Annotated in this window: 117 protein-coding genes, 1 pseudogene and 1 riboswitch (2 of these 119 cut by a window edge); of the genes and pseudogenes, 34 read left to right on the forward strand and 84 right to left on the reverse strand. The window is 51.7% G+C overall.

Annotated features, from left to right (window positions below):
• The 8 genes and pseudogenes from ACLB09_RS15880 to ACLB09_RS15915 form a co-directional block, all read right to left on the reverse strand.
• Positions 1–138 carry the 5' end (the start) of a beta propeller repeat protein gene (locus ACLB09_RS15880; RefSeq protein ID WP_410770835.1) on the reverse strand. It extends 1,977 nt beyond the left edge of the window, so the window shows 138 of its 2,115 coding nt (coding positions 1–138); its start codon is at positions 136–138; its stop codon lies beyond the left edge, outside the window.
• Between the two features lie 207 nt (positions 139–345).
• Positions 346–939, reverse strand: a complete 594-nt coding sequence (gene folE / locus ACLB09_RS15885; RefSeq protein ID WP_410770836.1) for a GTP cyclohydrolase I FolE — start codon at positions 937–939, stop codon at positions 346–348.
• 45 nt (positions 940–984) lie between these two features.
• Complete coding sequence (locus ACLB09_RS15890; protein ID WP_410770837.1) at positions 985–1,221, reverse strand: YneF family protein; 237 nt, start codon at positions 1,219–1,221, stop codon at positions 985–987.
• A gap of 87 nt (positions 1,222–1,308) precedes the next feature.
• Entirely contained in the window at positions 1,309–2,343 is a 1,035-nt protein-coding gene (locus ACLB09_RS15895) for an HD-GYP domain-containing protein (protein ID WP_410770838.1), read from the reverse strand.
• 26 nt (positions 2,344–2,369) lie between these two features.
• Positions 2,370–3,545 (reverse strand): annotated as a pseudogene (gene queG / locus ACLB09_RS15900) (tRNA epoxyqueuosine(34) reductase QueG); the annotation flags it as partial.
• Positions 3,546–3,587: 42 nt separating this feature from the next.
• A complete protein-coding gene (gene rnhA / locus ACLB09_RS15905; protein WP_410770839.1) occupies positions 3,588–4,031 on the reverse strand; it encodes a ribonuclease HI in 444 nt (147 codons plus the stop codon).
• Between the two features lie 32 nt (positions 4,032–4,063).
• Entirely contained in the window at positions 4,064–4,687 is a 624-nt protein-coding gene (gene lepB / locus ACLB09_RS15910; RefSeq protein WP_410770840.1) for a signal peptidase I, read from the reverse strand.
• 159 nt (positions 4,688–4,846) lie between these two features.
• Complete coding sequence (locus tag ACLB09_RS15915) at positions 4,847–5,290, reverse strand: GNAT family N-acetyltransferase (protein ID WP_410770841.1); 444 nt, start codon at positions 5,288–5,290, stop codon at positions 4,847–4,849.
• A gap of 421 nt (positions 5,291–5,711) precedes the next feature.
• Between ACLB09_RS15915 and ACLB09_RS15920 the strand changes: the two genes are divergently transcribed.
• Complete coding sequence (locus ACLB09_RS15920) at positions 5,712–6,326, forward strand: superoxide dismutase (protein ID WP_410770842.1); 615 nt, start codon at positions 5,712–5,714, stop codon at positions 6,324–6,326.
• Positions 6,327–6,344: 18 nt separating this feature from the next.
• On the forward strand, positions 6,345–6,557 hold the full coding sequence (locus tag ACLB09_RS15925; protein WP_410770843.1) for a hypothetical protein: 213 nt from the start codon (positions 6,345–6,347) through the stop codon (positions 6,555–6,557).
• A gap of 367 nt (positions 6,558–6,924) precedes the next feature.
• On the opposite strand, the gene mutY is transcribed toward ACLB09_RS15925, so the two are convergent.
• Both mutY and acpS read right to left on the reverse strand, forming a co-directional pair.
• Positions 6,925–8,253 (reverse strand): A/G-specific adenine glycosylase, encoded by a 1,329-nt coding sequence (mutY, locus tag ACLB09_RS15930; RefSeq protein WP_410770844.1) that lies wholly within the window; start codon positions 8,251–8,253, stop codon positions 6,925–6,927.
• 37 nt (positions 8,254–8,290) lie between these two features.
• Positions 8,291–8,680, reverse strand: coding sequence for a holo-ACP synthase (gene acpS / locus ACLB09_RS15935; RefSeq protein WP_410770845.1), 390 nt, complete (start codon positions 8,678–8,680; stop codon positions 8,291–8,293).
• Positions 8,681–8,854: 174 nt separating this feature from the next.
• On the opposite strand from acpS, the gene ACLB09_RS15940 reads away from it, so the two are divergent.
• Together ACLB09_RS15940 and ACLB09_RS15945 are read left to right on the forward strand one after the other, a co-directional pair.
• A complete protein-coding gene (locus tag ACLB09_RS15940) occupies positions 8,855–9,712 on the forward strand; it encodes an alpha/beta hydrolase (RefSeq protein ID WP_410770846.1) in 858 nt (285 codons plus the stop codon).
• A gap of 60 nt (positions 9,713–9,772) precedes the next feature.
• Positions 9,773–10,675: an AraC family transcriptional regulator gene (locus tag ACLB09_RS15945; RefSeq protein WP_410770847.1), complete on the forward strand. Its 903-nt coding sequence runs from the start codon at positions 9,773–9,775 to the stop codon at positions 10,673–10,675.
• Positions 10,676–10,722: 47 nt separating this feature from the next.
• Here the strand turns inward: ACLB09_RS15945 and ACLB09_RS15950 are convergent, their stop codons facing one another.
• The 7 genes from ACLB09_RS15950 to ACLB09_RS15980 form a co-directional block, all read right to left on the reverse strand.
• A complete protein-coding gene (locus ACLB09_RS15950; RefSeq protein ID WP_410770848.1) occupies positions 10,723–11,922 on the reverse strand; it encodes an ABC transporter permease in 1,200 nt (399 codons plus the stop codon).
• Positions 11,919–12,608 (reverse strand): ABC transporter ATP-binding protein, encoded by a 690-nt coding sequence (locus tag ACLB09_RS15955; protein ID WP_410770849.1) that lies wholly within the window; start codon positions 12,606–12,608, stop codon positions 11,919–11,921. Before ACLB09_RS15955 ends, ACLB09_RS15950 begins: the two co-directional genes overlap by 4 nt.
• Positions 12,605–13,672, reverse strand: a complete 1,068-nt coding sequence (locus ACLB09_RS15960; protein ID WP_410770850.1) for an efflux RND transporter periplasmic adaptor subunit — start codon at positions 13,670–13,672, stop codon at positions 12,605–12,607. Before ACLB09_RS15960 ends, ACLB09_RS15955 begins: the two co-directional genes overlap by 4 nt.
• Before the next feature lie 29 nt (positions 13,673–13,701).
• The gene (locus ACLB09_RS15965; RefSeq protein WP_410770851.1) at positions 13,702–14,343 is read right to left on the reverse strand and encodes a YIP1 family protein; all 642 of its coding nucleotides are present in this window, start codon (positions 14,341–14,343) and stop codon (positions 13,702–13,704) included.
• Between the two features lie 209 nt (positions 14,344–14,552).
• Entirely contained in the window at positions 14,553–15,362 is an 810-nt protein-coding gene (gene nadE / locus ACLB09_RS15970; protein ID WP_410770852.1) for an ammonia-dependent NAD(+) synthetase, read from the reverse strand.
• A 114-nt stretch (positions 15,363–15,476) separates the two neighbouring features.
• On the reverse strand, positions 15,477–15,911 hold the full coding sequence (locus tag ACLB09_RS15975; protein ID WP_410770853.1) for a BrxA/BrxB family bacilliredoxin: 435 nt from the start codon (positions 15,909–15,911) through the stop codon (positions 15,477–15,479).
• A 163-nt stretch (positions 15,912–16,074) separates the two neighbouring features.
• Entirely contained in the window at positions 16,075–17,820 is a 1,746-nt protein-coding gene (locus ACLB09_RS15980) for a two-component system sensor histidine kinase NtrB (RefSeq protein WP_410770854.1), read from the reverse strand.
• 137 nt (positions 17,821–17,957) lie between these two features.
• On the opposite strand from ACLB09_RS15980, the gene ACLB09_RS15985 reads away from it, so the two are divergent.
• Entirely contained in the window at positions 17,958–19,232 is a 1,275-nt protein-coding gene (locus ACLB09_RS15985; protein ID WP_410770855.1) for a BaiN/RdsA family NAD(P)/FAD-dependent oxidoreductase, read from the forward strand.
• Here ACLB09_RS15985 and ACLB09_RS15990 read toward each other — a convergent pair.
• The 3 genes from ACLB09_RS15990 to ACLB09_RS16000 all read right to left on the reverse strand — a co-directional run bounded on the left by ACLB09_RS15990 (position 19,227) and on the right by ACLB09_RS16000 (position 22,680).
• Positions 19,227–20,498: an ABC transporter permease gene (locus ACLB09_RS15990; RefSeq protein WP_410770856.1), complete on the reverse strand. Its 1,272-nt coding sequence runs from the start codon at positions 20,496–20,498 to the stop codon at positions 19,227–19,229. The genes ACLB09_RS15985 and ACLB09_RS15990 overlap by 6 nt on opposite strands.
• 19 nt (positions 20,499–20,517) lie before the next feature.
• On the reverse strand, positions 20,518–21,279 hold the full coding sequence (locus ACLB09_RS15995) for an ABC transporter ATP-binding protein (protein ID WP_410770857.1): 762 nt from the start codon (positions 21,277–21,279) through the stop codon (positions 20,518–20,520).
• Between the two features lie 102 nt (positions 21,280–21,381).
• On the reverse strand, positions 21,382–22,680 hold the full coding sequence (locus tag ACLB09_RS16000; RefSeq protein ID WP_410770858.1) for an MFS transporter: 1,299 nt from the start codon (positions 22,678–22,680) through the stop codon (positions 21,382–21,384).
• A 262-nt stretch (positions 22,681–22,942) separates the two neighbouring features.
• Between ACLB09_RS16000 and ACLB09_RS16005 the strand changes: the two genes are divergently transcribed.
• On the forward strand, positions 22,943–23,410 hold the full coding sequence (locus ACLB09_RS16005; protein ID WP_410770859.1) for a MarR family winged helix-turn-helix transcriptional regulator: 468 nt from the start codon (positions 22,943–22,945) through the stop codon (positions 23,408–23,410).
• A gap of 404 nt (positions 23,411–23,814) precedes the next feature.
• Here the strand turns inward: ACLB09_RS16005 and ACLB09_RS16010 are convergent, their stop codons facing one another.
• The 7 genes from ACLB09_RS16010 to ACLB09_RS16040 all read right to left on the reverse strand — a co-directional run bounded on the left by ACLB09_RS16010 (position 23,815) and on the right by ACLB09_RS16040 (position 29,702).
• Positions 23,815–23,991, reverse strand: coding sequence for a hypothetical protein (locus ACLB09_RS16010; RefSeq protein ID WP_410770860.1), 177 nt, complete (start codon positions 23,989–23,991; stop codon positions 23,815–23,817).
• Positions 23,992–24,013: 22 nt separating this feature from the next.
• The gene (locus tag ACLB09_RS16015) at positions 24,014–24,358 is read right to left on the reverse strand and encodes a hypothetical protein (RefSeq protein ID WP_410770861.1); all 345 of its coding nucleotides are present in this window, start codon (positions 24,356–24,358) and stop codon (positions 24,014–24,016) included.
• Positions 24,359–24,404: 46 nt separating this feature from the next.
• A complete protein-coding gene (locus ACLB09_RS16020; RefSeq protein WP_410770862.1) occupies positions 24,405–25,892 on the reverse strand; it encodes an MDR family MFS transporter in 1,488 nt (495 codons plus the stop codon).
• Between the two features lie 124 nt (positions 25,893–26,016).
• Positions 26,017–27,672, reverse strand: coding sequence for an ABC transporter ATP-binding protein (locus tag ACLB09_RS16025; protein WP_410770863.1), 1,656 nt, complete (start codon positions 27,670–27,672; stop codon positions 26,017–26,019).
• Complete coding sequence (locus ACLB09_RS16030) at positions 27,673–28,275, reverse strand: ECF transporter S component (protein ID WP_410771395.1); 603 nt, start codon at positions 28,273–28,275, stop codon at positions 27,673–27,675.
• 99 nt (positions 28,276–28,374) lie between these two features.
• Complete coding sequence (locus ACLB09_RS16035) at positions 28,375–29,118, reverse strand: energy-coupling factor transporter transmembrane component T family protein (protein WP_410770864.1); 744 nt, start codon at positions 29,116–29,118, stop codon at positions 28,375–28,377.
• Positions 29,115–29,702 (reverse strand): GNAT family N-acetyltransferase, encoded by a 588-nt coding sequence (locus ACLB09_RS16040; RefSeq protein WP_410770865.1) that lies wholly within the window; start codon positions 29,700–29,702, stop codon positions 29,115–29,117. Before ACLB09_RS16040 ends, ACLB09_RS16035 begins: the two co-directional genes overlap by 4 nt.
• A 193-nt stretch (positions 29,703–29,895) precedes the next feature.
• Here ACLB09_RS16040 and ACLB09_RS16045 point away from each other — a divergent pair, with 193 nt between their 5' ends.
• A complete protein-coding gene (locus ACLB09_RS16045) occupies positions 29,896–30,888 on the forward strand; it encodes an alpha/beta hydrolase (protein ID WP_410770866.1) in 993 nt (330 codons plus the stop codon).
• 6 nt (positions 30,889–30,894) lie between these two features.
• Here ACLB09_RS16045 and ACLB09_RS16050 read toward each other — a convergent pair whose 3' ends face one another.
• Positions 30,895–31,101 carry an aspartyl-phosphate phosphatase Spo0E family protein gene (locus ACLB09_RS16050; protein ID WP_410770867.1) on the reverse strand — a complete coding sequence of 69 codons (207 nt, stop codon included), beginning with the start codon at positions 31,099–31,101 and terminating at the stop codon, positions 30,895–30,897.
• A gap of 153 nt (positions 31,102–31,254) precedes the next feature.
• Entirely contained in the window at positions 31,255–31,563 is a 309-nt protein-coding gene (locus ACLB09_RS16055) for a hypothetical protein (protein WP_410770868.1), read from the reverse strand.
• A 118-nt stretch (positions 31,564–31,681) separates the two neighbouring features.
• Here ACLB09_RS16055 and ACLB09_RS16060 point away from each other — a divergent pair, with 118 nt between their 5' ends.
• Positions 31,682–32,182, forward strand: coding sequence for a GAF domain-containing protein (locus tag ACLB09_RS16060; protein WP_410770869.1), 501 nt, complete (start codon positions 31,682–31,684; stop codon positions 32,180–32,182).
• 133 nt (positions 32,183–32,315) lie between these two features.
• On the opposite strand, the gene ACLB09_RS16065 is transcribed toward ACLB09_RS16060, so the two are convergent.
• Positions 32,316–34,295, reverse strand: coding sequence for an endonuclease MutS2 (locus tag ACLB09_RS16065; RefSeq protein ID WP_410770870.1), 1,980 nt, complete (start codon positions 34,293–34,295; stop codon positions 32,316–32,318).
• A gap of 586 nt (positions 34,296–34,881) precedes the next feature.
• On the opposite strand from ACLB09_RS16065, the gene ACLB09_RS16070 reads away from it, so the two are divergent.
• Positions 34,882–36,753, forward strand: a complete 1,872-nt coding sequence (locus tag ACLB09_RS16070) for an LTA synthase family protein (RefSeq protein ID WP_410770871.1) — start codon at positions 34,882–34,884, stop codon at positions 36,751–36,753.
• Between the two features lie 61 nt (positions 36,754–36,814).
• On the opposite strand, the gene ACLB09_RS16075 is transcribed toward ACLB09_RS16070, so the two are convergent.
• Complete coding sequence (locus tag ACLB09_RS16075; RefSeq protein WP_410770872.1) at positions 36,815–40,132, reverse strand: discoidin domain-containing protein; 3,318 nt, start codon at positions 40,130–40,132, stop codon at positions 36,815–36,817.
• 308 nt (positions 40,133–40,440) lie between these two features.
• Positions 40,441–41,853, reverse strand: coding sequence for an MATE family efflux transporter (locus ACLB09_RS16080; protein ID WP_410770873.1), 1,413 nt, complete (start codon positions 41,851–41,853; stop codon positions 40,441–40,443).
• 158 nt (positions 41,854–42,011) lie between these two features.
• Between ACLB09_RS16080 and ACLB09_RS16085 the strand changes: the two genes are divergently transcribed.
• From ACLB09_RS16085 to ACLB09_RS16100, 4 genes are all read left to right on the forward strand, one after another.
• Positions 42,012–42,914: a helix-turn-helix transcriptional regulator gene (locus ACLB09_RS16085; protein ID WP_410770874.1), complete on the forward strand. Its 903-nt coding sequence runs from the start codon at positions 42,012–42,014 to the stop codon at positions 42,912–42,914.
• A gap of 124 nt (positions 42,915–43,038) precedes the next feature.
• Positions 43,039–43,902 carry a DegV family protein gene (locus ACLB09_RS16090; protein ID WP_410770875.1) on the forward strand — a complete coding sequence of 288 codons (864 nt, stop codon included), beginning with the start codon at positions 43,039–43,041 and terminating at the stop codon, positions 43,900–43,902.
• Between the two features lie 213 nt (positions 43,903–44,115).
• Complete coding sequence (locus tag ACLB09_RS16095) at positions 44,116–44,523, forward strand: hypothetical protein (RefSeq protein WP_410770876.1); 408 nt, start codon at positions 44,116–44,118, stop codon at positions 44,521–44,523.
• 71 nt (positions 44,524–44,594) lie between these two features.
• Positions 44,595–45,302, forward strand: a complete 708-nt coding sequence (locus ACLB09_RS16100; protein WP_410770877.1) for an AIM24 family protein — start codon at positions 44,595–44,597, stop codon at positions 45,300–45,302.
• A gap of 831 nt (positions 45,303–46,133) precedes the next feature.
• Here ACLB09_RS16100 and ACLB09_RS16105 read toward each other — a convergent pair.
• The 10 genes from ACLB09_RS16105 to ACLB09_RS16150 all read right to left on the reverse strand — a co-directional run bounded on the left by ACLB09_RS16105 (position 46,134) and on the right by ACLB09_RS16150 (position 53,453).
• A complete protein-coding gene (locus ACLB09_RS16105; RefSeq protein WP_410771396.1) occupies positions 46,134–47,285 on the reverse strand; it encodes a phosphodiester glycosidase family protein in 1,152 nt (383 codons plus the stop codon).
• Positions 47,286–47,529: 244 nt separating this feature from the next.
• Positions 47,530–47,898, reverse strand: coding sequence for a rhodanese-like domain-containing protein (locus tag ACLB09_RS16110; RefSeq protein ID WP_410770878.1), 369 nt, complete (start codon positions 47,896–47,898; stop codon positions 47,530–47,532).
• 3 nt (positions 47,899–47,901) lie between these two features.
• Complete coding sequence (locus ACLB09_RS16115; RefSeq protein WP_410770879.1) at positions 47,902–48,213, reverse strand: rhodanese-like domain-containing protein; 312 nt, start codon at positions 48,211–48,213, stop codon at positions 47,902–47,904.
• A gap of 79 nt (positions 48,214–48,292) precedes the next feature.
• The gene (locus ACLB09_RS16120; protein ID WP_410770880.1) at positions 48,293–48,568 is read right to left on the reverse strand and encodes a metal-sensitive transcriptional regulator; all 276 of its coding nucleotides are present in this window, start codon (positions 48,566–48,568) and stop codon (positions 48,293–48,295) included.
• 136 nt (positions 48,569–48,704) lie between these two features.
• Entirely contained in the window at positions 48,705–49,403 is a 699-nt protein-coding gene (locus tag ACLB09_RS16125; protein WP_410770881.1) for an urease accessory protein UreD, read from the reverse strand.
• 157 nt (positions 49,404–49,560) lie between these two features.
• Complete coding sequence (ureG, locus tag ACLB09_RS16130) at positions 49,561–50,253, reverse strand: urease accessory protein UreG (RefSeq protein ID WP_410770882.1); 693 nt, start codon at positions 50,251–50,253, stop codon at positions 49,561–49,563.
• A gap of 31 nt (positions 50,254–50,284) precedes the next feature.
• The gene (locus ACLB09_RS16135) at positions 50,285–50,974 is read right to left on the reverse strand and encodes an urease accessory protein UreF (RefSeq protein ID WP_410770883.1); all 690 of its coding nucleotides are present in this window, start codon (positions 50,972–50,974) and stop codon (positions 50,285–50,287) included.
• A gap of 40 nt (positions 50,975–51,014) precedes the next feature.
• Positions 51,015–52,733: an urease subunit alpha gene (ureC, locus tag ACLB09_RS16140; RefSeq protein WP_410770884.1), complete on the reverse strand. Its 1,719-nt coding sequence runs from the start codon at positions 52,731–52,733 to the stop codon at positions 51,015–51,017.
• Between the two features lie 3 nt (positions 52,734–52,736).
• A complete protein-coding gene (gene ureB, locus ACLB09_RS16145; RefSeq protein WP_410770885.1) occupies positions 52,737–53,114 on the reverse strand; it encodes an urease subunit beta in 378 nt (125 codons plus the stop codon).
• 30 nt (positions 53,115–53,144) lie between these two features.
• Positions 53,145–53,453: an urease subunit gamma gene (locus ACLB09_RS16150; protein ID WP_410771397.1), complete on the reverse strand. Its 309-nt coding sequence runs from the start codon at positions 53,451–53,453 to the stop codon at positions 53,145–53,147.
• A gap of 280 nt (positions 53,454–53,733) precedes the next feature.
• Between ACLB09_RS16150 and urtA the strand changes: the two genes are divergently transcribed.
• From urtA to ACLB09_RS16185, 7 genes are all read left to right on the forward strand, one after another.
• Entirely contained in the window at positions 53,734–54,996 is a 1,263-nt protein-coding gene (urtA, locus tag ACLB09_RS16155) for an urea ABC transporter substrate-binding protein (protein WP_410770886.1), read from the forward strand.
• An 87-nt stretch (positions 54,997–55,083) separates the two neighbouring features.
• Positions 55,084–55,989: an urea ABC transporter permease subunit UrtB gene (gene urtB / locus ACLB09_RS16160; protein ID WP_410770887.1), complete on the forward strand. Its 906-nt coding sequence runs from the start codon at positions 55,084–55,086 to the stop codon at positions 55,987–55,989.
• A 14-nt stretch (positions 55,990–56,003) separates the two neighbouring features.
• The gene (gene urtC, locus ACLB09_RS16165; RefSeq protein ID WP_410770888.1) at positions 56,004–57,092 is read left to right on the forward strand and encodes an urea ABC transporter permease subunit UrtC; all 1,089 of its coding nucleotides are present in this window, start codon (positions 56,004–56,006) and stop codon (positions 57,090–57,092) included.
• Positions 57,067–57,906 (forward strand): urea ABC transporter ATP-binding protein UrtD, encoded by an 840-nt coding sequence (urtD, locus tag ACLB09_RS16170; RefSeq protein ID WP_410770889.1) that lies wholly within the window; start codon positions 57,067–57,069, stop codon positions 57,904–57,906. Before urtC ends, urtD begins: the two co-directional genes overlap by 26 nt.
• On the forward strand, positions 57,884–58,579 hold the full coding sequence (gene urtE, locus ACLB09_RS16175) for an urea ABC transporter ATP-binding subunit UrtE (RefSeq protein WP_410770890.1): 696 nt from the start codon (positions 57,884–57,886) through the stop codon (positions 58,577–58,579). Before urtD ends, urtE begins: the two co-directional genes overlap by 23 nt.
• A 16-nt stretch (positions 58,580–58,595) precedes the next feature.
• Positions 58,596–59,234 (forward strand): energy-coupling factor ABC transporter permease, encoded by a 639-nt coding sequence (locus tag ACLB09_RS16180; protein ID WP_410770891.1) that lies wholly within the window; start codon positions 58,596–58,598, stop codon positions 59,232–59,234.
• Positions 59,224–59,529, forward strand: a complete 306-nt coding sequence (locus ACLB09_RS16185) for a PDGLE domain-containing protein (RefSeq protein WP_410770892.1) — start codon at positions 59,224–59,226, stop codon at positions 59,527–59,529. The genes ACLB09_RS16180 and ACLB09_RS16185 overlap by 11 nt, the downstream gene beginning before the upstream one ends.
• Positions 59,530–59,599: 70 nt before the next feature.
• Here the strand turns inward: ACLB09_RS16185 and ACLB09_RS16190 are convergent, their stop codons facing one another.
• The 20 genes from ACLB09_RS16190 to ACLB09_RS16285 all read right to left on the reverse strand — a co-directional run bounded on the left by ACLB09_RS16190 (position 59,600) and on the right by ACLB09_RS16285 (position 76,374).
• Positions 59,600–60,082: a low molecular weight protein-tyrosine-phosphatase gene (locus tag ACLB09_RS16190; RefSeq protein WP_410770893.1), complete on the reverse strand. Its 483-nt coding sequence runs from the start codon at positions 60,080–60,082 to the stop codon at positions 59,600–59,602.
• Between the two features lie 93 nt (positions 60,083–60,175).
• Positions 60,176–60,457, reverse strand: coding sequence for a hypothetical protein (locus tag ACLB09_RS16195; RefSeq protein ID WP_410770894.1), 282 nt, complete (start codon positions 60,455–60,457; stop codon positions 60,176–60,178).
• Between the two features lie 249 nt (positions 60,458–60,706).
• The gene (locus ACLB09_RS16200; RefSeq protein ID WP_410770895.1) at positions 60,707–61,432 is read right to left on the reverse strand and encodes a hypothetical protein; all 726 of its coding nucleotides are present in this window, start codon (positions 61,430–61,432) and stop codon (positions 60,707–60,709) included.
• Entirely contained in the window at positions 61,433–62,140 is a 708-nt protein-coding gene (locus tag ACLB09_RS16205) for a fluoroquinolone export ABC transporter permease subunit (RefSeq protein ID WP_410770896.1), read from the reverse strand.
• Entirely contained in the window at positions 62,137–62,991 is an 855-nt protein-coding gene (locus tag ACLB09_RS16210) for an ABC transporter ATP-binding protein (RefSeq protein ID WP_410770897.1), read from the reverse strand. The genes ACLB09_RS16205 and ACLB09_RS16210 overlap by 4 nt, the downstream gene beginning before the upstream one ends.
• Positions 62,988–63,617, reverse strand: a complete 630-nt coding sequence (locus ACLB09_RS16215) for a TetR/AcrR family transcriptional regulator (protein ID WP_410770898.1) — start codon at positions 63,615–63,617, stop codon at positions 62,988–62,990. The genes ACLB09_RS16210 and ACLB09_RS16215 overlap by 4 nt, the downstream gene beginning before the upstream one ends.
• A gap of 181 nt (positions 63,618–63,798) precedes the next feature.
• Complete coding sequence (locus tag ACLB09_RS16220) at positions 63,799–63,987, reverse strand: hypothetical protein (RefSeq protein ID WP_410770899.1); 189 nt, start codon at positions 63,985–63,987, stop codon at positions 63,799–63,801.
• 13 nt (positions 63,988–64,000) lie between these two features.
• Positions 64,001–65,299, reverse strand: a complete 1,299-nt coding sequence (locus ACLB09_RS16225) for an ABC transporter permease (protein WP_410770900.1) — start codon at positions 65,297–65,299, stop codon at positions 64,001–64,003.
• Positions 65,292–66,197: an ABC transporter ATP-binding protein gene (locus tag ACLB09_RS16230; protein WP_410770901.1), complete on the reverse strand. Its 906-nt coding sequence runs from the start codon at positions 66,195–66,197 to the stop codon at positions 65,292–65,294. The genes ACLB09_RS16225 and ACLB09_RS16230 overlap by 8 nt, the downstream gene beginning before the upstream one ends.
• A 17-nt stretch (positions 66,198–66,214) precedes the next feature.
• Positions 66,215–67,132: an ABC transporter ATP-binding protein gene (locus ACLB09_RS16235; RefSeq protein ID WP_410770902.1), complete on the reverse strand. Its 918-nt coding sequence runs from the start codon at positions 67,130–67,132 to the stop codon at positions 66,215–66,217.
• Positions 67,129–67,542 carry a GntR family transcriptional regulator gene (locus tag ACLB09_RS16240; RefSeq protein ID WP_410770903.1) on the reverse strand — a complete coding sequence of 138 codons (414 nt, stop codon included), beginning with the start codon at positions 67,540–67,542 and terminating at the stop codon, positions 67,129–67,131. Before ACLB09_RS16240 ends, ACLB09_RS16235 begins: the two co-directional genes overlap by 4 nt.
• Positions 67,543–67,585: 43 nt before the next feature.
• The gene (locus ACLB09_RS16245) at positions 67,586–68,308 is read right to left on the reverse strand and encodes a hypothetical protein (protein ID WP_410770904.1); all 723 of its coding nucleotides are present in this window, start codon (positions 68,306–68,308) and stop codon (positions 67,586–67,588) included.
• 1,091 nt (positions 68,309–69,399) lie between these two features.
• Positions 69,400–69,864 carry a DUF420 domain-containing protein gene (locus tag ACLB09_RS16250; protein ID WP_410770905.1) on the reverse strand — a complete coding sequence of 155 codons (465 nt, stop codon included), beginning with the start codon at positions 69,862–69,864 and terminating at the stop codon, positions 69,400–69,402.
• Between the two features lie 80 nt (positions 69,865–69,944).
• Complete coding sequence (gene ctaG / locus ACLB09_RS16255; protein ID WP_410770906.1) at positions 69,945–70,859, reverse strand: cytochrome c oxidase assembly factor CtaG; 915 nt, start codon at positions 70,857–70,859, stop codon at positions 69,945–69,947.
• Between the two features lie 102 nt (positions 70,860–70,961).
• Positions 70,962–71,282 carry a cytochrome C oxidase subunit IV family protein gene (locus ACLB09_RS16260; RefSeq protein ID WP_410770907.1) on the reverse strand — a complete coding sequence of 107 codons (321 nt, stop codon included), beginning with the start codon at positions 71,280–71,282 and terminating at the stop codon, positions 70,962–70,964.
• 3 nt (positions 71,283–71,285) lie between these two features.
• Entirely contained in the window at positions 71,286–71,915 is a 630-nt protein-coding gene (locus tag ACLB09_RS16265) for a cytochrome (ubi)quinol oxidase subunit III (RefSeq protein ID WP_410770908.1), read from the reverse strand.
• Positions 71,912–73,762, reverse strand: coding sequence for a cytochrome c oxidase subunit I (ctaD, locus tag ACLB09_RS16270; protein WP_410771398.1), 1,851 nt, complete (start codon positions 73,760–73,762; stop codon positions 71,912–71,914). Before ctaD ends, ACLB09_RS16265 begins: the two co-directional genes overlap by 4 nt.
• 94 nt (positions 73,763–73,856) lie before the next feature.
• Positions 73,857–74,915, reverse strand: a complete 1,059-nt coding sequence (gene coxB / locus ACLB09_RS16275; RefSeq protein WP_410770909.1) for a cytochrome c oxidase subunit II — start codon at positions 74,913–74,915, stop codon at positions 73,857–73,859.
• 364 nt (positions 74,916–75,279) lie between these two features.
• Complete coding sequence (gene map / locus ACLB09_RS16280) at positions 75,280–76,029, reverse strand: type I methionyl aminopeptidase (RefSeq protein WP_410770910.1); 750 nt, start codon at positions 76,027–76,029, stop codon at positions 75,280–75,282.
• Positions 76,030–76,185: 156 nt separating this feature from the next.
• Complete coding sequence (locus tag ACLB09_RS16285) at positions 76,186–76,374, reverse strand: hypothetical protein (protein WP_410770911.1); 189 nt, start codon at positions 76,372–76,374, stop codon at positions 76,186–76,188.
• 401 nt (positions 76,375–76,775) lie between these two features.
• Between ACLB09_RS16285 and ACLB09_RS16290 the strand changes: the two genes are divergently transcribed.
• The 3 genes from ACLB09_RS16290 to ACLB09_RS16300 are packed head-to-tail and all read left to right on the forward strand — an operon-like array spanning position 76,776 to position 79,309.
• Positions 76,776–77,735 (forward strand): serine hydrolase domain-containing protein, encoded by a 960-nt coding sequence (locus ACLB09_RS16290; protein WP_410770912.1) that lies wholly within the window; start codon positions 76,776–76,778, stop codon positions 77,733–77,735.
• A 15-nt stretch (positions 77,736–77,750) separates the two neighbouring features.
• Complete coding sequence (locus ACLB09_RS16295; protein ID WP_410770913.1) at positions 77,751–78,929, forward strand: MGDG synthase family glycosyltransferase; 1,179 nt, start codon at positions 77,751–77,753, stop codon at positions 78,927–78,929.
• Between the two features lie 41 nt (positions 78,930–78,970).
• Entirely contained in the window at positions 78,971–79,309 is a 339-nt protein-coding gene (locus tag ACLB09_RS16300) for a DUF4870 domain-containing protein (protein WP_410770914.1), read from the forward strand.
• A gap of 22 nt (positions 79,310–79,331) precedes the next feature.
• Here the strand turns inward: ACLB09_RS16300 and ACLB09_RS16305 are convergent, their stop codons facing one another.
• From ACLB09_RS16305 to ACLB09_RS16320, 4 genes are all read right to left on the reverse strand, one after another.
• Positions 79,332–80,663 carry a nucleobase:cation symporter-2 family protein gene (locus ACLB09_RS16305; RefSeq protein WP_410770915.1) on the reverse strand — a complete coding sequence of 444 codons (1,332 nt, stop codon included), beginning with the start codon at positions 80,661–80,663 and terminating at the stop codon, positions 79,332–79,334.
• Positions 80,664–80,716: 53 nt separating this feature from the next.
• Positions 80,717–81,307 (reverse strand): xanthine phosphoribosyltransferase, encoded by a 591-nt coding sequence (locus ACLB09_RS16310; RefSeq protein ID WP_410770916.1) that lies wholly within the window; start codon positions 81,305–81,307, stop codon positions 80,717–80,719.
• Between the two features lie 180 nt (positions 81,308–81,487).
• Positions 81,488–81,587, reverse strand: a riboswitch (purine riboswitch).
• 90 nt (positions 81,588–81,677) lie between these two features.
• Complete coding sequence (locus tag ACLB09_RS16315) at positions 81,678–81,983, reverse strand: hypothetical protein (RefSeq protein ID WP_410770917.1); 306 nt, start codon at positions 81,981–81,983, stop codon at positions 81,678–81,680.
• Between the two features lie 317 nt (positions 81,984–82,300).
• Positions 82,301–83,053 (reverse strand): zinc-ribbon domain-containing protein, encoded by a 753-nt coding sequence (locus ACLB09_RS16320; RefSeq protein WP_410770918.1) that lies wholly within the window; start codon positions 83,051–83,053, stop codon positions 82,301–82,303.
• A 212-nt stretch (positions 83,054–83,265) separates the two neighbouring features.
• Between ACLB09_RS16320 and ACLB09_RS16325 the strand changes: the two genes are divergently transcribed.
• Positions 83,266–83,637, forward strand: a complete 372-nt coding sequence (locus ACLB09_RS16325) for a hypothetical protein (RefSeq protein ID WP_410770919.1) — start codon at positions 83,266–83,268, stop codon at positions 83,635–83,637.
• Between the two features lie 1,044 nt (positions 83,638–84,681).
• Here ACLB09_RS16325 and ACLB09_RS16330 read toward each other — a convergent pair.
• Positions 84,682–85,470: a hypothetical protein gene (locus tag ACLB09_RS16330; protein ID WP_410770920.1), complete on the reverse strand. Its 789-nt coding sequence runs from the start codon at positions 85,468–85,470 to the stop codon at positions 84,682–84,684.
• A 260-nt stretch (positions 85,471–85,730) separates the two neighbouring features.
• Positions 85,731–88,871 (reverse strand): DEAD/DEAH box helicase, encoded by a 3,141-nt coding sequence (locus tag ACLB09_RS16335; protein ID WP_410770921.1) that lies wholly within the window; start codon positions 88,869–88,871, stop codon positions 85,731–85,733.
• Between the two features lie 209 nt (positions 88,872–89,080).
• Here ACLB09_RS16335 and ACLB09_RS16340 point away from each other — a divergent pair, with 209 nt between their 5' ends.
• Positions 89,081–89,836 (forward strand): TspO/MBR family protein, encoded by a 756-nt coding sequence (locus ACLB09_RS16340; protein WP_410770922.1) that lies wholly within the window; start codon positions 89,081–89,083, stop codon positions 89,834–89,836.
• A 91-nt stretch (positions 89,837–89,927) separates the two neighbouring features.
• On the opposite strand, the gene ACLB09_RS16345 is transcribed toward ACLB09_RS16340, so the two are convergent.
• The 5 genes from ACLB09_RS16345 to ACLB09_RS16365 all read right to left on the reverse strand — a co-directional run bounded on the left by ACLB09_RS16345 (position 89,928) and on the right by ACLB09_RS16365 (position 94,174).
• Positions 89,928–90,305: a RidA family protein gene (locus ACLB09_RS16345; protein WP_410770923.1), complete on the reverse strand. Its 378-nt coding sequence runs from the start codon at positions 90,303–90,305 to the stop codon at positions 89,928–89,930.
• Positions 90,306–90,344: 39 nt separating this feature from the next.
• Positions 90,345–91,826, reverse strand: a complete 1,482-nt coding sequence (locus tag ACLB09_RS16350; protein WP_410770924.1) for an ATP-binding protein — start codon at positions 91,824–91,826, stop codon at positions 90,345–90,347.
• Positions 91,827–91,959: 133 nt separating this feature from the next.
• Complete coding sequence (locus ACLB09_RS16355) at positions 91,960–92,229, reverse strand: hypothetical protein (RefSeq protein WP_410770925.1); 270 nt, start codon at positions 92,227–92,229, stop codon at positions 91,960–91,962.
• A gap of 40 nt (positions 92,230–92,269) precedes the next feature.
• Entirely contained in the window at positions 92,270–92,470 is a 201-nt protein-coding gene (locus tag ACLB09_RS16360; RefSeq protein WP_410770926.1) for a CsbD family protein, read from the reverse strand.
• A 186-nt stretch (positions 92,471–92,656) separates the two neighbouring features.
• Positions 92,657–94,174, reverse strand: a complete 1,518-nt coding sequence (locus tag ACLB09_RS16365; RefSeq protein ID WP_410770927.1) for an HD-GYP domain-containing protein — start codon at positions 94,172–94,174, stop codon at positions 92,657–92,659.
• Positions 94,175–94,321: 147 nt separating this feature from the next.
• Between ACLB09_RS16365 and ACLB09_RS16370 the strand changes: the two genes are divergently transcribed.
• From ACLB09_RS16370 to ACLB09_RS16390, 5 genes are all read left to right on the forward strand, one after another.
• Positions 94,322–95,851: a potassium/proton antiporter gene (locus tag ACLB09_RS16370; protein ID WP_410770928.1), complete on the forward strand. Its 1,530-nt coding sequence runs from the start codon at positions 94,322–94,324 to the stop codon at positions 95,849–95,851.
• A gap of 293 nt (positions 95,852–96,144) precedes the next feature.
• Positions 96,145–97,053 (forward strand): FMN-binding protein, encoded by a 909-nt coding sequence (locus tag ACLB09_RS16375; RefSeq protein ID WP_410770929.1) that lies wholly within the window; start codon positions 96,145–96,147, stop codon positions 97,051–97,053.
• Between the two features lie 49 nt (positions 97,054–97,102).
• The gene (locus ACLB09_RS16380) at positions 97,103–98,980 is read left to right on the forward strand and encodes an NAD(P)/FAD-dependent oxidoreductase (RefSeq protein ID WP_410770930.1); all 1,878 of its coding nucleotides are present in this window, start codon (positions 97,103–97,105) and stop codon (positions 98,978–98,980) included.
• 134 nt (positions 98,981–99,114) lie between these two features.
• A complete protein-coding gene (locus tag ACLB09_RS16385; protein WP_410770931.1) occupies positions 99,115–99,567 on the forward strand; it encodes a hypothetical protein in 453 nt (150 codons plus the stop codon).
• Positions 99,568–99,742: 175 nt separating this feature from the next.
• Positions 99,743–100,729 (forward strand): polyprenyl synthetase family protein, encoded by a 987-nt coding sequence (locus ACLB09_RS16390; protein ID WP_410770932.1) that lies wholly within the window; start codon positions 99,743–99,745, stop codon positions 100,727–100,729.
• Positions 100,730–101,181: 452 nt separating this feature from the next.
• On the opposite strand, the gene ACLB09_RS16395 is transcribed toward ACLB09_RS16390, so the two are convergent.
• From ACLB09_RS16395 to ACLB09_RS16430, 8 genes are all read right to left on the reverse strand, one after another.
• Positions 101,182–102,054, reverse strand: coding sequence for a UbiA-like polyprenyltransferase (locus ACLB09_RS16395; RefSeq protein ID WP_410770933.1), 873 nt, complete (start codon positions 102,052–102,054; stop codon positions 101,182–101,184).
• Entirely contained in the window at positions 102,038–103,366 is a 1,329-nt protein-coding gene (locus ACLB09_RS16400; RefSeq protein ID WP_410770934.1) for an aspartate aminotransferase family protein, read from the reverse strand. The genes ACLB09_RS16395 and ACLB09_RS16400 overlap by 17 nt, the downstream gene beginning before the upstream one ends.
• 461 nt (positions 103,367–103,827) lie before the next feature.
• Positions 103,828–105,879 carry a peptidase U32 family protein gene (locus tag ACLB09_RS16405; protein ID WP_410770935.1) on the reverse strand — a complete coding sequence of 684 codons (2,052 nt, stop codon included), beginning with the start codon at positions 105,877–105,879 and terminating at the stop codon, positions 103,828–103,830.
• Positions 105,880–106,006: 127 nt separating this feature from the next.
• A complete protein-coding gene (locus ACLB09_RS16410; protein WP_410770936.1) occupies positions 106,007–106,813 on the reverse strand; it encodes an energy-coupling factor transporter transmembrane component T family protein in 807 nt (268 codons plus the stop codon).
• 2 nt (positions 106,814–106,815) lie between these two features.
• Entirely contained in the window at positions 106,816–107,721 is a 906-nt protein-coding gene (locus ACLB09_RS16415; protein WP_410770937.1) for an energy-coupling factor transporter ATPase, read from the reverse strand.
• Positions 107,697–108,536, reverse strand: a complete 840-nt coding sequence (locus ACLB09_RS16420) for an energy-coupling factor transporter ATPase (RefSeq protein ID WP_410770938.1) — start codon at positions 108,534–108,536, stop codon at positions 107,697–107,699. The genes ACLB09_RS16415 and ACLB09_RS16420 overlap by 25 nt, the downstream gene beginning before the upstream one ends.
• A 41-nt stretch (positions 108,537–108,577) precedes the next feature.
• Positions 108,578–109,132 (reverse strand): Gx transporter family protein, encoded by a 555-nt coding sequence (locus tag ACLB09_RS16425; protein WP_410770939.1) that lies wholly within the window; start codon positions 109,130–109,132, stop codon positions 108,578–108,580.
• Entirely contained in the window at positions 109,116–109,508 is a 393-nt protein-coding gene (locus ACLB09_RS16430) for a NusG domain II-containing protein (RefSeq protein ID WP_410770940.1), read from the reverse strand. The genes ACLB09_RS16425 and ACLB09_RS16430 overlap by 17 nt, the downstream gene beginning before the upstream one ends.
• Positions 109,509–109,740: 232 nt before the next feature.
• On the opposite strand from ACLB09_RS16430, the gene ACLB09_RS16435 reads away from it, so the two are divergent.
• Complete coding sequence (locus ACLB09_RS16435) at positions 109,741–110,829, forward strand: FAD:protein FMN transferase (RefSeq protein ID WP_410770941.1); 1,089 nt, start codon at positions 109,741–109,743, stop codon at positions 110,827–110,829.
• Between the two features lie 494 nt (positions 110,830–111,323).
• On the opposite strand, the gene ACLB09_RS16440 is transcribed toward ACLB09_RS16435, so the two are convergent.
• The 3 genes from ACLB09_RS16440 to ACLB09_RS16450 all read right to left on the reverse strand — a co-directional run bounded on the left by ACLB09_RS16440 (position 111,324) and on the right by ACLB09_RS16450 (position 114,372).
• Positions 111,324–112,586 carry an ABC transporter substrate-binding protein gene (locus ACLB09_RS16440; RefSeq protein WP_410770942.1) on the reverse strand — a complete coding sequence of 421 codons (1,263 nt, stop codon included), beginning with the start codon at positions 112,584–112,586 and terminating at the stop codon, positions 111,324–111,326.
• 68 nt (positions 112,587–112,654) lie between these two features.
• A complete protein-coding gene (locus tag ACLB09_RS16445) occupies positions 112,655–113,491 on the reverse strand; it encodes a carbohydrate ABC transporter permease (protein ID WP_410770943.1) in 837 nt (278 codons plus the stop codon).
• A complete protein-coding gene (locus ACLB09_RS16450) occupies positions 113,491–114,372 on the reverse strand; it encodes a carbohydrate ABC transporter permease (protein WP_410770944.1) in 882 nt (293 codons plus the stop codon). Before ACLB09_RS16450 ends, ACLB09_RS16445 begins: the two co-directional genes overlap by 1 nt.
• Positions 114,373–114,513: 141 nt before the next feature.
• On the opposite strand from ACLB09_RS16450, the gene ACLB09_RS16455 reads away from it, so the two are divergent.
• The 3 genes from ACLB09_RS16455 to ACLB09_RS16465 all read left to right on the forward strand — a co-directional run.
• Positions 114,514–114,690 (forward strand): hypothetical protein, encoded by a 177-nt coding sequence (locus ACLB09_RS16455; RefSeq protein ID WP_410770945.1) that lies wholly within the window; start codon positions 114,514–114,516, stop codon positions 114,688–114,690.
• 62 nt (positions 114,691–114,752) lie between these two features.
• Entirely contained in the window at positions 114,753–114,911 is a 159-nt protein-coding gene (locus tag ACLB09_RS16460) for an asparagine synthase (RefSeq protein ID WP_114499079.1), read from the forward strand.
• A gap of 178 nt (positions 114,912–115,089) precedes the next feature.
• On the forward strand, positions 115,090–115,343 hold the 5' portion of the coding sequence (locus ACLB09_RS16465; RefSeq protein WP_410770946.1) for an NPCBM/NEW2 domain-containing protein. 493 nt of this gene lie beyond the right edge of the window; the window shows 254 of its 747 coding nt (coding positions 1–254); it begins with the start codon at positions 115,090–115,092; its stop codon lies beyond the right edge, outside the window.

Below are 115,343 nucleotides of genomic sequence, written 5' to 3' on the forward strand. Positions count from 1 at the left end.
GTTGGACTCCAGTGCGGATAAGGTCGACCACTGTATTCCGCTGGCATCCTTCCCCGCCGCCTCGGCAACCGGAGCCGCTTGAAACGCAAGCCCGCAGACAAGCCCGAGCGACAGCAAAAAAATCATCATTCTACCCATTCTACTTCCAACTCTTTTCCTCAACATGTCCCCTCCATTTAGTTAAGCTACCGACCTTATTCGACACATTCCGCTACATTTCCTTTGGAACTCTAATTGAAATAACCCCCCCTGATCTGAAATTCAAGGAGAGACGCCAAAAAAAGCCCTTGTTAAAGGCGGCCGAACCGCCCTTAGCAAAGGCTTGACTGTACTCTCGTTTCTTGCTCACTCTTTAATCAAAGAAAGGAATTCAGCCCGTGAAGCGGCATCCTTACGGAACGTTCCTCTTACCGCCGAGGTCACGGTTTTGCTCCCGGGCTTCTTAACGCCTCGCGCGCACATGCATAAATGCTCCCCTTCGACGACGACCATGACACCCTGAGGTTTAAGCACCTCGTCCATAATGTCTGCGATTTGCGACGTGATGCGCTCTTGTACTTGCAAACGCCGGGTCACGGCTTCCACCAGACGTGCCAGTTTACTGAGACCGGCGATTCTGCCGCTTGGAATATATCCAATATGCACCTTGCCGAAGAAAGGCGCCATATGGTGCTCGCATTGGCTGTAATACACGATATCTTTTACAATAACGAGCTCTTCATGGTTCTCTTCAAACGTAACTCCGAGAACATCCCGGGGATCGACTTCATATCCGCCAAAAATCTCCTCGTACATCCGGGTTACTCTCGCCGGCGTTTCCAGCAGTCCCTCACGTTCCACATCTTCCCCGACGAGCTTGAGAATTTCGCGAACGTGATGCTCGATCTGCTCTCTGTTGTCCCCTACCCGGGTGTTGACATAATCTTTTACTCCAGCCATTAGCGCCTCCTCCTTTCAAGTAATTATGCCGCAATCTGAAGCAGCTTATTTCTTTTTGCGTTTTCCCCCGGCTTGAGGCACTTGATTCTGATTTTTCATCATCTGCTGGGCACGTTGCATTTGCTTGCCATTCAAATTGTACCCCATTTGTTTCGCCATCTTTTGCAACATTTGCGGATCATTCTGCATCTTCGTCAGTTGTCTGCGCAAATAAAAGACCCCGATTGCAAAGCCGCCGACCAAACCGACGATTAACGTAATAATAGGAATTACGATATCCATGCTTAAGCCACCCCTGTATAAAATCTCCTTGCGTCAAGCCATACAGCTAGCGCACTCAACATATCATAGCATTCAAGCAGATGCGATTCAAGCCAGAACCGCTTCGATAAACACCGTCGTTTCGCTGGCCAAATCGACCTCTTTGACTTCCAGCAGTTCCCCCGTCCCTTGAACGACCCGTACGGCAGGACGCCCGGGCAGACCGCGGTGCTGGCGTACGACGACGCCCGTTTCCTTGGTCGACAATCGAACCGCGGTACCGGTCGGATACACGGAAACGATGCGCGTGAATTCCACCAGCACGTCGCGGTCGAGCACCTGCTCGGAGCAGGCCATCAATTGTTCGCAAGCCTCATGCGGCAGCATGGGGCGTCCGGTCCCGTTCTCCCCGGCGATGAAATTATCGTACATGTTGGCAACAGCGACGATCTTCGCAAATAAATGGATCGCCTCGCCGTTTAATCCGCGCGGCACGCCTGTCCCGTTCAAACGCTCGTGATGCTGGAACGCCGCGTGGGCAATGAGCAAATTGAATTCCCGTTTATGCTTTAAGATTTCAAACCCCCGCCAGGTGTGGTGGTTTTTGGCGTCCTGGGGATCGGCGTCTTCCGGCAGCGGAATGCTCTTGCCTATATCATGAAGAAGCGCTCCGATCGCCAGATCTTTAAGTTGACCGTAATTCAGCCCCAGATTAAGCCCGATCATCGAAGCTACAAGGCAAACATTTACGGCATGCAGATAGGCCGCATTTTCCGCCGTACGAATCTCGCTCAGTTGAACCAGCACTTCCTTATGATTCAATACGTCCGTAAGCAAACTGTCGACGGAAACGCTGATTTTCCGGGGACTCCATTCCTTCCCCGACCGGACCGCTTCCAGCGTCTCGCTCATATCCCGGAATACGGCCTGTTTCGTCGCTTCACTAAGTACGTCTTCTATTTCGATATCTTCATAATCGGGGTCTTTAATGTAAAGCATCGAAACGCCGATCCGTTTCAGCGTACTGATCATGTAGACCGTAAGCTGAACTCCCGACGACAAGAGCACCGTTCCGTTAGATGAATATACCGTCTTACCCAATAGTTGACCCGGTTCGATATCCTCAATGCTGATAAATCTCATGTCTTCTCCCCCTAGGTAACGACTTGTTCCAGTTTGATGCGGGCGGATTCGATGCGCTCGAGCACTTCGGGATCAGCTTCACTTCCAGCCGCTTTCGCGAGCGCCGCCAACGCCTCCTCCCCGCCGATGCGGCTTAAAGCCCAGGCTGCGGTTCCCCGCAACACCGGTCGCGGATCGTTTACCATGATATCTATTAATTTCGGTACGGAAGAGAGATCTTTGAAGTTCCCGAGCGCAATAACCGCGTTGCGCTGAATCGGTTTTTTCCCTCTCCAGGCCGCCGCGCTATCGCCGAATCTCTCTTTAAACTCCCGGTTGCTCAGATCGAGAATGGGCAGAAGCAGCGGTTTCACCGTTTCCGGATCGGGCTGCAGCTCCGGGCGGTGAGCCCATGACTTCCCTTTATTTTTGGGACAGACGACCTGACAAGTATCGCATCCGTAAAGCCGGTTCCCGATCTTCACCATGAATTCTTCTTCGAGAAAACCTTTCGTCTGGGTCAGAAAAGAAATGCAGCGCTGTGCATTGAGCTCCCCCGGACCGACCAGCGCCCCCGTGGGACAGGCATCCAGGCATTTTGTACATTCGCCGCAATCCTCGGTTACCGGGGTGTCCGGCTGAAACGGAATATTCGTAATCAGTTCACCCAGGTAAATCCAGGAGCCCCATTTGGGAGAAATGACGGCACAATTTTTGCCATGAAACCCGATTCCCGCGCGTTGAGCCACCGCTCTGTCCGATAAAGCCCCCGTGTCAACCATATCTTCGATCCGCGCGTCAGGCACCCGTTCCAGAATAAATTCCTTCAGTTTGGCCATCGCTTGCCGGAGTACTTGGTGATAATCCTGTCCCCAAGCCGACCTGGCGAGAATGCCGCGACGTTGTCCCGGTTCCGACTTCGGCGGATTATCCATTTTAGAAGGATAGGCAACAGCGATGGATATCAGCGATGCCGGCTGCTCTAAAGACAATTCCGGATAGATCCGCTTGTCCAGATCAGGCTCTTCAAAGCCCGACTCATACCCTTTTTCGCGCCGATCCAGCAAAATGGACTTTAGCGACAAAAACGGGTCTGCGGAAGCAAACCCGATATCATCAATACCGAACGATGGCGCGACTGCCTTGATTTCCCGTTTCAAATCGTCCCATGCGGACTGCCCCGGCTTCCAAGCTTCGCTCGTTAAATTGTTGGCCTTCGCCATCGATCTCTCCTCCTTTTGTGCAAATCGTGGTGTAACTGTCCGTTATTTCAATGACAGGCGTTTAATCGCTTCCCGCGCGAGCAGGTCGCAGTGATTGTTAAGCTCGTTATCGCTATGGCCCTTGACCTTTATATATTCCACCTGGTGAATTCCCATAAGCCGCCATAATTCTTGCCACAATTCTTTATTCTCCACCGGTTGTCCCTTACTGTTCTTCCAGCCGTTCTTTAACCATCCGTGGATCCAGCCCTTCTGAAAGCAGTTGACCACATAGGCGGAATCGCTATAGACCTGCGCTTTGCAAGGCTCCTTTAGCTGACTCAGCGCCGAGATCACAGCCTGGATCTCCATCCGGTTATTCGTTGTCATCGGCTCTCCGCCGGACATTTCCCTGCGATGACCATGGTATAAAAGCACGGCGCCCCATCCCCCCGGTCCTGGATTTCCCGAACAGGCACCGTCGGTATAAATCATAATTTCTTTCAAGTTAGCGACCTCCAAAATTCGACTACAATCATTTACAGACCTCGTATCTTCGCAATCGGCCAGAACACGAACTCCGCCCGGCCCACAATACTCCCTTTTTTCACGCTGCCGAAATAGCGACTGTCCTTACTCCGTCCCGCATGGCGGTTGTCTCCCATCACAAAATACTCATTTTTCCCCAGCGTTACCGGGGCCAAATCGCTATCTTCGATCGCAGTGTCCGTATAAGGCTCGCTCTGCGGCTGTCCGTCGACCAGCAGTTGATGATCCCGGATTTCCACCGTTTGTCCCGGTACGGCAACGACCCGTTTGACAAGAAACGGCTTTTTGTCGGAACCCGTACTTGGATCTCTTAGCACAACTACCTCGCCCGCACGCGGCTCTGTAAACCGGTAGACGATCTTATCCACGAACAGCCGCTCCTGTTCTTCCAGCGTCGGTTCCATCGATTGCCCTTTCACCATGGACAGATTGAACACGAAGACATTCAAAAGCAGCATCACCGCAAAAGCGATCGCTACGGTTTTGAGCAGATCCCAGAATTCGGTCACCCAGCCTTTCTTGGGCAGTAACGGTTCTGCTGCTACAAGGGTGTGGTTCACCTGCTCGTTATTTATCAAGTCCTCTTCATGCCGGGAAGGTAAAACTGGTTCCATGAAGCACCTCATCTTAGCGTTTTAAAAAGCGAAATATAACTTATCATTAAATTTAAAACAGTCTAATAATAGAAAAGCATATCCTGCACCCATTTGCAACGGGCGGAAGATATGCTTAAGATCTGCAAATATAAGCAAAGTACCTAAAGTGTTCCTTCTTTATCTGGATCCGGACAGCGAACTTACAGCGGCGATGCCAAGTTTCTGGAATGCCTCCAAAAATTTGCTGGCTCCGTAGCCCATAGCCTCGTACAACGGAGCAATCGCTTTGTTGTGCGGGTCTCCGGCAATCATAATTTGACGAATATTGCGCTGCTCAAACCGCTGTTCCATAGCAGTTACGAGATTTTTGCCTACTCCTTGACGGCGGTAATCCGGATGAACTGCGGTACGGTAAATGAAGCCCGTATTCTGATCGATCGTTCCGATCAAAATGCCCACGATCTCCTCGTCCACTTCAGCTATCATAATTAATTCCGAATCCCAAGACAGCTGTCTGGCAAACGCCCGCTTAGTGTCTTCGTAGCAATCCTCCATTAAGGCTTCCTGCAAAAGCTCCATCACTTGATTAACATCGCTCAACTGGAAGGAACGAATACGCATGCTATGATCTCCCTTTTCTCTACACATGATAGATTCATGTAAAATGTACGACCGATTTTTACATCGGCCGAATAATTGAATCCAGACAAAAACGAGAAAAAAACTGCTTCCTTGTCCATTAAAACATATATATCTCCAGAATACATCAATTTTCTTCTGAAAGCGCTTAATATTAAGCGTTTACATTATTTATTTTAAAAAAATTTTCTAATATTGGAAATGTAAATGCATAAAAACAGCGTCTCTTCCAATAATAGGATTGTTAATCTTGGCTTTACATTCCTCTGATTTTTTTCGACAACATTTTTGGAATCCGCGGATGATTTCCGCGCGGGTGATTTCTCGGTAACTTTTTGAACAACCCCTAAAAGGTTAATAATACTAAAGTAATAAACACAAAATTAACGGAGGTATTCTGAACATGGCTCATGAACTGCCGGCTTTACCTTATCCCGCAAACGCACTGGAACCTCACATTGATGAACAGACGATGAATATTCATCACGACAGACACCATAATACTTATGTTACCAACCTGAACGCAGCCCTTGAGAGCGCAACGGATCTGCAGCAGAAAAGCGTGGAAGACCTGATCTCGGACCTGGACAGCGTACCGGAAAACATCCGTACGGCGGTTCGGAACAACGGAGGCGGACATGCCAACCACACTTTGTTCTGGCAGATCATCGGACCGAACGGCGGCGGCACTCCTACCGGGGCTATCGGCGAAGCCATAGAACGCGAACTGGGCGGATTCGAGAAGTTTAAAGAGGATTTCGCCAAAGCCGCGACGACTCGTTTCGGCAGCGGTTGGGCCTGGCTGATAGTCGGCAAAGACGGCAAACTCGCCGTCACCAGCACGCCGAATCAGGATAATCCTTTATCCGAAGGATTGACTCCGGTTCTTGGACTCGACGTTTGGGAGCATGCCTATTACCTGAAATATCAAAACAAACGTCCCGATTACATCGCCGCATTCTGGAACATCATTAATTGGGATGAAGTGAACAAACGCTATGAGGCTGCGAAAAAATAAACTCTGGAGGGGATTTCTATGTCTACGGACAATCAACCTGAATTGACGAACGACCCGCAGGAATTGCTCAAGCACAAACATGAAGCCGACAAGCAAAAACAGCAGTTCACGAACTTTGCACGCAGCGTCAGCGGTAACACCCCGGTCGATAATGGTCAAGTTTCCCCGGACAAGCACCACGAACCCGACCAGCAAAACAACATGAAGGATACGGAAAACCGGATGATCTAAGTCCTCTCGAGGGCAGGAGCATCCCGCCTAATGTCTGCCCGGCCCAACTTCTTACGTTGAGCCGGGCATGCTATTTTTTTGGGGATTCCTCCGTAAAATAACTGGATTTCCTACAGCTAATTTTCGTTATACGGATCAGCGGAACAAATTAGATGGAAAACCTGCAGTTAATATTAGCCTTTTCCTTCTAAAAGAGCACAAAGCAGCATTTTAGCTGGAGGTTTTACAGTTAAATTCTCGGAACCAGGAAATTTCCGAAAATTAACTGGAGGTTTTACAGTTAATTCAGATAGAATGAGTGATTCACGTATGCAAAAAGGGTTGGACGAGAGACTTGCCTCTCATCCAACCCTTTTCATAGTTAGATTCACTTCCATAATGGAGCGTATTGTTTCAAAATCCGCAGAAATACATTGGGAAACGCAAGCTCCTCCATATCCTGCGGCGTAATCCAGCGATATTCCGCGGAATCCTCAGCGGTTGGGGCGGCTAGGGACGAGCCGCTGGCGGCCATTGCCCCGGGCACGGCGGGGCCGGGCTCGTAGGCAGCCGTTGCTTCGGCGGCGGTTAGGCCGGGCTCGTAGGCAGCCGTTGCTTCGGCGGCAACGGAGCCCGCAGGGCGGTTGCCGGGCTGAGCACGGCCGGGTTCGACGAGACCGGCCTCGTAGGCGGCCGCCGCAATGCCGGCCAAGGAGCCGGCCGCTTCCCGGAAGCGGAAGACGCGGAGGTTCCAGTGGATGTGGCTGAACGTATGCTCCGCGTCCATAAACGCATCCACCGGCTCCGCGGCTACCCCCGCGGCGGCAAGGCCCGCGGCGAGCCGATCCATCGCCGGCCCGTCCGGCAGGCCGGCGCCTTCGCCGGTGACCGCGGCTGCGGGGATGTGGGGCAGCTCCCACATCCGTGCGAGCAGCCCCGCATCCGGCCGCCGGCGGACGAGCACGCGCCCGGCGTGCTCCCCGTCGCCCTCCACGAGGGCGACGAGCCGGTATTCCGGCCGCGGCGGCTTCGCCTTGCTCTTCACCGGCAGGCTATCCTCCACGCCCTCGATTCGGGCCGCGCAATGGGCCATGACCGGGCAGACCAGGCACTGCGGCGACTTGGGCGTGCACACCAGCGCGCCCAGTTCCATCAGTGCCTGATTGAAATCCGCGGCTCTTCCCCGCGGAATCAGCCCGGCGGCCAATTCTTCCATCAGGGTGCGCGTACCGGTTTTCATGATATCGTCCCGAATCAGAAAATAACGCGACAGCACCCGCATCACATTGCCGTCAACGGCCGGTTCCGGCTGATTGAAGGCGATGCTGAGGATCGCGCCGGTCGTATACGGACCGACTCCCTTAAGCGCAGCCACCTCCGCCTTATTCGCCGGAACTACCCCGCCGTGACGCTCCACTACCTGCCGTGCGGCCGCCTGCAAATTGCGGGCCCGGGAATAATACCCGAGCCCTTCCCAGCATTTGAGCACCTCTTCTTCCGGCGCTTCCGCCAAATCGTTCAGCGTCGGGAAACGCTCGATAAACCGATGAAAATACGGAATCACCGTATCAACGCGCGTCTGCTGCAGCATAATTTCCGATACCCATATATAGTAAGGGTCACGCTGTCTGCGCCAGGGCAAATCCCTTTTGGAACATTCGTACCATTCAAGCAATTCTGTACTGAAATATTTTTTGCTGTCTATACTTTCCCGCATCGGTTTCTCCTTTAAATAGCTGTTCAAGAATTGAAGTTCAACGCAAACGTTCCACCACGGCAAAAGCCGAAGCCAACTGGCGCTCATGGGTGATGCTTAAATGTACGACGTATTCCCCAGGCAATAGTCCCAGACGTTCCCATGCTCCGGAAGACAGCACGATAAAAGGCTTGCCTTTGTCGTCCGGCAATATTTCCATGTCAGCAAATCCAAGCACTTGGCCTATGCCGCAGCCGAACGCCTTGCTTACCGCTTCCTTCGCGGCAAACCGTCCGGACAGAAATTCCGCGGGCCGCGCCGCGCATCCGGGAAGCTGCAACTCTGCAGGCGTCAATACCCGTTGCTTCAGCTTTTCGCCGGCCGCTCCTTCCAGTATGCGGTGCATACGCCCGATTTCCACTACATCATGACCGATTCCATATATCAAAAGGCTGTCCTTCTTCCTCTTTATCTTCTTTGGCTCAATCGCAATTTCCCTATTCGTAATTACCCTACATCCCATTCACATTGTAACAGGGAAGCATTACTGAAGCGAGTCCGGTAAAATTTCCTATGTTATAATTAGCGCATAATGACGGTCTTAAGAAAGGATGGATCACTTATGGCGATCGATTTCCAAATCCCGCTTAAAGAAGGGGCCGTGCTGAGATGTTCGCACTTTCCGGCACAAACTCCCGGCACTTCCAAGAGCCTGATTGTCATCGCGCACGGATATAAAGGATTCAAAGACTGGGGCATGTTTCCGCACGCCGCCGATTATTTAAGCCGCAATCATGAAGTCGTCACGTTTAACTTCTCCCATAACGGAATCGGCGATGAAACGGACCAATTCACCGAACTGGAGAAATTCGCCGTAAACACCTATGACCGGGAACTGTCCGATTTAAACAGCCTCATCGCTCACTTGCAAAACGACCCTCAGTTCCGCGGGCTCCCGCTGTTTTTGCTCGGTCACAGCCGGGGCGCCGGCGTCTGCCTCGTCCACGCCCTCGATCATCCCGGACAGGTCTGCGGAGTCATCTCCTGGAACGGCATTACGAACCTTGATCTGTTTAGCGACAAGCAGAAGGAAGAAATGCGCCATGCCGGACGAAGCTACGTACTGAACGGGCGGACCGGGCAGCAAATGCCTCTCGACCGGGTCATCCTTGACGATCTGGATTTACAGCGAAATCGATACGATATTTTGGGCCGGATGGCCAGTTCTCATTTTCCCGTCGTTCTGATTCAAGGCTCCGAAGACAGTGCCCATTTGCGTAAAGGATCGGCGGAACTGATCAAGCGGCGTCCGGATATTTCCTGGATCCAAATCCAGGGAGGCAATCATACGTTCGGCACCGTCCATCCATTTCAAGGGTTTACGGAACCTTTCTCGGAGGCGCTCCAGGCCACTCAGTCCTTCATTACGGCCACCGTTGGCGCAACATCATCTCCCCACCATGACGGAAAGCAAGAATGATCAAGTTTATCGCTCCCCCGTCCGCTATACTTATTCCATAGACCGGTCTGGAGGAAGTTCATGAACAATTTTGAAGTCATTCAGCAAAGCATCGAATATATCGAATCAAGGCTTGACGAGGAGTTGACGTTAAAGGAAGTGTCCCAGGCGATGCATTATTCGGAGTACCACTTCCATCGTACCTTTCTGTATATGGTAGGCGATACCGTGACCTCGTACATCCGGAAACGGCGTCTGTCCAAAGCGGCCGAGTTGCTTTCCTTCAGCAACAAAAAGCTGCTCGACATCGCGCTGGAATGCGGCTTCGGTTCCCATGAGGCTTTTACGAGGGCATTCCGGAAGATGTACGGTATTTTGCCGTCGGCCTGCCGCAGACTGGGACGCCCTCCATACATCGTCGCCAAAGCCGAGCTGCAACCTTTATTCGATGAAAAAATCTATTTGGAACGGGGAGAAGTTAACATGGAATATCGGATTGAGACTATCCCAACTATGAGAATTATCGGCTATGCGATTCAAACGACCTCAGTAGACGGACAGAATAGCACGGAGATCCCGGCCTTCTGGCAAACTTACATGAAGGATCGGTTAGGCGAAAAAGTGCCCGGCAAAAAGCGTCCTGACGTAGAGCTCGGCATTTGCACCGCCATGGACGAAGACGGAACATTCCGCTACATTATCGGTTTTGAGACGGATAACGATACCGAGGTGCCTGAAGGAATGGTAGACTACGTGATCCCGGAAGCCACCTACGCGATCTTCACGACTCCGCCCGCAAGCCAGGAAGAATTCACGTCATCCATTCAAGAAACATGGAACCAAATTTTCAGCGAATGGTTCCCTTCCTCGGGATACGAACAGGCTTGCGCCCCCGACTTCGAATGGTACGATCAGCGGTGCTGGCCGAAGGAAGACAAACAAATCGATATTTACATCCCGGTTCAACCCGCGGAAGCGAAATAAAAAAGAAGGGCTTTCCCCGAGGGAAAGTCCTTCTTTTATGAGATCCGTTATTCGTAGCGAAGCGATTCGATCGGATGCAGCTTGGATGCCCTATTGGCCGGATACAGGCCGAAGAATATGCCGACCGCGGCCGAGAACCCGAACGCAAGCAAGATGGCCCAAATCGAAATGACGAATGGCCAGCCCGAGATGAGGGCGAACACATATGCCGCAAGCAGCCCCAGCAGCGCGCCTAGCGTCCCCCCGATAAACGAGAGGATGACCGCTTCGATCATGAACTGCAGCATAATCGTTCCCGGGGTCGCCCCGATCGCTTTGCGTATTCCGATCTCCCTCGTTCGTTCCGTCACCGACACGAGCATGATGTTCATGACGCCGATGCCCCCGACCAGGAGGGAAATTCCCGCAATGGATCCAATAATCGTCTGTAGAATGGAAAAGGTGCTGGAGACCATTTTCTCGGCATCTTTTCCGGTTTCGGTAATATACGAGTCCGGCTCCACATTCTTCCGGTCTGCCAGCCAATTCTTCAGCGTCTTGATCGTCTCATCCATTTGATCGGGAGAGGAGGCCATAATTTCCAGCATCCCGAGCCGCCCGTTGTTCCCGGTATCGCCGAATGAAAGAGCCGTGATCGGCACATACCCGGTATACCGTTCGCCTTCCATTCCGCTCAAAATATTTTCCTGCGTTTTGTATACGCCGACAATGCGGAAGGTATCGTTCCCCAGAACGACTCTTCTGCCGACGGCTGCTTTGGCCGACCCAAAAGCTTTTACGGCATATTTGGCGTCGACCACTACGACCTTCTGCCTGCCTCTTTCTTCCTCCGATTTAAAAAACCTGCCTGCCTCCATATCGACTTTTTGCATTTTGGGCATCTCCGAGGTAGTGCCCGTTACGGTGAAGCGTAGCTTCTCTTGCTTTAGCTTGGTCGTCACCCCATAGCCCATGGAAGCTGAAACATAACGAACACCGGGCACCTTGCGAACTTCAGCCATATCCCGCTGCCGGAAGTCGGCCTTTTCCACATTGGTTTCGTCGTTATAATTCGGATAAATCACAAAATAACCGTCTCCGTAATTGGAGACCATCGAAATGATGGACGACTGTCCGGCCTGCCCGATCGATACTACAGTCACGACCGCGGCAACCCCGAACACGATACCGATCATCGTCAAAAAGGAGCGGAGCTTGTTCATCCGCAAATTGTCCAGGGCAACCCATATGCTCTCCCAAATGCTCATTGGCGGACACTTCCTTTGCGCGTGTCCTTGAGCAGTTTGCCGTCTCCGAACAGAAGTACGCGATCCGCATGCTCGGCAATATCGGGTTCATGCGTAACGAGTACAATCGTCGTTCCTTCCCGGTGAATCTCTTTAAACAAGGCCATGATATCATGGGAGGACTTCGTATCCAGATTCCCGGTTGGTTCGTCCGCAAGCAAAATAGGAGCATCCATCGTCAATGCCCGGGCGATCGCCACCCGCTGCTTTTGCCCGCCGGACAGTTCATTGGGACGATGCTTCACGCGATCCTTCAGTCCGACCTTATCCAGCAGGTCAAGCGCCCGCTCCTGGCGCTTCTCCCTGGAAATCCCCGCGTACATCATCGGCAGGGTCACGTTTTGCAGCACCGTTTGCCGTCCCAACAGATTAAAGCTCTGAAACACAAACCCGATTTTCCGGTTACGTACCCGGGCCAATTCGTCTTCGTTCAGCGCATGAACTTCTTCCCCATCCAGCAAGTAACTGCCGGAGGTCGGTACGTCAAGGCACCCGATGATATTCATCAGCGTAGACTTGCCCGAGCCGGAACTGCCCATGATGGCTACGAATTCGCCCCGTTCAATCTGCAGATCGATCTGGCTGAGCGCCTCCACTTCAAGCGGTCCGTTTTTGTATACTTTGGTGATCCCGCCAAGCGTAATCATTGAACGCTCACCTTATCGCCATCCCGCAGCGAGTCCGCGCCTTCCACCACAATCCGGTCCCCTTTCGCGGCCCCGCTAACGATCTCGATTTGCTCATCGCCTTCTTTCCCGGTTGTAACCGGCACTTTAACGGCTTTCCCGTCTTCCGTTTTGAAGACGAAAGCCTGCTCACCCTCATATTGCACGGCACTGATCGGCACCAGCAGCCTAGGCTTGTCCGGAATTACCATAGCGATCGTTACATTGTAACCGGAGCGAAGCTCGGCGGACGTTGTCTTCAGACCTACCGTCATCTCCACCGAGGCATCTTTGGAAGCGGGATCGACAATTTCCGCAGTCGGAGCCAAATAAGTGACTTCGCCGTCATAGGTCCCTGCGAACGATTCCCCGGTGATGACGGCTTTCATGCCCATAGTGGCCTTGCCGGCATCCAGCTCATTCAAATAAGCGCGAACTTTGTAGGAAGACAGGTCGGAAATCGAAACGACCGAGCTGCCCTCCGCGATCAGTTGGCCTTTATTGACAGTTAAGCCGGTAACGACACCTGAAGCCGTTGCATGAACTTCGCTGTTCTTCAGCTTTTTCTCCAAGGAGGCGATCGTCAGTTTGCTGCTTTCAATGCGCAGATCATAGGACGTCAAATCCAGATCTTCCACGTCTTGTCCGGGATCCTCGTTCATCAACTTTTTGAAGTTTTCAAAATGCTGTTTCTTCGCCTGAAGGCGCTCGGATTCCGCCAGTTGCAGATTCAACCGTTCCTTCTCAAGCTGGTCCTTCATCTCTTCCATTTTCAGGGTTAACAATACCTGACCTTTGGTTACCGTATCCCCGAGCTTGACTTTTAAATCCCCAACAACCCCGTTAGCCGGAGAATACATCTCCGTCGTGTTCTCGGGCTCCAGCTTGCCATTGGTGAAGATTTCCTCGACGATGGAACCCTCGGAGACCTCCACTGTATTAACCGACGCAGCCCGATTCGTATTTACGATATTGACGAGCACGAGGCCGATCACAACCACGCCAAGAATGACGCCCCATATCCATTTTTTCTTTAACACATCCATCACCCTATCCTATTCTCTGAAGACTCTGATCAAACCAGCAGCAGCGAACCCAATGAAAATACAAGCCACGTTCCGATGATCCACATGCCGACCGTTTTGCGGGGACGCTTCATCATTACCGCGGCGCCGATCACGTACAAGGCCAATCCCCAAATGCCGAAAGGATTCGCTAGCGACAGCAGGTGGTATAATGTGCTCGTTTTATCCGACACCAAGGCAGCCAAACTGAGCGATACCTCGGTCAATGATTGCGCATCCGTAGCAAAAATAATAATTGACGTAATTAGTCCGCCCAGCGTGCCGGGCAGAGCCGCATAGGATACCATCGTGACCAGTTGCATGTACTTGGCCTCGCCCCTGACGATCAGATTCAACAGCATATACAGAAGCGCACCGAGAAAAGTAACGGCTGCAATGCTAATCGGAGACATAACTATCGCGCCGATGGTGGCGCCGGCCACGACGGTGTCGACGGTGGCGGAATCGGCAATGCCGCTTACCTGTAAGCTATCTTTGGCGGTTTGTTCAATCACAGGCATCTGCAGGAAAATCGATGCCAGGGAAATTACGATGAGCAAGATAAAAGGAATAAGCCATGCCGTCTTACTTTTGTCTCTAACCCTCTTGAACGTTTCCTCGGGCGAGACAAAAATAGTAAATAAATTTTTCAAATAAAATCCTCCCTAACTCCCGTTTTTTTCACGCTTCATAAATTATGTATAAAAAAGCTGCTAGTATATATACGCAATGAGAGACATGAAAGATTCAATAAAGTATTGAAAACTTTGCCAAATTCCGAAGATTGCGCTTTTTTGCACATGACAAAAAACCGCCGGAGCCCTTAACTCCAGCGGTTACCGTTAACATGCATAAGTAATTATTAAATTCCCGGAATCGGGCTGCGTTTGTGCTCGGTCTTCCGGTAGAAGGACTCCAGCCGCTTCCGGATTGCGGGATCGACCTCCTTGCCCTCCAGGTAATCGCTATTATCCTCATAGCTGATTCCCAGTTCCTTCTCGTCGCTCTGTCCTTCCCACAGCCCGGCAGTCGGCGCCTTGTCGATAATGCTGCCCGGTACGCCAAGGTAAGCGGCGAGCAGACGAATTTGGCGCTTGTTGAGCGAGCTGAGCGGAGCAATATCGACCGCCCCGTCTCCCCATTTGGTATAGAAACCCGTGATTGCTTCCGAAGCGTGGTCCGTACCGACTACCAGCAAATTGAGTTCGAAAGCCAGCGCATATTGAACGGTCATCCGGGTCCGTGCTTTGACATTGCCTTTCCCCTGATAGCTCATATGCCGGAATTGCCCGATGTTTTTAAGCCCGTATTCCACTTCCAGCGCGATTTCGTCGACCGCTTCCTCGATATTCGTCTCCACGGTATGACTCAATTCGAAAGCTTTGGCAACTTCATAGCTATGCGCGATATCCTCCTGATCCCCGTAAGGCTGAAATACGCCGAGCGTAATATACTCTTGGCCCGACTCCTGCGACAATTCATCGCTTGCCCGCTTGCACAAGCCGGTTGCTACCGCACTGTCGATACCGCCGCTGATCGCAATGAGCAGTCCCGTGGTGCGGGAGCTTTTTACGTATTCCTTCAAAAAATCCACGCGTTTGCGGACTTCCTCTTCCACATCGATTACGGGTTTTACCCTTAATCGGTCAATGATTTCCTGCTGTAAACTCATCCCGTCATCCCTCCGCTCTTTCCGCAGACATATGTAAAACGCCCCGCAAGTCGCTGTGGTTGCCGATTTGCGGGACGCCTGGTCTAATCGTTATGAACTGTCTTCCTGAACGTCTTACCGGCAAAAGCGGTCAAAGGCACTGGTCAGATCGGCAGCGATTTCTTCAGCGGAACGGTCTTCAATTTGATGGCGTTCGATGAAATGAACAAGCTCGCCATCCTTCATCAGCGCAATAGAAGGCGAAGACGGCGGATATGGTGCGAAATATTCGCGGGCCGTTGCCGTTGCTTCCTTATCCTGACCTGCAAATACGGTAAACAGGTGGTCCGGGGTCAAATCATGCTGCAGCGCTTTGGCCACGCCCGGGCGGCATTGTCCGGCTGCGCATCCGCAAACCGAATTCACTACGACCAGCGCCGTTCCCTTCGCGGTTGGCAGCGCTCCTTCCACATCCTCAGGGCTCCGAAGCTCCTGGATTCCCAGAGAGGTCAGTTCATCCCGCATCGGTTGAACCATGTCTCTCATATATTGATCAAACGACATTGACATAGCTGCTTCACTCCTTATAAAACTTATGTTCCGGAAGCGTGATCACACACTTCTTATTAAAACTATATATAATTATACATTCATAAGGAAGGAAAGCAACTTTGTATGAACGTTTCTATGTACCCATGGACAGGTATCGTCCCCTAAAACAAAAGAATTCCGATTAATCGGCAAGCGGCGGCAGGGTGCTGCCGCGAAGGCGCTGAGAAGAAGGAGTTGTTTGAGTAAAAGGAAAGAAGACGGTAAACGTGGTGCCCTTTCCTTCTTCCGAATCAACGCTGATCTTTCCGCTGTGGCGCTCCATAATGCTGAGACATAGCGAAAGACCCAAGCCCGTCCCCTGTGATTTCGTCGTGAAAAACGGTTCAAACAGCCTCTCCTGCTGAGCCGGGGAAATGCCGGCGCCGGTATCCTTAACATACAATTCCACGCCGTCCGTACCGCATTTCGTCTCCAGGATCAGTTGACCCTTTTCATCCATCGCTTCCATCCCGTTACGTCCCAGATTCAGAATCAACTGCTTGATTTCCTTCTGGTTCAACAGCAGCTCCGGCACTTCCTCATCCAGCATGACCTCGATACTTTGACCCCGCAGGTTGGCGTCCGCCCAAAGCAGTGGCGTCAACTCCTTGATGATTTCATGCAAGCTGCACAGTTCCATTTTGACCGACCGGTTCTGTGCCAGGGACAAGAAGTCGTTTATAATGCTGTTGGCGCGGTCCAGTTCCTCCATCACGATCCGGTAATAATGATCCAGGGAAGAAGGACTCTTTTCCCGCATCAATTGCAGAAATCCCCGGACAACCGCCATAGGATTACGAATTTCATGGGTAATTCCCGCAGCCATTTGCCCGACAAGACTTAACCGTTCGATATGGTTCAGTTCCTTGCGGAACGTCTCCAGCTCGGTAATGTCCTGAATAATCAGTACAGCCCCGACCGTTTCGTCGGTGTGGCCTTTTTTGATCGGTGACGTACTGGTAAAATAGATTTGATCCCCGCTTTGGAGCAGTTCGCGGGTTTTCGCATTTCCCTCGAGCGTTTGGGCGGACCGGGAAATTAATACTTCGAACTGGATATTCGTAAGTACGGTATTCAGCTTATGCCTGATGAGATTTTCACGCGTAGCTGTCGGATCGCTCCGGCGATACAGGCGGAGAAACGTTTCGTTGATCGCCATAATATCCCCTTCCCGGTCGAGCAAAATAATGCTGAGCGGAGCGGCGTCGAGGCTCTGTTGCAGCTTTTCGGCTTCGCGGAAATAATTACGGGACAACTGCATAACTTGCAGGCGGAGCTTTTCTTTTTCCAGCGTATGCTCGATCATATAGATGAACAATGCTCCGATCAGCAAAGTAACGAGGATATTGACAACCGCTGCCGCAAGGGAATATAAATCGGTTCGAAGCGTTTCCGTCCCGGTCATGAACGGGGAAGACGTGATCATTAACTCGCCTGCGACAAAAAATACGGAAAGCGTTACAACCTTCCCGTGCCTTGTCGTCACTTTAAAATAATTTGATGCCAGAAGCACCATGGGATACAAAAGCATGCCCGTTTCCAGAATCATTCCGGAAAAAGTGAAGTTTAATGCAAATAAAGGATAAAGGAGCAGTTGAATCAGTGCAAGCGCGATACCGTCGCGCAACCGGCCATATAGCATTAAGGCAAACAGCGGCAAAATACCGTAATTGATAGGGACCTCATCCCATAAACGGGTGGAAAAAATCGAGCACAACAGCATACTTACCGTGCAAGTATACAACAGCCCTACGGAATGTGAATTTTTGCTGGAGCCCCTCTCCTTCGACATCAAATTGGAGGCGCAATTCCCATAGGTCAGCGGGAACAAAAATGCAGGTACGCCAGCGATCAGCATCTGCAGCAGAACTTCTTTTATCTCCCCCACGTTCTCCCTCCTCTGGCGGAAGAATTATTCTATTTCCGATTAAATCATAGGCGACAAAGTTTTACAATATTTCTTGTTTTAGATAAAAGGAACAATGCCTGTTTGTGAAAAAAGTACAAATTGGAAAGGAAGTTTTTATGGAAAATTTTGAGGTTATTGTGATCGGGGGCGGACCGTCGGGCCTGATGGCGGCCATCGCAGCCGCGGAGCAGGGGGCCAGGGTGGCCTTGCTGGATAAAGGGGACAAGCTGGGGCGCAAACTCGGCATCTCCGGAGGCGGACGCTGCAATGTTACGAATGCTAAAGAAATCGATGAATTGATTACCTTTATCCCGGGAGGCGGCCGATTTCTTCACAGTGCCTTCGCTTTGTTCAGCAACCGGGATATCATACACTTTTTCGAAAACCTGGGGATCGCTTTAAAAGAAGAGGACAACGGACGGATGTTTCCGGTATCGGATAAAGCCAAAACCGTCGTTGATGCCTTGGTCGGCAAAGCAAGATCGCTGGGGATTAAGCTTCTGACCCATCATCCCGTCCGGGAGCTTCGTTACGGAGCCGAAGGCGTAAAGGGAGTTACGCTGGCTAACGGAGAAGAGCTTGCGGCAAAATCGATCGTCGTGGCTACCGGCGGGAAGTCCGTACCCCATACGGGGTCAACCGGAGACGGATATCCGTGGGCGGAAGCCGCAGGCCATACGATTACGGAGCTGTTTCCCACCGAGGTCCCGATCATCTCGAAGGAAAAATTTATTGTGGACCGGGAACTTCAAGGACTTTCGCTACGCGATGTAAAGCTGTCTGTCCTTGACCCGAAAGGCAAGACCGTCGTTTCCCACCGGGGGGACATGATCTTCACTCATTTCGGCCTGTCCGGACCGATTGCCCTGCGCTGCAGCGGATTCATTCGCGGAGTCAAAAAAAAGCACGGCGTTTCCCAAGTGACCATGACTATCAACTTGTTTCCCGACCGGTCTTCCGGGGATCTGGAGATATTTCTTCGCAAACTTGCTGCGGACGAGCCCAAAAAGGCACTGAAAAACGTCCTTAAAGGAACGATTCCGGAACGCCTCCTCCCGCTCCTGTTCGAACGAGCCGGACTGCCGGGCGAAACGACATACGAGCATCTACCCAAGGAAGCTTGGCTTGCCTTCGTTGCTGCAGCGCAGAATTTCAGAATTCAGGCGAGCGGCACCCGTCCGTTCGAAGAAGCATTCGTTACGGGCGGCGGCGTCAACCTGAAGGAAATCAACCCGAAGACGATGGGCTCAAAGCTGATGCCCGGCTTATTTTTCTGCGGCGAAGTGCTCGATATCCACGGCTATACCGGCGGCTATAATATTACCGCTGCATTCGCCACAGGCTATACCGCCGGCCATCACGCCGGCAAATCGGCGCTGGGGGATTTATAACCCCCTCCCCCGCCGATATCCTCCCGCGAGCAGCTTCCACATCGGAGCGAGCACTATGGTGATGAGCAAACCGGCCAGGGCCGCAAACAGCGTTCCCCACCAGGTGCGGAGCACGGCTGCCCCGATCACGGCGGTGATCAGAATTACACCCGGATAGAGCAGCATTCTCATTGTCCGGGACGCCGCCCGGTATTCGGTGAACTCCTCCATCGGCAGAATGGACATCAGATCCCGGGTAAAAAAGGCGCGGCGGTGCCCGTTTAACCAGTAGGCTAATAGCGCCAGTACGGCTGCATACACGATGAGATTTACCGGATACGGCGGAAAATAAACCGCCAGACAACCGTATAATACAAACTGGGCGTACAGTTTAAACTCCCCGCCGCGGAAAAACGATTTAAAGGTTGCCTCGGCGATGCGGTCCTCGGGTTTGCTTGAACGGAGCAGGCGGCCGCCTCGGCGGAATATCCAGGGCCGCGCCCGAACGACGGGAGGGCGATCCACGGATCCCGCCAGCAGCAGGCCGGTCAGCAGCGTTTTTTGCCGTTCGTCCTCACGCACTTCGGCATGAAATCTTCCGTTAAGCCGAAGACGGATCCGGCCCAGCAGCCAGGTCAAACCGAGGCAGATGGTGAGCGGAAAGATTGCGGATGCCGGGCGTTCGTTGCCCAGAAGAACCCACACTGTAAAGCCGCTCCCCATTATGCTGAATGCAGCCGATTGAAGCACGGCCGACTTCCAGCCTGATGGCCAGAGGATCGCGATCAAATTCGCTCCGAGCAAGTGGACGGATTTAAAGCCGCAAGTTACGGCAAACAGCAGCAGGATATCAGTCATCCCCATACCGTATACTCTGTTCAGTATCGGGGCGATCAACACGAAGATGGCCCCGATAGTCAAGAAGCTGCTGGCCATTCCGGCCAGCGCGCCTCTTAGCAGGAGCCCCCTTCTCCAGTGCGGGCGCTGTTTCAGAAAAAGCACGTCGGCCGCTTCAATATACAAAACCAACCCGCCAAGCGCGTAAATCAAAAGCAACAGTAGAGCAGGAACCACGGCTAACGGCAATTGCAGCATCCATTCTGGCAGTTCTTCCCTCCACAGACCGAAATAAACCCGCCCCAACAGAAGCAGAGCGGGTATGCCAATATACAGCAGGACGATCCCGTCGAACGTTGAGCGAAGTATGTCAAGCTGTTTCCGGAAGTGATCGAGCCACCTGCGAAAAAATAATCCTCGAACGCTTATGTCTGGTGTAATCCGAATCAAAAAACTCCCCTCCCCGTCGTCATGTCAGCACATCGAAACAGTCGAACAAGGAGGCTTCCGGCAGCCCCGCGGCATACCGGATTTCCTCCAGCGTTCCGCTTGCCGCCACTTTTCCGCCCGACATCAGAATGAAGTCATCGCAAATCCGCTCCGCCGTGTCGAGAACATGCGTACACATCAGCACACCGGCTCCACGGCGCCGCTCCTCTTCCAAAAGCCCGAGAAAATCTTTGGTCGCCCGCGGATCAAGGCCGATAAAAGGCTCGTCCACGATGTAAACGTCCGGTCTAAGAAGAAAACCGATCATCAGCATCATTTTTTGACGCATACCTTTAGAAAATCCCCCCGGCAAATGATTGCGTACCTCGGTCATTCTGAATTTCTCCAACAGCAGACCGCTTTCGCGCTCAAAGTCCCGCTCATCCATCCCGTATACTGCGGCCGCCAGGCTCAAATGCTCCCACAAGGTCAATGTATCGTAAAAAACCGGATGCTCCGGGACATAGGCGTACTTGTCCGAGCTTCCGGCAAACCTGATATCCCCCTTGGTTTCCGGCAGCAATCCGAGAATAGCCTTCAGGGTCGTGCTCTTCCCCGCCCCGTTCGGGCCGATCAGGCCCGTTAATTTACCGGACCTGACTTCGAGGGAAACATGCTCGATTTTCGGCTTTCCGGCTTCGTAGCCGGCTTCTTGGATCTCCACCTGCAGCAATGGTTCTTGAAACGATTCGTTGAACGGTTCTTTCGATATTTCTTTGAATGGTCCTTCAAGTGATTCCATCATTGGCTCTCCCCGCTTATGCCGATAACTTTTCTATAATAATAACCCGATTTTGAACATGCGTACTTTTAATACGCTCAGCGGGTTCCCAAAGTTTCATCCTCAGGCGCTGGCAACCGGCTGTACGGCAGTGGCTGCCTTATCCCGTTTGAGGATCATCGGTTTGAACATCAGGAGCAGCACTCCGATCAACGCCATCAATCCACCGGACAAAACAAAGGCGAATTGCGGCCCGAAAACGGTGACGAGATATCCACCCAATACAGGACCGATGAAGGCTGCCGCGGAAGTTACGCTCGTAACGGTTCCGAATACCCGTCCGGTCAACGCTTCAGGCGTTCGCTGCTGAAGCGCGACCTGAAACGGTATGAACGTCAGTCCGGCACCCAAGCCGGCGACGAAAAATATGATCAGCATTAACGAATAACCCAAACCGTTAAAAGGCCCATGCTGGGCAAAGAACCCGGCTGCGACAAACACGACGCCGAGCATCGTTCCGCCGGCCCCCATTTTCACCAATGGAGAAAGGCCGCGCAGCAGTTGCGAGATCCCTGCTGCCGCAAGCGATCCCACACCGCTGAGCGTGATACACCAGCCAAGCAAATTTTCCGGTATGCCGGGAATTTCACGGAACAGAACAACCGTTTGCGAATCGGCCAGTTGAAGTACGAGCAGCGCCATCGCCAGGGTCAACAAACCGAAAGCGATCATGGGGATTCCTGCAATGATCTTCATGCCTGCCGCTATTTCCGCCCAAAATCCGGACTTGGCAGCGCCACTCTCCTTTTCGCCTTCCGCAGATTCCGCTCCAATTGCCCTTTTGCCCGGAACTCCGAACAAAATGACGGCTGACACAAGAAAGGAAGCCGCATCGATAATAAAGCAGGACGTGACCCCGAAGGCTACGGCCAGCATCCCGCCGATCGCCGGTCCTACGATTTTGGTACCCTGCTCAATCATTGCGCTGTAGGAAACAGCCTTCTCCAAATGTTCATGAGGGACTACTTCCTTGATTTTTCCGTTTTTTGCCGGGGAGAAGAGCACATCGAAAATACTTTTTGCGATCAACAGCACATAGACATGCCAGATCTGCGTCACGAAAACCAAGCCGAGTACGATAAATATTCTGGCTATGTCCGACAGGATCATCAACTTTTTGCGTTCCATGCGGTCGGCAAGCATACCGGCGACCGGTCCGCCAAACAGCATCGGCAGCAGCATGCACAGCATCGCCGTCGTGATTTGCCATGGCGTTGCGTTCCACTTTAAACCGACCATCGTAAGCAGAGCAAGGACATGCAGCCAATCTCCCAAATTTGATACGAGCTGTGATGCCATTAAGGCCAGATAAGGACGGTTTTTCAGCAGCCCTTGTTCCGCCGTTGCCGTTTGTTGCACCATGTTTATCATCCACCTATCCATTAATATCTTATGGATTTATCTTAAATAAACGACCTCCCGCCTCCATCCGCCGATTGTATGATTTATGCGGAGACCTCCGGAATGAATTCCCGCTAGGTCTGCAGACGGAACCCGTTAGTTTTAAAAATTAAATCTGAAAATTGTGATAAATTATATTTTTTTAAAACTTGACGTGTTCTAAGATAACAATGATCCTAACTACTTTAAACATTGTAAAAATATAGAAAAAGGCGGGATGAACATGTTGAAAACCGAAGAACGCGGAACCGATTTGTCGCTACATCTATACCGGGTATTTGCCAAGTCGTTCAAAAGCGTCAACGAGCATGCCGTGACGGGAAGCAAAATACAAGGATTTAATCCTACGGCTTTTGCCGTAATGGAAGTACTTTATTACAAAGGCGCGCAGCCGATTCAGCAAATCGGAGCCAAGCTGCTGCTGCAAAGCGGCAATGTCACTTACGTAATCGACAAACTGGAGACCGCAGGATTCCTGCATCGCACGCCTTGCCCGCGCGACCGCCGGGTCATTTTTGCCGAACTTACTCCAAAGGGCAAAGAATTGATGGACCAGCTGTACCCGGAATTTTCCGACCGGATCGATCATGCGCTCAGCGGCCTGAATGAGGACGAAAAGCAAGTCATGATCGAACTGCTCAAAAAAATGGGACGCGAAGCCGAAAAATTGGCGCCCCTGGCCCGCAAATAAATTATTCAGCCATCTCCGGCTGCAATATGAGCGGACATTTAGGTCTGGCTTCTCCTCGTGGGAATAGATGCATAGCGTGTAGCTCAGGCCTCCCGGTTAGCTGGAAAATATGCAGTTAATTCTGAAATTTTGCGCAGTTGTCCGGCATTAGCTGGAAAATATACAGTTAAATTAGACGTTCGTGTTTGATTGGGGAGTTTTCGGCGAAATTAGATGGAGTTTTTCCAGTTAAATCGGTGGAACGAGGAATTTAGCTATATTTAGCTGGAGGAAATGCAGTTAATTTTGCGTGCGGCAGCGGCAGCCAGTGTGTGTGGTTGGGCCGTACTGTGTACGAACTAATAAACAAAAAACGGCTGATCCGGTTTACTCCGGTCAGGCCGTTTTTTTGTTTGATACTAATGCTAATGCGAAGGATCCATATCTCTTTCCTTGTTATGATTGCGGACATCATGGCGGCGACGGTCATTAACGTCCTGCTGCAATTGCTGTGCCTGATGGCTGTTTACGGGCGATTGCTCCAAATCGTGAACGACATTCCCCAGATTTTTATCCCCGGGAAACTCATTGGCTCTCGTCATACGGCAGTCCTCGCTTTCTCAATCAATTAGGCTTTGTAATCCGATGCAGGGCTTGCGCGCATTCATGGAGATGGCGGACGTAGTCCTCGGTCAGCTCCTGAATTTTATCGCTGCGTTCATTGACGGTTACTCCGTCTCTTTCCACATCGACCAACTGCACGGAAACTTCACGCGCATCCTTATAAGAACACTCAAAATCGAAAGAATAAAACTGGCGCCCCGACGCATTGATATGGATACGGAGTCCTTGCGGATTACCAAGATCGGCTTCAACCTGAACCGAGTCTCCCGGCTCCAGATAGTCCGGCAACTGTTGCTGCCAAGCATGGACGAGCGAGTGTTGATCCAGATTCATGTCCTCATTCATCCTAACACCTCCCCTTTCCCGTTATGGTGTGGAGGAGACGTTTGTTTTATACCTCTTCCGGTTCAGGGGCTTTGCTGCGCAGTCCAAGCGTGGACAGAACGCCAAGAACCGCCAGGATGGCCATGACAAGAAATAAAGTATGCAGGCTGCCGCCGAGCACGTGCTTCAGTTCTCCCCACAATTCTTTGGGAAGCAGATGAACTTTTTCCGGTGAAAGCAGGTTGTTGATGTCATCCTGCGATACCTGCGCCCCTGATGCCGTGCCTTTGGACGTCCGGGATACGATTCCCAGATTGATTAACGCACCGAACACCGTCACGGCGATTGTTTGGCCGATCGATTTCGTGAATGAATTTAGCGCATTGGAAGCCCCGCGCAGATTATAGTTGACGGACGACTGGGCAATAATCGTGAACACGGAAAACGAAAAGCCGAAGCCGAGCCCGTATAGCGCATTAAAAATCAACATCACAACAATCGGCGTGCCTTCATGAATAAACGCCATCCCGCCGGCACCCAGCGCGATAATCAGCATCCCGACCAGCGACGTAAGCCGCGACCCGCGGCTGATAATCCAGCGGGAGCCGATGACCGAACCCAGCATCCAGCTGATCGACATCGGGGCGAGCACCAGGCCGGAAATCGTCGCATTTTTGCCGAGAACCCCTTGAACCCACAAAGGTAAATAGGAAGTAAGCCCGATCAGCAAGGCGCTCGCCAGTAAACTGGCTACATTGGAATATGCGATATCCCGAATGCGGAATAATTTCAATGGAACGAGCGGTTCTTCCGCCCGGTTCTCCACGATAAAGAACAATACAATCGATACGACGGCAAGGACGAGCATCCCGATCAGCAGCGGCGAGCTCCAGGCCAGCTGTTGGCCTCCTGTAGCCAAACTGAATAACAGGGCGGTTACACCGACCGTAAAGGTCACCGCTCCGGCGACGTCGATTTTCACTTTACGCTTCTGGATGTCTTCCTTTAAGTATTTAATGACAAAGATAAGCGACAACAAGCCAAACGGCACATTAAACCCGAATACCCACCGCCAATTGAGCGAATCCACGAAATATCCGCCCAGCAACGGGCCGACCAACGAGGATATCCCCCAGACCGAGCTGATCCATCCCTGAACCTTCGCCCGTTCTTCGATCGAATATATATCACCGATGATCGTAAACGTGACCGGGGTCAATGCACCCGCGCCGATCCCCTGGATCGCCCGGAACAGGATCAACTGCTCCATACTCTGCGCAAGCCCGGACAGAAGCGATCCCGCCAAAAACAGAACCGATCCGATAACGAACACCGGTTTTCTCCCGTACAAGTCGCTGATTTTGCCAAAAATCGGCGTCGTGACGGCCATCGCTAACAAATAGGCCGTAAATACCCAGCTCAGCAGCTCAACCCCGCCCAAGTCCCCTACGATTCTCGGCCCGGCAGGGCCGATTACCGTTCCTTCAATCGCGGCGAGGAACGTGGAAAGCAGTAACCCGATCAAAATATAATTTCTTTTTAAAGCCGTACCCAAAATGATGACTTCCTTTCTCTCCCCAAACGGACATTCACAAGTTTACTATTATATAGGAAGCCCATTGAAAAAGAAAGACACCAAGTCACTGAGCTTAGCTCAGCGCCTGCTGTCCTCCTCATACCTATTCTTCCCGTAACCGACCGCTATCGAGCGTCCAGATTCTGGCGCTCTCCCCGGAAAAAAATTCAGGCTCATGTGTAATCATCATCAGCGCTGCCCCGTCCGCAACCGCCTTGCGGCAAAGCTCCGAAAGCACCTTTGCTCCTGCATAATCCGTACCTGCCGTCGGTTCATCCAGCAGGATCAACTTCTTCCCCGACATAAAACACGCCGCAACGCTCAAGAGGCGTTTCTCTCCCCCGCTTAGCAGATAAGGAGACATTTGCTCCCGGCCTTCCAGTCCGACCAGCCGCAGCATATCCCGGGCTTGCCGAAGAACGGGTTCCGGCGTGTTCTGGCCAGATCGCAGCCTCAAAGCGCTGCGCGGCCCGTAAAGCAGCTCGTCCATCACGGTCGAAGACACGAATTGCCGTTCCGGGTGCTGAAATACGTAGCCGATGTCGGCTGCCAGTTCGTACAGCGAGAGCCGCGAAACATCGCGTCCCCTCCAGTAGATGCATTCCGGGGGTGACTGCAGTAATCCCAGGATAAGCCGGGAGAGCGTCGTTTTGCCTGAGCCGTTTTCACCCCGCAAAATATGCCATTCGCCTTCGTGAATCAGCATATGGATGTTCTGCAGCACGGCGGTCGGTTCCACCGCTTGAACCGGCCTCCCGCTCCTTTGCCGCCGGGATTTTGACCCGTAGGCAAAGGAAAGCCCGGCGATCTCCAGCAGCGGAGCGGATGCCGGTTTAAGCCCGGCCATACTAACGGCCGCGCCCTGGACGGCGGTATCGGAGCGGCCCGGCTGGATCGCCTCCGCGGCCCCCTGGGGCGCTTCGCCGGATGCCGGGGCCGCGGGCGGCCGGCCTGTGGCGTCGCCCGGCGACGCCGGCAGCAGCCCCAGGCTGCCCAGCAGCGGGCGCCGCTCGCGCAGCAGCTGCGCCGCCGGCCCGTCCGCTGCGACGCGGCCGGCGTCCAGCACGACCAGCCGCTGCGCGGCCAGGGCGAGCTCGTCGAGCCGCCCCTTTACTGTCACCAGCGTCTGGCCACGCTGGTGAAGCTGGCGCAGCAGCGCCAGCAGACGCCGCCGGGCCGCGGCGTCCAGACTTGCCGCCGCCTCGTCGAGCACGAGGATCGGCGGCTCCAGCGCCAGCACGGACGCAATCGCCGTCCGCTGGCGCCCTCCGCCGGACAGCTTGTTCACGCTGTCCCGGCGGCGCCCCTGCAGATCCACATCCTGCAGGGCCGCAGTTACCCGCCCCTCGATAACCTCGGGCGGATAGCAAAGATTTTCCGGGCCGAAAGCTACTTCGTCCTCTACTCGCCCTTGTACAAGCTGCGCGTCCGGGTCCTGAAAAACAATGCCGATCAAGCCCGCCATGTCCGCGATTTCCGCCGTAGCCGGATCGAGTCCGCTCACCGTCGACTCGCCTGTCCGGATCCCCCCTCCCGCACGCGGCAAATATCCGCTAAGCAGCCCGGCCAAAGTCGACTTTCCGCAGCCGCTTGGCCCGGTGACGGTCACCCACTCTCCCGCATTAATGGTAAGCGAAACTCCATCAATGATCGGACGGGCTCCGGATTCATAGGCATAAGTCACGTTCTGCATTTCAATTGCCGGGATTCCACCGTCCGGCTGCTCCGGTTCGGAAGAAGAAATCCAAGGATCCGCCATCTAGCCTTCCGCCCCCTGCTTCACGGCGAAGCGACGCAACAGACCGCTGCGTGCCAGCGTGTCGCCAAGCAGCTTGGACAGCATCCCGCACAACAGAATCCCGCTCAAAATGCGGACAACCAGCGCAATCAACAGGATGTCGGTTCCCCATTTCGTATAACCGAACATCCGGGCAGCGAAGAAAAACCAAATCGGCACCAGGGCTCCACCGGTAAACAGCATTACGGTCATGTTCCATTTTCTGTACCGGAAAAAGGCGAATACCGCTTCGGCAACGACCATATAACAGGCCGCAGCCACAAAGCAGGAAGCAATCCCGTATGCCGAACCCATAAAAGCCTGAACCACCGCTCCTATCCCATAGGTGATCACCGCCGTACCCGGTTTACGGATAATATAACAGGCAAGCAATCCGTAGATCATGTACAATCCCGTCACCGTAGAGGTTGCAATCGGTCCTCCCAAGCCGTTCAGCGCCTGATTTAACGGCGATAGATAGACCGTCATTACGGCGTTGGCGGCAGCCAGCATCGCCATCAGCACGATATCCAGGGTGGTAAAAGCCTTAAAAGGAAAAATCCTCTTTTTCACTCGATCATTCATGTTCACAGGTTTCGTCATCCTCTCGGTCTAATTGTTAACCATGTTTTAAAATATAGGTTGACAATTAGAATTCGTCAAGACCCTTTTTGGGGAGGGCCCTCACAACAACCATATTCCGGCCACGGCTGCAATGCTCAGAATCATGAGGATGTATCCACCGGCAGTAACCCTGACCTCGCGTAAAAAGGTGCGTCTGCCATAAGCCCCGAAGCCTTTGCTCTCCATAGAACCAGCGGTTTGCTCCACGCGGCGGATCGCCCCCGCGAATACCGCAACCAGATTTCCGCGCCAGATCGCCAGCCATTCCCTTAACCCCCGGGGTTTGCGGCCGAACCTGATTTTCCGGGCCTCTGCGGCATTCCTACCTTCGTCTTCCAAAAGCGGAAGAAACGTCAGCGCCATCGATACGCCAAATACGATCCGGTACGGCAGTTTCAGCCGGGTCGTCATCATCACCACAAAATCCTGCGGATCCGTCGTTTCGATATAAATCAGCGATGACAAAAACATACAGAACATCCGGAGCGTAATCGCAGCCGCATAAAGCAGCGCATCCCGCGACATCCGCAGACCGCCCCATTCCATGTACACCTCGCCTGCAGGCGAGGTTAGCGCCGTAAGCAAGAATAAAGGCAGCCCGAAAGCCGCGATGAACATCATCCGCGAGGAAAACCTGCCCCAGGACATTCCCGCCCCGAATATGGCGGTAGCCGTAAGCAGAAGCAGCATAATGCAGAGCGGAACGGGCGTATCCCAGTGCATCGCCAACACCGCTATGCTGAATACAGCAATCAGCTTACTGAGCGGGTCCAGCGCTTGCAAGGGATATCGGCTTCTTCTCATGTGATATCCCATCCCCTCTTTCGCGGCATGCCGTATTCCTTTTTAAGCAAAGAATACATCAACAGGTCAACGAAACCTTCTTCCGTCTTCTGATAATCGCGCAGCAGTCCTTCTTCCCGAAAACCGAATGCCTGAAGCAGCGCCTTGGATGCCGCATTCCTCGGATCGACCAGCGCCTCAATCCGGTTAAGCCCCATCGTTTCATATCCATAGGGAAGCACCATGCGCAAGGTTTCCGACATATACCCATGACCCCAAAATTCACGTCCAAGATCGTAACCGATCTCGCCGCGGTAAGCGCCCGCAAGCTCCCAAACGTTAAAGCCGCAACTCCCGATCAGTTTGCCTGATTCCTTCAACTCAATGCCCCAACGTAAAGTATCCTCGCTCTCCGCAAGCCCATTGAGCAAATTGATCATCTCGAGAGTATCCCGGACGGAAGCAAACGGCGGCATATTCATGTACCGAACCACCTCGGGATCGCTCCAGAACCGGTACAACTCACGCGCATCCTCCGTCTCCATTCGCCGCAGCAGCAGCCTTTCGCTTTCCAAAGTCGGAATTTCACCGCCGCACTTATACATCGGTCTCCCCCTGACGTCCGTTCTTTCTTCATTCCGTGCCCTATTCACTTATATAATCACAAAGCCTGTAAGCCGTCAAAGATCGATGTGCAGGAAAAATCGGCTACCGCGATTTTAGCGCCCGCCTTTCGGTGATACTATTTAGAGAGATAAAAAACAGAAATGAGTGGACTGGAAAAGGAGGATCCTACTTATGATGTACTCCATGATTATTATCGCGATCACGGTGACGCTACCTCTTGCGGTAAGCGGGATGACAAGGTTTGCCTTTCGCCAGATTACCCAGATGAAGCTGCAGACGTACGAGAAGATCTTCGAGTACTTGGAATCTACGGGCGTTTATTCCCGGCAGCGTTTCAACAGCCTGGAGAAAAAAGAAGTGCAAACTAAATCAAAAGATGGATTAACGCTAAGCGGTTATGCTCTGGAAACCCATCCCGGGGAGAATAAGTGGATGATTATCGTCCATGGTTATACCGTATCCCTGCATGTCTCCGCCCAGTATATCGATATGTTTGACCGTGAAGGATTTAATATGCTGTTAATCGACCAACGGAGACACGGAAACAGCCAAGGCTTATATACCACCTACGGCTTCCATGAAAAATTCGATGTGGAGACATGGGTCAATTGGATTTTGAACCATTACGGGGAGGAATGCGTTATCGGTCTGCACGGACAATCGTTAGGCGGGGGAACTGTGCTGGAGTACCTTGCAATTGCGGATCATCATGTCAAATTCGTCATCGCGGACTGCCCGTACTCCGATCTAATGACTTTAATGCATCACCAGATGCGCGTGCTCAATAAGATTCCAACCTTCCCGTTATTAAGGTTAGTCAACCGGCGGATGGAGCGCGTAGCGGGATTCAAAATGGAGCAGGTCAGTCCGCTCAAAGCCGTGGAACACAGCAAGATGCCAGTCCTGTTCGTCCATGGAACCGACGATAATTATGTTCCGACCTATATGAGCAAGGAGTTATATGAGCGGAAGCCGGAGCCCAAGCAGCTTCTGCTGGTGGAAGGGGCTGTTCATGCCAATGCCTATAGCGTGGATCGCAAACGTTATGCCGAGGAAGTTCATGCCTTGATTCAGAGCGCGTTGGAAACGCAAGCCTATCAAGCAGACGCCGAGCCGATGTACGGCAGTTCCAACACAGCCGCGGCTACAGCTACAGCTACGTAGATTCGCTTATCTGCCAAGCATTTGATTCTGTGCCATTACAATATATTGATCCAATCGCTGGCTCAATTCTACCACCGTATCGCTGTTGAAATTGTCGTGTTCCGCCGCTATCACTAGTTCGGACCGCAAAAGCTCAATCATTTCCTTCAATTCGCCGCTAACTTTCGGGCGTCCCTGGTTCCGATTGAAGTTTTTGAAGGAGGGATAAGCCATTCAATTCACCTTCTTTTTCTTCTTACTGCCCATTGTAGCGCATGATGCCAAAAAACATATTTTGCAAATTTTAAAAAATTTATCACTCTTTGTCGGTGAGTGTAAAAAACCGCCCGGATTTTGTCCGGGCGGTTTTTTGACGAATATGGCGCATTAGGCCGACCCTGCTTTGTTCTTGCTGTCGTTAGCAGGCTGAGTTACCGTTTCGCAAAGCTTCCCAAGCACCGCACGAATTTCTTTTATTTCTTCCATCCCGGCGCCGGTCATCGAATATACATCGTCATGAGAAGTGAGAAAATTGTCTTCCGTTAAGCGTTCCAGCTCCTGCTTTACTTCGCGTTCTCCCACCTTATACCCTTGTGCCTCCAAAAGCGGCAGCGTATCGCTGACGGTAAGATCCTCGCGTGTAGCCTGATGGAGCATATGAATTCGTATGAACAGATTTTGCACGTCGGCGCGCATGGTGTTATCCCCTTTCCGGCGTTAAATCATTCCAGTTTTAAATTACCCGTCGGAAAGTAGGCGGAAACAGCGCATATTCAGTATAATAAGTTGTACATACAAAGGAGGAATGCCAGCTATGTTTCATGCCGGTGATCTTACAGGTTCCCGTGAGGAGCAGCAAAATAACGTTTTGTCCCAGCTGCAAGCGCTCATTGAGGGGGAACGAAGCACAGCCGCCAATCTGGCCAACGCTTCCGCACTCCTTCATTTCTTTTTAAAAGACATCAACTGGGTCGGTTTTTATTTATTTGACGGGGCCGAATTGGTGCTTGGCCCGTTCCAGGGGCTTCCCGCCTGTATCCGAATTCCGCTTGGAAAGGGAGTCTGCGGAACGAGCGCGGAGCAACGGAAAACGCTGCGCATCGAAGACGTCCATGACTTTCCGGGGCATATTGCCTGCGACGCGGCTTCGAACAGCGAAATCGTCGTTCCGATCGTTAAAGAAGGCCAGCTTCTGGGCGTACTGGATATCGACAGCCCGCTTAAAGGCCGCTTTGACGAACTGGATCAGGCCTTCCTGGAACGCTTTGTCGGGTTGCTGACGGATAAGTTAGAGCTTCCGCTCTCGCTATTCTAATTCTAAGTCGAATCGCGCATTGTCTATGTCAGGTCAAATTGGGCCCTCTTGGATGCAACTCGACTCCAATAGGGCCCTTTTTTGATTCTAACTATGCTTTTTTTCGTTCCGTCGCTCCCGCCGGTCCGGTAGTTTAGTGTTCACCCGGTCTGCGGATAATTTCCAGCCCTTCCACATGCCGCTTTCCCATCAGCTTCCGTTTCTTACGGTTCTCCTTCGTGTCCAGGACAATATCCAGATCATATTCTTCCGGATACAGCTCCTCTTTCTTGAGATAAGGCTTCAGCCTTTTCCGGTTTATCTTCACCCGCTGTTTCTGAATCATGACGCCGACCATCCCCCGGGAATCTTCGGGTTCGCTAACGATGCCGATTTTTCCAAAGGCGGTGACATAGACGGCGTCTCCGATTTCAAACACCGTCTTTGCCGGTTTAGCATCGCCTATCTCTTCAGATTTCTCTTTGGTATGATCATCAGCCTTATCTCGGGTTTCTGGCCGGTTAGAAACACCGGAACGCGTGACCGGGTCGTTAAATTCCCGCTCCGGAACGATTTCATCCCAGAGCGACATCTTGCCGCCTTCTCCGATCTGACGGCTAACGATATGCTGCGACCTGGCGATAATATCCGCCGTGATCCCCAGCTTTCTGGCGATTTCAATCGCATAGCTTTGGCCGGCCAGTCCGATCGTCAACCGGTACAGCGGCCGCAGCGTCTCGGCGTCAAATTCCATCCGGGCGTTCTGGAACCCTTCCGCCCTGGAGGCAAACGTCTTCAGCTCGTTAAAGTGCGTCGTCACAAGAACCGTGGCCCCTTTGCGGCTGAACTCCTCCAGAATGGCGATCGATAAAGCTATGCCTTCGCCCGGATCGGTGCCTGCGGCCAGTTCGTCGATTAACAGCAGGGTGGACGGGCCTGCGTCCCTTAACATCGACACCAGGGTTTGAATCTGCGCCGAAAAGGTGCTGAGCGACTGCTCCAGATTTTGCCCGTCTCCGATCACGGCCATAATACCGCGGTAAACCGCAAACCGGCTGTCAGGGCTCACGGGCACGAGCAATCCGGATTGCACCATTAGCGCCAATAGGCCGAACGTTTTTAGCACCACCGTCTTACCGCCTGTATTAGGCCCCGTAATAATCAAGGTTTTATAGTCGGAGCCGATCTCCAAGTCCAGCGGTACCATGCTTCCCAGCAGCTTCGGATGCTTAGCTCCCCGCAGCACGGTATCGCCGTGCGCGCTTAGTTCAACGGGTACGCCGCCAATGGAGGCCGCATACTTCGCTTTGGCGAAAATGAAATCATAGGTTCCCGTGATCTCGATGTTCCGGGCAATCTCATCACTTTCTTTTTCCACCAGGTCGGTCAAATACCCGAGAATTTTAGACTCTTCTCTGGCCTCCTCGCCTTGCAGCGCCTCCAGTTCTCCCTGCAGAGATGAAATTTCGTCCGGCTCCATGAACACCGTCTGCCCGCTGGTCGACTGGTCCAGCATCCGGCCTTTGACTTGCCGGTAAAATTCCTTCTTCACCGGGATCACGTACCGCCCTCCCCGCACGCTGACGATGTTCTCCTGCAAAATGGATGCGTAACGCGACATGACGGACTGGATTCGTTTGTTGATCTTCTCCTTCACCATCTCAATCTTCCTGCGCACCTTCTCCAGTTCCCGGCTCGCTTCATTCGTGATGACGCCATGCCGGATGCAGCGCAAAATTTCCTGTCTCACCGCTGGAAGATCCCGGAGCGAACTGGCGTAAACGCCGATTTGCCAAGCCGCATCTCCCTTGGATTCCATATACTTTTTCAACTGGCCGCAGCTCTGTAAAAAAGTCTGCACGGCCATCAGATCCTGCCCCGTGAACAAATACCCCGTTCCCATCAGCGACATGACCAGTTCGATCCCGTCCAGGGACGGAAGGGGGATGCTGGAGCCTTTCCCGATAAGTTCGCGGGCCTCAGCCGTTTCTCCGATCGCCCGCTGTATCATTCTCTTTTCCTCCATCGGTTCCAGTTTCGCAATCCTTGCGCGGCCTTCGTAAGAAACGGCAAACGTCATCAGATCCTGTTTAATGCTTTCATATTCCAGCATGTGTAAAGTGAATTTTTCCATGGGGATGCCTCCTTGAATTGTGTATTGACCAACGAAAAAAGGGCAAAGGACAGCACGAATGCCATCCTTTGCCCTTTCATTTCCGCAATGTAAATATGTCTGTTCATGATCCGAAAGTAACAAAAAAAGCCGTGCTGAAAACAGCACGGCTTCGGTTCGTACTCCGAAGGAACAAACAGCGGTCTGAGAGCGCTGAATGATGTTCTGCGTGTGTTCTTAACTAAATCCACAGACTGAAAACAGGTGCAAAAAATAAAGGGCACTTCGTGCTTCAAAAAAATGAAGGCCCGCTTCCCGATTGACCAGATTTACAGTCCATATGAAATTAATTAGTTAAGAACGTTCACCGACATCAAAATCTCTCCTATTACTTGCAGATGTCATTAATTTACCAAAAACAGCGGTTAAAAGTCAATAACACCGGCCTGCTCCGATTTTCCTGACATTAACATGGAATTTCTTGTTAATTGAGTGAATTGATTTATTTTCATCTTTGCTTCATTTCATGTATTATATTAGAGGTATTTGAATTGTAATTGCGGTGTTAAATAATAAATAGAGATAAACCGAAAGGAAGGATCATACTGTGTCCGCTTTAAACCGTATCAGGCTTGGCAATACAAAGCCGTTCGTTTTTTTCACCCTGATCATGATTCTTAAAACGTATCTTGCCTGGATCTCCATTTTTGACGGCATTCCGCCTTGGGGTCCGCTGCTAAAGGAGCTTCCGTTCATCTGGGTCCTGTTCTGTCTGATTGAATGGTTCTCATCCAAACGCAAAATGGGCATTTATTTGACGGTCAACCTGGCCGTAACGGCGATCTTCTTCGCGGCTATCATGTATCATAAATATTATGGCGTTATCGTCACTTATCATGCGCTTCAACAAGTCAATCAGGTGACGGCGGTCAGTAACAGCGTCTTCTCCCTGTTGGCGCCTTACTATCTGCTGATCTTCCTGGACATCATCGTGATCGGCTTCTGGCTGCTGCGGAAAAAAAGAGCCGAGAAGCTGAAAGCTTACTTCAATATGAAAAGACTGCGTACCGGCGCTATAGCTACGGTTTTCGGGATTTCCATCGCGCTCTGTATCTTTAACGTTTGGCCGAACCGGGCCAGCATGAACGAGATCAAACAAGCCGAGCAAATGGGGATTCTCAATTACGAAACCTATGCCATTTTCTCCAGCAAGCAAGAAGATCTGGTGGACAAAAATCAGATTTCTCAAGCCAAGATCGACCAGTTAAAAGGGGTCACGCAACCGGCAGACCCGAAATTTTTCGGAGCGACCAAGGGCAAGAACCTAATTATCATTCAGCTGGAATCCTTCCAGAACTTCCTGATCAACTTGAAGATCGACGGACAGGAAATTACGCCGAATATGAACTCGCTGGTGAAGGATAACCTGTACTTCAAACATTTTTATCAAATGGTCGGCCAGGGGAATACCTCGGATGCCGAATTCGTAGTCAACACTTCGTTCTATATTCCTTACAACGAAGCGGCAACGCAGAACTATCCGGATAAAGAGCTGCCGAGCCTTCCGAAAATGATGAAGTCGGCGGGCTATGATACCGCAACATTCCATACGAACGTCGTGGATTTCTGGAATCGCGGCGAGCTGTATAAAGCCATCGGTTTCGACCGTTATTACGATCAGAAGTTTTTCGGACAGGAAGATACGGTATTCTTCGGACCGTCCGATGAAGTACTTTACAAGAAAACCGCCGAGGAACTGGATAAAATGCAACAGTCCGGCAAACCGTTCTATTCCCAGGTCATCTCTATGACCGCGCATCATCCGTTTACGATGCCGCATGATAAAGACCGGATTACGCTGCCGGAACGCTTCCAGGACAATATGGTGGGCGATTATATCCGCTCCCAGAATTATGCCGACTATGCGTTAGGCCAATTCATCGACGATTTGAAACAAAGAGGAATTTGGGACAACAGCGTCGTTGTCATCTACGGCGACCATCTCGGCCTGCCGATGTATTCGCTGGATAAACACGGCCTGGAACTGATGCATGAGATCTATGGACGCGATTACAGCTATATTGATATGATCAACATCCCGCTTATCGTTTCTGCACCGGGCATGACTTCACCGACCGTCTTTGACAATGTGGGCGGACAGGTTGACATTCTGCCTACGGTCGCCAACTTGATGGGCATCTCGCTAGAGGATCACCTTCACTTCGGCGAAGATATTCTGAACCAAAGCTATAACCTGCTTCCGCAGCGTTATTACCTGCCTTCCGGCTCCTTCCTCAACGACAAGGCCCTGTTTATGCCGGGCGTCTGGTACGAGGACGGAACCCAGTATCCGTTCGCAGAGGACGGCGTTAGCCAAGCTCTGACGACGGAAAACGAATATAACCGGGCGCTCGAATTGCTTCGGATGTCCGACAGCTATGTGCAGCAGCTTCCCGACCGGGTGAAAGAATCGGAATAATTGAATATTAAAAAAGAGGTGTACGGGTTGACCGTACATCTCTTTTTTTGATGCATAAACCTTACCAGTTATTTCCCGAAACTCTTACAACGTTAAAATTCGGAGTCTGGTCTTCACCGTAAATCGCCGTTATTCCTGGATTATTCACTTTCACATTCGTGAATCGCGCTTCTCCGACAACCGGCCCTTGGCCTTGTTCGGCACGAACTACAAGTTTAATGCCGTAGCGGGACGGATTATTGATGTTGACATTTTCTATGCGGACATTTTGCATCGCCAGATTCTCCGGCGATTTTGTCTGGAACAATAAGCCAAAGTAAACCGGATTATTGATATCCACGTTTTTCACCAGGATGTTCTTGAAGGCTCTGTCTCCGCCATGAAACCAAACGGCTCCGAAATTTTGGTATTCGTTGATCTTGTCATCGGCTCCGACACTGGTCCAAAAGTCTCCGCCGGTCCTGTCCAAGGTAACCCCATCGATGACCGTATCCTTGTCGCCGAATCCTAAAGTATTATATCCAAAGCTTAAACTGCTGATCGTGAGTCCGGGATAGGTTAGCGTATCCGCCGCATAGAGATTCTGATAAAGGTTGTCGGAACCGCCGTATACCGCGAACGCCGCCGCCCGCCTTACGCAGGTTGCTGTTAGATTGGTGTACTTGTTGCCCACGTTGTAGGAACCCCCGGAATCGATGGCGCTGAACAAAGCAAAAGCATCGTCCCCGGCGCCTCTGGAATAATTGTTGTCGATTACATTATAAGACGAACCGTTCGTCATATTGATTCCGTCCGCGAACGTATTTTTGATGCGATTGTTTATGAACGTGTTGTTGGAGGACTTGACGCCCCAATATAAACAGACGAAATGCTCGACCCAAATATTCTGAATCGTTACGTTCCGCATGCCGTCGCCGTCGATAAATTTGCCGGGGCCGTCCACTCTGTACACATAGTTCCCCCAGGCGGACAAGTCTCTGATCGTAGAACCGTTCGCCGATGAACCGATATTAAAGCCCACGTCCGTATTGCTTTGATTCGGCGGAGCGACCAATTTGGTGTGCCAAGGGCCGGCACCGATAATTTCGGTCGCGCGTCCGTAAAGGTAAATTTTATTGCTGATCGTCCATTCACCGGCAGGTATGAAGATCCCTTTTTTGGAGGTATCTTGCCTGAATTCATTCAGCGCCTGCTCTATGGATTTGCTGGCTGAAACTTCAACATATTTCCCCGGGTCCGGATTGGATGCAGCCGCGGCAACATTTTCGGTTTCGATCATGTCTACATAGATCCACGGTACGTCCCCTGCATCTTTTTGAATCTTGATCTTGGTTCCTGCCGGATAAACCTGGTCCAATAGCAACTGGGAGTCCTCATACAGCCAATAAGCCGTTAATCCGGCCCCGGGCTGATTATCGTAACCAAGCCGTCCAAGCGTGCTCGGCGTCGCGTACAAATAAGAGAATTTCGAAGTTACGCTGAACTTTCCTACGCTTTCTCCATCCGCATAAATGCTGACCGTTCCGCTCGTATTCTCCGCAACGGCGTTACGAAGCACAAAGGCATTGGCCGGAGCCGTCAGCGTAAACTCCACGTATTCCCCGTTAGAATCCAGATAAACCGCCGAACGTCCCGAAGCCTCGCCTGCATAATCGCCCGGCTTGAAGTTCGGAGTCAATACGGTGCCGTTTGTACTATTCGTGGTGGACTCCGCTTCAACCACTGTAAACGGCATGTTCGCGCCGCGGCCCACATAAAGACTTGTTGTGCTTGTGTTGTTACTTTGTTTGGCTGCTACTTCATTTTCGTCCGGGGCAACGGAGGCGGATACGGTAAAGCTTCCGTTAGCTGCCGTCCACGTCCCCAAGCTGACATTGACCGACGCTCCCGCGGCTAAAGCTCCGATGTGTGAAGCATTCCATGTTTGGAGGGTAGCTCCTTGCGCATTTTGAAGCATTAAGGTGATGGGATGGGGACCGCTGGAAGTAGCGACGTTCCCTTGATTTTTGAGATTTACCGTAAACGTTGCCGTATTGCCGGCACTCGGATTGCTCGGATTCCACACGGCCGTTGCTACCAAGTCCGAGCTTGGAACCTGGCCCACCACCAAGGAAGGGCTATGGTTGTAGCTGTTATTTCCTTCATTTTGTTCGGCCACGGCATTATTCTCATCGATCTTGGCACCCAGCGTATAGGAACCGGCGTTAAGCACGCCGATCCCGGCGGTTACCGTAACCTCTTCTCCGGCTGCCAAAGCGCTTACCGGTGAGGATGCCGCGAGCGAGTTGTTTAAGTAGAAATTAACCGATGTCGCCGCGGATCCTACGTTCCCCTGGTTCTTGACGGTCGCGCTTAGCGTAATGTTATCCGACTCGGCGGGAGATGAGGGTGACCAGGCCATGCCCGTAATCGTCAAGTCCGGATTCGGCGCTGCCGTCCCGTACACTTCGAATTCCGCAACCTGTCCTGCAGGAGCGCCCGAGTTTGCCGTAATATTTAGTTGTATGCGCTTTGCCAGTGCCGAGACTGGAATCGTAACCGAGTTCCCGGAAGCCGGGTTGAAGGTATAGGATTGCTCGGCAACCAAATTACTGAACGATGTAGTGCTTTGATCATGCCCTAATACTTGAATACTTTGTGTTCTTGTTCCCCATACGGAAGACGGGTTCAGTTTCACGACGACCGAGCTGATGTCGTGGTTTGCGCCAAGGTCGACCGTCAATTGGCTGGGATTTCCGTTTCCTTCCCAATAGGTAGCCGTGTCCCCGTCGTTGCCGTTTTCGGCAATGAACGTATGAATGGTAGATGAAGCCGTAATGGGTTTACCCAACGCCAGGTTGTCCCCGCCCGGTTCCGGCGTCGGTTCGTCTGTTCCGTAAATCTCGAATTCGGAAAGCTGACCTGCCGGCCAGCTTGAATTGGCCGAGAAATTCAGCCGCACATATCTAGTGCTTGTCTCCTGAAAAGAGATGGTTACGGTATTATTGTCTGCAGGATTAAAAGTATAATCCGAGGAACCTACTATATTCGTAAACGTCGAACCGTCTGTGCTGCCTTGAACGTCCAGCGTTTGCGATCTCATTTCCCACCCCGCCGGAATCTTCAGTACGATTTCATCGATGCCGGTGCTCTCGCCAAGATCGACTTGGATCCATTGCGGAAATGCATGGTTTGCGCTTTCCCAATAAGTGCCTTGGTTCCCGTCCTTTACATTGTTCGCTTCATACACATCGGCATAGCTGCTTGCCGTGACATTCTTACCGAGCGTCAAATTGGGATTGCCTTCCGCAAATGCTGCGGAATAAGGCACGACATTCAAGAACAAAGATGTGAACAACATAGTTGCGACAACCGTCCAGACCAACAATTTATTGCGCATTATTCTCCTCCTCAATAATTTGGATTCGAGAATTCACATGAACCGTCCCCACCGATTGTTAGCGCTTACAATTTTCGTGTGACACATCGTCTATAAATTCCACCTCCACCTCGTTTGTAATCTCCTGAATAAACCAGGATATCCAAATTATAGATTGTATTTTTCGCATGCCTAAGGTGTATTTCAAAGAAAAACAGGTCTATAATTACGTAATTTTCCATTCTATGCAAAAGGCTGCCCCTTTGCAGCCAGAAGCTTAAAGGGCAGCCTAATTTGATTTTCTCCCTAGATAAAATCTTTCAATTCTTCTAAAGCGCCGGACTGGCTAAAGTTTCATTGCACCGATTCTGCTCCTGCTCTCTCTCCTTCCGAAGATCGTCCTCTTTCATCCGCAAAAATTTGCGCCTCCGCCAGCGGAAGAAGGAAAGCACGCCCCGTACATATTCATCGGTAATCATGCAGGAGTAGATAGCGATGATGCCGATGCCCAGGGAAACGCCGAATACATACGAACAGCCGGTGGCGACGACCCACATGAAGATCAGCGAGATTTTCATCGTATACTTGGTATCGCCTACCGCATTAAGCGAGTTACCGATCGCCATATTGACCATTTTACCGGGTTGAAGCAACAGGTTTAACCATAGCAGTGCCGTACAAAGATTCAGAATATCGGTATCTTTCGTAAACAATCCAAGTACGTTCCGGCCGAACAGAACCAGAATAAATGCATTGACAATCACGAGCGGCAAACCGACCTTAAGCACTTTAAACACGGCATGGTAAGCCTCTTTGGTCTTGCCCGCTCCATACAGATGGGCGATCTGGATCTGCGCGGCCAGAGCCAGCGAGAAGCCGAGCAAGAAACAAAACGATTCCAGCGTATTCATATACGTCCTTGCGGCCAATTCCGTTGAGCCTAGCATCGCTAGGAAGGAGAAGATCGCCAATTGCGAAAACACCCAGCTTGCCGAATTGACGCCGAGCGGCCAGCCGATGACCAAAATTTCCTTGAACAGCTTGCGGTCAAAAATTGAAAAATCGCGAGGCCCGATTTTTCGTTGAAAAGAACTCAGGAAAATGATGAATAATACGATCGTGGCCAAAAGCCGGCTTATGACAGTGGAAATCGCCACTCCGGTCAAGCCCCATTGCGGGAACCCGAACTCTCCGAAGATGAAGCCATAGTTCATGATAATATGAATGACGTTCATGCCGATCGCTGTCATCATCGGCCCCTTCGTATTGCCGGTATTCCGGATCGCCGTGCCGAGCACCGCCATCGCGGCGGTAAGTATCATGCCGCCGCCGACTACGGAGATATACACCTTCGCTAACGGCAGCAATTCCTCCGGAAGCTGCAGCATTCTGGCGATCGGCCCGGGTGCCGCGATCAGCAGGATGCTAAGGAGAAGACCGATGGCCACCGTTACTTTAAACGCGATTATGGCAACGGTGCGCGCCTCTTCTTCTTTACGGGAGCCGATTTTTTGAGCGATTACAATCCCCGCGCCGCTTGCCACCGTGGCAAACAGGGTCATCAGGGCATTAAACAGCTGATTGGAAAACCCGACCACCGCAACCGCGTTGTCCGAAATCCGGCTCACCATCAGCGTGTCGACCGATCCAAGCAAAAATTGCAAAAACTGTTCGATAAAGATGGGCCATGCGAGCAGCCAAAGGGAAAATTTGTTTTTCTCGCTGTCCTTTTTTTTCATCATTATTACAACCTCCTGTAGAACGGGGACGGTTCTACCTGCCCGCATTAAACTTTTAGCATGAAACAAATTATAGATGGTATAGTAAAATTAATGTATCAGTTAATCAACTCAATCTTTCATTATTCAAACCTTAATCATTAAATAACTGGAGGTGTCATATGCCGCCTGTAATTGAATTCACCGCTCCGCCGCTCCCCCACTATATTACCAGCGGATTGTCCCCGCTTCCGATCGGCGGCAAACACCTCAGCCGCAAAGACATCGGCGCATTCGACCTGCTTGTCGTAGTCCGGGGTTGCCTCTATGTCGAAGAGAGCGGAAACAAGTACGAAATTACGGAAGGGCATGCACTAATTCTGCTTCCCGACAGCTACCACTACTCTTATGAGGGCTGCAAAGAGGAGACGCTTCATTACTGGACTCATTTTCAAATTCTCGGGGAATGGAGAGTCATCGACGACGAAGAATATCATCTCAGCCAAGGACGGCATTCCGAAGGAGAACAGGGGTATGTATCGCTCCCCCCTTTTTCGGTTACTTCCTACACGGTGGCTCTTCCCCAATTCACCAAACTGGCCCAGCCGCAAAAAATGGCTGAGGCCATTAACGAATTAAACGAGATGAACCGGAATATACATCTGGCGAGCGTCCGGCTGAAACAGCAAGCATTATTTCAGGAAGTCATCATGCTGCTGTCAGCTTCGCTAGGGGCCGATGGTCCATCCCCCCAGTCCGCCTGCGCCGAACGTGCGGCTTCTTACTTGCGCGAACATTACCGCGATCCTTTTTCGGCAAAAAAATTGGGAGAGGCCATTAACTTTCATCCGGTCTACATCGCCCGCTGCATGCAAAAAGTATTCGGCTGCTCGCCGTCCACCTATTTACTCCGGCTGCGGATCGACCAATCCAAGCTGCTGCTGATTCAAACGGATTTGCCAGTGGAACGCGTCGCCGAAGAAGTCGGCTTTAATCTTGCCGCCTACTTCACCGCCAGCTTCACCCGGTTCGAAGGGATGTCACCCCGGAAATACCGGCAGCGTTTCGCCTGGAACAAGCCTTAAACCTGAGATCAAGGGACCTCGACAATTATTACCTGTCCAACTATTTTGCGTATAGGACGGCGCTCCTCTATAATCAAGTAAAGCCATTCTATTAATCTAATAATTTATTACTGGAGGAAATGCGTTGACACAAGTGAAAATCTTCGCGGACAGCATCTCTGATATCCCGGAATCCTGGATGATTCAGTACGATATCGGAATTGTTCCGCTTTATGTCGTGTTCGGTGAAAAGGCCTACAAGGATAAACTTGAAATCACCACGACCGATATTTACCGGCGGGTCGACGAAACCGGGGAATTGCCCCGCACGTCGGCACCGTCCCCCGCAGACTTCATTGCGGCCTTCACGCCCTGGATTGAGCGAGGTGATACGATCCTGTTTATCAGCATGTCTTCCAAGCTCTCCTCAACTTACCAGAACGCCCTGATCGCCGCGGATGAGCTGCCTGAGGGACGCGTCATCGTCGTAGATTCACTCAATGTGTCAGGAGGCGTTGCCCTGCTTGTCATAAAGGCGGCTCAGGCAGCCCAAGCGGGAGCAAGTCCAGGCGAGATCGTTACGATGCTGGAGGATCTCCGAGACCGGGTCGAAATCGAAGTGCTGGTCGACAGCCTGGATTACCTTCATAAGGGAGGGCGCGTCTCTAATGTGCAGCATATGATCGGTAGCCTGCTGAAAATCCGTCCCGTGCTGCGCATCAAGGAAGGGCTCGTCATCTCCGCCGATAAATATAGAGGCAAAACCGAAAAAGCAGTAGAACGCATGCTACAGCACTTCACGGAAAATATTCATAAGGTTGACCGGGAATTGATTATCGTTGCCCAAACGTTGGCCGAAAGAGCGGCTGATTATATCCGAACCACGCTGCTCGAAAAGACGGATACCCGGGAGGTCGCCGTAATTGAAGGCGGCTGCGCCATTTCGTGCCATTGCGGACCGCGTACCGTAGCTATCATGTATTTGCGCAATAAAGCGTATATCATGTAACCTTCTTACGAAACCAAAAAAGCTGGTCTTTCACAAAAAAATTGACCGAGAAAGGCGCGTCTCCCGCCGGGAATTTATCTCTGCATGGGGGACGGCCTTTTTTTTGCTTATCCCCCTGTTGCTTAGGTGTAAATAAAGGATACGGAAACTTTTTTGGAAACCGGTTCGTAATAATGAATTAGAGGCTACTACACATTGGCGGAGGTGGTACGGATGATTCGGGGCTCCATCTATAAAAAAACGGTCTGCGCTTTGCTGGTTTGCGGTTTGGTTCTTCCGGGCCAACCCCATGCCTACGCCGGCTACTTCAGCGATCTGTATCAAGGGGTAAAAGAACTGTCGGAACTCCCCAGCGAGGTAAACGAGCTTAAAGCAAACTATCAAATGACGCAGGACAAGCTTGCAGAAGCGGAATCGACCATGGAAGCGTATCGGCAGCAAAACGAAGCACTGCTGGAGCAGAACCGCGAACTAAGCGCCTCGGTAGCTGCCCTAACCGAAGCCCAGCAAGCCCGGGAGGCGAATGCCCGAAAGACGCGGATCCTAATCCTGACCGGTGTGCTTCTGCTTGCCGGATATTTTATCCTGCTTCGAGTCATTCGCTTGGTGCTCCGTCGATAATTGTATTGCAAGTTTATCCGGTCGGAACCAAGTGACTTCCCTAGAGAAATGAATAAGGAGGGATCTGCACGATGAAAATTGTTTATGATATAGAACCCTCGGGCTATGGGGGACAAGCCGTTACCTTCGAAGTTTACGAAGGCGAAAAACTCCATGTCCTGCATCCGGCCCAAATCATTGCCTTCAAGGGACCCTCCGGCAGCCGCACCGACAAGCTCATGAATATGAAAGGCATGTACCGGAAAAAGAAACTGATCCGGGCCGATTTCACGGGAGCCTGCCAATTCGTGGCCGCGATGCCTCCGTCCATCACCCTTAAGCCCATCAAGCTGACATCCGGGAGCGATCTGCTGTACGACTTCAGGCATCTCTTTTTTTATACGGACGGTGTCAAGATGGAGTCCCGGCTGCTCAGCATGAAAAATATGATGATTACCCGGGATGCCATAAAGATGAAATTTTCCGGAGACGGGGAAATCGGAATCCTGACGCAGGGTCAGGTGCTCGAACTCCCGCTCGAACCGGATGAGCCGCTGTATGTCGAAGCGGGCTGCGTTATCGCTTATCCCGAAAACGCCAAGCTGGAGCTATCCGTATACGGCAACCATCTGGCAAGCCAGCACATGAAATACCAGTGGAAGATCACCGGCCACGGCTCGGTGCTGATCCAATCCGGCGGCGGAAGCCGGGAGCTCGAACGCGATCTGGACAACAACGACGGGATCGTTAAACGGTTCCTGCGCGAAGCCATTCCGTTCGGCGGCGTGTTTATCAAGTAGGATAAAGTTGCGTGGAGGCCGTACTGGCTGATGAGCCAGTGTGGTTGGGAGGCTGGTGTGGCCGGGTGGTTGGTGTGACTGCGGTGACTGGTGTGACTACTGGTGTGACTGGTGTGACTAGTGTGACTGGTATGACTGGTGCGACTGGTGTGACTGGTGCGACTGGTGCGACTGGTGTGACTGGTGCGACTGGTGCGACTAGTGTGACTGGTGTGACTGGTGTGACTGGTGTGACTGGTGCGACTGGTGTGACTGGTGTGACTGGTGCGACTGGTGCGACTGGTGTGACTGGTGTGACTGGTGCGACTGGTGTGACTGGTGTGACTGGTGCGACTGGTGTGACTGGTGCGACTGGTGTGACTGGTGCGACTGGTGCGACTAGTGTGACTACTGGTGTGACTGGTGTGACTGGTATGACTACGGTGACTGGTATGAATACGGTGACTGCGGTGACTAGTGTGACTACTGGTGTGACTGGTGTGACTGGTATGACTACGGTGACTGATGAGCCTGTTGTGCCTGTGCTTCAGCGTGCCCACCCCCTGGCGGCACAAATAACTGTATTATCTACAGTTAATTCGCGAGATAGGTAAGCTTTTTGCGAATTAACTGTAAAACCTCCAGCTAATTCTCCGGTTTTCGGCGCTTCCGGGCAGATTGGATCCAAATAACTGTAGGTTTTCCAGCTAATTAGTTTGTAGAAGGCCAATCGTGAAAATTAGATGCAGGAAATACAGTTAATTTATCGGATTCACTCTCCCAAATCACAAAAAGCGCGCTGCCCGCCAAAGCACCAGGTGCTTTGAGAGCAACGCGCTTTTTTGCGCCGGTTTATTTTTTCCCCGCATCAATATCCTGTGGGCGCAAGCCCTCCCAAATGTTCGGGATGTCTACCTCCTCCGGATCCTCGAACACGAGGAACGCCGTCGGCAAATAGCGCTCGCCGTACTCGGAGGACGGCTTGTTGACAATGTCTCCGCCTTCCTTTACCAGTACGGAGGAAGATCCCCCGTCCAGGTTGGCGGCGATGACCGCGCCGTGGTCCAGCATGATTTGCTGGACATCGTAAAGGCTCGCTCCGATGCTGTATCCCGGCTGGCGGCCGTCAATGATGACGAACAGGACCGCGCCGTCCTCTCTTTGCCCCATCGCGGTACGGGGCGCTATTCCCCAGCCTTCTTTCTGGCTGCGGATTTGACCCTTGCCGTTAACGATAATCCGCGGCTGAAAGGTCACCGCTTCCTGTATGCCCAGCTTATCCAACTCGTCGAGCGTATATTTGCCGGCGATCATCTTCCCTTGCTTATCAAGCCCGACCACCTGGGTCGATGCGTTTTTGCTGATTCCGTTGTAATACAGCTTCCCCTGCGAGATGACGACCCCGATCGGCTTAAAGCCGTTGCCTTTCCAGTTCGGGTCGGCAAAGCCGCCACCGTTCACTCCGGCCACAGCGCCGGTTCGGGCAACCATGCTGGATACCTTCTCCCCTTTGCCTCTTTTGGCGGGAACGCCCAGCCGGATTTTCGTCGGATCGTTTACAGTCAGCACGTAACCGTGATATCCGGTTCCGGACACTTCCTCTACTTCGATCAGCGGCTTCTCCTCCTGTGCCTTCTCTTCATCTTCCTGAGCGGGCAGCGTAATCGTGTGGGTGTCCTTTTCCGTGCCCATATCGTCAAACTGTTTCTGGTAAGCCGCCACTCTCTTATCCAGCTCCGCTTGTCCGATTATATATTTCGCCCAATGGCGATGCTGCGTCGTAATCAAGGTATCCGCCATGAGAAAACGCATGTTGTTGCCTGAAGGCGTAAGGAACAACCAAATCACCGCCAATACTCCTAAAAGCATCATTAAGGTGATCATCCTGCCGACAAACCGGAGAAATCCTCCTTTACGCCGCTTATTCTTACGTTTACGTTTGTTAGCCCCGCTTCCCTTTCTTGCCGAAGAACGGCTGGGCAGCGATGTGGGCTCAGGCTGCATAACTTGCATACTTACTCTCCTAACTGCTTACTGATTTACATGCTATTCATGTAAACGTCTGGCAGAAGATAAAAGTTTCATTTCACTAGACTGTTATTCACATCGCATTCGGCTGCCAGTGTTCGGATCAGTGCCATAAGCAGTGGCAACTGCATTGTTCAATTTGTTGTAAACCCTTAAGTAATAAAAAACACCAATCCCTTGTTTGAAGGGACTGATGTCTTCTTGATTTTGAAAAGCGGCCTTATGCGCAAAATCTTCCGCGCACCGCATAAATCTCCCGGAAACCCCGGCTTTTCAGAAGTCTGGCTGCTTTTTTACTTTGAAGCAGGCTGTCCGAGAGGATGACTACCGGTTCATCCGGAGACAGCTCTTTGTCCCAGAGGTACGGAAGCCGTCCTATCGAAATGTTGATCGCGCCATTAACATGACACTGTTCATAAAAGAACGCATCACGGACATCGATCATCTTGGCCTGACCCGTCAACTCAGGCGTCTCCCGGAGCTTGCTCGCTTCCACGTAAGCCAACCCTTTCACGGGCCAAAAGCGGCGCACCAGCCATAAGCCCGCCGCGCCAGCGCTCAGCAGAACGGTATATATCCATATCATCATGTATTAAACCAGTTCACCTCTCCAGGCGAGCAGACCGCCGACCATATTCACGGCGTTATAGCCACGTTCGGAGAGCAGTTCGCAGGCCAGTCCGCTCCGTGCTCCGCTGCGGCATACGATAAACCACTCCTGCTTGGGATCGAGCTCTTCGTATCTCTCGGGCAATTGCCCTAACGGAATATGCTTGGCCCCCGGGATATGGCCTTCTTCCCATTCAACGGGCTCCCTTACGTCCACAATATTCAAGGCATCCCCACGTTCGAGCCGTTCGGCTAAATCATGGGCGGAAATTTCTCTGTCGGGTTGAAAACTCATAATCTCGGTCAACTCCTTGACATCAGTTTGGTGGATTTGGTTGAATCTTAAACGTACGTTCTGTATTCTCTGTTCTATGCTATCTGCTTTTCACAAGCAGCTCTACCGCTTCCTGAACCAGCTTTTCGGTAGTATGGCCTTCGGCTTGCTCTTTCAGCAGGCAGTGCTGCAAATTATCCGCCACGATTTGCGCGATCGCCTTGTCGGATGCATTGCGGACCGCGGAAAGTTGGCTGACGACGTCCTTGCAGGATTTGCCCTCCTCCATGAGGCGCAAAACACCGCGGACCTGGCCCTCAATCCGCTTCAACCGCCGCTTCAAGTCTTCCGAATAATGAACTTCATGATCTGCCATCGGAGTCCCTCCATGCTATATAGAATACCCCTATGGGTATAAATGATAATAAAGAAGAAGACCATTGTCAATCTCGACTACACATATCCTTATAGACACAAAAGACCCGCCCCATACAAGCCCGGGGCAGGTCATATTACTTGCGAAGCCGAAGCGGCGGTTTGCCGATAACTATCGGGCGGAGCACATTCCAGACAGCTAAGGAGCACTGCTGGAGTTCCTCCGCAGAGTATCCCAGCATACGTACGATTATGCCGGATTGTCCCGCCAAAGTACTGGCACCTGCCAGCACAGGCGGGGCTGCCTCGAGAATGTTATCGATCGCATCCAGCTCCGGTTTGCCCAAGCCTTCAGCCACAATCCACAAAGCCGCTGTATGCGTATAATCCATCATGGCCGCCGGTCCGCCATGCGGGCTGAATCCAGATCCCGGCGCCAGAACAAAAGAATCCCAAGCCACCAAATCAGGACCTCTCCATATTTCCGTCGCAGACTTATAAGAACTGAAAGCATACACCTCTCCGTGATGAATGCGCCCGGCCGACCAAATCTCGCCGTACGCCAGCACGGCATCCGGACCCAAATGAAAAATGGTGTTCGTCATGCAACTGGAGCCGCGAAAGGGGATGATGCATTCCGGGAAATATTCCAGTACGGCCCCTCCCGCCAATTGGAAAGACTGCTCAACAGCAGATGGAAGGTAGGGCGTCGGATGCAGCCGCAGCGCCGAAGTACTGCCCAAGATGACATGCGCCTTTTTATCCAGATTCCACTCGGATCGGTAGCGATCTCCGTCCATCACGCCGGGAGAAACATCCGTTGTGTATACGCACAACTCTCCTGTCCCTCCCTCGGGGCGAAACGCGCGACTGATTCTGAGCGGAGCCGTGTAATAACGTTCGGAGAAGCAAGTTTTCCCATTCCGATCCACGGAAAATCCGGCACGAAGCTCGCTGAACCGCTCTTTTTTCGGAGAAGGCGAGCTATGTGCCTCAATGGTGGACATGAGCATGCGGTTCGGTATTTTCTCCAAGGAGCTGATGTTCAATCCAGTGCACGATTTCGGAGACTCCTTCACCGCTCATCAGATTGGACATGACATAAGGTCGTCCTTCGCGTACTTTTTCCGTATCCCGCCGCATGACCTCCAAACTGGCGCCGACAAACGGAGCCAAATCCGTTTTATTGATCAGCAGCAGGTCCGAACGGGTAATTCCCGGACCGCCTTTGCGAGGAAGCTTCTCTCCTTGGGCCACATCGATCACGTAAATAAACAAATCGACCAGTTCCGGGCTGAATGCGGCAGCCAGATTATCCCCGCCGCTTTCGATGAGAATCATCTGCAAGTCTGCGAACCGGGATTCCAGTTCTTCAATCGCTTCGAAATTCATCGAAGCATCCTCGCGGATCGCGGTATGTGGACATCCGCCCGTTTCCACGCCGATAATCCGGCTCGGATCCAGCGCGTTTTGACGGAGCAAAATTTCGGCGTCCTCTTTGGTATAAATATCATTTGTAATTACGGCCAAACTGTACCTGGTGCGCATTGCTTTCGACAGCTTCTCGACAAGTGCCGTTTTTCCGGAGCCTACCGGTCCGCCGATTCCGACCCGCAGCGGCCTGCTGGTGTCGATTTGCTTCCGCTCCCATTCCGCATGATGATGATGCCCGTTTCCTTGACACATATAAATTCCCCCTCTTAATTAATCCGGATTATCAAGACATGAACAACCGGGAATGCAGCGTTTCGTGCCGCATGGCATAGATCTCCTGAACCACCCCGATCGAAGATATATCATCCAAAGTCCGTTCCCTGACGCGTTCCCACTCCCGGCAAATTTCCGGCAGAACGCGGGAGATGATGCTCTGAACCTCTGTCTGCCCGATGGACATCAATCGAAGCCCGGCGTTGGCGGCACCCATCACAGAAATATAGAGATATCCGCAGACCGTATCCTGGACAGGGACATTCAGTTCCTTGCCGAGCCAAGCCAATACCGCCGGAAAAGTACAGGGAGTCCTGTGCAGCGACACCGCTTCATCCATCAGCCGGCAGGATAGTTCGGGATACAGAGATCGGCTCAGCTTCAAAAGGCGCTTTCCCATTTTTTGAACCCCTTCCCTGGATTCTCTGGAACCCCGCTGCGCGTGTAAAATATGGTCGATCCGGGCCATTTCGCCGGAATCCCGTCTTTCGGCGGCCTCGTAGATGCCTTTCATGGCAAGCCCCTCCAACGACACCGATCCCGATTGAAGTTGACTGAGCAGGTACTGTTCCAAATCGCCCCCCGTTACAATCTTTCCCTCAACACAGTAGGTTTCCAGTCCGAAAGAGTGCGAAAACCCGCCGACAGGCAGCGCCGAATCCAACAATTGGCTGAACCGGAGCATTCGGAGACTCTCCATGAACGACACCTGCCTTCCTTTCGTTAAGCATCCAATAAGCCTAAAACATAAAATATCGCTGAGCCATGGGCAGCACCTGCGCAGGCTCACAAGTCAAGGGAACACCGTCCGCTTTAACTTCATAGGTTTCGGGATTTACCTCAATGTTCGGAGTGGCGTCGTTCAGAACCATATCTTTTTTACCGATGGAACGACAGTTTTGAACCGGTTTAACCGTCTTGTTCAGCCCGAGTGTCTCCTGGATTCCCGCATCATAAGCAGCCTTGGAAACGAAGGTGATCGAACCCGCCGCAATGGCTTTCCCATAGGCTCCAAACATAGGCCGGCCATACACCGGCTGAGGAGTCGGTATCGAAGCGCCAGGATCACCCATCTGCGCGTAAGCGATCATCCCCCCTTTAAGAACCAGCTCGGGTTTAACGCCAAAATAGCTGGGCTGCCAAAGGACCAGATCAGCCCATTTGCCGACTTCAATCGACCCGACGATATGGCTGATTCCTTGCGCAATCGCGGGATTGATCGTGTATTTGGCGATATAGCGCCTGATCCGGTCGTTATCGCCGGGCGAACTTTCGCCAAGTGAGAGATGCCCCCGCTGACGCTTCATTTTGTCGGCCGTCTGCCAGGTCCGGATGATCACTTCGCCCACTCGGCCCATAGCTTGGGAATCCGAGCTGATGATACTGAATACGCCCAGATCGTGCAAAATATCTTCCGCCGCGATCGTTTCGGGACGAATGCGCGAATCCGCGAAAGCAACGTCTTCGGGAATATCCGGGTTAAGATGATGGCAGACCATGAGCATATCCAAATGCTCCTCAACCGTGTTCACGGTAAACGGACGCGTAGGATTGGTAGAGGATGGAATCACGTAAGGCTCGGCTGCGGCCCGGATGATATCCGGAGCATGGCCGCCGCCGGCTCCCTCCGTATGATAGGTGTGAATCGTGCGCCCCCCTATGGCTTCCAGCGTTGTCTCCAAAAAGCCGGTTTCATTCAATGTATCTGTGTGAATCGCTACCTGCACATCGAATTCGTCCGCAACGGACAGACAGGCGTCGATTGCTGCAGGTGTAGATCCCCAATCCTCATGCAACTTCAGTCCGATGGCTCCGGCCATCACCTGTTCAGCCAGCGGCTCGCGGCTGGAGCTGTTTCCTTTGCCAAGAAATCCGATATTCATCGGAAAAGCTTCCGCCGCTTCCAGCATGCGGGCGATATGCCATGATCCGGGCGTGCAGGTCGTCGCATTCGTTCCGGTGGCCGGCCCCGTTCCGCCCCCGATCATCGTCGTAATGCCGGAGGCCAGAGCGACCGTGATCTGCTGCGGGCAAATAAAATGGATATGGGCGTCAATTCCGCCCGCCGTTACGATCAGTCCCTCGCCTGCGATGATTTCCGTCGCAGCTCCAATGACGAGCGCCGGATCGACTCCATCCATCGTATCCGGATTTCCGGCCTTGCCGATGCCGCAAATGAACCCGTCCCGAATTCCGATATCGGCCTTTACGATACCCCAATGATCTATAATCAGCGCATTCGTAATGACGGTGTCAGGCGTGCCAGACTGCCGGGTTGCTTCTACCGACTGCCCCATACCGTCGCGGATCACCTTGCCGCCTCCGAATTTGCACTCATCGCCATAGACGGTCATGTCCCGCTCGACCTCCGCCCACAGTTCCGTGTCCGCCAGCCTAACGGCATCGCCTACGGTCGGGCCAAACATGGAAGCATACTGGGAGCGCGTCATTTGAAACATCACTCATTCACCTCTTTTCCTAGATTTTCGCGAATCGTCCAGAAAGACGCTTAACTTCTCTTCCGAAGGAGGTGAGGACAGCGGTCCGTCCGTCAAATGATTCAACCCCCGGATGATCCGGTTCCCGCCGAACGAGGTTAAGGACACGCTCTTCTCTTCCCCCGGCTCGAATCTGGTTGCCGTACCGGCCGGTATGCTTAGCCGTTTTCCATATGCAAGGATCCTGGGAAATTCCAGAGCAGGGTTTACTTCATAAAAATGAACATGGGAACCTACCTGTACGGGCCGATCACCACAATTTCTTACCTTGAGGCTGATGCTGGATCGTCCTTCATTGCATATGACGTCTCCTTGACGCAACCTGTATTCTCCAGGAATCATAGCCCAACACCTCCCAAATGCCGCTATTCGTCAACGAATCGGCTCGTGAACGGTCACCAGTTTAGTGCCATCCAAAAATGTAGCTTCTACCTGCACCTCGGAAATCATCTCCGGTACCCCTTCCATACAATCCTCCCGCTTCAGCACAGTCCCCCCGTAGTGCATCAGCTCGGCAACGCTCATCCCGTCTCTGGCGCGCTCCATGACTTCGGCAGTAAGAATGGCCATCGCTTCCGGAACGTTGAGCTTAAGTCCCCTGTTTTTTCGGGCCAATGCCAATTGGGCCGCTACAGTAATAAGCAGTTTTTCTTTTTCTTGTTCCGTCCAATGCGTATAAATCCCCCCTCTTCAAAATACGTCACTAAATATCACACAACTCTCAAAAAAACAAACTGGATATCTTTCACATTTCATTTTGATGTTAAATATACTTACATAAAAATCGTAATTATGTCAATGTAGTGGAAAGAAATTTAATTTTATATTATTTTCATGTAAGAATTGTTGACATAATTTTCTTCCCCCACCTATAATGTGGAATAACGAACATAGCTTAAAGGCGAATGGGGTCATTAACCTCGAACGAGAATGTTCGGAAATAAAAAAGGGAGTGGGGACTATGAAGTTTAACAAAATCATAAGCAAAAGCTTGGCGGTGCTCTTAGCGGCGACTGTCGTACTATCCGGCTGCCTGGCAGAAAAAGAAGCGGCTCCGAAGGCAAATTCCGGTGGCAGTACGCCCTCTGCCGAAGCATCCGGCGATACCATTAAAGTGGGCATCCTTCACTCCTTAAGCGGCACGATGGCCATCAGTGAAGTATCGGTCAAAGACGCGGAGCTTCTGGCTATTGAAGAGATCAACGCGGCTGGCGGGGTGCTCGGCAAACAGATCGAGCCTATTCTTGAAGACGGTGCTTCCGACTGGCCGACATTCGCGGAAAAGGCAGGCAAATTGCTTCAGCAAGACAAGGTAGCCGCCGTATTCGGCGGTTGGACCTCAGCCAGCCGCAAAGCCATGCTCCCGGTTTTCGAACAAAACAACGGTCTTTTATTTTATCCCGTACAATACGAAGGACTTGAATCCTCGCCAAACATCTTCTATACCGGGGCAACCACCAATCAGCAAATCGTCCCCTCCGTCAGTTGGCTTCTGGAAAACCGCGGCAAAAAGATGTTCCTCTTAGGCTCCGACTATGTCTTCCCCAGAACGGCCAACAAGATCATCAAAGCTCAGCTTGAAGCCGAAGGCGGCGAATTGGCCGGCGAAGAATACACCCCTCTCGGACATACCGACTACAGCACCGTAATCAGCAAAATCAAAGAAGCCAAACCGGATATCGTGTATAACACGTTGAACGGCGACAGCAATGTAGCCTTTTTCAAGCAATTAAAAGATGCCGGCATTACCTCAAAAGATCTCACAACGCTATCCGTCAGCGTAGCCGAAGAGGAAATCCGCGGCATCGGAGCTGACGTGCTGCAAGGACATCTGGCGGCATGGAATTATTACCAAACCACCGATACGCCGGAAAACAAGACCTTCGTCGAGAAATACAAAGCAAAATACGGCAGCGACCGCGTCACCGCCGACCCTATTGAAGCCGGGTATACTGCGGTATACCTTTGGAAAGCGGCGGTTGAAAAAGCCGGATCCACCGATGTGGCCAAGGTGAAGGAAGCGGCCAAAGGAATCGAATTTGCCGCTCCTGAAGGCAAAGTGACGGTCGATGGCGATAACCAGCATATCTATAAAACCGTTCGAATCGGCGAAGTAGGCGCCGACGGTCAATTCAAGGAACTCTGGAATTCCGGCGAGCCGGTCAAACCCGATCCTTATCTTAAATCCTATGAATGGGCTACCGGGTTAAGCGACGGTCAATAGTCAGAAACCCCGGCATTCAGAGGAGATTCAACCAGCTTCAGAGCAATCTTGGCGGGCCAGCGGAGCCCGCCAGGAAAGGAGACATATATGGAAATGTTAATTTCGCAAGCATTTAACGGGCTCAGTGTCAGCTCCGTCCTGCTGCTGATCGCGCTCGGTCTCGCTGTCACCTTCGGATTGATGAACGTGATCAATATGGCCCATGGCGAATTGATCATGATCGGAGCTTATTCCGCTTACTTGACTCAAAACGCTTTTGCCGTTTACCTGCCTAAAGCATGGTATGACGCTTACTTTTTTGCGGCACTGGCCTTTTCCTTCCTGATTGCCGCAGTTATCGGCTGGCTGCTTGAGGTGCTGCTCATCCGGCATTTGTACGGACGCCCGCTTGACAGCCTGCTCGCTACCTGGGGGGTGGGAATGGCATTACAGCAGGTGGCCCGTTTTATTTTCGGTGCTCCGAATGTGGCGGTCACCAGCCCTTCTTGGCTTAACGGCGGGCTTGCCGTGACATCGAACATCGTCCTTCCCTACAAGCGTTTGTTCATTCTTGTTCTCGTCGCCGTTGTCCTGACGGCCATGTATCTGTATATCTACAAAACCGCTTCGGGCAGACGAATGCGCGCCGTCATGCAAAACCGTGATATGGCAGGCTGTCTCGGAATTTCCACGCGGCGGGTGGACGCACTTACCTTTGCCATCGGCTCCGGCATAGCCGGGATCGCCGGCTGCGCACTCACGCTTCTCGGCCCTATCGGCCCATCGATCGGAACTTATTACATCGTGGACGCCTTTATGGTCGTCGTTCTGGGCGGCGTGGGCAAACTGATCGGAACGGTAGCGGGAGCATTAGGAATCGGCTTGTTTAATACCCTGTTCGAAACATACACCAGCGCATCGATCGGCAAAGTGCTGGTGTTCGCCTGCATCGTCGCATTCTTGCAGTGGAAACCACGCGGATTAGTCGCGATGCGTAGCCGAAGCCTGGATTAAAAGGAGGAATAGACATGTTGATGAAATGGATGAATCCGGGCGGCAAAACTCGTACGGCTCGCATTATATGGGCCATCATTTTTGCCGCGCTGATCATGGCCCCCCTGTTCACGACCCCCTTCAGGCTCGGACTGTTCACCAAGTTTTTGGCGCTTGCCATTCTGGCGGTCGGCCTGGATCTGATCTGGGGTTACGGCGGGATTCTCAGCCTCGGTCATGGGGTCTTCTTCGGCCTCGGCGCCTATGCAATGGCCATGTATTTGAAGCTTAGCACCAGCGGCAGTTCCATTCCCGATTTCATGAACTGGAGCGGCCTCACCTCCCTCCCTTTCTTTTGGGAGCCGTTTCGTTATTTTCCGGTCGCATTCCTGTTGGGTATTCTGATCCCCGCAGGGCTTGCGCTAATTCTCGGGTATTTCACCTTCCGTAACCGGATCGTCGGCGTGTATTTCACCATCCTGACGCAAGCGCTGGTCATGATCGTGGTCACTTTGTTTATCGGTAAACAGGAATGGACCGGCGGAACAAACGGGATCACCGGCTATAACGGCATCTTCGGGTTCTCATTTCATGATCCGACGACCCGGATCGCTCTTTACTTCATTACATTGGTCGCTCTGATCCTCGCGTATCTTCTCTGCCGCTACATCGTTCGCAGCAGGGCCGGGCAAGTGCTTGAGGCCTCGCGCGACGGTGAGAACCGGGTCCGCTTCCTGGGGTATGACCCCGCCCGCTATAAGACCTTCGCTTTTGCCGTATCCGGCGGTCTTGCCGGTTTGGCAGGCATGCTCTTCGTTCTCCAGGTAGGCATCATATCCCCTTCCATGATGGGCATCGTACCTTCGATTGAGATGGTGCTGTGGGTCGCTCTAGGCGGAAGAGGCACTCTGATCGGTGCGATCATTGGAACGCTGCTCCTGAACGCAGCCAAAACCGGAATTAGCGAAGCCTATCCGGAAGGATGGTTGCTTGTACTCGGCGCGCTGTTCGTTGCCGTCGTCGTTTGGATGCCGAACGGATTGATCGGGCTTTGGAACAAGGCAGTGCAAATCTTATCGCGCAAAGGAGGTGCGGAACATGCAGTCATTCGCAAAGAAGGTTGATTATTCTACCGCCGTGCGCTTTCAAATCCAGGAGACCACACGGTCTCGGGTCGTACTGGCGGCAGAAGACATCACCGTCTCCTTCGGCGGTTTTATGGCGGTCCGCGGGATGAGCCTGGCCCTTCGCCAGCATGAGCTGCACTTTTTGATCGGCCCGAACGGTGCCGGGAAGACGACGATGCTGGATGTAATCTGCGGCAAAACCAAGGCCGCCTCCGGCAGGGTTATGCTGGACGGGAAAACCGACTTGAGTCGAAAACGCGAATTCGAGATCGCCTCTCTGGGCATCGGACGCAAATTTCAGGCGCCATCGGTTTTTTCAAATCTAAGCGTACAGGAAAATCTTGAGCTCGCGGGTAACCGCAACCGCTCGGTACTGCCATCTCTCCGAACCCGGCGAAACGCGGGAATGACGGTGGAAATGGACCGGGTGCTGGAGCGGATCGGGCTTTCGGGACGCAGCGGTACCCGGGCCGGATCGCTGTCTCACGGCGAGAAGCAGTGGCTGGAAATCGGCATGCTGCTGCTGCAGAAACCATCCGTGCTGCTGCTCGATGAGCCGGTGGCGGGCATGACGGATGACGAAACCGTCAAAACCGGGGAACTGCTGAAAGAAATCGCCAAAGAATGCTCCGTTGTCGTCGTGGAGCATGATATGGATTTCGTCCGCTCGTTCGCCGCCAAAGTCACCGTGATGCATGAAGGCAAACTGCTGAAGGAAGGTACGATGGCGGAAATTCAGCGCGATCCCGCGGTTGCCGAGGTGTACCTCGGGAAAAGGAGGGACGATCATGCTGCAACTTCAAGCCATTGAATCGGGATACGGAGAAAGCCCGGTATTGCGGGATGTAAGCTTAAGAGTGAGTTCCTCCCAGGTCGTGTGCCTGATCGGACGCAACGGAGTCGGCAAGACGACGCTCATGCGCACGTTGATGGGGCAACTCAAAATCCGCCGCGGCAGGATGACACTGGGCAATGCCGACGCGACCGGGTGGGATTCCGTCTTCCGTGCCAGAAACGGCATCGGCTACGTTCCACAGGGACGTGAAATATTCCCGATGCTGTCGGTAAAAGAAAACCTGCTGCTAGGATTGGAGCCCTGCACGACAAAATCAAAAACCTTTCCCCAGGATGTGCTGGACCTGTTCCCCATACTGCCGACTATGTATCACCGCCAAGGCGGAGATTTGAGCGGCGGCCAACAGCAGCAGCTCGCTTTCGCCAGAGCCTTGGCTTCCCGGCCAAAGCTGCTTCTGCTCGACGAACCGACCGAGGGCATCCAGCCTTCCATTGTCGAGGAAATCCGCGATGTCATATATGGCATAAAAGCGCGGGGCGACACCTCGGTGATCCTTGTCGAGCAGAGCATCGACTTTGTCCGCAGCGTCGCCGATTACATTTACGTTATGGATAAGGGCACCATCGTGGCCGAAGGCGATCCGGAGCAGATCGATATGGAACAATTCGAACACTATTTGACGGTATGAAAGGAGACTAACGGTTATGCATATTCCCGACGGATTTCTAACGCCGGCCGTAAGCGCCGCAACGCTCGGCTTAGCTTTGACAGGCGTAGGCATCGCATCCTGGAAACTTAGAGGCACCAAAACCGATATTGTAAAAATGGGGCTGGTGGGCGCCACCATATTCGCCGCCCAAATGCTTAACTTCCCGATCCCGGGCGGCACCTCCGGCCATCTGATAGGCGGAGTGCTGGCCGCGGCCGTGCTCGGCCCTTCCGCCGCCATCCTCGTCATGACGGCCATCCTCATCGTGCAGGCCCTGCTCTTTCACGACGGCGGGCTGCTCGCACTTGGCGCCAACATCTTGTCGATGGCGCTTATCGCTCCGCTCGCCGGCTGGGGGATCCTCGCGGCCACGCGCCGCTGGCTGCCGGGCAAAGCCGGAGTCCCCGCACTAATACTGGCGGGGATCGGCTCGGTCGCCGCGGCCGCGCTGGCTACCGGCCTATACCTGGCCGCCTCCGGAACGGCCCCGTTCGGGTCGGTCGTCCCGGCCATGCTCGGCTGGCACATGTGGATCGGCCTGGCGGAAGGCGTCGCCACCGTGCTTGTCATACGCATCGCGGAGCGGCGTACCCTCACTCCCGCCATGCCGGAGGTGAACCGTCATGCGGCATGAAATTAAGAAGCATTCCGCTTGGCTGGCCGTTCTGGTCGTTTTGCTTCTGCTCACTCCCCTCGCCTCAGGGTTGCCGGACGGATTGGAACGCGTTGCAATCAACCTCAGCTTTGTGGATCAGGAACAATCGTTATGGCATCATGCTCCTTTCACGGACTATAGTATAAAACTCATGGGAGATGGCGCATTATCCACCCTCGGCGCCGCCATGGCCGGTATCGCAGTTCTCCTTCTCTGCGCCGGGATTGTGCTGAAACTGAAGAACCGCAATCGTAAGAAAGAAGCCTATAAGTAAAAGAAGCGCCCTTTGTCCCCAACTTCTAGCCGCGGGACAAAGAGCGCTTCTTCTATTCTATTCCCGCTTCTCAGAACGCTTCCTTCCGAATCCGCTCAAGCAGCGCCTTGCAACCCTTGCCTACCAGTTCGTAAGTCTCTTCGAAATTCCCCGTAAAATAGGGGTCCGGGACCTCTTTGAGCAGGGAATCGGGAACCAGGTAGAGCAGCTTGATAATCTTCGCATCCGCTTGCCGCGCCAGCGCCTTCAAATCGCGTTCATTCTGATCATCCATCGCCACGATATAGTCAAACCGCGTAAAGTCATCTACCGCCACCTGACGGGCCTGCAGCCCTTCGTAAGAGATGCCGTACTGATCCAGAATCGTTCTCGTTCCCTGATGGGGCGGCTTCCCGATGTGCCAATTTCCGGTTCCGGCGGAATCGATCAGAAATGCCCGCTCCAGATTCTCCTGAACCACCAAATGCCGAAACACCGCCTCAGCCATCGGAGATCGGCAAATATTCCCCAGGCAGACGAACAAGACGCCAATTTTTTTGTTGTTGTCATCCATTTCTTCTCACCTCATGTCAGATACTACTATAGGCAGATGCATTCAACAAGTTTGTCCCAAGAGGAGACCTAGCCGGAAGCCCCAAAAAAATCCTTACTTTTTCCATTCCACGCTTTGAAGAAGCCGATGCTTCATTAATTCCAATATAAACTCCACATAATAATCACGGCGGACAATCACTTTAAAAGTATGGTTAGGATAACCATAGAACAGAACATCTGTATGCACATCATTGTTTTCAAACCATTTTCGAATTTGTCTTAACTCATGAACAAGCGCATCTTCATTTAACACCCGGATTTCGAATTCCACATCTTTTTCGTTATCGATCTCTTTGATTTGAACCACATCCGGATTAAATTGATATGTCAGCATCAATCAAATTCCTCCTTGATCGGATATAATGCTTGCTAATATAACTAATAGTAACATAAGTGGAAATCCGAACTTCAACTATTGCTCAAAGCGAATCGGTTACCCGTTTTTACCGTACATGGCTGCAACAATAAAGAGGCTCCGAGTCCTCCCCGCCTACATTACCTATGGCTGCCTTAATTCGATTATTCTCCCCTTATCTTCTCATGAAATGTAAATCAACACACCAATGAGTGCCAAGAAACTAAGCTAATCCATTCTTTTTATAAAAATCCGTATCATCAGGTAAATTAATATACCATGAACTGCGAGCCCTGCAAGAAAATAGCCCGCTGCATCGGTTAAATTCCCTGCTACACCTGCCAAATGGACTTTAGCCGGCCAATAGGTGGGAATCCAGGCGCCTAGTAGTTTCCAGGCTCCAGGCACAAAAGAAGCAATAACAGGCCCGGCAATGAATAGTCCTCCGATTTTGGACAAAGCCAACCCCTCTACCTTGTTCGCGGAAAAAGCCGCAAGAAATAACCCAAACCATGGTGCTTCAAGAGCCAGCAGAAAGAGTACATACACACTCTCCACCCCAATCCTGGATACTCCTGAAAATAGCAAATAAAGCATCGAAAACACCAAACATAGCATGGATGGCAAACAAAACCTATATATCAAATAACCTTTCCGCATCAACGGAGTAACTGCGTAGTAAGATATTACATCTTCATCTCGCTCGTCGAGCATAAGCAACCCCGTTAGCATTCCGGTTAGCATTGGAATCACCGAAATCAGTAATGTGACGGTAAAATCCGAGTAAAGTTCAATATCAAACGAATACTGTGCTTCGATCCACATGTCGGCAGTTGGATATCCGAATCTAGTTATAAGCAAAAGAGCTAATGGTCCAAAAATACCCGCCATGAGAACCGGGTCGATGAATGTGTGTCGGATATCATTTAGAAGTAGCGCCTGGAACCTTCTCATTTACAAGGCCCCCTTACCAATCCGGTTTAAAATGTGGCGCTCATACGAACGATAGGCCCACTTATAAACGGCATAATTCCAGATAGACAAGATACACAATGCATATAGAATATTCATGGATGTAAGACTGAAAGATACCGATAGCAGTAACATTAATGTGCCTTCCGTCGGCAAAAGCAGGAATAGCTTCGATTCCCATACCTCCAAGTAATCTAGCAATGGAAGAATAAACGGCATTACATATACTTGAGACATGAGGATGAAGCTATTAATGGTCCGATAACGTGCTGCAACTCCGATCGACAGGAGTGTCATGAAGCTCGAGGTCAATACAATGCCAATAGAAAAGATCATTGGCGATGCCGGAATCCCTATTGATGACAGTTGAATCACCCAAGCTGCCAACAGGGAAATCAAAGCTAAGGATGCAGCCTTGGCCACCAAGTATTCCCTAATACGTATAGGCGTGATGAATAACGGATCATGTATGCCTTGGTCTCTTTCAAGTAAGACTATACCTCCTGCCAAAATTAGCCCCAGTGCACTTGGATCGCTAAATGTCAACAAAACAGTCGCCTTTTCCAAATAAGGTTCCGGAATAAAATGAAGCAGCGCCCAATAAATTGCGCAAACAATCATGTAAACAAAATAAAAACCGTGTCGCCATTGAAATCGGACATCAAACACAAAGGCAGCAGCCGCTCTCATGTTAATCGTCTCCCTGTTACATCAAGAAATATTTGCTCTAGTGACGATTCCATGGAATGCATCGTTTCTATGGAGCACTCCTTAATAAGTCGCAGAAAGTGCTCGTTTTCTCCGAGTCCCTCGATTGAAAAATCCGCGTGTCCGATTGCTCCCTTTTCCCGATATTCCACCCGAATGCTTCTTTTGCCCTCACGGAGTTTCAACTCGCGCGGAGAGTCGATCAGTTTGATTTGACCATCAACAATGAACGCTACGCGATCGCAGATTTCCTCGGCGGCCTTCATGTTGTGAGTCGTTATGAGGACCGTTTTGCCAGCAGCTTTTCTCTCTAGGATCAGGTCCTTCATTCTTTGCGCATTCACAGGGTCCAAACCCGACGTAGGTTCGTCCAGAAATAAAATATCCGGATCGTTCAAGATCGCCCTGCAAAAATTCAGCCGCATCTTCATTCCCTTCGACAGCTGAGAAATCTTTACGTTTGCAGCATGGGCAAGATCAACGATTTCCAGTAACTGTTTGGGCTCCTCCGTGTTCCCCTTATAGAGCGATCGGAACAGGTTTAAATTTTCAAGAGCAGTAAACTTTGTGTAAAAATTCGGGAATTCAAAAGCTACTCCGATCCGCTCATAGTAGTCCGGGCCAGCGTCTCTAATTTCCTTTCCCATGACTTTTACGCTGCCGAAGTATGATTTTAAAACACCGATCAGTATCTTTTGAGTGGTGCTTTTCCCTGCACCAGACGGACCCAGGAAACCAAATATTTCGCCTTTCGGGATCGCAAAATCAAGCCCCTGCAGCGTACGTTCTTTTCGATCCGGATAGGAGAACTGAAGCTGCTTAACTTCTATCATGCTTCACCCATTCCTCCCCGCTGTATGTTTGCGGTTACGATACCTGAAGCTAACACTTCGGCCAAAAGCTCCATCGTCGATGAGAACCGTTCACTCCCGATTTCTTCCTTGTGCAGCGTAAGCAGTACAACTGCCCGGATCAAACTGACAATGAGTTCAGCGGACACACCTGTCATAATCCCCTTCGACTGCCAGATTTTAATGAGGGGCATCAGCGAATCTTTATCCTCTTTATAATTTCGTTCTAACGCCTCTTGAGGCAATTTCCTTGTAAGCTGCTCCATTTCTCCGCTTAGAGTCATTTTCCGCAATATCGGACTCTCTTCCATCAGTTGGAATGACTGCAGTAAAAATCGTTTGATGCCTTCCTTTGTCGCCGCTTCCGCCGAAAGGGATTCCATTAGCATATCGCGGATTCTCTTTTCATCCTCCTGAATAATTTCGAACAACAATTCCTCCTTCGAGTTGAAAAACTTATAAAAAGTTCCCTGCGCAATTCCGGCGGCCTTCGTTAATTCTTCTACACTGGTTTTCTTCAACCCGAAAATTTCAAAACTGCGACGTCCTTCCGACAACAATTTTTGGTATACCCACTCTCGTTGTTGCTCGGAGAATTTTCTCGGCATGAAATTATTGCCTCCTAACGTGATTAAATGAATAAAATCATCATTTATTCACAGAATACAAAATTTGATGAGCTATGTAAAGAGTTTCTAGGTATAGCCGGTTTTCAATTGCAAAAAAAAGAAGCCCACGCCATAAGCATGAGCCCCTCCCAAACGCAATATGCAAACACCATTGCTATAACTATGCTTTCGACCGCTTGCGGCCGAGTTGGAACAGGCCGAGGAGGATGAATCCGATTCCCGCTCCGTTCATCAGGCCCATGAGAAAATCGTTCACATGGTAATCGCCGCGGCGCAGAAGGATCGCCGCACAGATCAACAGCATGCCGGCCAGATTGAGGATCGAACCTATATTCTCGGACTTTGTCATCGAATACTCCTCCTTAAATTTTATAAGCTCTCATCGCTTTACGAAGTTCTTTAAACGACGGACGCTTGCCGTACAGAAGCACGCCCGTGCGATATATTTTTGCGGACAGCCATCCGAAAATCAGGATCGCAACGACCAGGATCACGATTGAAATGAGAATCTCCCATACCGGTGTGTCTCCAACACCGATCCGCACGATCATCGAAACCGGAGAGAAGAACGGGATATAACTGCTTACCTTCAACAGCGTGGAATTCGGAGCTGCCAGGCTGAAAATACCGATGTAAAAAGCGGCCAGCGACAACATGGTAATCGGCATGATCGCCTGCCCGAGCTCTTCCGTACGGCTTACGAGCGAACCGATTGCGGCAAACAAGGTCGCATACAGGAAGTATCCGAGGATGTAGAAAATCAAGCCAAACACCAGCACTCCAATATTGATCTGCGATAAGTCCATATTAAAGTCGGCCAGAACGGGGCGGTTATGAGGCAACGCCACGTTGATCGCGATAACCGCCGCGAAAATAACGATCTGGAACAATCCGATCAAGAACATGCCGAGGATTTTCCCGAACATTTGAGCCAGCGGCGACACGCTCGTAATCAGGATCTCCATGATCCGGGAGCTCTTTTCCGCCGTTACTTCCGCCGCTATCATATTCCCCGTCATCATAATGGTCATAAAGAACAGGATGACCAGCACGTAGACGATCACGTAGTTGATAGTTGCGGCTTTCTCCGCTTTCGCACCTTCATTGGAGCCTGCACCTTCTCCTCCCGCTAGCGCCTGCTTCATCGCTTCGATTTGTACGGGGGAAGTCAGAGCGGCAATCTGCTCGTCACTCAACGTTCCCTTCGTAATGTACTCGGCCTTCACGCTTTGCAGCGCAGCCTGCAGCGAGGTCTGCAGTCCCTGCGGGATGCTGTCCTTCTCGGAAACATACGTGACTGAAGGAAAGGCTCCCTCATTACCGTCCCCGAACTGCAGATATCCGTCAATTTTTCCGTTTTCCATATCATTACGGAGTACCTGCTCATCCGCCTGTTCATACTCAACTAGAGCAAAACCGGCCGTGCCTTGCTGCTGTTTATCCTGGTAAGCCTTCAGCGAATTCGCGAGTTCAGGCTGGTTGCTTTGTATGATTCCGATCGCCGTCGGGCCGTCGTCATTCCCCGTAAACCTGTCGATAAAATACGGTACGTTCATACCGATTGTAACCAGCAGGGCCAGCACCAGCGTAGTAATCGTAAATGATTTCGCTTTAACCTTATTCAAAAAAGTAAACCCGATGACCGTGCTCATCTTACTCATTCGAATCACCTACTTCCTTAATGAATATTTGATTCAAAGTCGGCTCCTTGATTTCAAAATGCTCGACATCGCTTTGTTCCATCGCGGTACGCAAAATGTTCTTGGCCGCACCGACGTCGGTGATCCGGATCAAATACCCCCGCTCCCGGCGTTCCACCCGGCTCACGCCTTCAATCAATTCCAGGCCTGACACTTCGCTTGCCGTATGCAGGAGAATCTCCTCGCGCGGATAACGCTTCTTAATCTCGCTCAAGTTACCTTGCAGCACCGTTTTGGACCGGTCCAGAATCGTAATGTTCCGGCAAAGTTCTTCCACATGCTCCATCCGGTGAGTGGAAAACAAGATGCTGGTTCCGGCATCGCGCAATTCTTTGACCGTTGCCTTCAGCAGCTCCACGTTGACCGGATCCAGCCCGCTAAACGCTTCGTCCATAATGACGATCTGCGGTTTGTGGACGACGGCGGCGATAAAGCCCATTTTTTGCTGATTCCCTTTGGACAATTCTTCAATCTTCTTGTTGTAATACTCCGGTACTTCAAACCGGTCGAGCCAGTACTTCAGGCTTTTGTCGGCTTCCGAGGCGGACATCCCGCGCAGACGGGCCAAATAAATGATTTGGTCGCTAACTTTAACTTTCGGATATAAACCGCGCTCTTCAGGCAAGTATCCCATTTGATGCTGAAGTTCGTTTCCGTAGGGCTTGCCATTGTACAAAATCTTCCCGCCATCGGGATAGATCAGCCCAAGCACCATCCGCATCGTTGTCGTTTTCCCTGCACCATTGGCACCAAGCAGCCCGTAAATTTCTCCCTGCTCCACTTGCAGCGATATTTGATCGACTGCCGTTTTTTCGCCAAACTGCTTGACCACTTGCTCTAAAATTAATGGCTTAGTCATTGCTTACCCCTCGTTTCCTATAATAATTGGCCAGGTTGGTGTCCCTGAATCCATAGCCCCAAGATTTCGTCCAGTTCCAGGCTGCGGCTCTTGATGAGCTGAATAGTCCCGCCGGAGCACCACTCGTCAAATTCACGGCTGTCGTTTACGACGAGCTTCATGATGGACGGTCCGTCCTCACGGAAGGTTAATACGCCGGGCAGCGTTTTCAGTTCCTCAGGTCCTGCTCCGCGTATCCAGACCTCTTTCCAGCTGCCGAAAAGATCATCCTTCTCCGCCATTCCCACAATCTTGCCCTGGTGCACCAGCACGATAAAATCAGCCAGCCGCTTCACTTCATCGACAATGTGCGTGGACAGCACGATCGTCACGTCTTCCTCGTCCAGAAGGGCTCTCAGTTCATCGATCATATCCTTCCAGGCGAACGGATCGAGCCCGGACGAAGGTTCATCCAGCAGCAGCAGCTTTGGTCTCGCCGCGAGGACGGCGGCAATTTCAAACTTGCGCCGCTCCCCCTTGGACATCCGGTTAAGCCGCTCGCGGCGCGGCACCTCAAACCGGGTCATCAGTGCCTCGAACCGCTCCTGATCCCAGGTCGGATACCAGCGGGCTCTGAACTCTGCCGCCATCTCCGCCGTCATAAAATTTTCTTCCAGCGCCGGATTTTCCGGAACATATCCGATTTGCTGTCTGAGCGTTAGCGGTAAACCTTCCTTCGGAGTTTCCCCAAACCAGGAAATGCTTCCCTCCTCAGGATGAATGGTTTCCAGCATCAGATGCATCATCGTGCTTTTCCCGGAACCATTGGGACCGACCAAAGCGACTACATACCCTTGCGGAATCCGGAGATTCAGAGGACCGATCGGCTTTCTGCGTCCTCTTTTTACCGCGCCGGCGAATTCAATGGCTATTTTTTGATCCGACAATCCTATCACTTGGATTCCCTCCCGCCTTCAGCCTCATTGTATTTTTTCTTTAAAATCTGGAGAAACAGCTGTTTCAACTCATCCTCTCCGTACTGGACCGATATCCCCTTGTCCACTGCTACCTCTACCGCTTCCTGAACAACGGTCCGCCGATATTCATTCCGTTCTCCCGCACCGACACTCGCTACGAACGTTCCGGTACCTTGTCTCGTCCGCAGCAGACCTTCATTCTCCAGATCCTGATACACTCTGCGTACGGTAATGACGCTGCAGTTCAGACTTCCGGCAAATTCGCGGATGGAGGGGAGCAGAGTTCCTTCATCGATCTGTCCGCTTACGATCAGCGACCTGAGCTGCGTCTCTATCTGGTGATAAAGGGGTTCGGCGCTATTTTCATTAATTTGTATAGGAATCCACACCTTCCAAACTCACCTCCGGTTCTAACCAATTCACATTTCCTATTCATCGAGCCAAGTCCCTCTTGTGCATCGTCTTACGGGTTATCGAGCTGAGCGTGCCCAGAAGGACAATGCCGCCGGCCAAAACTCCCCACATCAGGGGGGAGCGCAGTCCGTACCGCTTGGAAAAATCCATGGTCATATCAAGCAGGCTGCCGTCGAACCAGGCTATAGCCACCGTACCCAGCCCCACAATAAACATAAGCAGGAACGTCAACCACAAATACGTGCGGCCTTTTCTCGTAAATTCCAGATGGATAAAGAGCCCGTTCATCGCGAGGGAATATCCGATCCAGGTCAACGCAAAAGTAAGATATTGGACCAACGTGATTTCGATGTCAAAAACAAGGAAAATGGAGTAAATTACTGAAAATAAAATCAGACCGTTAAACAACAGGGCGCTAACAAGCTGAATTAACCGGCTTTTCATAATCGTTTTCTCCGAAATCGGCAATGTCCGGTAATAAAGCAGCATTTGCGTATACGAATCTTCCTTGATATAGCTGAACGATCTTCTGGAGAAGTAAAACCCCAAAAAAGGAATAAGGATCAGTATAAGAAAATCCGCCATCGGATCGAGCACATGTCCGGCCTCTTCCCGGCCTCGGAGCATCAGGCCGATCATCCCTCCTGTATATATCATGAAGATGACGTTCCAGATCAGATACATCCGATCCACGCGTAAATCCTTTAGGAAAATAGCCCAGGCGTCCTTCCACGTGTTCAATTGCGATCACCCTTCTTTGTTGAAAATTATCCGGTGTATTGATGGCCCCCGGTTTATTGTGGCTATGTGGTGCGCTAGTTCGGTATGCTTGCTTGGTGCGCTTGTTTGATGTGCTTGTTTGGTGCACTTGTTTGGTGTGCTTGCTCGGTGCGCTTGCTCGGTGTGCTTGTTTGGTACGCTTGTTTGGTGTGCTTGTTTGATGCGCTTGTTTGGTGTGCTTGCTCGGTGCGCTTGTTTGGTGTGCTTGCTCGATGTGCTTGCTCGGTGCGCTTGTTTGGTGTGCTTGTTTGGTGTGCTTGCTCGGTGTGCTTGTTTGGTGTGCTTGTTTGGTGTGCTTGCTCGGTGTGCTTGTTTGGTGCACTTGTTTGGTGTGCTTGCTCGGTGCGCTTGTTTGGTGTGCTTGCTCGATGTGCTTGCTCGGTGTGCTTATCACTGTGCTTACTCGGTGTGCTTATCACTGTGCTTACTGTTTATATCTTTATACACAGTATATACTGTGCTTATTTCGTCGTCAACCCTGTTTTTTCCACAAAAAAAATATTGCAGGTCCATTGCCGGATAGTTACATCCAATTCTAACGGCCACAGGAGACGTTAAAAGCCACTTTTCGGGATTTGAAATCGCCTAACGGACACAGGGGACGTTAATTCCCGATAAATCCCCCATAAAAGGGAAGTCAGGCGCAATTAAGGTCCCTGGTGTCCGTTAGATTTTGAAACAGGCAATTTCAGAGGATTTAAGGTCTCTGGTGTCCGTTAGAGCAGGAAGGCAACCGTTCTCTGTTCTCTGTTCTCTGTTCTCTGTTCTCTGTCCTCTGCCCTTCGTTCTCTGTTCTCTGTTCTCTGTTCTCTGCCCTCTGCCCTTTGCCCTTCTATCGAGCCCCCACCATTTCTAGCCCGCTAACCGAATCCCAACTCTAGTCCACTAATCGAATCTTCCGGTATCCCACAACCACAAGAGTCCATATCACCCTCTTCGCCGTACGCTCCTCGCTTCCCTCACCCACCTCTGACTCAGCTAGCCATACAAAAAAAACGCCGGGGCGAAAAATCGCCCCGGCGTTCAGCCAGCTGTCTTTCCTTTTTTTAATTCTATAACCCGAAAATGACTTGCCATACCGGTTTCGTATGGCCGCCGGGATACAACAGGTACAGAAGCACGTATACCATCACGCCGGTAATCGCCGTGAAGAACCAAATCACCGAGGTGGTCCGGCCCCATTTGCGGTGCTTCGCGTATTTTGCTTTGAAACCGAGAACCAGAGTCGTAATCCCGAATACCGCCGCCACCGTGGCCAATACGATATGAAAAACGAGGAATATTTGATAATAAGGCTGCAGATGATCAGGTCCGCCCCAAGACGTATTGCCAATAAACACGGTACGCGACATGTAGATGATAAAAAAGAGCATCGCCGCGACAGCCGCCGCGATCATGGTCTTCTTGTGCGCTTCCCGCTTCCCCTTAATAATCAAGCCCCAGCCGATCGCGACAAGCACTGCGCTGATCACGATAAACGAAGTGCTGATCGTCGGAAACAAGGTAAACAAATCCATGTAAATCCTCCTGTCCAGACTACAAATTACATGACACCCATCAAATTCAAATAACGATTCATTCGTTCAGTCTTTCACTTTTAAATCCGATTCAGTTCAACTTCTTCAGACATTGGCCCGTCTGCATCCTCCCGGTTCTCTTGCCTGTACCATTGGAAAAATACATAGGCCAGCATCGAGGCAAAGATGATCTCCTGGATGAATTTCATTAAAATCCCCCCGACCTGCTGATCGATCCGCGGCTCCAGATAGCCGAAAAACTCCGGTCCGCCGAATTGGCCAAGCAAAAGACTCGGGTCCCCCGAAATGCAATAGCCCATAGCCTTGGCCCAGACGCCAGGATCACTATAAGTGGCATATAAAGTATCGGGCGCAAAAATAATCAGGCCGCACGCAGGAGTAAGCAGCACCATGTTGAGGAAAATAAAGCCCATTTTCTTCAGACCCTGTGCCTCCCCACGATCCGGCAACGGTTTGACCAGCGTCCACCACATCAAAAGCGAGGCTAAGAACAATACGACGTAATACAGCCGGTGAATTCCGAAATGGAGCATCACGTAGTCATGCACAACCGGGATATGATAAAAAGAGAACAGCCCGTTGAACACGACGGCGGCTACAATCGGGTGATTCAGAAATTTCAAGCGGCGCAGCGGGCTGCGTCCCAGGAATGAAACGACAGCGTTCCAGATCCAGCGAGGCAGGCCGAGCATCAGAAGCGGCGGGGCGACCAGATAAGAAAGCGCCATGCTAACCATATGGAAGCTGAACATCATATGTCCCAGCAGTTCCACCGGACCGCCTTGGGCCAAATACAAAAACGCCATGCCCAGCAAGAACAAACACTTTTTGCCGGCGGAAATTGGCTCTCCTTGTCCGTATTTTTCGTTAAGGGGTCCCGTCAGCAAAAAATAACCTGCTGTAACAAGCAGCATGGCCGCCAGGAACACAGGGCTCCAAACATCCGCAAATTTAAAGTATTCTAACCCCAACACGCTTAACCCTCCTCCCGCCACTTTGTTTTTCTGTCCAAATTGTGAACAGGTCCTTAATAGCATGAAAGAGGCGGCTTGATATCAAGCCCACCTCTTTTTATTTTACCACCACATCCAATATAGTGCGGCAATAATTGCAAGTCCTGCAACGAAAAATCCCCCGGCCATGAATACGATCGGTATCATATGGCCCTTATCCTTGAGATGCATCCAGTACCCGAGTTGAACGAGTACCTGGAGCACGGCCATGACCAGCAGGAGCAATACCGTAAATGCGGTATTGACGCCGCCCGCGGCCACCGTCGCAAAAGCAATCAGGGTGAGGATGATGGAGAAGATGAAAGCAATGACATGCTTCTGCGGTCCTTCATGACGATGGCGGTGCTTAACCGCGCTCCCGTCATCCAAATCGTGGTTTGTCATCTTTTACCCTACCACCTTTCCGAGCAGGTACACCACCGTAAAGATGAATACCCACACGACGTCGATAAAGTGCCAATACATGGCGGATACATATACTTTGGGTGCCGTAACCACGGTCAATCCTTTTTTGTACAGCTGTCCGATCAGAATCGAAATCCAGAGAATCCCGAACAAAACGTGTGCACCATGAAAACCGACCAGCGTGTAAAAAGCGGAGCTGAAAGCACTCGTGGTCATTCCGTAGTCATCGTGAATAATGTACTCCGCGAACTCGTAAATTTCGAGCGCGAGGAACGCAAGACCGAGCAAGACGGTAACCCCTAACCAACGGGCCAGGGACGTCCGGTTGCCCCGATGCATCGCCTGGATCGCGAAGACGCTCGTCAAGCTGCTGACCAGCAGGATGAACGTAGCCGCCGCCGTAATCGGCAGACTGAACAACTCGCTGGCGGAAGGGCCGTCGGCCACTTGGTTCCGCAGCGTCAGGAAGGTAGCGAACAGGGTGCCGAACAAAACCGCTTCGCCCCCAAGGAACAGCCAGAAGCCAAGCACTTTGTTACGCCCTTCCAGCGTCGCTTTCTCCGGTTCATGGGGAAGCGCGCCGGAAGCCTGCTGTGCATGAGGTGTCGTCATGCTTTAACCCCCTTGTCATTCAATTCTTCCGGTTCAATATGCCAGCCGTGATCGTCAAAGAGCGAGCGAAGCAGCATCGAACCCAAAGTAATCGCCAGGCCGATGCCTGTAATAATGTAGTTGCCGAACAGGAAGTTCAACAGGCTGTTGCCGAAATCATCATTCGTAAACATAAACCCGAGTCCTGCGATAAACAAACCGACCGACATCACGAACGGCAAAATCGTCGGGGACGGCATATGGATCGGGCCAACCGGTTCTGCCGGAGTCATCTCCGTATTGCCGGCCATCTTTTCTTTCCAGAAGGCATCGATACCGCGAACAAGCGGCGTCTGTTTAAAGTTATATTCCGGCGGCGGCGAAGGAATCGCCCATTCCAGCGTACGGCCGTCTTCCCACACGTCGCCAGGCACGCCTTTCGGTTGTTTGAACGATATGGCCACATTGACCAGGAAAATAATCACGCCAACTCCCATCAGGAAGGCCCCGATGGTGCTGATCAGGTTCATCGTATCAAAGCCCTGGTTCGGCAAATACGTAAATACGCGGCGCTGCATGCCGATCAGTCCAAGGAAATGCTGCAGGAAGAACGTCAAATGGAAGCCGATGATGAACGTCCAGAATTCCACTTTTCCAAGCTTTTCGTTCAGCACGCGGCCGAACATTTTCGGCCACCAGTAATGTAGACCCGCAAACAGGCCGAGCACCAGGCCGCCGACGATAACGTAGTGGAAATGCGCCACAACGAAGTAAGTATCATGGTACTGATAATCCGCCGGTGCCGAGGCGAGCATCACCCCGGTTACCCCGCCCATAACGAACGTCGGGATAAATCCGGCCGCAAACAAATTCGCTGTAGTGAAACGGATTTGTCCGCCCCACATCGTGAACAGCCAGTTGAAGATTTTGATCCCCGTCGGAACGGCTATCAACATCGTTGCGATAGAGAACAACGCGTTCGCCACAGGCCCCATCCCGGTCGTGAACATATGGTGCGCCCAGACCATGAAGCCTAAGAAAGCGATCAGGATCGTAGCGAAAACCATCGAGCTGTAACCGAACAGACGCTTGCGCGAGAAAGTACTGACCACTTCGGAAATAACCCCGAATGCCGGCAGAATCAGGATGTATACTTCAGGGTGACCGAAGATCCAGAAAATATGCTGCCAAAGCACCGGGTTACCGCCGGCTTCCACATTAAAGAAGTTGGCGCCCAAAATCCGGTCAAAGGTCAGGAGCACCAGACCAACCGTAATTGCGGGGAATGCGAACAAAATCATCGTCGAAGTTACGAATGTAGTCCACGTAAACATCGGCATGCGCATGAAGGACATCCCTGGAGCACGCATCGTAATGATCGTGGCCAGAAAGTTGATCCCCCCGATCAGCGTACCCAGACCCGCAATCTGCAAACCGATCGTGTAGAAATCCACGCCGTGCGTCAAACTGTAGGTTGTCGAGGACAGCGGCGTATAGGAGGTCCATCCGGCATCCGGAGCCCCTCCCATAATCCAGCTGAGGTTCAGCAGCAAGCCGCCGAACAGAAACGTCCAAAATCCGAGCGAATTCAAGAATGGAAATGCCACGTCGCGGGCGCCGATCTGCAGCGGAATAACCGCGTTCATGAGTGCAAAGATCACCGGCATAACCCCAAGGAAAATCATGGTCGTTCCGTGCATCGTAATCAATTCGTTAAATTGCTGGGCCGTTACGAAATCATTCATCGGTTTGGCAAGCTGCACCCGGATCAGCAGCGCTTCTATCCCGCCGATACCGAAGAACAAACCGCCCGCTACCAAATACAGGATAGCGATTTTTTTGTGATCGACCGTTGTCAGCCAGTCCATCAAACCCTTGTGACGCTTGACACTGTGAGCGTGAGCCAAGGTTTGTACCCCCTTTAAGTTCCTATACCATCAATGCCGCCAGAGGCACCAAAGATTAATATGATAATTTGTAATCGGCCAAGTATTGGGCGATCGCATCGATTTCCTCATCCGTAAGACCGAGGTCCTCTTTCGGCTGCGGCATTTTGTTGCCCGGCTTCACTTTTTGCGGATCGGTCAGCCATTCCACCATATTATCCTTGACCGGCTTGCCTCCGACCGGTTTCCCGGAACCTTCCTCGTTGAGCAATATGCTGGCCACAGACTCTCTGCTGCCAATGCCCGTAAGGTTTGGCCCTATAGGACCGCCCTGGTCGCCAACAGCATGACAAGTCAGACATTGATTTTTGAATACCTCGGCCACTGCAGGATCTTCAGGAAGCACCGCAGGCGCTTTCATCGCATCCACCCAGCTTTTGAAAGACTCTTCACTGACTGCCTTCACTTTAAATTCCATAAATGCGTGGGAAGGTCCGCAAAGTTCGGCACACTTGCCGAGGTAAACGCCTTCCTTCTTAGCTTCAAGCCAAGTGTTGTTAATCGTTCCGTCCGTATTGGTATCGGTCTTGCCGGCTAGCGACGGCACCCAGAAAGAGTGCAGCACATCAGCCGTCTTCAGCTCAAGCGCGATTTTCTTGCCCGTCGGGATAATCAAATCCTGAGCCGTCGTTACGCCGTAGTCCGGGTAGGAAAACTCCCACCAGAATAAATGAGAAGTTACTTTCACCTTCACGGCGTTCTTATCGGCAGAATAATTTTCTCCGTACGCAAACACTTTCTGCACGGTAGCAACAGCCAGAATCAGTACCAGTATCAGCGGAATAGCCGTCCAGATGATCTCCAGCTTAAAGTTGCCCTCCACTTGTTTCGGCACTTCGTTCTGCCCCGGTTTCCGCCGGAACTTGATCCAAACATAGGCCGCGATTCCGAATACGATGAGCATAACCGCCACCATGATCGTGATCGAAAGTTTAATCAAGCCTAATTGTCCTTCCGCTACCGTCCCCTGTGGTCTGAGCACCGAAAGATCTTCGCGGCCGCATGCGGACAGCAAAAGCATTAAGCCGACAAACAGAGGTACGAGCCGCTTTACAGCCTTCCACGGTTTCATCATTGATCTACCCCACTTTTCCGTTTTCTTCCCGATTATGTACAGGCTTTAAGTATATCCAGTTAAAAGCTACCTGCCCTAGCACGGAAACTGCACTCCTGTCAATTAAAACAATCACCTATTAAATATATGATCGAACCCCTGTTTTGTCAATGATTCAAGGCGAGTTCACAGAATGTTCAAAAAGCCGAGAAGGCGCGTCACAAAGGGATTTGCGAGCGTTTTCACCTATGGATTACCCTCCGGATTGACTCCTGAACCGAATCGTCGTTTCCCCGTTTTCGGCGAAAAACACTTTTCATTCATTTTTGACATTTCCCAAAACTTTATTAGCGAAAAACAAAAAAAAGAGAGCATAGCTCTCTGATTAGGACGTAAGTATTACTGGACCCTCTTCCAAAATTGCCAAAGTATGTTCATAATGAGCCCCCAGGCTGCCATCCGCCGACCGGATCGTCCACCCGTCATTGTCCCAAAGCACCGCTCCGGTGTCGCCAAGCGTAAAGATCGGCTCGATGGTAATGACCATGCCGGGCTGCAACTTGGCGCCGGTATGAGGCCGGCCGAAATTCGGAACATCCGGCGGTTCGTGCATCCTTTGACCGATCCCGTGCCCGATCAACGGCTTCACAATCCCGATTCCGGCCTCCTGGGCGACCCGCTGGACAGCGTACCCGATATCGCCGACGCGATTGCCCGGAAGCGCCTGCGCGATTCCGGCATAGAGCGCCTTCTCGGTAATTTTTAGCAGTCGGTCGGCCTCCAGACTTACTTCTCCTACCCGGTAAGACCATGCCGAATCCGCAAGCCAACCTTTCTTGTTAACAACCATATCAATCGTTACAATATCTCCTTGCTGCAATTTCCGTTCACCGGGAAACCCGTGGCAAACCACCTCATTAATTGATGCGCAAGTAGCATAAGGAAACCCCCGGTAGCCCTTCTGTTCGGCGGTCGCCCCTTTCCCGGCCAAAAACGACTCGACAAAGGCATCGATTTCCGCAGTCGTAACTCCAGGGGCAATCTGCTTGGCGATCTCCCTATGACACTCCGCCAAAATGGACCCTGCCTCGCGAATCCGCGCGATTTCTTCTTTTGACTTTAAGTTGATTTTCAATATTCAAACTCCTTTCGCGACACAAAGCTGTTGATGTAGCTCATTAAATTCAATCTCGATATTCTAATATATGTAGAATCCAATGAAAAAACGCCCCGGCTATCGCCGGGACGGTAGTTAACCATTTAGATTGATTGTCATAACCTGTTCAGTCCTTCAGGAAACGGATGAATCCAGCTTATCCATCTCCATTTCAACAAGATGCGTCAATTCTTCCTCATACCCTCCGGTAATCCGGTATTTGCGGACGTATTCTTTCACGAACTTTTTCGGGTCTTTCGGTTTGAAGATCCGGGTCATTTCCCGCAAACTTTCTTTCACCTCATTGTGCCCTTTCGTTGCCATACCAAATTCCCTCCCAGAACGATTCTAGTTCAATGCTCCGATCTCGAGAATGCGTAAAAAGCAGTTATTCATGAAGTCAGCCTGCGTTAAACCAATTCAGCTGGCGCATGACACTATACATACCCGAACAAACTCCCGGTGAATCAGGGCATGGTTAGAACAGCTTCGTGCAATTGTTAGTATGTCTTGATGAAAAAGTGGAAAAGACCTCTACCTCCCATATTGTAACATATTCAGCTTCTTGTTACAGCTTTCTTCCAAATACCTATTTCTTATTCCAGTTTAATCTTTGTTATTTGGTTTTGACAACTCTGGTTAAGATAAGTTTATATCGGCATTTATTCGCTCCCATTTTAATCCGGAGTTAATTATTCCGCCGTAACATGAAGGGGAAGGACACAATGCGTATGAACTCTGCCGTTGCAAATGATGCCTGGATCGCGGCCGATGAAGCAATCCGCAAAGGTTATCCCAAAATACGGAGCTTTCTTGTTGCTCAAGGCGGAACAGCAAGGTTTGAGGCCTATTATAACGGAAATCATTCCTCAACCCTGCATGACCTTAGGTCCGCAACCAAAAGCGTACTTTCTATTTTGCTGGGAATTGCCGACGCCCATGGCCACCTTCCCGACCTGGACCAACCGGTTTGGAACAGCGTCAATGACCACGCACCGAGACGCCCCGATCCGGTATGGTCCGAGCTGACGCTCCGTGAACTGCTGACAATGACGACCGGATTGTATTGGCAAACCGGCCCCAGATTAGGTGAACGGTTTCTCCGCCGGTTTCACCTCAGCCGAAACTGGGCCGATTTTATTTTGCGACTCCCGGTCATACCGGAGCAACGCGGGAAATTCCAGTATTGCAGCGCCGGGTCGCACTTGCTATCGGTCCTGCTTACAAAATGGACAGGATTCAGCGCCTTGGAGTACGCGCGCCGTTACTTGTTTCATCCGCTCGGGATCTCCAATGTCATCTGGACGTCAAGCCCGGAGGGTCATTCCAGCGGACATATCGGACTCTATATGACATCTAGAGACCTGCTGAAAATCGGCCTCCTATGCCTTCAAGGCGGGTGCTGGGAAGGCCGGACCCTTCTTTCGCGTGATTGGCTCGACCGTTCGATGTCGCCTCATGGTCCGTCCTTTAACGGATATGGACAGTATGGGTTTCACTGGTGGAGCGCGAAAAGCGGCGGCATTCGCTACAGTTACGCCCACGGACATGGGGGGCAGCAAATTTTTATCATTCCCGATCTCGAAGCAGTCGTCGTTTTCACTTCCGAGAGACGGGTAAACCGTTTTAAAAATCCAAAAGCGCTGCTGGAAAAAATCATCTTACCCGCACTTCATCCCATGTGAACAGGAGGTTTTCTCTTGAGCGCCAAAATGACGAAAATCATGATTTTATACGCCAGCTACGGAGACGGCCATTACCGCGCATCCAAAGCGATGGAGGCATGCTTTCAAAGCAAGGGAATCGAGGAAATTGTCCTGATTGATCTACTGGCCGAAGCGCATCCTGTATTGAACGAACTGACGAAATTCATTTATCAGAGCAGTTTCAAGGTGTTGCCGTCCATTTACGGGGCCGCCTATGAAATGACCAAGGATCTGCCCCCCGAGGCTGCCTTCCTGCGGGCGTTGAATTCTTTCGGTACAACCAAGCTGAAAGAAGCCATGCTCCGGCATGAACCGGATCTCTTCATACACACCTTCCCTCAGATGGCTTTGCCGGATATTTTGAAAAAGAATCGCTTGTCCATGCCTGTCGTGAATATTATTACCGATTTCGATGTGCATGCCCGGTGGATCCACCCTGGCGTCGACCGGTATTACGTGGCGACCGAAGATATGAAAACGGAGATGATGCGCCGGGGCGTCTCCGGAGACCGCGTGCTGGCTAGCGGAATTCCGCTGCGTCCGGATTTTCATCAGATTCAGGAGTCGGCAGCTTTTTTCCGCGAGAAAATGCTGGACCCCGCTAAAAAAACCGTACTTTTGATGGCAGGGGCTTACGGAGTCATGCAAGGGAACAAAGATATCTGCAAAGCGCTCCTCGAGGGGGGAAAGTACCAAGTTTTGGCCGTTTGCGGGCGGAACGAGGAATTGTATAAGGAGCTGGGTGTTGTGTACGGTGACCATCCGGACTTTCACGCATTCGGCTTCGTGAATGAGGTTGCTCACTTCATGCAAGCCAGCGACTGCATTATTACGAAGCCTGGCGGAATCACGCTGTCCGAAGCGCTGGCCTGCCGGCTGCCGATCTTTCTATACCGGCCTGTTCCGGGCCAAGAGCTTAATAACGCCCGATATTTGCAGCAAAAAGGGATCGCCGCCATTGCCGATGATGCCGACTCGCTTCGCAAAGGGATCGATGCCCTGCTCCTGGACGGAGAACGTTTGTCCGACGTCCGGGCCAAAATGGAAAACCTCCGCAAACCGGATGCCGCGGAGGTAATTGTGAATGATATTTTAGAAACGTGGTTTCGCCCCGAAGGGAGGAAAACACCTGACCCGATCGGTTCTGCCGACCCTAGGCTCGTCATACATTGAGACTAAGGAAGGTTATCCGTTATTGAAAGCAGGTGTTTACCGTGTCCCCATTTAAATCTTCAACAGGGCTTTACGAAAATGTAGCCGGTTTTTTATGTTATCTATTCGCCTTCGTCGGCGGCGTCGTCTTTCTGGCCGTTGAACGCCGCAGCCGTTTCGTGCTGTTCCATGCCCTGCAGTCCGTCATCCTGTTTGCCGGGCTGATGGTCGCGCATGCATTGTCCGGATTTTTACCGATTATCGGCGTTGTCGTCAATCTGCTGCTCTCCGTGCTGAGCCTGGTGTTGTGGGTAATTCTGATGCTGGCCGCGTTGCAGGGTAAATGGTTAAAACTCCCATGGATCGGCGAATTGGCCGAGAAGCAACTAAACCGCATGTAACCCACGGGCACGGGCAACAGGACTATTGCTCAACAGGGGCTTCCTTCTGTTTTCCACCACTTAAGCCGTTAAACAATAAATTCATCACAATCGCCGTGAAGCTTCCCGCCACGATCCCGTTGTCGACCAAGATGCGCAGCCAAGCCGGCAAAGCGTCAAAAATTTGCGGAACTACCGTAACGCCGAGCCCCATACCGACCGAGCAAGCAATAATCAGCAGATTCTCGTGCCGGTTCAAATCGACCTGGTCTCCGAGCATCCGGATCCCCGAGGACAACACCAGTCCAAACAGGGCGATCATTGCTCCGCCAAGCACGGATGTCGGCACGAGTTGGGTCAGGGCGGCAATTTTCGGCACAAAGCCGATCAGAATCAGCAGGCCGCCGGCCACCGCGATGACGTCGCGGGTTTTTACCTTACTCATTTGGACAAGCCCTACATTTTGGGAATAAGTTGTATACGGAAAAGAGTTGAACACCCCGCCGAGCATAATGGCCAGGCCTTCGGCACGATAGCCGCGCGTAAGGTCCTTTGAGGTGATGTCCTTATCCACGATTTTGCCCAGGGCCATAAACACCCCGGTGGATTCCGCGACACTGACGATCGCGACTAGGATCATCGTCAAGATGGCCGAGGCGTGAAATGTCGGCACGCCGAAATAGAACGGTTGGACCATATGGAACCAGCTTGCTTCTTTTAATGGCGTCAGATCCACTTTGCCCATTAGAGCTGCCACCAGCGTCCCTGCAAGCAATCCGAGCAGAACGGAAATAGATTGCAAAAAACCTTTGGCAAACCGGTTCATCAAAATGACAAAGGCAAGTACCCCGAAGCCCAGCGCCAGATTACTCGGGCTGCCGAAATCCGGTTTCGATAAGTCCCCGCCGCCTAGGTCGGTTAAAGCTACAGGAATCAAAGTCACCCCGATGATCGTAACGACCGATCCGGTAACGACCGGCGGAAAGAAGGCGATCAGCTTGCCGAACAAGCCGGAGAACAGGAACACAAACAACCCTGAAGCGATAATAGCTCCATAGATGGCCGTAACGCCCATCCCCGCTTCCCCCCCGATAGCAATCATCGGAGATACGGCCTGGAACGCACAACCCAGCATCACCGGCAGTCCGATACCGAAGAAGCGGTTACCCCATACTTGCAATAAGGTGGCTACCCCGCAGGCAAGCAGGTCGATCGAGATCAGATAAGTCAATTGCTGATGAGTAAAATCCAAAGCTCCGCCGACGATCAGCGGTACGATGACAGCCCCCGCATACATGGCCAGCACATGCTGAATCCCCAGCGAAAACGTTTTGAACGGATGCCGGTTTCTTTGAAAAATACGTTCGCGTTCCATTGTAGTAATACTCCTCCCCATGGTCCCCCATGATCTAGCTTATTTTTTTATTGTTATAGCTGCTCATGTACTTCTTCCACAAAAGTAACGGTGCCGTTCTCCAAAGAAGCAATCCGTACCAGCGAATCCACCCGGTAACCGGCCTCCTCCAGCAGTCTGGCCCCCGGCTGAAACGATTTTTCGATCACGATCCCGATACCCGCGACGCTGGCTCCTACCTGCTCCGCGATCCGGGCCAATCCGAATGCGGCTTCTCCGTTAGCCAGGAAATCGTCGATAATCAACACCCGGTCATTCGGATGCAAAAATTTCTTCGACACCGTAATTTCATTGGTCTCTCGCTTCGTGAAGGAATATACCTTCTCGACCAGAATATCGTCTTTCAAGGTGAGCGATTTATGTTTCCGGGCGAAAATCATCGGTACCCCAAGTTCCAGCGAAGTCATAATCGCCGGGGCGATACCCGACGATTCAATCGTCAGCACCTTAGTTACACCCTCTCCGGCAAATCTCCGGGCAAACTCGCCGCCTACTTCCCTCATCAAAACCGGATCCATCTGATGGTTCAGGAAAGAATCCACCTTAAGCACCTGATCCCCGAGCACGATGCCCTCCGTCATTACTTTGTCTTTCAACAATTTCATCTGCCGTTTCCTCCTCATGTGGATAATCGTTACTACAATTGCTTGTTCAAAAAGTCACATTAACAGCATGAAAAAGCCCATCTCCCGGCTCCTTAACCGGAAAATGGACTGATAAAGGCAAAAAACCAGGTTGCCGCCTTCCGTTTAAGCTGCTGCAAAACACAGCTCAATCCAGCCGCCACAACCGTGGTTTCACCCCGTAGTCCGATCATTCCGGTGATCAGGTAGAGACATGCAGGCCAATTCCTGCACATATACGAGAAAAATATATGAAAATAAAAGTTATCTTTTCATGCAATGTTAGAAGTATAACGCAAACCGGGTGGGGAAATAAAGAGGAAATTTTTTAAACTGCCTAATCCCTTTGCAATTACAGCGGTCTGGACTCGCCCGGCAGCAGATTGCCCAGCAGCGATCGCAGTTCCTTATCTTCCTGATAGGTCTTCTCGCCTGTGTCAAGGCGTTTCACCCGTATCTTACTGTAATTCGCAGCAGGATCTACCGGGATGAATACCAGATTTACCTTATCTTCCAAACGGAGTTTATATCCCATTTCTTCAAACATCGTCAGAAAATCATTCTCGGATGGAGTTTTTCCCTCCTCCAGAAAGATCAGTCCTCTTAATTCTTTGATTTCGTCACGATGGTGCACCTCAAAATGAACAATGCATTCCATTGCTTAAACTCCCCTTTCAAAATAATGCTTCATAACCGCATTAACCTAAATCGAAAATGCTTATTCTACGCGTCAACTTTCAACGCAGAATCATACGCGGACGGCAACACTAACTTTATAAGCGTTCCCCCGCCTGCCGCGCCTCATCCTTGGTGATCCATTTTCCGGACAAGAAACGCAAGCGGCACGGTGCCAGAGAAAAATTCTCTGATCTCCGTGCCGGCGATATCTGCGCCTAATTCTTACTACGGCTTAACTCCCAAGCCACGGGGCGCCACTTATTACAACTTGGTGAATTTTTCAGGAAAATGACGTACTTAGATCTGCTCCGAACCGCAGTGCGGGCACCATTTGGTTCCTTTTACCAGCACCGCAGAGCAGATTTGACAACTTACCGTCGGAACCGCCGTCTCCAAAGTCGAAGAAACCTGATCCCTCGGCACAACATCCTCTTTCCAGGTACGTATGCGCCGATCCAGTTCCTCCTGGCGCTCCCGCTCCCGTTCCAATTCGCGCTGGCGCCGGGCTTCTTGTTCCTCGTCCACCGGTTCCGGTTGTGCCTTGGGCTCTCTGTAGATAATGGTGTCATCGCTCGCAGGACCTTCAAACAAAGCAAGCGGATCGATCAGCGGCTTCGCTTCCTTCACCGGCTCCTTCGCCGGTTCATGCTGGTGTTCCGGTTCTTTTACCCGGTCAACCGTAGCAGCGGGCTTGGATCTCTCCAGCTTATGGCCGCAGTATTGGCAAAACAGCGCATCCTCGGTAATCGCTTTGCCGCAGGCGCCGCAAAGGCGTTCATTTTTCAATTCGGCGATCTTCGAGCGGATTTCATCCCGTTCCTCCGAAAGCAGATCACAGGTTTTGGCGAGTTCTATCATTTCTTTTTCCGCATTGGACATATCCTTACGGGAGTATCCCTCGTAGAAAACCTCGCCCATTCTTTGAAAGTAAAGTCCCATCTCACGTTCGATATTCGAAATTTGTGTGTTCAGACGCCCGATTTCCACCGCGTTTTGCGCTCGATCGGTCACTTTCCCAGCACCGTCTTTAATTCGCTGTAAAAAATTCATGACTGAAATCCTCCCATTCATTCGTTTCCTTAAAACCTCACCGGCAAGGAAACTCCCCGCCTTTCCTTACAATATCCATGTATGATTATAAATTCTAGAAGTAATCATACCAGATTTGGAGCTTCTGTGAAAATCAGCCCTTTGATTCAGGGGAAAAGGCTTCGTGTAAAAAAGAGTAGATTGCATAGTTCTTCAGAGAGGAGGATTTGGCATTGGCTATTCAAAAGACCCCTTACTATGTATCCGTGACGCACCGTCTCATTCAGGAAATACCGAACGACTCCACCGAATTCGAAGTACTTCTCGACGACGAGGACCTCGCCATACTCCAAGACAAAATCGCCGGCTTGTCAAAAGAGGACGAATATACCTTCAAGCGCGCCCCCGTCCCGTACAAGTCCACCGACCATGACGAGGCTACCGAACACTTCAACCGGCAGCTGACCGAACTATACGTGCTCCTTTACCGTACCGGAAGCGAACGTACCCGCAAGTCAATAATAGAAATGGGCGTACTGAGCAACTTAACAAACACGGACTATAACCACCCCGGATACGGCGGCGGCACGCCCTTGAACAAATGATGCCCCTAGCTCCCGTTCCCTCAAATAAGAAGCTGTTCCTGGATCAAACCGGTCTTAGGGGCGGCTTCTTGCGGTTTAAAGACCTTTTGCAGGGGTGTTGCTTAGTACCAGTGGAGTTACTTCGCTCCGTTGGAGTTACTTGATACCGCTGGAGTTTCTTGATACCGCTGGAGTTACTTGATAACGCTGGAGTTACATGATACCGCTGGAGTTACTTGTACCGTTGGAGTTACTTGTACCGTTGGAGTTACTTGATACCGTTGGAGTTACTTGTACCGTTGGAGTTACTTGTACCGTTGGAGTTACTTGTACCGCTGGAGTTACTTGTATCGTTGGAGTTACTTGATACCGCTGGAGTTTCTTGATACCGCTGGAGTTTCTTGATACCGCTGGAGTTACTTGATACCGATGGAGTTTCTTGATACCGTTGGAGTTACTTGATACCGCTGGGGTTACTTGATACCGCTGGAGTTACTTGATACCGCTGGAGTTACTTGATACCGCTGGAGTTACTTGATACCGCTGGAGTTACTTGATACCGCTGGAGTTACTTGATACCGCTGGAGTTACTTGATACCGCTGGAGTTACTTGATACCGCTGGAGTTACTTGATACCGCTGGAGTTACTTGATACCGCTGGAGTTACTTGATACCGCTGGAGTTACTTGATACCGCTGGAGTTACTGTACTTGTTCAGCTACTTCTTACTAGGTTCATCCCCTTTACCAGGGCAGTTAAGCGTAAGAACGCCTATAACGGGCACTTTAACTGGAAAACCTACAGTTAATTTCAGGCAATTGGCCCTTTTTCTCGAATTAACTGGAAAAACTACAGCTAATTTCATCATATTTGCCCCAATCATAGATATACGGGAGAATTTACTGTATGTTTTCCATTTATATTCTCCCGGGGAGCAAATAGTAAAAAAATAGATGCATAAAATACAGTTAATTTACGCGCTCGGTAAAATTAGTAAAAGAAGGGCTATCCCCGCCATTCACAGCATGGCGGGGATAGCCCTTTGTTTAACCCAAGGCCGCATGCTCAACGCTGCGGCTTCTTGCGCCCTGCGGCGGCGAGCTCGGCCGCGCGCTCCATGACCCGGGCGGCGACCAGGGACAATCCCCTTGCCGCCCCGGAGACGCCGGGGAGCATCGCTGCCCACGGGGCCGAATCGGGGCCCGGCTCGCGGCCTTGTTCCACGCTGGATGGGCGGACGCGCTGCAGTTGCTGCAGGTCCGCCTTCACGTCGTGGAACTGCGGCCCGGGCAGGTGCAGCCGCCCCTGCCCGGCCATCTCCGCGAGCCACTCCGCGATGTTCGGCCCATCGCCCGCGGCTCCGCGCGCCGGTGCCTCCGGCCCTCCCGCCACCTGGCGGAGGGCCTCCTCCGGGTCGGGCAGCGGCTGCAGCGCTGCCCACCGGTCCAGCACGGCGGCCGCCAGCGCTTCCGGCGTCCAGCCGAGCAGCGCCAGCCGCAGGCCGGCGTCGGTCGCCCAGGCGGCGTCGCCGTAGGCCATGGCGAGCTCGGCATGGCCGCAGCCGTATGCGCCGCAGGAGCATACCGGCCGTGCCGCAGATTCAGCGGCGGCAGCGGATCCGGCCGTTATAGCCCCGGCCGTTGCCGTCAGCCCTGAACCAGCGGCGGCAGCAGCGGCGCCGTGCAACCGACCGCCGCCTTCCTCGCCTTCGTCGCCCGCTCCCTCGCAGGAGCGGCCTAGCTGCTGAAGCCGCCGCCAAGGCGGCTGCTCCGGCAGGAGAGCGTCGAGAGCCTCCGCTCCCTCTTCGAGCAGCCCGGCCAACACGAGCGGCTGGCTTTCCAGCCGCTGCAGCAAGGCCCGGCTCTCCTCACCTCCGGGAGTTTCGCCAGGCAGCAGGACACTAAAGACCGTTGCCCCTGCGACAACGGTTCCACGGTCGGTACCGTCTTTTACCACCTCGGCCTGAGCGGCCCCGCCCGTGTTTTTGCGCGATCGCCCCCGTCCGCTACCTCTCCCGCCTTGGGCTGCCGTCGCTGCTTCAGCCGGAATGTCGACCCTCAACCCTTCCGGCACCCGTTCCATATGAATATTCCGCGGAATATCAAGCCTCCGGCTCATTTCGAGTCCTCCTCCATAATACTTTCGGACTGCAGCGAAATCAGGCTGCGCAAATCATCATCGGACATTTCCGTCAACCATTGCTCGCCCGAACCGACTACTTGCTCGGAGAGCGATTTTTTGCGTTCGATTAACTCATCGATCCGCTCTTCCAGCGTTCCCTGGCAGATCAGCTTGTGGACTTCCACATTTTTTTGCTGTCCTATCCGGAATACCCGGTCTGTGGCCTGGTTCTCCACCGCCGGATTCCACCACCGGTCGTAATGAATGACGTGGTTCGCTCGCGTCAGATTCAGCCCTACGCCGCCCGCTTTGAGAGAAAGGACGAACACCGGCGCTCCCGAGCCTTCCTGAAAGGCTCTGACCATATCGTCACGATCCTGTTTTACAACGCCGCCATGCAGAAAAAACGGAGTTGTGCCGTAACGCCGGGCAAGCTGCTCGCGAAGGATCTCCCCCATTTGCACATACTGCGTAAAAATAAGCGCAGCTTCCCCATTATCAATAATGAGATCCAACAAATCTGTTAACCGCTCCATTTTTCCCGAACGTTCCATCCCGGCCTCTGCACTGGCTGCAGCCCTTCCGCCTGCTAGCTGCGGGTGGTCGCAAATCTGTTTAAGCCGCGTAAGCGAAGATAATACCAGGCCCTTGCGGGCGATTCCGCCGCTTTGTCCGATTCTCGACATCAGGTCCGCCGTTATCGTCTCATACATTCTGGCCTGCTGGGCAGTCAGGGTACAATACGACTTGATCTCGATTTTTTCCGGCAAATCCTTGCGGATATCCGGGTCGCTCTTTAACCGTCGGAGAAGAAACGGGGCAACCAGCTTCCTCAGCCTGCCGAGTTCAACGTTCTGAACCTCTCCGGATCCGGTATACCTGGAGCGGAATGAAGCGCTGGTACCCAGATAACCGGGGTTTAAAAACTGAAAAATCGACCACAGTTCGCTTAGCCGGTTCTCCACCGGCGTGCCGGTCATCGCGATCCGCTGGGGTGCGCTCAGCTTCATCACGCTCTGAGCCTGCTTCGTGCCGAAGTTCTTGATATATTGCGCCTCATCAAGCACGATGGTTTTCCATTCCAGATCACGGAGCTCTTTACCGTCCCGTCCGGCCAGTTGATACGTCGTCAGAACCACGTCGCTCTTCCGGTACTCCTGAACAAGCCTTTCTCCATGCAGGCGGTCGCTCCCATGATGGACGTACAGTTGCATCTCCGGAGCAAACCGGTCCAACTCACGCTGCCAGTTGCCGAGAAGAGAGGTCGGACAAACGATCAGGCTCGTACCCGGAGATACTTCAAGTCCGTCCAGAAGCTCCGTAATGACCTGCACCGTTTTGCCGAGCCCCATATCGTCCGCAAGCAACGCTCCAAAGCCAAGCTGCCGCATGGACGAAAGCCATTGAAACCCTCTTTCCTGGTACGGGCGAAGCGTTCCGTTCAGCGACTCGGGAACGCGCCGCGATAATGTGCCTCGCAGACTTTCACCGGCCAGCAAAACGGCCAGCATCCCTTCCGTTTCCACGCGTTCCACCAGCAATCCGTCAAACCGGTTATCCTGATCGGCTCCCGAAGCCAGATACATCAGCTCGCGAAATGTCATAGTGCCGTTTTCTTGCCGCTTCATAAACTTCAATACCTGGCGAAGCTCTTTGACGTCAATCTCAATCCACTCTCCGCGGAATAAGACCAGCGGCGATTTAGAGGATGCCAAAGTAGCCAACTCCTCAAGACTTACTTCATCCCCGTTCAGGACCGCAGCAGCATCAAAGGCCACCAGTTGCTGAACGCCAAGCCCCACTTCCGCCCCTTTATCCCCGTACGGCTCCTCCCAGCCCGACGCTTTGATTTTGACGCCGGCCGAACGCCGGCCCCCGCGCGTCCAACGGGAAGGCATCTGCACGGTCACTCCGTGCTTCCGCAGCAAAACCACGGAACGGCTAAGGAATTCGTACATTTCTTCCGGGCAAAGATTCACCGCTTCAGGCCGTGCCGACTTCATCATCGCAGCAATCTCGGCCGATAATTCCGACGCTTTCCTCAGGCGAAGCAACAGATTTTGACGTACGTTCTTATACTTGCGCCCGCGAATATCCATATCCGCAGCGGGATAACTCCAGATCAATCCCGCCGGGAGCAAAACGGAAGGGTCTTCCGCACCTTCGCCCCATAAGGACAACCGCCACATGAGATTGCTCCCCCGTTCCATGCCGTCGGTTTCCTTCAACGGTTCGATTCGCAGACACAGCCGCAGCGAACCGGTTTCGCTCCCCTCCGCATCTTCGTTAGGCATGCGCGGCCGTTCTCCTCCCGCAGAAGCAATATCCTCGGCCAACTGTTCGATCTCGGCTGTGCTGCCTTGTATTTCCGGCGGCGTTCCTGCATTAAGCAGGCTATTCCACCAAAGTTCCGATAGCGGAGAGTAGCCCCTGCGGTAATCGGCACGCACCGGGTTCAGCTTCCGTCCCAACTCGCCTACCGCCTTGCGGACCTCAAAATCTATCATCGCCGTCAAAAAAGAGTGCAGTAAAGAAAGGCTGCGATCGCCGAGAGAGCCGTTGTCCAAACCCGCCAAAGGCTGAACTGCAGCCAAGGCTAATGGAGGCATGGACGCAGCCAGTTGACGAAACCGTTCTTCGTCATTTGGTTCATCCAGAAGCGGCCCCCATACCGCGCCGATGGATGCCTGCGTACCGCGCCGCCGTCCGTGGGCTCCCAATCCCTGTTTCATCCCCGGCACAATTTTCCCCCGCAGCAGCAGGTCCAGAGCAAACCGGGCCGCCGTACTCCAATATCCCAGCTCAGGGCCTGGCTGTACGCCACGGGTTATATAATAACTTTCGTCCCAATCCAACAATAACGCCCAGGTTTCCTTAACCGGCAAAGCAAGACCTTCGAGCGTTCTTCCAAGCAGCCCCTTGCGTTCACCGTTTCCCGCCGCTCTGCGTACCGGCGAAACCGGATACCTGACTTCGGCAAGCCGCAGGGCGGCATGCTGAAACGGGCGTACTCCAGCCGATGGTTCCAGCGGCCGAACTGCCGCCGTCCACGCGTCCACTTTGGTTTCAGATATTTCACCGGAGAAACAAAACAGCACGTCTCCGAGCCAAATTCCATAAAGGCGTTGATTCATGGTGATCTCCCGTCATTTCCTGATTCTTGGCCATGGGCCTAAAAAAACGCATTAATTCTATCTTATACGAAACCGTTCCTATATAAAACCGCAACTCATTTCTTATCGGCTCTTTTCCGCAGGCGCGGAAATTATTTCTTCAATAATGGGTATATTCATATAGTAAACGCGAACAACCGTCTTATAACTGTTCAGAGGAGGTAACTTCCATGTTCAAAACCAGAGCTTTGCAAGGGTTGAACTGTCTGTTCTTTCTGGCCGTTATAGCCATGAATATTGTTGCGGAAAGACTCCCTTTAGGCGGGGCAAACACGGGCGAACTGTCAAAGCGTTATTATACCCTGCTGACCCCCGCCGGTTACGCCTTTATGATCTGGAATGTCATTTATGTTCTGATCGGATGCTGCGTAGTCTATCTCTTCCGTCGCAGGGACAACGGAGAACGTTGGATGAAGTCTTTTACGCTCTGGTTTGTCCTGTCCTGCCTGTTTAATATGAGTTGGCTGGTACTTTGGCATTATCAATATCTTATCCTTTCATTTATTGCAATGGTACTGCTGCTAATCACGGTAGCCGCTTCCTACCGCCTTACGCGCAAAATCGAGCATCCGACCCTAGGAGAAACCTGGTTTCTCCGATTACCTTTCAGTTTATATTTGGGCTGGATCTGCACGGCTACCCTGGTCAACCTGCAAGTCGTTTTAGAGCACTCCGGTCTTTCGAACGATCTTCCGAAATCCCCAGTGGCTATTACGTTGCTCATCATCGGCACTCTTGCCGTTATTCTCATCGCCAGTATGACACGCGACGGTGCCCTTCCGCTTCCTTTGGCATGGGGATACACCGCAATTGCATTCAAGCACAACGAAGAACAGGGAGTATTTTTCACCGCGGGTTTAGCTGCGGCCATCCTGCTGGCGTTTGCCCTCGGCCTGCTCTTTATTAGTGCAAGAGACCGGGATTAACTATCGCATATAAAAAAATGGAGTACAAACCGTGACGTTTGTACTCCATTATTTTTTCATATTTGGGATAGGTTCCGGTTCAATCCCCGCACTACTTCAGAGCAATTACTTCAATCTCCACCAGGCCGTCCTTGGGCAAACGGGCCACCTGAACCGCGCTGCGAGCCGGATAAGGTTCGGCAAAAAAGCTGCCGTAAATTTCATTCACTTTGGCAAAATCGTTCATATCCTGCAGAAATACCGTGGTTTTTACGACTTTATCCAAGCCGGTTCCGGCCGCTTCCAATATGGCGCTCACATTGCGCAGCGCTTGAGCCGTCTGCTCCTGTATTCCCTCGGCCAATTCTCCGGTTTCGGGAATGAGACCAAGCTGTCCGGAAGTAAACACATGCTCTCCGACTTGTACGGCCTGGGAATAAGGTCCGATTGCGCCCGGTGCAGCCTTAGTAGATATAACTTGTTTTGTCATTGCTATCCCTCATTTTTTTAAAGTTTCTTTATATTGTAGCTAGGAACGCCTATCTAAAGCAACCGCATCGCTCTTTCCGGGACCCGCGCCTGCAGTTTCATTCCCTCTAGGGTCCGTCGTCAACGGCAAATACAGGGAGAAAGTACTCCCTAGTCCCTCCTTGCTCTGCAGCCGGATGAAGCCGCCAAGCAAGCGGGCAAGGTCCTTGCTAATCGGCAGTCCAAGTCCGGTCCCTCCGTATTTTCGGCTGATGGAACCATCGGCCTGACGGAAAGCTTCAAAAATCGTACCGTGCTTATCCTCCGATATCCCGATTCCGGTGTCCGTCACGGTAAAAATAATCCATTCCCCCCGCTGCATTTCATCCATCCCCGCTTTCCGGATTTCCAGCTTGACTTGTCCGCGGTGAGTAAATTTGAATGCATTGGACAATAAATTCCGTAAGATTTGTCCGATCCGTTGGGCATCGGAAAGAATGGTACACGGCAGCCCGGCCTCGATCCTGATTTCAAAGTCAATTTCTTTCTGGCTTGCCGAATGCTCAAAATGCATTTCCATCATCTGGGCCATTTCTGCAATGACCACTTCTTCCTGGACGACCTCCAGCTTACCGGCTTCGACCTTGGAGAGATCCAAAACATCATTGATTAATCCCAGCAGATCTTGTCCCGACTTATAAATGATCATCCCGTAGTTCGGTGTATCTTCTTCGGCATCGGATCGGTTCCCGGCCTCGTTTTCCGAAATAATCTGGGCCAGATTGATGATGCTGTTCAATGGCGTCCTTAATTCATGAGACATATTGGCCAAAAATTCCGACTTATACTGTGATGCTTGGGCAAGCTCCCTGGCCCGCTCTTCCAGCACGATTTTTGCCGTCCGAAGTTCCTCCGTCTGTTTACGCAGCAATTCATTCGCATATTTTAGCTCCAGCGTCTGTCTCCGTTCAAGCTGGAAGTCCCACAGAATCAGCGCAAACGCCATGCTAAGCACTAAGGTCAACGGAAAAGTGATCGGCATAATCTCCAGCATGTATTGTTTTACCGGGATCACGCCGAACACCGAGATGTTAATCGTGTTAATTATGTTCACAATAACAATCGTTATAAGTCCCTTTACCATAAGCCGGAATTTGCTTCGTCTCATCCAGATATTCAGGCCGGCGCAAACGACTCCCAATATCGATAAATTGATTAGTCCGGCAATAGCGGCATCGTTTACGCCAAAGGTCAGTCTGGCCAGGCCGATGCCAAACCCGATGATCAGGAGCGTGAACGGCTGGGTATATACGGCCGATGCGATAATCAGCGGCACGACTCGCAGGTCAAAAATAACGTTGTCGCTTAACTGAAATCCGAACTTCATGCAGATCCATCCGCCGAAAATGAACAGAATTACCGATAAAACGTAGTTGATTCGAAAAGAGATTCTTGTAAAAGCGTACTTATATATTACATTGGCCAAATAGGCAACGGTGATCAACATTCCCAAATTGAGCAAAAACATCATGCCAAAGCCCATATGCTCACTCCCGTAGGTCTAGTCATTCTTCCTGTGTCTATCCTCATTCTAACACAAGCGGAGTTCCGGAAAATGAGCCGATTTACATTTTTTTGGGGAGGATTTCTTTTTTCATCGCAAAAAAAGACGCAAATCAGATACGATTTGCGTCTTTTTTCCAAAATAACGACCAAGGAAGATACGCAACGCCCGTATCTCTCTGCCTCCAGCGTTTCCAACGGTTCACGAATCCGCCCTGTTCGGGGCTAAGCTCGGTTTCCGCAAGGAACTCAAGTTCGAGCTCCGGGTCCCTGAGCGTGTAGTAGCGGAGATTGTAGGTGGCAACCGTATCGCCTTGGACCGTCACCACGCGATCTCCCCGCATTTCGATGATCCTTCCGGTAACTATGCGGGAAACATACATGTCGCTTCCGCCTCCATTATGTTAAGGCAAGATGATCTGGCTATTCGCGGCTACGGGCCCAATCGTTATACTCGCGCTCTGCGGCATCCTTGGTGTGTCCGTAACGTTCCTGCAGCTTGCCCACCAATTTGTCCTTTTCACCATCGATGACGTCCAAATCATCGTCCGTTAACTTGCCCCATTGCTTCTTCGCTTCACCTTTAATCTGGTTCCATTTTCCTTTAAATACATTGTGGTCCATCTCGGGTCAACTCCTCTTTGCAAAATTATTCAAAGGCTGCATGAGCAGCAAAAACATTTCCGTGTATGTTGTAAATACCCTTCAGCGCCTGATTTGAACCGTATGCATTCCGGCTGGGAAACTCTCCCCTTAGATCATTTGCCGATGCGAGCCAAAGCTTCGAATAAAAAAACAAGCTCCGTAAAATTACGTAGCTTGTTTTTTTTCTCTGTTTTTTCGGTAAGAATCCACAAACAACTGGGCAAAATGGGGGTCCCACTGGGTTCCTCGGCCTTCCTCCAAAATCTTTATCGCCTGTTGCTCATCCAGCCCCTTCCGGTAAGGGCGGTCCGAAGTCATCGCATCAAAGGCATCGGCCACCGCGATAATTCGCCCGAACAGCGGAATATCTTCGCCTTGCAATCCGTCCGGATATCCGTTTCCGTCATAACGTTCATGATGAGACCGCACGCCCGGCAAAAACGGGGCCATGGCATCCGCCGGCTCAATCTGTTTCAAAATGGCCTCGCCAAGCACCGGATGTTGCTTAATTTGCTCCCATTCCTCCTCGGTCAGACGACCCTCTTTTAGCAAAACCGCATCCCGGATACCGATCTTGCCGATATCATGCAGCAGCGCCGACTTCCTCAGATCATGGATTTCATCTTCCGGGAGATTGGCCAACAGGCCTATGCCCACCGCATATTCCGCCACTCTCAATGAATGGCCCGCCGTATAAGGATCACGGGCATCCAACGCCGCCGCTAACGTTGCAAAGTAACTCTCCAACAGTTGATTGTTACGTTCCGCCTGTACTTTAATGCCGCGCAGCATGTGATTGAATCCCGAAATCAGCCGCGAAAATTCATCGGAGAATAAATCGCTGGCGCCTGTTCGCAGATAACCGATTTTTACTTCGGCCATCTTTTCGTAAAGATACTGGATCGGGAGTACGGTCTCCCGGGTAAGCAGCCATGAGCCGATAAAGGAAAAACCGAGACCCACCAGAAGGATATAGACGGCCCATTGCCAATAGGAAGTACCGGAGACGCTCCAATCGCCCATTCTAAATTGAACGGCCAAACTGTAGAGCAAGAGCGGGAAAGCCCCAATCAGGAAAAAGCTCCATCTCAGTTTGCGGCGGATCGAGATCAGAACCCTTCCTCCCAAGGTTAGTTCTTTACCGAACAAACGCAGTGACCAGCCGCTCAATTCGAGCAATACCGGACGGATGGTGCAGGAGGTCAAATAAAATTCGATCAGGGCATGCATCCCAGCGACCAGCACCACTCCCATGGAGGCAAGCAATACATAATAGTAGGGAATGGACAATTTTCCGATGTAAATGAGCCATGTCGTGAGAAGCGCCGCAGGCAACAACAAACCCAATAAATGCGGGCCCAGAATGCGTTTTACGGCCAATGCGGGCAATCTATGAGTTCTTATGTATACATTTTGCAAGGCAGAGAAATTGTCGACCTCGGATAAAAAGCAATTTCTGATCGGTCGGATCTGTAATGAAAAAACGATCCATCCCAGCGTAAACATGATGCAAAGCGACAGAACGAGCACGCCGATAAGCCATGCGTATTGTTCCATGGGTATATCCAGCGGAGCGAAGAGCATCAGGCTCCCCACCGCGATAACCGCAAGCAGCGTCCCCGCTGCATAATTCAGCTTCAAGCGAGAAATAAATGTCTTGTACACCGTCAAGGGAATAGTCATTCCTTCCATCTCGCGTTTTGTAGAACAAACCGCACCTTACTTCATTATCGGCAGGATCAGGAAAAATTTACAGTCCGCGATTTGTTGGCAAGCTCCAATAATTTGTATAATAATTCATAAAGACAAAATTTGAATAGGAGGAAAGCTATGGACTTAACGATACTCACCGATTCGATCATTATCCTGCTGGCCAGCTTACTCCTGATCGGCGTAGTCGCCACCAAATTTTCCAGCCGTTTCGGATTGCCCGCGCTGGTTTTTTTTATCGCAGTCGGCATGCTGCTCAGCCGGTTTATTTATTTTGACAATGCGTTTCTCGCCCAATTGGTAGGAACCTTCGCTTTGATCGTTATTCTGTTTGAAGGCGGGATGCAGACCAAATTCAGCACGATCAAGCCGGTTATCCCTAGCGCGTTATCGTTAGCAACCGTCGGCGTCGTGTTAACGACGGCGGTCATCGGCATTAGTGCCGTTTACATTTTGGGAGTTTCATTGGAGGAAGGTCTTCTGTTCGGCGCGATTGTCGGCTCCACCGACGCCGCTGCGGTTTTTTCCGTTCTCGGAGGCAAAAATATCAAGGAACGCATTACTTCGACGCTGGAGGCCGAGTCGGGTAGCAATGACCCCATGGCTGTTTTTCTGACCGTTTCATTAATTGAATGGATTGGACATGCCGATCACGATCTGCTGCCGCTCATTCTCTCATTTTTTCTGGAAATGGGCCTTGGCCTGCTGCTCGGACTGGCCTTCGGGTGGATCGCCGTCAAGGTGATCAATAGTATTAATTTCGATTCCTCCGGCCTGTACCCGGTTATTGCCGTTGCCTTTGCGATTCTGACTTACGGCGTCACCGCGGTTATCCACGGCAGCGGATTGCTGGCGGTTTATGTGATGGCATTGGTACTCGGAAATTCGGATTTGACCTACCGGCAGTCGATCCTGCAATTTAACAAGGGCTTCGGCTGGATTATGCAGATCACGATGTTTACCCTGCTAGGTCTACTCGTGTTTCCGGCCGAATTGCCGGGAATTATGCTACCGGGGGTTGCCTTGTCCATGGTTCTGATGCTGGTGGCACGCCCCATCGGGGTTTATGTGAGCCTGCTATTCGCTAAATTTTCATTTAAAGAAAAAACGTTAATTTCCTGGGCCGGGCTGCGCGGCGCCGTCCCGATCGTACTCGCAACCTATCCACTAATGAGCGGGCTCCCCAACGGTCCCCTGTTCTTTAACGTCGTTTTCTTCGTCATCCTCACCTCGGCCATCATCCAGGGGGCTACCATATCACCGCTGGCCGAAAAGCTCGGATTGGCGGGAGAAAGCGGGTCCCAGCCACATTCTCTGCTGGAGCTTGTGGCGCTGGGCAAGACCAAATCGGAAATCAACCATCTTCATATCCATGCGGGAATGAAAATCATCGGCAAGGAATTGCAGGGGCTGGATCTGCCCGAAGAGGTTCTGGTCACTGCGGTTATCCGCGGCGAGCAGATCGTCACTCCGCGCGGCAACACTATAATTGAAGAAGGTGACACCCTGTACATTCTCGGCCCCAAAGCTCAGCGGGAGAAAATCAAGACTATTTTCAGCTTCCATGAATCTCCTGATGCCCCGTTAGTTCCCGAGGTAGAGCTAATTCCCGGCACACCGGAAAGCCCCAAATTTCCCTCTAAAAAATAAATTAAAAATTTTAAAAAAAATTATTATAAATTAAGGTACCGCTTCCAACCCTGATATTTCGCGCAGTGCTTTGCCTGCCGGGCTTATCGGGGTTGTTTTATGTCACATACTAAGTGATATTTTTCACATTAACCCATATGCATATATGCTAAAATTCCATCGAACAAAGGTTTTCGGACTCCTCTCAAGTCTTAAAAAACCCGTAATGGCGCCATCTTTCCGCTCTTTCCGTTATTAAAATGTCTTCACATTTTAATATATATATTTTATTACTTATCTGGAGGTCATTTATCATGAAAAAGGCATCTATTCTACTGTGCAGTGCATTGCTGATAGGTTTGCTTGCTGGCTGCGGTTCCGACAAGGATGGAAATAACGCTGCACCGGCTAACACCCCTGCTGAGAACAGTGCGAACAACAGCGCTAACAGCAGCACGAATACACCGGCAGAAGAAGGCAAGTATCAAGACGGCGTTTATTATGCTCAAGGCGAACCGGACGCAAAAACAGGATGGCAATATTATGTTACTCTGGCGGTTTCCGGAGGCAAAATCACGGAAGCTAAATGGAACGGAATCAATGCTACCGTTGGCGTAGACAAAGTGACTTATTCCAAAGATGGAAAATACGGCATGAAAGCCGGCGGCGCTTCTTCCGAATGGCATGAGCAAGCCGAAAAAACGGAGCAATACCTGATTGAGAAACAAGATCCGAAAGACATTACGCTGAATGAAGAAGGCAAGACCGATGCAATCACCGGGGTTTCCGTACACGTGAACGAATTCTTCGACTTGGCCGACAAAGCGTTGACAGCTGGCCCTGTTGAAGCTGGAACATATAAAGACGGAACTTATCATGCCGAAGGCGACAAATTCGATGAGCATTCCGGCTGGAAAGAAACTGCCGACGTAGTTATCGCAGCTGGCAAAATCATTAAAGTCAACTTCAGCGGCGTGAACGAAGCCGGCGAAGACAAGAAACAAAACTCCATTGACGGCAAGTACGGTATGAAAGCCAATGGCGGATCGCAAGCCGAATGGCATGAAGAAGCTGCTACCGCCGAAGCTTATCTGGTTGAAAAACAAGACCCAGCTTCTCTCACTTTCAATGAAGAAGGTAAAACAGACGCTATTTCGGGCGTAACGATCAGCTTGCAATCCTACTTCGATCTGGTAACTAAAGCCCTCGAACAAGCGAAATAATTGTCATCATTGCTTCATGATTACACCCTAATACAAGAAGGTGAGTCTCTTGAAAAAGATAGTCGTCCTAGGCGGCGGTTATGGCGGTGTCGTTACTTCCAAGCACCTTGCCAAACTGTTCAAAAAAGATAAAGACGTAGAAATCACGCTGATTGACCGCAATCCTTACCATACTCTTTTGACTGAGCTTCACGAAGTCGCAGCCAACCGCGCACCGGAAGATTCGGTAAAGATCGAATTAAAGAAGATTTTCGCCGGTCAAAAAGTAGATGTCGTGCTGGACTCGATCGATCAAATCGATTTCGCTTCCAAACAGCTTCGTTCCGAGAAAAACACTTATAAGTACGATTACCTGGTCATCGGTACCGGTTGTAAGCCAACCTTCTTTGGCATTCCGGGCGCCGAGGAGCATTCCCTGACCCTTTGGTCCTATGAAGATGCCGTTCGCCTGAAAGAACAGATCCGCAACAAGTTCGGGCTGGCAGCGAAAGAAACCAATCCGGCCAAACGCCGGAAGATGTTGTCCTTCGTCGTCGTAGGGGCCGGTTTTACCGGTGTCGAACTGGTCGGCGAAATGGCGGAGTTCCGCGATGAACTCTGTAAGGAATTCTTCATTGATCCTAGTGAAGTTCGTCTCGTCGTGGCGGATATGGCGCCGAAAATTTTGCCGATCTTACCTGATAAGCTGATTGAAAAAGCAGCAAAACGTCTTCACAAAATGAATGTCGAAATCATCACCAGCGCCAAAATTACCGGCGTAACCCCTACCGGTGTCGTACTCGGTGACAAAGAACTCGAAGCGGATACCGTAGTATGGACCGCAGGCGTTGAAGGTTCCGAACTGGTAGGCAAGCTGGATGTGAAACAAGAAGGCCGTAAACGGATCGTTACGAACGACAAGCTGCAAAGCGTCGATCACGAAAATGTTTACATCGTAGGCGACAACATTTTCTTCATTCCGGAAGGCGAAACTCGTCCTGTACCGCAAATGGTAGAAAACGCCGAACAAGCCGGCCCGTTGATTGCTCATAACATTCATGCCGATGTTCATAACAAACCTAAGAAATCCTACAAACCGGGCTTCCACGGTACGATGGTATGTATCGGCAGCCGGTACGGCGTCGCCAACGTGGGTTTACCGAACAAGATGTTCATGCTCACCGGTTTTATGGCGATGTTCTCCAAGCACTTGATTAATATGTACTACCTGTTTACGGTAGCAGGCTTCGCCAAAGTCTGGACTTACATGATGCACGAATTCTTCCATGTAAACAACCGGAGAAGCTTTGTCGGCGGACATTTCGCCAAACGCTCTCCTAACTTCTGGCTCCTTCCGCTCCGTGTCTTCGTCGGATACAAATGGCTGGAAGAAGGTCTGGATAAGCTGCCGAAGATCTTCAAGGATCCATCGAATATCTTCCTGATTCCGGCTAATCCGAATGCGGGTGACGCTGTCTCCGCAGCCAGTGAAGCAGCTACGAACGTTACGCAAGCCGTAGATGCGCAAACCGCAGCTTCGGCTGTCGAGAGTGCTTCCACAGCGGTTACCGCTTTACCGGTGCCAGGATTCGTTAAGAGCATCGTCAACTGGTTCATGGATATCTTCTTCTATTCCTCGGATGGCGGTTTCACAGCATTGGCCTCCGTGTTCCAGTTCTTCATGGTATTCATGGAAATCGCCCTCGGCATCATGATTATCGTCGGACTGTTCACAGCCGTAGCTTCCGCAGCCACCGTGGCGCTAGGCATCATGATCTGGTCGTCCAGCATGGCCTCCACGGAAATGATCTGGTACATGACCGCAGGCGTCGCATTGATCGGCGGTTCGGGCAGCGCGTTCGGTCTCGACTATTATGTTCTGCCTTGGCTCAAGAAACAATGGAAGAGAATCCCGCTTGTGCGAAGATGGTACTTATACACCGAATAGCGTTATAAACGAAACATTAAGTATTGTAACTGATTGCAAACAGAGTAATGTGCGTAGCCGCACATTACTCTAATTTTTACTATATTACCTAAGATTTTAACTATCGCGGCATTTCAGCCGAGGAGTGTGCCCCTATGAACTATGAGCTCATCCAAGACGCCTGTCACTTGTTGCAAAGCGAGCTATCGCCCGAAACCGGCATTCGGGTAACGATTTCCGATCAGGATGCACGGCCTTTTATCTATCTATTGGAGCAATATGACATGCCAGCAATCCGCCGGCAGCGCCTTTTGTCCATTTACATCGCAATCAAGCTCGCCCTTAAGCGCCACGGTGACTGTGAGTCATCCGACAGCGGAGAAGTCCTTACCCGCAAGGTGCTGGACGGCGACTATTTATACAGCTTTTATCTACAACTTTGTCTGGGGTGGCAGGAGATCGATCTTCTCATCCATTTGGCTCCCGTCATCAAGCAGATTCAAATCAAACGGGCCGGCGGTAAATCGGAAGACGAACGTCTGCTCAAAGGCTGGGAATTGTTTTTACAGCTTGAAAACAACCTCTCCCGGCAGAGCCGGGCTATCTAAGACGGTATTCGTTCACACCGGCGTGGGACCTTATAAATTTTCCAAATGCTCATTACCTTGCCATTTGTAATATTTTCATTTTCATAAATGATAGCTGCACTTATTACCCCCGCCCTGAAGCGGAAACCGCCTCTGCCTGCCGCAAGCCATCAACATGAACAAGGAGGGTTTTTCCATGAAGATCAAGCTGGACGATGCATTAGGCATCTCGCTCCGGTCCGTCGACCGGGAAATCGAAAACATGGTTAAGTATGACAAGGATGTTCCCCGTTCTTCCGAGCTCGCCAAAAGCATACTCGATCTGGTTCGTTCCGGAGGCAAGAGAGTCCGGCCCCTTATGGTTATCGTCGGCAGCCGCTTCGGCCCGTCCCCCGATGAACGCAAAACATGGCGACTCGCTGCCGCAGCGGAATTCATCCATGCCGCCTCCCTGATTCATGATGACATTATCGACGACTCCCCGGTCCGCCGCGGGCAGAAAGCGCTCCATATCAAGCTTGGCGTTCATGGTGCCTTGCATGTCGGCAATTACATGTCCGCCAGGGTTATCGAACTGATCTCCTCTTATTCCGCAGACAGAGAGCGGTATGTATACGATCTTTCTTCCCTCGCAACTACGCAACTCTGTTTGGGGGAATACCAGCAGCTGTCCCATCTGTACGATTATGAGGTTACCCTGGAGAAATACCTGGAGAAATCCAAAAATAAAACAGCCCAGTTGATGGCCACCTGCTTGAAAATCGGCGCCCAATCCGCCGGAGCGGATGAGAATGTGGCGGATTTGCTCTACGCCTTTGGAGAAAAGCTAGGCATAGCGTTCCAAATCCGCGACGACATTCTTGATTTCACCCAGTCCGCGGAGAAGCTCGGCAAACCCGCCGGCAGCGACCTGCGTAAGGGCCAGGTTACCCTCCCTGTCCTTTATGCTTTACGGAACGAAAGACTGGCCCCTTCCATCCGGGCCGTTACGGCCGATACGCCTCCTGCGGTTACGGATGAAGTTATCGCGGCCATCCAGCAATCCGGCGCGCTCGAAGAAAGCGAAAGCCTGAGCGGCCAGTATCTGGACGAAGCCCAGGACATCATCTCCCAGTTGAGCCGCTATCCCGCGCACCGCGATCTGCAAGCGCTGCTTAACTATTTCGGCGGCCGCGACAACTAAGAGGCCTGCGTAGCCTACCGATCGCAGATCCTGGTCCCGACCCCGCCATGATGGGCTACCGAATGAACCGAATCGTCCCCCCGTTCCTTGAACGGGCGGGGCGATTTTTGTTTTAGTTCGTCTTCCACGCTTCGTACCTCAAACCGCGAACTTGCCTACCAGTAACCTGTGATTCTTCAGCATTCCATCAACAAACCGCTCTTGAGCTAACTCGCTAACAGGTAGCCAATTCTTCTAACGGACATGGTGGCCCTTATTGGCATGAATAGAATGCGAATCGAAGCAAATCCGGCCAATTAAGGTTCCTGGTGTCCGTTAAATTCAATAATCATGGAAATGGACGGAGTTAACGTCCCTCATGTCCGTTAGCTGCCGGTAATTCTAAAAAAGCACGGCCGTCATCAGAGAACAGGTTTCGTCTCCGGACTGCCGCGCTTTCGATCGTTTACTTTTTAGCTAAGAAAGAAATCGCCAAGGGTGAAAAACAAGATCACCATGCTGATTACCTGATTTAAATTATAGGAAGCCACATTCATTACTTTTCGATTCGACGGCTTGATAATTTTGTGCTCCGTCATCAACAGCAAAATGGAAATGGCAATTCCGGCGATGTACAGCCAGCCCAGGTGACGTATCGGAATCAGCACGATCAGCAGCAGTACCATAATCAAATGGAGACCTGCGGCGATCCGGAGACCGTTTTTCAAGCCGAAAATGCTGGGAATGGACCACAGTCCATGATTCTTGTCGAATTCAATGTCCTGGGACCCGTAAATGATATCGAAACCTGCAATCCACAGCATGACAATCGTGCCGAGAATGAACGGCGTGAAGGCAAATTGGCCGGTAACCGCGAACCAGGCTCCAATCGGCGCCGATGCTATCGTGAATCCCAGATACAAATGGCTCATATAAGTGAATCGCTTCGTATAGGAGTAAGATGAGATCAAGAAAATAGCCACCGGCGATAAAATAAAGCAAAGCGGATTCAGCATCGCTGCGGCAAAGATGAAAATTGCATAGTTGACGACTACGAACAGCAGCACTTCTTTCTCGCCGAGCAGCATCCGCGGAAGATGACGATGCGCCGTGCGCGGGTTTTGTGCATCAAAAGTGCGGTCCACCACGCGGTTAAACGCATTTGCCCCGTTACGTGCGCCGATAAGCGCGATCAGCCCCCACAGCATCACCCGCCAGGACGGGAACCCCTCTGCGGCCCAGATCATCGAGATCAACGCAAAGGGCAGCGAAAATAGCGTATGAGAGAACATTACCAGTTCGCTGTACAGTCTGATCTTGGCACCGACCTTACGCGCGTACTCCATAGTCGTTCCCCCCTATGGCTTCATGCACGGCATTCAACGCCTGATCGAGCGCGGCAAGCATTTCGGCAATATCATCCTCCGTAATGACAAGCGGAGGTTGAAAGGCCAATACGTTGCGGCCCACGCCGTTTTTACCGATGATGAACCCGCGGTCCTTCATCTCCTCGAGCACGTCGTCGACCAGTCGGGCCCCGCGTTCGCTATCGTCCGCGCACAGCTCCGCACCGATCATCAGGCCGGCGCCGCGTACATCGGAGACAAGTTGCGGAAAGCGGGCGGCGAGGCCTTGAAGCCCGGCGAGCAGCAGGCCGCCGAGGTGCTCGGCGCGTTCGGGCAGGCGGTGCGCTTCGATGTAATCGAGCACCGCAAGCGCGGTGACGGACGAGACCGGATTGCCGCCGAACGTGGAGGCCGAAGGCCGCGTGAAGCTGGCGGCAATGTCGTCCGTCGTGGCGAACGCGGCTACGGGCACGCCGCTTCCAAGCGCCTTCGCCATAGTCAGGATGTCGGGCGTGACGCCCCAGCGTTCCATGGCGAACATGCGGCCGGTGCGGCCGAAGCCGGTCTGAATCTCATCGGCGATGAGCAGTACGCCGTACTGCTCCAGCAGCGCCTTCACTTCAGGGAAATACCAGTCCGGCGGCACGATCATGCCTCCATTGCCCTGGATCGGCTCCACGATCATGGCGGCGATCTCGCCGCCCTTCTCCGCAAGCGCAGCCTTCAGGGCCTCGATGGAGCGGCGTGCCGCTTCATCCCCGCTCATTCCGCGTTCGTAGGGCCGCGGAATGAACGTCACGTCCCCATCCGCGCCAAGTTCCGCGAGCTGCGGATCGGAGCGCCACATCCGCAGGCCCGTGACGCTCATCGTCAAGTACGTACGGCCGTGCAAGCCCTGCTCCAGCGCGAGGAAGCCCTTCCGCCCGGTATGAAGCCGGGCGAGCAGCAACGCGCCCTCGTTGGCTTCCGAGCCGCTGTTTACAAAGAATGTCCGGCTTAGCCCGCCGGGCATGACCCCCGCCAGCCGTTCCGCCAGATCGACATTCGGCTGGGTCAAATAAATCGTGCAAGTATGTTGCAGCGTTTTTAGCTGCTCAGCGGTCCGCTCCACGATTTCAGGATTGCAGTGTCCGCTAGCGACCACGGAAACCCCGGCGAAAAAGTCCGTATAACAAGTACCGTCATGCCCGTACAAATACTGCATCTCGCCTTTGACCAACTGCGGCGGATTCCGGTAGAAATGACTGGTACACGGGTAGAAGTACTGCCTGCGTTTGGCCAACACGCCCTCCGGTCCGATATAGTTTTCCATTTTTACCGCCCCTCTCTTCGCTTTGTACAATTGTTCTCTTCAACTTATTAAAAATAACTGGATTTCCTACAGCTAATTCTCCTCGATAGGACCTGAACTATAAATTAACTGGAAAAACTCCAGCTAATTATCCCTAATCTGACGAATTGGGCTGTAATTACATAAATTAACTGTATGTTTTCCAGTTAATTATTCGAAACGATGGATTTTCGCAAAAATAACTGGAGGTTTTCCAGTTATTTTTGCGTCAGGCAGCAAGGCTATCCGCCTTCGACGCCCAACGGTCAACGGCCAACAGTCAACAGCCAACGCCCAACTTGTCGACGGCGGAGTTGCCGCCATCTTGCTTCCACAGCGCCTTCAGCCTTCGTAGCTGAAGCTGGAGCCCCTTCGACTGCCCGGCGGCCTGCGGCGGCCTGACGGCCTAGCCTTCCGCGCCGACAGCCGACGGCTAGGCCCGCCTACACGCCCGTGCTCACGGGCGCTTGCAGGCTTGCGTCCTTGCCGGCGGGCTCGCCGGCAGCGGCGTTCGCCTCTGCGCTTCCGGCGCTGGCACCGGCTCCGCCGACACCCCCGGCCGCGCCGCCGTCAAACTGCAGCGCCCCCAGCGTGTAACCGGCATAGACCGGCGCCAGGCCCGCAAACAGCTCAACCGCCGTCTCCGGCTCGGCCAGCGCGGTTTTATAGGTGGCGACGATGTGACGAAGTTGTTCCGGCTTATAGGTCGCCCCTTCGATCCGGAAGACGGACAATCCGGCTTCCTTCAGCTCTTTCACAAGCGGCAGAAGGCAAAGCTCTTTGGCCAAAGTTAAATGGTTGCGTCCGTAGGCGTCCCGGTAAACCGGATTTTCGCCTTTGTCCGTCATCAGCACAAGCACGCTGTTATCGACGAAATGATTATCCTCTTCGCCAATAGGCTGAAAGACATCCGCATTCTCATACAAGTCGTGCTCCATATACATAAGTGCCGGTGACCCGTGGACAATCGCTTCCAGCGGACTTGGCGAGTTCTCAAGCAATGCCGTAAAGTCCAGCAGCGGCAACTCCAGCGATGCCGTCAAGCGCTCCACGCCAAGGTCCTTATAGAATCCGGCGGACAGCCGGTTATAAACGTTCAGATTGAAGTCGCCCACCAGCGGATAGCCTTTGCCGGCGAATTTGCGCACGGCACCCAGATTGGTCACCATGACGCCATCGATCGGCAGACGTTCCCCGGACAACAGCGCATCATAGATATCGAATTGCAGCTCCGTCATCATCCGCGGCACGCACACATAAAGCTTAGCCATGCCTTTGACCGCCGCGAGTTCCAAAATTTCGGCCTTGGTAAAAGGACGATCCGGCTCAAAGACGTCGCCCGACAAATAGATATGGTCGGCCCCCGCCTCCAGCGCGGCCTTGGCTTGCTTCACGTTATTCACATGTACCGAAATTTGAGGTACGGCCAGTGCATTCTTATTCCCGGCACCGGATAATTTCTCCCGGATTTCGTCAAGCCGTTTCACGCCCAGCTCCCGCTCTTCCGTCGGAGTACTGAACACCTTGCCCGTGCTGTAAAATTTCCCCGTTCCTTCGTACCGCTTGTTGATGTTCGAAAGACCCGGACGTCCAAAGGCATACGCCGTCGAGAAATCGCGCTTGCGGTTCTGATAAAGCAATTCGGTGTCCTTGCTGCGCTCAAACCCGGCAGGATCGTTGATGTAGCGGTCGATCGCATCGCCGTAGGCATTCACCAGCATGACGACGAATTCTTTGTCCCGCATGCGCCCTTCGATTTTAAAGGACGTGATTCCTCCGTGAATCAGTTCCGGGATATGCTCGTACATGAACATGTCTTTTACGGCCAGCGGATATTCGGAAGGATAAACGTTGCCGTCTTTCTTGACTCGGTAATCCCAGCGGCACGGCTTCAGGCATTTCCCCCGGTTGCTGCTCATCCCGAACACCAGGGAGCTGAAGTAGCAGTTCGCCCCGTGAACCGAGCACATATCGCCATGGACGAAATACTCCAGTTCCATGCCGGTAGCGGCCTGCAGATAACGGGTCGTATGCAGGTCCATTTCCCGGGAAGTCACGACGCGGGTTACGCCCATCTCCTGGAGCGCCTTGACCATCTCCACGTTATGTACATTCATCATGACCGAGGAATGCACCGGAATCTTCAAATTCAGTTGTTTGATCAAAGCGAGCACGGCAAAATCCTGCACGATGATCGCATCGGGGGCCGCCCCTTCAAGAAACCGGAGATATTCGGCCGCCTCCTCGATTTCTCCTTCATTCAGCAGGTTGTTGACCGTTACATAAGCTCTTTTCCCCAGGGAATGGGCAATTTTTACCGCCTCAATAATCTCTTCTAAGGTAAAATTGTACCCCTTGCGCATAAGCCGCATATTCAGACTTGGTCCGCCGAAATAAACGGCATCGCAGTTCGCCTTGATTACCTCTTTAAAAATCTCAAACGTTCCCACCGGTGCAAGCAGCTCGACTTCTTTTCCGTTAAAATAGCGTGCCACAGTGTTCTCCTCCTCCATTTTTCCGCTTTAATAGCCGGTCTATATAAATTTGCTTAAAATGAACCGGATTGCGATAAAGTTGCATTGGCAGTAAACATTTCTGTTTAAAAAAAACCGCCTCGCATCTTTATTGCCAGTTCAATTTAATCATCAGCACAACCGCAACAAGTACGACATAGGACAATACAAACCAGGTATCCCGAAGCCGCCAGCCCAGCAAGTGATACTCCGAACGCGGGGCGCCTATGATATAACCGCGGGACTCCATGGACAGAACGAGTTCCTCCGCTCGGCGGAAGGCACTGACCGTGACCGGGACCAGCAGCGAAACGAGCATCTTGCCCTTTTCCTTCCAGGGCATCTCCTTGAGATCCGCGCCGCGCGCGGCCTGGGCTTTTAATATTTTGTGGGTTTCATCCAAAATCGTCGGGATAAACCGCAGCGCGATGCTCATCATGAGCGTCAGGCGCTGGGCCGAAATTCCGATCTTCCGGAGCGGCGCCAGCACCCCGGCGAGCCCTTGGTTGAGCAATCCCGGAGTCGTTGTAAAAGTCAGGATCGCGGTAAAAGAAACCAGCAGCGCCATCCGCGAAGCGGCGATTAATCCGCTGCTTAAACCTCCGGTATAGAGGCCCCAGGAGCCCACTTGCCAGAGCACGTTCCCCTGTTTCACCGTCAGGCATTGGACCACGAAAATAAACACCATCAACACCCAAAGCGGCTTAGCCGCCTTGGCATAATACTTGAGAGGAATTTTGGTCGCTGCCATATACGCCAGCGAGAAAGCGGCCGCAATGCCCAGTGCCGGCCAGGAGCTGACGATAACGATGGCAACCAGATAGAGGACCATGCCGGTCAGCTTGGCGCGCGGATCCACGCCGTGGACCCATGAACCGGTATCGATGCTCCGTCCGAACAGCAGTTTGTTCCGCATCGTTATCCGCTCCCTTCCCTCTTGATGCCTTGCTTACTTATATCCATACTTACATCCAGCAGTCTCGCTACCCGCGCGGCCATTCTGTCCGGTGTCAGGCATGGCTCTTCAGCTTCCAGGCCAAACCGGGCAGCAATTTCGTTCCAGGTCGTAATGCAGGCCGGAACCGCAAGCCCGAACTCTCTTTCAAGCCTGCCCGCCTCACGAACGAGCCCGGCGGCGGAACCTTGAAATACTTTCATGCCGTCTTTCATCACAATCCAGGTGTCCACATAGGGAAGCATCTCTTCCATGCGGTGCGTGACGACGATTACCGTCTTCCCTTGTTCCCGGTGCAGCCGGGACAACAGCTCGGCCAGCTCGGCCCGGCTTTGCGGATCCAGCGTCGCGGTAGGCTCATCGAGCGCGATTACCTCCGGGTCCATCGCCAGCACCGAGGCTATCGCTACTTTGCGCATTTGACCGCCGCTTAAATGAAACGGATTGCGCGGCAAAAACGAATCGTCCAGCCCGACCATCGCAAGCGCCTTGCTGGCCCGTTCCTTCGCCTCCGCCGGCGTCATCCCGAAATTTAGCGGTCCGAAACATAAATCCTTCTCCACCGTATCTTCAAAAAGCTGCTGCTCGGGAAACTGGAACACCAGGCCTACGCGCCGCCGAAGTTCACGTAACGGCGGCTGTTTTGCCCCGGCTTCCAATGTGAAGTCAAGCACCGTGACTTTTCCGCCGGTCGGCTTCAAAATGCCGTTAAAATGCTGCATCAAAGTGGATTTTCCGGAACCTGTCGAGCCGGCAATTGCCGCAAATACGCCCTTGCCCAGTTCCAAGTCGACCTCTTCCAGCGCACTGTGGCGCCAAAGGCTGCGTTCGTCATAAGCGAAGTTTACTTGCTCGAAACGTATTGCCATATCGCTTCCGCCACCTCCTCGCCGGAACGGTCAAGCGGCAATGGGATGCCTTGCTTGCCGAGCTCCCGGACTAACCGGACCCGGTAGGGAGCAATTAAGCGACAGGAGTCCAGCAGCTCTCCGTCATGAAATAAATCCCACGGCTTCAAGTCGGCCGCGATTTCCCCCTCCCGGAGCACGATCGCCCGGTCCGAAGCCATAATCTCCTCCGCATCATGCGTGATGGATATAATCGTGTATTTTCCGCTTTGCTTCATCTCGCGCACGATATCCAGCAGTTCACCCCGGGCTTTCTCATCCAGCATAGATGACGACTCGTCAAAGATGATTATCCCGGGCTCCATCGCCAAAATAGCCGCGACCGCAACCCGCTGCTTCTGACCTCCCGACAATTCCGCGGGATGTTTGGACAGCAGGTGGCCGATTTCCAGTTTTTCCGCATAACGCTTAACCCGATCCACCATTTCTTCGCGCGGCAAACAGCGGCCCTCCAGGCCGAAGGCGATGTCCTCCTCCACGGTTGCCCCGATAAACTGGTTATCCGGGTTTTGAAATACCATCCCGATCCGGGGCCGGATTTGCTGAACGGTTTCCTTTAGTAGCTGAGTTCCTTCTACTATAATAGTTCCGCCGTTTACGGCGAGGAGACCGCCGAGAAGTTTAGCGAGCGTCGATTTTCCGCAACCGTTGGGTCCAACCAACGACACCCAGCTTCCCTTCCGGATGCTGAAAGTTACATCATTGAGTACCGGATGTTCCGGCCCATAAGCAAAAGACACATGCTGCAATTCGAAAGCGAGCCCGGTCCCTTCCATACTCTTTTTCCCCCTTCTTCACGACCGCTACTTCGTTAAACCTAGGCCGTTTCTGCCAGGAATCCCTCGAACAGCGACAGCTTGGATAGCGAAGGAATCAGGTACTTGACGGCAATGCCGACGGCAATCCCGGTCAGTACCCCCATAATGAGCAGCATCGGTAAGTAGTAGAAGATTTTAGTAGTATTAAAATACAAGGAAGCTGCCGTAAGTTGTCCGATATTGTGGGCAATCCCCCCGATAATGCTGATGCCGATGACGCTTAGCCGCTTCCGGCCGACAACCAGCAAGAACCACATCGCAGCAAAGCTGAACAACGCCCCCATAATGCTGAACAGAAAACTGGAAAAAGTTCCGAATATGAATGCGGTAAGCAAGGTTTTGAGCAGCACCATCATGAGGGCGTCCCGCGCCCGAAGAAAATACAAACAGGTCAGTACCATAATATTGGCCAGGCCCAGCTTGGCGCCCGGTACGCTCATATTGACGGGAATCAGGGACTCAACCAGGCTGAGTACCACCGCAACCGCGGCGAAAATAGCCACGATAACCGTTCTTTTCAAGGCCAGATTGGATTGTTCATTTAACGACGGCATCGATATCATCTCCTTCTCCGGATGCTCCCTCTATTTCTACGAGCAGCTTATGCGGCAAGCACACGATCGTCCCGCCATTCCGCTCTATGAACCCGAATGTCAGACACACTTTGTCGGGGCAATCGGCGTCGATCATTTCGATGCCGTAATCGTGCACCTTCAGCAAGTTGTATCCAAACTCCGTTTTGATTTCAATGGTCTGCTCTTCGCCGGTCAACTCCACGGTGCGGAACGGTTTGCCATCCACCGTGATTTTGGCTACTCTAGGCTCGTTGTGATATTTTTCACTTGATTCCCCATCAAGCCACCTGGGGACCAAAAACACTGCCGCAATGACTACAATTAACCCGATCAGTAGAATATCTCCGCGTTTCATGGTTAACTCCCTTATTTTTTAATTATATAAATCTTAGATGAACTCATTATACCTGTAACATTCCTCACTCCCGTGTGACATTTATCTCATTCGCGGAGCCATTTCACAAAATCCTCACTTAAGAGACGATTTAATGGAATAATTATTACTTTGTGAATAAAAGTACTTTTAGAGCCGAATTATTTCTGCTAAAATCAAGGACGAAATGACAGGTAGAAATGAGGCTACGCATATGAAAAAAAACAAATCGGCAATCCTGCTGGTGACATGTTCCATGCTCGCTGCACTTCTAGGCGGCTGCTCCGGAAGCGACAACTCTGCGGACCCGCAGGGCGCTAATGCCCAGACGTCCCAAAATCAGGTCGTGGAACCTTTGTCCCAGACATTTTTTATATTTGATACCGTCGTGAATGTCAAAATCTACGATAACCGGGCTACTACCAAAAACTTCGAAGAACTCGAAGCGCTGATGAAAAATATCGACAACAAGATCAGCCGCACAAATCCGGACAGTGAAATTCACCAAGTAAACGCACAGGCCGGCATCGCCCCTGTCGAGGTGTCGCCGGACACGTTCGAACTCGTCTCGCTGGCCGTCGATTACGCCAAGAAAACGAACGGCCTGCTGGATCCGTCCATCGGACCGCTCGTCAGCCTTTGGAACATTGGCCATGAGGGTGCGCACGTGCCGCCGGCCGAGGAAATCGCTGCTGCACAGCAGCTGACGGACTACCGCAAAATCGAATTGAACCCGGAGAAACACGAGATTTATTTGCAGGCCAAGGGCATGGAAATCGATCTTGGCTCTTACGGTAAAGGCTATGCGGCGGATGCCATTTATGATTATTTGGCCGAGCAGGACTTTCATAGCGCCATTATCGACCTCGGAGGCAACATATTCGCCATGGGCAGCAAGCCGGGCGGAAAGACCTGGAACGTCGGCATTCAGGATCCCGACCAGGAGCGCGGCAACCCGATCGGATCGGTACGCATAAAAGACAAAACCGTGGTCACCGCCGGAATTTACGAACGCTTCTTTATTGAAGACGGGAAGCTGTACCAGCATATCATCGATCCCCGGTCCGGATACCCGGTCGATAATAACATCAGCAGCGTAACGATTGTAACGGACCGCTCCACCGATGCGGACACCATGGATACTTCCCTGCTGATCATGGGCATCGAAGAAGGATTGAAGTTTGCCGAGAACACTCCGAATACGGAAGTCCTGTTCATTACCAAGGACAAGAAGCTGTATGCCACTTCCGGATTCAAGGAACTGCTGGAAAAAACAAACGGCGACTATACGTTTGCTAACTGATTATATCGGCTAATAACGCAGTTTGCTTACGCACCTCCGCTTCTAGAAGCGGAGGTTTTTTGCGTCGCATTCCGGCTATGAAAACAGATGATTTGACTTTTCATGAAATTTGCAGTAAAATTATGAATTAGATTGTTAAACCCCTATAGTAGTTCCTCAAAAGATTATAACTCTCCTAATACCTAATCGGTATAAAATTCCTTATTTGATTGACCCAAAGAGTAAGAAATTTCGTGTAGTTCTGATTCATACTGGCGCGGTCATCGGAGCCGCAAGGACAAATGAGAGGTAGGGCTTTTGTTGTTTTGGAAACCGTTAAACAGTTGCGGTTGTAGTCTAGGCAGGAACCAAATCGTTGCACCTTCAACGTGTACATGAAGGATCGGGTTGCAATATAACTCCCATGCGGGAATATACAAAGAAACAAAAAAGCAAGCGTCACGCGGTTGAAGTCACCCGTTTGACGCTTGCGTCCATTTTCCGGCTTTTTACGCTTACTCTACGCTAAGGTTATCCCAGTTGAGCTGGAATTGCTCCAACATTTTCGGCTTATCGATTTTCCCGCCGATATAAGCCTGAATGCTACTGGCGATTTCCGGCGCCATCCCGTTCGGGAACCGGAACCAGTTCCAGGTCAGCGCTTTGCCGGCGTCCGTATAGTTCAACACTTCCATCCCAAGCGCGCCAAGATCTTCTTCGTTCCCCTGAATGCTGTCGAACGCGGGAATGAATTTGAATTCCTTGGTGATGTATTTTTTTCCCGTATCGGAAGTGACCAGCCAGTTGAGAAACGCCTTGGCCTCTTCTTTCACGGGCGAGTCTTTGTAAATGACCCAGTTGTTCGGCACGCCGACAAACAGCTTGTCGTTATCCTCGGCCGAATCGTCGACCGGCATCGGCAGGATGCCCAGGTTCAGATCGGGATTGATTCCGTCAAGTTGTACCTGAGTCCAGTTCCCTTGCTGAAGCATGGCCGTTTTTCCTTCCGCAAACATCGTCACCTGGGTGTTGTAGTCGGTTGTTAACGGATTGTCATTGCCGTATTCCAGCGTCAGGTCGAGCAATTCCGTCCACGCTTTGAACACCGGATCGTCTCCAAACTTGTATTTGCCATCGCTCAATCCCTGGATGAACCCCGCCGGATCCTCCTGATTCGCAAATGCTGCATTTACGTTATGGTTGCCGAGCACAAACCACTCCTGATACCCGTTGGAAAACGGCGTAATCCCAGCCTCTTTCAGCTTTTCCGCAGCTTCTCTCAATCCGCTGAGAGTTACCGGCTTCTCCTTGATCCCCGCTTTGGCAAACAAATCCTTATTATATATAAAGCCGTACCCCTCAAGATTCATGGGTTGGCCGTAAAGCTTCCCGTCTTTCGTCATCGGCTCCTTGGCGATTTCCTTGACATCCTTTACCCAAGGCTCATCCGACAGATTCTCCAGATACTCCTGCCACATTTCCATCTCCGTATACCCGCCGATATTGAAAATATCAGGTTCTTCGCCGGAAGCGAATTTCGATCGCAAGGAAGCGCCGTAATCGCTGCCTCCGCCCACGGTCTGGATATCCAGCTTGATGTCCGGGTGTTCTTTTTCAAACTCCGCTTTCAGGCCTTCCATCGCTTCGGCAATTTCCACCTTGAATTGAAATATATGCAGCACCTTGCGCTTCCCGTCCATCTCCGGTCCGCTTTTGCCGCAACCGGCAACCAGCAGCGCCAACGCCAGCAGGAGCAATGCCTGTTTGCCCAGTTTCATTTCTCGTCACCCTCCTTTGCCTTTCTTGCTTATCTATCAAGCTTTATTAGCGTTAATGCGCGATAGCCTTATCCCTTCACAGAGCCCTGGGCGATGCCTTCGATAATGTATTTTTGCATGGCCAGGAAAAAGATCACGACCGGCGTAATGCCAAGCACCAGGGCCGGCAGCGCCAGGTTCCATTGCTTCGTATACTGCCCGAAGAAGGCGAACGTTTCAATCGGGATCGTATAGAGCTCCGGCTTCTGTAAAATCAGCGACGGCATCAGGTAATCATTCCAAATCCATAGCGTATTCAAAATGATAACGGTCACTGCGATCGGCTGCATCAGCGGTAGAATGATCCGGAAAAAGATACCGTATGGCGAACATCCGTCGACCCGGCCCGCTTCCTCAATGTCCACCGGAACGGATTTGACGAATCCGTGCAGCATGAACACCGTTAACGGGGCGCCAAAGCCCAGATAACAGATCACCAATCCCCAGGTTGAATTCATGATGCCCAGCAGACTGGACACTTTCACTAACGGAATCATGATCGCCTGAAAAGGAATAACCATCGCGGCGACAAAAGCCGCATACAGAAACCGGTTATACCGGGTCGGCTTCCGGGCCATCCGGTACGCGGCCATCGAGCACATCAGCACCAGCAGCAAGTTACTGGCCACGGTGACGAGCAGCGAATTGCCGAACGCCTTCGGAAATGAGGTCTTCTCCCAGGCTTCCGCATAGTTCCCCCATTGGAAAATGCTTGGCCATCCGGCCGAATCGGTCAGGATTTCGCCAAAGCTTTTCAGGGAGTTGACGATCAGGAAGTAAAAAGGAACCAGGAACACCAATCCGCCGAGGATCAGTACCGCCTCGATCAGGATCATTCCGCCACGATAACGCTTGGCTGTTTCCATCACAATTCAACCTCCCTGCTCTTGGTCGCCCGGACCTGAAGTATCGAAATCAGCGCGACTATAATGAAGAAGATGATCGCTTTTGCCGAACCCATACCGAACCGGCTGATATTGAAAGCTTCATTGTAAATGTTAAGCGCCACAGATTCCGTCGATTTGAACGGTCCGCCTTTGGTCAGGGACAGGTTCAGATCAAACAGTTTGAATGACCAAGATATCGCCAGGAACAGGCAAACCGTCACCGCCGGCATGACCAGCGGGATGATGACGTTTCTTAGCACCTGCCCTCGTCCGGCGCCGTCGACTTTGGCGGCCTCGATCAAATTTTTGGGCACATTATTGATTGCGGAAATATATATGACCATAAGATAGCCTGCGTTTTGCCATACAAAGACAATGACGATCGCCCAGAAGGAGGTCGCTTCGGTTCCAAGCCAAGGTAATTCAAAAAAAGATAACCCGGTTGCTCCGCCGATCGAGGCAAAACCGCGGACAAAAATAAACTGCCAGATAAAACCGAGCAGCAGTCCCCCGATTACATGGGGCATAAAAAAGACCGTCCTCATCACGTTACGCGTATACAACCGCTTCGTTAAAAAATAGGCCAATGCGAAGCCTACTACATTCGTGAGCAAAACACCCAGCACTGTAAATTTAGCCGTAAACCAGAACGAATTCAAAAAGGCTGGGTCTTTTGTAAAAACATGAATGAAGTTCCGCAAACCGACTCCATCCGCTTGCCTGGATATTCCGTTCCAGTCCGTAAATGCATAATATAAGCCCAGAAAAAACGGGACCGCTACGATCAATACGAAAAATATCGTCGAAGGCCCCACAAACACCAACTGCTGTATCTGCTGGGACGTCTTTCTCCATGTCATCCAGGTCTCACCCCTTAGCTAACTGTTTTGACCTCTTTTTACCCTTGAAGTCAAAGGCTTGAATCTGGACAATAGCGGAATTGGATGTCGTTCAATGCGTAAATTCTCATAAAGCACCGATCCTACAGGAGGATGAAAGGTATGCCGGATTTCTTCAAGAAGGTTACTTATAAACGGGTTGGCATTTTGCTGCTTATTATTGTTGCGCTTGGTCTAACAGCGGGGCTAGCCTCAAATGGAATTGTGAAGCTCTTGGCTTTGATCGGTTTGGCGGGAGCTGCTTTTATAGCACAAGGCTCTATAATCCGGGATGAATAATTCGCGGTCCCTTTTCCCAGAATAACGATGTCTTTCCATACCAGTCCAAAGGGGTGTTTCGCATGCGTGAAGGTTTGATTCCTACCGTTCTTGGAGCCGTAGTGTCCGCTTCTGCCGCATCACTGCTTGGAAGCAAGTACAAACTTGCTGCAACCGGAGCTCTAGGATTTGGCCTGGCCCATATCGTGCTCGGCGCCATCGATCTGATCGAGCACCGCTAGCCTTATTGGAAGATAACCCGGGAGGGAAGCTTCCCGGGTTTTTTAACGTGCGCTTTTAAGCATAAAAGCAATATTTTCGATTAAATTAAAATTTTTTATAAATTATGTTTTCTAATTAGCAAGTTAGCTTTATATATTAGTGGGAGTAAAATTACATACGTCTGGAGGAATTATTGTTATGAAGAGATCAAAAGACTTATTAAAAGGTGTTATTATCGGAACGACTGCAACGCTGCTGCTAACCTCGGGTGTCTCTTATGCGGCACAATATCCGTTCACCAAAAAACTGAATGCAGTCTACAACAACATTAAGGTGATTATTGACGGAGTTGAAGTAAACCCGACGAATGAAAAAGGCCAAAAAATCGAGCCGTTTACAGTGGATGGCACGATCTATCTTCCATTGAGAGGGATTGCAGCGGGATTCGGCAA

This window comes from Fontibacillus forbon, from assembly GCF_046559655.1.
In the GTDB taxonomy this organism is placed as follows: domain Bacteria; phylum Bacillota; class Bacilli; order Paenibacillales; family Paenibacillaceae; genus Fontibacillus.

Coding starts and splice junctions, on each gene's coding strand:
- folE (WP_410770836.1), bottom strand. CDS start 939: ATGGCTGGAGTAAAAGATTATGTCAACACCCGGGTAGGGGACAACAGA.
- ACLB09_RS15890 (WP_410770837.1), bottom strand. CDS start 1,221: ATGGATATCGTAATTCCTATTATTACGTTAATCGTCGGTTTGGTCGGC.
- ACLB09_RS15895 (WP_410770838.1), bottom strand. CDS start 2,343: ATGAGATTTATCAGCATTGAGGATATCGAACCGGGTCAACTATTGGGT.
- lepB (WP_410770840.1), bottom strand. CDS start 4,687: ATGGAACCAGTTTTACCTTCCCGGCATGAAGAGGACTTGATAAATAAC.
- ACLB09_RS15915 (WP_410770841.1), bottom strand. CDS start 5,290: ATGCGTATTCGTTCCTTCCAGTTGAGCGATGTTAATCAAGTGATGGAG.
- ACLB09_RS15920 (WP_410770842.1), top strand. CDS start 5,712: ATGGCTCATGAACTGCCGGCTTTACCTTATCCCGCAAACGCACTGGAA.
- ACLB09_RS15925 (WP_410770843.1), top strand. CDS start 6,345: ATGTCTACGGACAATCAACCTGAATTGACGAACGACCCGCAGGAATTG.
- mutY (WP_410770844.1), bottom strand. CDS start 8,253: ATGCGGGAAAGTATAGACAGCAAAAAATATTTCAGTACAGAATTGCTT.
- ACLB09_RS15940 (WP_410770846.1), top strand. CDS start 8,855: ATGGCGATCGATTTCCAAATCCCGCTTAAAGAAGGGGCCGTGCTGAGA.
- ACLB09_RS15945 (WP_410770847.1), top strand. CDS start 9,773: ATGAACAATTTTGAAGTCATTCAGCAAAGCATCGAATATATCGAATCA.
- ACLB09_RS15950 (WP_410770848.1), bottom strand. CDS start 11,922: ATGAGCATTTGGGAGAGCATATGGGTTGCCCTGGACAATTTGCGGATG.
- ACLB09_RS15955 (WP_410770849.1), bottom strand. CDS start 12,608: ATGATTACGCTTGGCGGGATCACCAAAGTATACAAAAACGGACCGCTT.
- ACLB09_RS15960 (WP_410770850.1), bottom strand. CDS start 13,672: ATGGATGTGTTAAAGAAAAAATGGATATGGGGCGTCATTCTTGGCGTG.
- nadE (WP_410770852.1), bottom strand. CDS start 15,362: ATGAGTTTACAGCAGGAAATCATTGACCGATTAAGGGTAAAACCCGTA.
- ACLB09_RS15975 (WP_410770853.1), bottom strand. CDS start 15,911: ATGTCAATGTCGTTTGATCAATATATGAGAGACATGGTTCAACCGATG.
- ACLB09_RS15985 (WP_410770855.1), top strand. CDS start 17,958: ATGGAAAATTTTGAGGTTATTGTGATCGGGGGCGGACCGTCGGGCCTG.
- ACLB09_RS15995 (WP_410770857.1), bottom strand. CDS start 21,279: ATGGAATCACTTGAAGGACCATTCAAAGAAATATCGAAAGAACCGTTC.
- ACLB09_RS16000 (WP_410770858.1), bottom strand. CDS start 22,680: ATGGTGCAACAAACGGCAACGGCGGAACAAGGGCTGCTGAAAAACCGT.
- ACLB09_RS16005 (WP_410770859.1), top strand. CDS start 22,943: ATGTTGAAAACCGAAGAACGCGGAACCGATTTGTCGCTACATCTATAC.
- ACLB09_RS16010 (WP_410770860.1), bottom strand. CDS start 23,991: ATGACGAGAGCCAATGAGTTTCCCGGGGATAAAAATCTGGGGAATGTC.
- ACLB09_RS16015 (WP_410770861.1), bottom strand. CDS start 24,358: ATGAATGAGGACATGAATCTGGATCAACACTCGCTCGTCCATGCTTGG.
- ACLB09_RS16025 (WP_410770863.1), bottom strand. CDS start 27,672: ATGGCGGATCCTTGGATTTCTTCTTCCGAACCGGAGCAGCCGGACGGT.
- ACLB09_RS16030 (WP_410771395.1), bottom strand. CDS start 28,275: ATGAATGATCGAGTGAAAAAGAGGATTTTTCCTTTTAAGGCTTTTACC.
- ACLB09_RS16035 (WP_410770864.1), bottom strand. CDS start 29,118: ATGAGAAGAAGCCGATATCCCTTGCAAGCGCTGGACCCGCTCAGTAAG.
- ACLB09_RS16040 (WP_410770865.1), bottom strand. CDS start 29,702: ATGTATAAGTGCGGCGGTGAAATTCCGACTTTGGAAAGCGAAAGGCTG.
- ACLB09_RS16045 (WP_410770866.1), top strand. CDS start 29,896: ATGATGTACTCCATGATTATTATCGCGATCACGGTGACGCTACCTCTT.
- ACLB09_RS16050 (WP_410770867.1), bottom strand. CDS start 31,101: ATGGCTTATCCCTCCTTCAAAAACTTCAATCGGAACCAGGGACGCCCG.
- ACLB09_RS16055 (WP_410770868.1), bottom strand. CDS start 31,563: ATGCGCGCCGACGTGCAAAATCTGTTCATACGAATTCATATGCTCCAT.
- ACLB09_RS16060 (WP_410770869.1), top strand. CDS start 31,682: ATGTTTCATGCCGGTGATCTTACAGGTTCCCGTGAGGAGCAGCAAAAT.
- ACLB09_RS16065 (WP_410770870.1), bottom strand. CDS start 34,295: ATGGAAAAATTCACTTTACACATGCTGGAATATGAAAGCATTAAACAG.
- ACLB09_RS16075 (WP_410770872.1), bottom strand. CDS start 40,132: ATGCGCAATAAATTGTTGGTCTGGACGGTTGTCGCAACTATGTTGTTC.
- ACLB09_RS16080 (WP_410770873.1), bottom strand. CDS start 41,853: ATGATGAAAAAAAAGGACAGCGAGAAAAACAAATTTTCCCTTTGGCTG.
- ACLB09_RS16085 (WP_410770874.1), top strand. CDS start 42,012: ATGCCGCCTGTAATTGAATTCACCGCTCCGCCGCTCCCCCACTATATT.
- ACLB09_RS16095 (WP_410770876.1), top strand. CDS start 44,116: ATGATTCGGGGCTCCATCTATAAAAAAACGGTCTGCGCTTTGCTGGTT.
- ACLB09_RS16100 (WP_410770877.1), top strand. CDS start 44,595: ATGAAAATTGTTTATGATATAGAACCCTCGGGCTATGGGGGACAAGCC.
- ACLB09_RS16105 (WP_410771396.1), bottom strand. CDS start 47,285: ATGCAGCCTGAGCCCACATCGCTGCCCAGCCGTTCTTCGGCAAGAAAG.
- ACLB09_RS16110 (WP_410770878.1), bottom strand. CDS start 47,898: ATGATGATATGGATATATACCGTTCTGCTGAGCGCTGGCGCGGCGGGC.
- ACLB09_RS16115 (WP_410770879.1), bottom strand. CDS start 48,213: ATGAGTTTTCAACCCGACAGAGAAATTTCCGCCCATGATTTAGCCGAA.
- ACLB09_RS16120 (WP_410770880.1), bottom strand. CDS start 48,568: ATGGCAGATCATGAAGTTCATTATTCGGAAGACTTGAAGCGGCGGTTG.
- ureG (WP_410770882.1), bottom strand. CDS start 50,253: ATGTGTCAAGGAAACGGGCATCATCATCATGCGGAATGGGAGCGGAAG.
- ACLB09_RS16135 (WP_410770883.1), bottom strand. CDS start 50,974: ATGGAGAGTCTCCGAATGCTCCGGTTCAGCCAATTGTTGGATTCGGCG.
- ureC (WP_410770884.1), bottom strand. CDS start 52,733: ATGTTTCAAATGACGCGCTCCCAGTATGCTTCCATGTTTGGCCCGACC.
- ureB (WP_410770885.1), bottom strand. CDS start 53,114: ATGATTCCTGGAGAATACAGGTTGCGTCAAGGAGACGTCATATGCAAT.
- urtA (WP_410770886.1), top strand. CDS start 53,734: ATGAAGTTTAACAAAATCATAAGCAAAAGCTTGGCGGTGCTCTTAGCG.
- urtB (WP_410770887.1), top strand. CDS start 55,084: ATGGAAATGTTAATTTCGCAAGCATTTAACGGGCTCAGTGTCAGCTCC.
- urtC (WP_410770888.1), top strand. CDS start 56,004: ATGTTGATGAAATGGATGAATCCGGGCGGCAAAACTCGTACGGCTCGC.
- urtD (WP_410770889.1), top strand. CDS start 57,067: ATGCAGTCATTCGCAAAGAAGGTTGATTATTCTACCGCCGTGCGCTTT.
- urtE (WP_410770890.1), top strand. CDS start 57,884: ATGCTGCAACTTCAAGCCATTGAATCGGGATACGGAGAAAGCCCGGTA.
- ACLB09_RS16180 (WP_410770891.1), top strand. CDS start 58,596: ATGCATATTCCCGACGGATTTCTAACGCCGGCCGTAAGCGCCGCAACG.
- ACLB09_RS16185 (WP_410770892.1), top strand. CDS start 59,224: ATGCGGCATGAAATTAAGAAGCATTCCGCTTGGCTGGCCGTTCTGGTC.
- ACLB09_RS16190 (WP_410770893.1), bottom strand. CDS start 60,082: ATGGATGACAACAACAAAAAAATTGGCGTCTTGTTCGTCTGCCTGGGG.
- ACLB09_RS16195 (WP_410770894.1), bottom strand. CDS start 60,457: ATGCTGACATATCAATTTAATCCGGATGTGGTTCAAATCAAAGAGATC.
- ACLB09_RS16200 (WP_410770895.1), bottom strand. CDS start 61,432: ATGAGAAGGTTCCAGGCGCTACTTCTAAATGATATCCGACACACATTC.
- ACLB09_RS16205 (WP_410770896.1), bottom strand. CDS start 62,140: ATGAGAGCGGCTGCTGCCTTTGTGTTTGATGTCCGATTTCAATGGCGA.
- ACLB09_RS16210 (WP_410770897.1), bottom strand. CDS start 62,991: ATGATAGAAGTTAAGCAGCTTCAGTTCTCCTATCCGGATCGAAAAGAA.
- ACLB09_RS16215 (WP_410770898.1), bottom strand. CDS start 63,617: ATGCCGAGAAAATTCTCCGAGCAACAACGAGAGTGGGTATACCAAAAA.
- ACLB09_RS16220 (WP_410770899.1), bottom strand. CDS start 63,987: ATGACAAAGTCCGAGAATATAGGTTCGATCCTCAATCTGGCCGGCATG.
- ACLB09_RS16225 (WP_410770900.1), bottom strand. CDS start 65,299: ATGAGTAAGATGAGCACGGTCATCGGGTTTACTTTTTTGAATAAGGTT.
- ACLB09_RS16230 (WP_410770901.1), bottom strand. CDS start 66,197: ATGACTAAGCCATTAATTTTAGAGCAAGTGGTCAAGCAGTTTGGCGAA.
- ACLB09_RS16250 (WP_410770905.1), bottom strand. CDS start 69,864: ATGGATTTGTTTACCTTGTTTCCGACGATCAGCACTTCGTTTATCGTG.
- ACLB09_RS16260 (WP_410770907.1), bottom strand. CDS start 71,282: ATGACAAACCACGATTTGGATGACGGGAGCGCGGTTAAGCACCGCCAT.
- ACLB09_RS16265 (WP_410770908.1), bottom strand. CDS start 71,915: ATGACGACACCTCATGCACAGCAGGCTTCCGGCGCGCTTCCCCATGAA.
- ctaD (WP_410771398.1), bottom strand. CDS start 73,762: ATGGACTGGCTGACAACGGTCGATCACAAAAAAATCGCTATCCTGTAT.
- coxB (WP_410770909.1), bottom strand. CDS start 74,915: ATGATGAAACCGTGGAAGGCTGTAAAGCGGCTCGTACCTCTGTTTGTC.
- ACLB09_RS16285 (WP_410770911.1), bottom strand. CDS start 76,374: ATGGCAACGAAAGGGCACAATGAGGTGAAAGAAAGTTTGCGGGAAATG.
- ACLB09_RS16290 (WP_410770912.1), top strand. CDS start 76,776: ATGCGTATGAACTCTGCCGTTGCAAATGATGCCTGGATCGCGGCCGAT.
- ACLB09_RS16305 (WP_410770915.1), bottom strand. CDS start 80,663: ATGGAACGCGAACGTATTTTTCAAAGAAACCGGCATCCGTTCAAAACG.
- ACLB09_RS16310 (WP_410770916.1), bottom strand. CDS start 81,307: ATGAAATTGTTGAAAGACAAAGTAATGACGGAGGGCATCGTGCTCGGG.
- ACLB09_RS16315 (WP_410770917.1), bottom strand. CDS start 81,983: ATGGAATGCATTGTTCATTTTGAGGTGCACCATCGTGACGAAATCAAA.
- ACLB09_RS16320 (WP_410770918.1), bottom strand. CDS start 83,053: ATGAATTTTTTACAGCGAATTAAAGACGGTGCTGGGAAAGTGACCGAT.
- ACLB09_RS16335 (WP_410770921.1), bottom strand. CDS start 88,871: ATGAATCAACGCCTTTATGGAATTTGGCTCGGAGACGTGCTGTTTTGT.
- ACLB09_RS16340 (WP_410770922.1), top strand. CDS start 89,081: ATGTTCAAAACCAGAGCTTTGCAAGGGTTGAACTGTCTGTTCTTTCTG.
- ACLB09_RS16345 (WP_410770923.1), bottom strand. CDS start 90,305: ATGACAAAACAAGTTATATCTACTAAGGCTGCACCGGGCGCAATCGGA.
- ACLB09_RS16350 (WP_410770924.1), bottom strand. CDS start 91,826: ATGGGCTTTGGCATGATGTTTTTGCTCAATTTGGGAATGTTGATCACC.
- ACLB09_RS16355 (WP_410770925.1), bottom strand. CDS start 92,229: ATGTATGTTTCCCGCATAGTTACCGGAAGGATCATCGAAATGCGGGGA.
- ACLB09_RS16360 (WP_410770926.1), bottom strand. CDS start 92,470: ATGGACCACAATGTATTTAAAGGAAAATGGAACCAGATTAAAGGTGAA.
- ACLB09_RS16365 (WP_410770927.1), bottom strand. CDS start 94,174: ATGACTATTCCCTTGACGGTGTACAAGACATTTATTTCTCGCTTGAAG.
- ACLB09_RS16370 (WP_410770928.1), top strand. CDS start 94,322: ATGGACTTAACGATACTCACCGATTCGATCATTATCCTGCTGGCCAGC.
- ACLB09_RS16375 (WP_410770929.1), top strand. CDS start 96,145: ATGAAAAAGGCATCTATTCTACTGTGCAGTGCATTGCTGATAGGTTTG.
- ACLB09_RS16385 (WP_410770931.1), top strand. CDS start 99,115: ATGAACTATGAGCTCATCCAAGACGCCTGTCACTTGTTGCAAAGCGAG.
- ACLB09_RS16390 (WP_410770932.1), top strand. CDS start 99,743: ATGAAGATCAAGCTGGACGATGCATTAGGCATCTCGCTCCGGTCCGTC.
- ACLB09_RS16395 (WP_410770933.1), bottom strand. CDS start 102,054: ATGGAGTACGCGCGTAAGGTCGGTGCCAAGATCAGACTGTACAGCGAA.
- ACLB09_RS16400 (WP_410770934.1), bottom strand. CDS start 103,366: ATGGAAAACTATATCGGACCGGAGGGCGTGTTGGCCAAACGCAGGCAG.
- ACLB09_RS16410 (WP_410770936.1), bottom strand. CDS start 106,813: ATGCGGAACAAACTGCTGTTCGGACGGAGCATCGATACCGGTTCATGG.
- ACLB09_RS16415 (WP_410770937.1), bottom strand. CDS start 107,721: ATGGCAATACGTTTCGAGCAAGTAAACTTCGCTTATGACGAACGCAGC.
- ACLB09_RS16420 (WP_410770938.1), bottom strand. CDS start 108,536: ATGGAAGGGACCGGGCTCGCTTTCGAATTGCAGCATGTGTCTTTTGCT.
- ACLB09_RS16425 (WP_410770939.1), bottom strand. CDS start 109,132: ATGCCGTCGTTAAATGAACAATCCAATCTGGCCTTGAAAAGAACGGTT.
- ACLB09_RS16430 (WP_410770940.1), bottom strand. CDS start 109,508: ATGAAACGCGGAGATATTCTACTGATCGGGTTAATTGTAGTCATTGCG.
- ACLB09_RS16435 (WP_410770941.1), top strand. CDS start 109,741: ATGAAAAAAAACAAATCGGCAATCCTGCTGGTGACATGTTCCATGCTC.
- ACLB09_RS16440 (WP_410770942.1), bottom strand. CDS start 112,586: ATGAAACTGGGCAAACAGGCATTGCTCCTGCTGGCGTTGGCGCTGCTG.
- ACLB09_RS16445 (WP_410770943.1), bottom strand. CDS start 113,491: ATGGAAACAGCCAAGCGTTATCGTGGCGGAATGATCCTGATCGAGGCG.
- ACLB09_RS16450 (WP_410770944.1), bottom strand. CDS start 114,372: ATGACATGGAGAAAGACGTCCCAGCAGATACAGCAGTTGGTGTTTGTG.
- ACLB09_RS16455 (WP_410770945.1), top strand. CDS start 114,514: ATGCCGGATTTCTTCAAGAAGGTTACTTATAAACGGGTTGGCATTTTG.
- ACLB09_RS16460 (WP_114499079.1), top strand. CDS start 114,753: ATGCGTGAAGGTTTGATTCCTACCGTTCTTGGAGCCGTAGTGTCCGCT.